The 115,343-nt window shown below is 38.3% G+C and carries 116 protein-coding genes, 1 other RNA gene and 2 other annotated features (2 of these 119 cut by a window edge); of the genes, 22 read left to right on the top strand and 95 right to left on the bottom strand.

Going from position 1 to position 115,343, the window contains the following annotated elements; genetic code table 11:
* Positions 1 to 215 carry the beginning of a 2-oxoglutarate dehydrogenase E1 component gene (locus AB1H92_RS06595; RefSeq protein WP_115361311.1) on the bottom strand. The gene continues 2,599 nt to the left of window position 1, outside the view, so 215 of the gene's 2,814 nt are visible here — the first part of the coding sequence; it begins with the start codon at positions 213 to 215; the stop codon falls past the left edge of the window.
* A gap of 182 nt (positions 216 to 397) precedes the next feature.
* On the bottom strand, positions 398 to 1,474 hold the full coding sequence (locus tag AB1H92_RS06590; RefSeq protein ID WP_115361313.1) for an undecaprenyldiphospho-muramoylpentapeptide beta-N-acetylglucosaminyltransferase: 1,077 nt from the start codon (positions 1,472 to 1,474) through the stop codon (positions 398 to 400).
* 180 nt (positions 1,475 to 1,654) lie between these two features.
* Here AB1H92_RS06590 and AB1H92_RS06585 point away from each other — a divergent pair, with 180 nt between their 5' ends.
* The gene (locus tag AB1H92_RS06585) at positions 1,655 to 3,004 is read left to right on the top strand and encodes an MATE family efflux transporter (RefSeq protein WP_115361315.1); all 1,350 of its coding nucleotides are present in this window, start codon (positions 1,655 to 1,657) and stop codon (positions 3,002 to 3,004) included.
* 245 nt (positions 3,005 to 3,249) lie between these two features.
* Here the strand turns inward: AB1H92_RS06585 and AB1H92_RS06580 are convergent, their stop codons facing one another.
* From AB1H92_RS06580 to AB1H92_RS06535, 10 genes are all read right to left on the bottom strand, one after another.
* Entirely contained in the window at positions 3,250 to 4,185 is a 936-nt protein-coding gene (locus AB1H92_RS06580; protein WP_115361317.1) for a CAP domain-containing protein, read from the bottom strand.
* Positions 4,186 to 4,397: 212 nt separating this feature from the next.
* The gene (locus AB1H92_RS06575) at positions 4,398 to 5,291 is read right to left on the bottom strand and encodes a GTP-binding protein (protein ID WP_115361319.1); all 894 of its coding nucleotides are present in this window, start codon (positions 5,289 to 5,291) and stop codon (positions 4,398 to 4,400) included.
* A gap of 74 nt (positions 5,292 to 5,365) precedes the next feature.
* A complete protein-coding gene (locus AB1H92_RS06570) occupies positions 5,366 to 6,862 on the bottom strand; it encodes a S41 family peptidase (protein ID WP_115361321.1) in 1,497 nt (498 codons plus the stop codon).
* 67 nt (positions 6,863 to 6,929) lie between these two features.
* Positions 6,930 to 7,634, bottom strand: coding sequence for a purine-nucleoside phosphorylase (gene deoD, locus AB1H92_RS06565; RefSeq protein ID WP_075527829.1), 705 nt, complete (start codon positions 7,632 to 7,634; stop codon positions 6,930 to 6,932).
* A 73-nt stretch (positions 7,635 to 7,707) separates the two neighbouring features.
* Positions 7,708 to 7,935 carry a YozE family protein gene (locus tag AB1H92_RS06560; protein WP_115361322.1) on the bottom strand — a complete coding sequence of 76 codons (228 nt, stop codon included), beginning with the start codon at positions 7,933 to 7,935 and terminating at the stop codon, positions 7,708 to 7,710.
* A gap of 12 nt (positions 7,936 to 7,947) precedes the next feature.
* Entirely contained in the window at positions 7,948 to 8,367 is a 420-nt protein-coding gene (gene msrB, locus AB1H92_RS06555) for a peptide-methionine (R)-S-oxide reductase MsrB (RefSeq protein WP_115361324.1), read from the bottom strand.
* Positions 8,364 to 8,894 carry a peptide-methionine (S)-S-oxide reductase MsrA gene (msrA, locus tag AB1H92_RS06550; RefSeq protein ID WP_115361326.1) on the bottom strand — a complete coding sequence of 177 codons (531 nt, stop codon included), beginning with the start codon at positions 8,892 to 8,894 and terminating at the stop codon, positions 8,364 to 8,366. The genes msrB and msrA overlap by 4 nt, the downstream gene beginning before the upstream one ends.
* A 12-nt stretch (positions 8,895 to 8,906) precedes the next feature.
* A complete protein-coding gene (locus tag AB1H92_RS06545; protein ID WP_115361328.1) occupies positions 8,907 to 9,482 on the bottom strand; it encodes a YpmS family protein in 576 nt (191 codons plus the stop codon).
* A 12-nt stretch (positions 9,483 to 9,494) separates the two neighbouring features.
* Positions 9,495 to 10,310 carry a GDSL-type esterase/lipase family protein gene (locus AB1H92_RS06540; protein WP_115361330.1) on the bottom strand — a complete coding sequence of 272 codons (816 nt, stop codon included), beginning with the start codon at positions 10,308 to 10,310 and terminating at the stop codon, positions 9,495 to 9,497.
* 131 nt (positions 10,311 to 10,441) lie between these two features.
* Positions 10,442 to 11,287 carry a DegV family protein gene (locus AB1H92_RS06535; protein WP_115364088.1) on the bottom strand — a complete coding sequence of 282 codons (846 nt, stop codon included), beginning with the start codon at positions 11,285 to 11,287 and terminating at the stop codon, positions 10,442 to 10,444.
* A gap of 72 nt (positions 11,288 to 11,359) precedes the next feature.
* On the opposite strand from AB1H92_RS06535, the gene AB1H92_RS06530 reads away from it, so the two are divergent.
* Entirely contained in the window at positions 11,360 to 11,995 is a 636-nt protein-coding gene (locus tag AB1H92_RS06530) for a hemolysin III family protein (protein ID WP_115361332.1), read from the top strand.
* A 29-nt stretch (positions 11,996 to 12,024) separates the two neighbouring features.
* Here AB1H92_RS06530 and AB1H92_RS06525 read toward each other — a convergent pair whose 3' ends face one another.
* From AB1H92_RS06525 to AB1H92_RS06485, 9 genes are all read right to left on the bottom strand, one after another.
* On the bottom strand, positions 12,025 to 12,507 hold the full coding sequence (locus tag AB1H92_RS06525) for a dihydrofolate reductase (RefSeq protein WP_115361334.1): 483 nt from the start codon (positions 12,505 to 12,507) through the stop codon (positions 12,025 to 12,027).
* 14 nt (positions 12,508 to 12,521) lie between these two features.
* The gene (locus AB1H92_RS06520) at positions 12,522 to 13,463 is read right to left on the bottom strand and encodes a thymidylate synthase (RefSeq protein WP_115361336.1); all 942 of its coding nucleotides are present in this window, start codon (positions 13,461 to 13,463) and stop codon (positions 12,522 to 12,524) included.
* Positions 13,464 to 13,654: 191 nt separating this feature from the next.
* Positions 13,655 to 14,239, bottom strand: a complete 585-nt coding sequence (locus tag AB1H92_RS06515) for a YpjP family protein (protein ID WP_115361338.1) — start codon at positions 14,237 to 14,239, stop codon at positions 13,655 to 13,657.
* Positions 14,240 to 14,629: 390 nt separating this feature from the next.
* Positions 14,630 to 15,337, bottom strand: a complete 708-nt coding sequence (locus AB1H92_RS06510; protein ID WP_243835740.1) for a class I SAM-dependent methyltransferase — start codon at positions 15,335 to 15,337, stop codon at positions 14,630 to 14,632.
* Positions 15,338 to 15,408: 71 nt separating this feature from the next.
* A complete protein-coding gene (locus tag AB1H92_RS06505; protein WP_115361342.1) occupies positions 15,409 to 15,846 on the bottom strand; it encodes a BrxA/BrxB family bacilliredoxin in 438 nt (145 codons plus the stop codon).
* A 142-nt stretch (positions 15,847 to 15,988) separates the two neighbouring features.
* Positions 15,989 to 16,414, bottom strand: coding sequence for a hypothetical protein (locus AB1H92_RS06500; protein WP_115361344.1), 426 nt, complete (start codon positions 16,412 to 16,414; stop codon positions 15,989 to 15,991).
* Between the two features lie 215 nt (positions 16,415 to 16,629).
* Positions 16,630 to 17,763 (bottom strand): conserved virulence factor C family protein, encoded by a 1,134-nt coding sequence (locus AB1H92_RS06495; RefSeq protein WP_115361346.1) that lies wholly within the window; start codon positions 17,761 to 17,763, stop codon positions 16,630 to 16,632.
* 19 nt (positions 17,764 to 17,782) lie between these two features.
* Complete coding sequence (locus AB1H92_RS06490) at positions 17,783 to 18,040, bottom strand: NifU N-terminal domain-containing protein (protein WP_166739489.1); 258 nt, start codon at positions 18,038 to 18,040, stop codon at positions 17,783 to 17,785.
* A 13-nt stretch (positions 18,041 to 18,053) separates the two neighbouring features.
* Entirely contained in the window at positions 18,054 to 19,940 is a 1,887-nt protein-coding gene (locus AB1H92_RS06485; protein WP_115361350.1) for an ABC-F family ATP-binding cassette domain-containing protein, read from the bottom strand.
* Between the two features lie 281 nt (positions 19,941 to 20,221).
* On the opposite strand from AB1H92_RS06485, the gene AB1H92_RS06480 reads away from it, so the two are divergent.
* The 3 genes from AB1H92_RS06480 to AB1H92_RS06470 are packed head-to-tail and all read left to right on the top strand — an operon-like array spanning position 20,222 to position 22,009.
* Positions 20,222 to 20,416, top strand: coding sequence for an ATP-binding cassette domain-containing protein (locus AB1H92_RS06480; RefSeq protein ID WP_311157227.1), 195 nt, complete (start codon positions 20,222 to 20,224; stop codon positions 20,414 to 20,416).
* A 13-nt stretch (positions 20,417 to 20,429) separates the two neighbouring features.
* Complete coding sequence (locus AB1H92_RS06475) at positions 20,430 to 21,155, top strand: ABC transporter ATP-binding protein (protein ID WP_311157228.1); 726 nt, start codon at positions 20,430 to 20,432, stop codon at positions 21,153 to 21,155.
* 5 nt (positions 21,156 to 21,160) lie between these two features.
* Positions 21,161 to 22,009 (top strand): ABC transporter permease, encoded by an 849-nt coding sequence (locus AB1H92_RS06470; RefSeq protein WP_243835738.1) that lies wholly within the window; start codon positions 21,161 to 21,163, stop codon positions 22,007 to 22,009.
* Positions 22,010 to 22,042: 33 nt separating this feature from the next.
* Here the strand turns inward: AB1H92_RS06470 and ahpF are convergent, their stop codons facing one another.
* Entirely contained in the window at positions 22,043 to 23,572 is a 1,530-nt protein-coding gene (ahpF, locus tag AB1H92_RS06465) for an alkyl hydroperoxide reductase subunit F (RefSeq protein ID WP_256594308.1), read from the bottom strand.
* Between the two features lie 213 nt (positions 23,573 to 23,785).
* Positions 23,786 to 24,355: an alkyl hydroperoxide reductase subunit C gene (ahpC, locus tag AB1H92_RS06460; RefSeq protein WP_115361354.1), complete on the bottom strand. Its 570-nt coding sequence runs from the start codon at positions 24,353 to 24,355 to the stop codon at positions 23,786 to 23,788.
* Between the two features lie 438 nt (positions 24,356 to 24,793).
* On the opposite strand from ahpC, the gene AB1H92_RS06455 reads away from it, so the two are divergent.
* The 6 genes from AB1H92_RS06455 (at position 24,794) to AB1H92_RS06430 (ending at position 29,347) form a co-directional block, all read left to right on the top strand.
* Positions 24,794 to 25,057 carry a PepSY domain-containing protein gene (locus AB1H92_RS06455; RefSeq protein WP_208407983.1) on the top strand — a complete coding sequence of 88 codons (264 nt, stop codon included), beginning with the start codon at positions 24,794 to 24,796 and terminating at the stop codon, positions 25,055 to 25,057.
* Positions 25,058 to 25,449: 392 nt separating this feature from the next.
* On the top strand, positions 25,450 to 26,943 hold the full coding sequence (locus AB1H92_RS06450; RefSeq protein ID WP_115361357.1) for a peptide MFS transporter: 1,494 nt from the start codon (positions 25,450 to 25,452) through the stop codon (positions 26,941 to 26,943).
* 157 nt (positions 26,944 to 27,100) lie between these two features.
* Positions 27,101 to 27,514: a hypothetical protein gene (locus AB1H92_RS06445; RefSeq protein ID WP_115361359.1), complete on the top strand. Its 414-nt coding sequence runs from the start codon at positions 27,101 to 27,103 to the stop codon at positions 27,512 to 27,514.
* Between the two features lie 54 nt (positions 27,515 to 27,568).
* A complete protein-coding gene (locus AB1H92_RS06440; RefSeq protein ID WP_115361361.1) occupies positions 27,569 to 28,321 on the top strand; it encodes an arylamine N-acetyltransferase in 753 nt (250 codons plus the stop codon).
* 44 nt (positions 28,322 to 28,365) lie between these two features.
* Positions 28,366 to 28,860 carry a DUF948 domain-containing protein gene (locus tag AB1H92_RS06435; RefSeq protein WP_115361363.1) on the top strand — a complete coding sequence of 165 codons (495 nt, stop codon included), beginning with the start codon at positions 28,366 to 28,368 and terminating at the stop codon, positions 28,858 to 28,860.
* Between the two features lie 40 nt (positions 28,861 to 28,900).
* The gene (locus AB1H92_RS06430) at positions 28,901 to 29,347 is read left to right on the top strand and encodes a DUF948 domain-containing protein (protein WP_115361365.1); all 447 of its coding nucleotides are present in this window, start codon (positions 28,901 to 28,903) and stop codon (positions 29,345 to 29,347) included.
* Between the two features lie 131 nt (positions 29,348 to 29,478).
* On the opposite strand, the gene AB1H92_RS06425 is transcribed toward AB1H92_RS06430, so the two are convergent.
* Together AB1H92_RS06425 and AB1H92_RS06420 are read right to left on the bottom strand one after the other, a co-directional pair.
* Positions 29,479 to 29,931 carry a DUF948 domain-containing protein gene (locus AB1H92_RS06425; RefSeq protein ID WP_115361367.1) on the bottom strand — a complete coding sequence of 151 codons (453 nt, stop codon included), beginning with the start codon at positions 29,929 to 29,931 and terminating at the stop codon, positions 29,479 to 29,481.
* Positions 29,932 to 29,944: 13 nt separating this feature from the next.
* Positions 29,945 to 30,385 carry a DUF948 domain-containing protein gene (locus AB1H92_RS06420; RefSeq protein WP_115361369.1) on the bottom strand — a complete coding sequence of 147 codons (441 nt, stop codon included), beginning with the start codon at positions 30,383 to 30,385 and terminating at the stop codon, positions 29,945 to 29,947.
* Positions 30,386 to 30,607: 222 nt separating this feature from the next.
* Here AB1H92_RS06420 and AB1H92_RS06415 point away from each other — a divergent pair, with 222 nt between their 5' ends.
* Positions 30,608 to 31,237: a glycerol-3-phosphate acyltransferase gene (locus tag AB1H92_RS06415; RefSeq protein WP_115361371.1), complete on the top strand. Its 630-nt coding sequence runs from the start codon at positions 30,608 to 30,610 to the stop codon at positions 31,235 to 31,237.
* 906 nt (positions 31,238 to 32,143) lie between these two features.
* Positions 32,144 to 33,628, top strand: coding sequence for a catalase (locus tag AB1H92_RS06410; RefSeq protein ID WP_115361373.1), 1,485 nt, complete (start codon positions 32,144 to 32,146; stop codon positions 33,626 to 33,628).
* A gap of 123 nt (positions 33,629 to 33,751) precedes the next feature.
* Here AB1H92_RS06410 and cyoE read toward each other — a convergent pair whose 3' ends face one another.
* From cyoE to AB1H92_RS06385, 5 genes are all read right to left on the bottom strand, one after another.
* Positions 33,752 to 34,693 carry a heme o synthase gene (cyoE, locus tag AB1H92_RS06405; RefSeq protein WP_115361375.1) on the bottom strand — a complete coding sequence of 314 codons (942 nt, stop codon included), beginning with the start codon at positions 34,691 to 34,693 and terminating at the stop codon, positions 33,752 to 33,754.
* Positions 34,694 to 34,940: 247 nt separating this feature from the next.
* Positions 34,941 to 35,276 (bottom strand): YolD-like family protein, encoded by a 336-nt coding sequence (locus tag AB1H92_RS06400; protein WP_115361377.1) that lies wholly within the window; start codon positions 35,274 to 35,276, stop codon positions 34,941 to 34,943.
* Between the two features lie 513 nt (positions 35,277 to 35,789).
* Positions 35,790 to 36,674 carry a glycine betaine ABC transporter substrate-binding protein gene (locus AB1H92_RS06395; RefSeq protein WP_341785911.1) on the bottom strand — a complete coding sequence of 295 codons (885 nt, stop codon included), beginning with the start codon at positions 36,672 to 36,674 and terminating at the stop codon, positions 35,790 to 35,792.
* Positions 36,675 to 36,689: 15 nt separating this feature from the next.
* Positions 36,690 to 37,517, bottom strand: a complete 828-nt coding sequence (locus AB1H92_RS06390; protein WP_115361381.1) for a proline/glycine betaine ABC transporter permease — start codon at positions 37,515 to 37,517, stop codon at positions 36,690 to 36,692.
* On the bottom strand, positions 37,514 to 38,722 hold the full coding sequence (locus AB1H92_RS06385; RefSeq protein ID WP_115361382.1) for a glycine betaine/L-proline ABC transporter ATP-binding protein: 1,209 nt from the start codon (positions 38,720 to 38,722) through the stop codon (positions 37,514 to 37,516). The genes AB1H92_RS06390 and AB1H92_RS06385 overlap by 4 nt, the downstream gene beginning before the upstream one ends.
* Positions 38,723 to 39,365: 643 nt before the next feature.
* Here AB1H92_RS06385 and AB1H92_RS06380 point away from each other — a divergent pair.
* Genes AB1H92_RS06380 through AB1H92_RS06370 form a run of 3 tightly spaced genes read left to right on the top strand, consistent with a single transcriptional unit; the run spans position 39,366 to position 41,605 of the window.
* The gene (locus AB1H92_RS06380; protein ID WP_115361384.1) at positions 39,366 to 40,103 is read left to right on the top strand and encodes a methionine ABC transporter ATP-binding protein; all 738 of its coding nucleotides are present in this window, start codon (positions 39,366 to 39,368) and stop codon (positions 40,101 to 40,103) included.
* Positions 40,103 to 40,765: a methionine ABC transporter permease gene (locus AB1H92_RS06375; RefSeq protein WP_172481045.1), complete on the top strand. Its 663-nt coding sequence runs from the start codon at positions 40,103 to 40,105 to the stop codon at positions 40,763 to 40,765. The genes AB1H92_RS06380 and AB1H92_RS06375 overlap by 1 nt, the downstream gene beginning before the upstream one ends.
* A 15-nt stretch (positions 40,766 to 40,780) precedes the next feature.
* Positions 40,781 to 41,605 carry a MetQ/NlpA family ABC transporter substrate-binding protein gene (locus AB1H92_RS06370; protein ID WP_115361388.1) on the top strand — a complete coding sequence of 275 codons (825 nt, stop codon included), beginning with the start codon at positions 40,781 to 40,783 and terminating at the stop codon, positions 41,603 to 41,605.
* Between the two features lie 52 nt (positions 41,606 to 41,657).
* Here the strand turns inward: AB1H92_RS06370 and AB1H92_RS06365 are convergent, their stop codons facing one another.
* Together AB1H92_RS06365 and AB1H92_RS06360 are read right to left on the bottom strand one after the other, a co-directional pair.
* The gene (locus AB1H92_RS06365) at positions 41,658 to 41,855 is read right to left on the bottom strand and encodes a hypothetical protein (protein WP_115361390.1); all 198 of its coding nucleotides are present in this window, start codon (positions 41,853 to 41,855) and stop codon (positions 41,658 to 41,660) included.
* Between the two features lie 54 nt (positions 41,856 to 41,909).
* Positions 41,910 to 42,377, bottom strand: a complete 468-nt coding sequence (locus tag AB1H92_RS06360; RefSeq protein ID WP_115361392.1) for a low molecular weight protein-tyrosine-phosphatase — start codon at positions 42,375 to 42,377, stop codon at positions 41,910 to 41,912.
* A 137-nt stretch (positions 42,378 to 42,514) separates the two neighbouring features.
* Here AB1H92_RS06360 and AB1H92_RS06355 point away from each other — a divergent pair, with 137 nt between their 5' ends.
* Positions 42,515 to 42,817 (top strand): YunC family protein, encoded by a 303-nt coding sequence (locus tag AB1H92_RS06355; protein ID WP_115361394.1) that lies wholly within the window; start codon positions 42,515 to 42,517, stop codon positions 42,815 to 42,817.
* A gap of 132 nt (positions 42,818 to 42,949) precedes the next feature.
* On the opposite strand, the gene ytaF is transcribed toward AB1H92_RS06355, so the two are convergent.
* The 13 genes from ytaF to aceA form a co-directional block, all read right to left on the bottom strand.
* Complete coding sequence (gene ytaF / locus AB1H92_RS06350) at positions 42,950 to 43,582, bottom strand: sporulation membrane protein YtaF (RefSeq protein WP_115364091.1); 633 nt, start codon at positions 43,580 to 43,582, stop codon at positions 42,950 to 42,952.
* A gap of 249 nt (positions 43,583 to 43,831) precedes the next feature.
* The gene (locus AB1H92_RS06345) at positions 43,832 to 44,593 is read right to left on the bottom strand and encodes a hypothetical protein (RefSeq protein ID WP_115361396.1); all 762 of its coding nucleotides are present in this window, start codon (positions 44,591 to 44,593) and stop codon (positions 43,832 to 43,834) included.
* Positions 44,594 to 44,597: 4 nt separating this feature from the next.
* The gene (locus AB1H92_RS06340; protein ID WP_115361398.1) at positions 44,598 to 48,455 is read right to left on the bottom strand and encodes an ATP-binding protein; all 3,858 of its coding nucleotides are present in this window, start codon (positions 48,453 to 48,455) and stop codon (positions 44,598 to 44,600) included.
* A 199-nt stretch (positions 48,456 to 48,654) separates the two neighbouring features.
* Positions 48,655 to 48,957 carry a hypothetical protein gene (locus tag AB1H92_RS06335; RefSeq protein ID WP_115361400.1) on the bottom strand — a complete coding sequence of 101 codons (303 nt, stop codon included), beginning with the start codon at positions 48,955 to 48,957 and terminating at the stop codon, positions 48,655 to 48,657.
* 386 nt (positions 48,958 to 49,343) lie between these two features.
* A complete protein-coding gene (locus AB1H92_RS06330) occupies positions 49,344 to 50,222 on the bottom strand; it encodes a patatin-like phospholipase family protein (RefSeq protein ID WP_115361402.1) in 879 nt (292 codons plus the stop codon).
* Positions 50,223 to 50,485: 263 nt separating this feature from the next.
* A complete protein-coding gene (locus AB1H92_RS06325; RefSeq protein ID WP_115361404.1) occupies positions 50,486 to 51,415 on the bottom strand; it encodes an MBL fold metallo-hydrolase in 930 nt (309 codons plus the stop codon).
* A 693-nt stretch (positions 51,416 to 52,108) separates the two neighbouring features.
* On the bottom strand, positions 52,109 to 52,330 hold the full coding sequence (locus AB1H92_RS06320) for a UPF0236 family transposase-like protein (RefSeq protein WP_115361408.1): 222 nt from the start codon (positions 52,328 to 52,330) through the stop codon (positions 52,109 to 52,111).
* A 428-nt stretch (positions 52,331 to 52,758) separates the two neighbouring features.
* A complete protein-coding gene (locus tag AB1H92_RS06315) occupies positions 52,759 to 54,381 on the bottom strand; it encodes a methyl-accepting chemotaxis protein (RefSeq protein WP_243835736.1) in 1,623 nt (540 codons plus the stop codon).
* Positions 54,382 to 54,489: 108 nt separating this feature from the next.
* Entirely contained in the window at positions 54,490 to 55,176 is a 687-nt protein-coding gene (locus tag AB1H92_RS06310) for an LrgB family protein (RefSeq protein WP_115361410.1), read from the bottom strand.
* A 1-nt stretch (position 55,177) separates the two neighbouring features.
* Positions 55,178 to 55,573, bottom strand: coding sequence for a CidA/LrgA family holin-like protein (locus AB1H92_RS06305; protein WP_115361412.1), 396 nt, complete (start codon positions 55,571 to 55,573; stop codon positions 55,178 to 55,180).
* A 200-nt stretch (positions 55,574 to 55,773) separates the two neighbouring features.
* Positions 55,774 to 57,957 (bottom strand): malate synthase G, encoded by a 2,184-nt coding sequence (locus AB1H92_RS06300; protein WP_115361414.1) that lies wholly within the window; start codon positions 57,955 to 57,957, stop codon positions 55,774 to 55,776.
* 74 nt (positions 57,958 to 58,031) lie between these two features.
* The gene (yhfH, locus tag AB1H92_RS06295) at positions 58,032 to 58,160 is read right to left on the bottom strand and encodes a protein YhfH (protein ID WP_115361416.1); all 129 of its coding nucleotides are present in this window, start codon (positions 58,158 to 58,160) and stop codon (positions 58,032 to 58,034) included.
* Between the two features lie 172 nt (positions 58,161 to 58,332).
* A complete protein-coding gene (gene aceA, locus AB1H92_RS06290) occupies positions 58,333 to 59,616 on the bottom strand; it encodes an isocitrate lyase (RefSeq protein WP_115361418.1) in 1,284 nt (427 codons plus the stop codon).
* A 187-nt stretch (positions 59,617 to 59,803) separates the two neighbouring features.
* Here aceA and AB1H92_RS06285 point away from each other — a divergent pair, with 187 nt between their 5' ends.
* The 3 genes from AB1H92_RS06285 to AB1H92_RS06275 all read left to right on the top strand — a co-directional run bounded on the left by AB1H92_RS06285 (position 59,804) and on the right by AB1H92_RS06275 (position 63,721).
* Positions 59,804 to 60,454, top strand: coding sequence for a LytTR family DNA-binding domain-containing protein (locus AB1H92_RS06285; protein WP_166739488.1), 651 nt, complete (start codon positions 59,804 to 59,806; stop codon positions 60,452 to 60,454).
* A gap of 281 nt (positions 60,455 to 60,735) precedes the next feature.
* On the top strand, positions 60,736 to 61,920 hold the full coding sequence (locus AB1H92_RS06280; RefSeq protein WP_115361422.1) for an NADP-dependent malic enzyme: 1,185 nt from the start codon (positions 60,736 to 60,738) through the stop codon (positions 61,918 to 61,920).
* Positions 61,921 to 62,119: 199 nt separating this feature from the next.
* Positions 62,120 to 63,721 (top strand): long-chain-fatty-acid--CoA ligase, encoded by a 1,602-nt coding sequence (locus AB1H92_RS06275; protein ID WP_115361424.1) that lies wholly within the window; start codon positions 62,120 to 62,122, stop codon positions 63,719 to 63,721.
* Between the two features lie 284 nt (positions 63,722 to 64,005).
* On the opposite strand, the gene AB1H92_RS06270 is transcribed toward AB1H92_RS06275, so the two are convergent.
* The 4 genes from AB1H92_RS06270 to hisS all read right to left on the bottom strand — a co-directional run bounded on the left by AB1H92_RS06270 (position 64,006) and on the right by hisS (position 68,201).
* Entirely contained in the window at positions 64,006 to 64,773 is a 768-nt protein-coding gene (locus tag AB1H92_RS06270; RefSeq protein ID WP_115364092.1) for a ThiF family adenylyltransferase, read from the bottom strand.
* 119 nt (positions 64,774 to 64,892) lie between these two features.
* A non-coding RNA gene (ssrS, locus tag AB1H92_RS06265) (6S RNA) lies at positions 64,893 to 65,079 on the bottom strand.
* A gap of 70 nt (positions 65,080 to 65,149) precedes the next feature.
* Entirely contained in the window at positions 65,150 to 66,916 is a 1,767-nt protein-coding gene (gene aspS, locus AB1H92_RS06260) for an aspartate--tRNA ligase (RefSeq protein ID WP_115361426.1), read from the bottom strand.
* Between the two features lie 7 nt (positions 66,917 to 66,923).
* Positions 66,924 to 68,201, bottom strand: coding sequence for a histidine--tRNA ligase (gene hisS / locus AB1H92_RS06255; RefSeq protein ID WP_115361428.1), 1,278 nt, complete (start codon positions 68,199 to 68,201; stop codon positions 66,924 to 66,926).
* Positions 68,202 to 68,291: 90 nt separating this feature from the next.
* Positions 68,292 to 68,524: a binding site (T-box leader), on the bottom strand.
* A 116-nt stretch (positions 68,525 to 68,640) separates the two neighbouring features.
* Between hisS and AB1H92_RS06250 the strand changes: the two genes are divergently transcribed.
* Entirely contained in the window at positions 68,641 to 70,182 is a 1,542-nt protein-coding gene (locus tag AB1H92_RS06250; RefSeq protein WP_115361430.1) for an N-acetylmuramoyl-L-alanine amidase, read from the top strand.
* Between the two features lie 81 nt (positions 70,183 to 70,263).
* Here AB1H92_RS06250 and dtd read toward each other — a convergent pair whose 3' ends face one another.
* From dtd to glcT, 9 genes are all read right to left on the bottom strand, one after another.
* The gene (gene dtd, locus AB1H92_RS06245) at positions 70,264 to 70,704 is read right to left on the bottom strand and encodes a D-aminoacyl-tRNA deacylase (protein ID WP_115361432.1); all 441 of its coding nucleotides are present in this window, start codon (positions 70,702 to 70,704) and stop codon (positions 70,264 to 70,266) included.
* Between the two features lie 17 nt (positions 70,705 to 70,721).
* Positions 70,722 to 72,920 carry a bifunctional (p)ppGpp synthetase/guanosine-3',5'-bis(diphosphate) 3'-pyrophosphohydrolase gene (locus tag AB1H92_RS06240; RefSeq protein ID WP_115361434.1) on the bottom strand — a complete coding sequence of 733 codons (2,199 nt, stop codon included), beginning with the start codon at positions 72,918 to 72,920 and terminating at the stop codon, positions 70,722 to 70,724.
* 424 nt (positions 72,921 to 73,344) lie between these two features.
* The gene (locus AB1H92_RS06235; protein ID WP_115361436.1) at positions 73,345 to 73,857 is read right to left on the bottom strand and encodes an adenine phosphoribosyltransferase; all 513 of its coding nucleotides are present in this window, start codon (positions 73,855 to 73,857) and stop codon (positions 73,345 to 73,347) included.
* Positions 73,857 to 76,196, bottom strand: a complete 2,340-nt coding sequence (gene recJ, locus AB1H92_RS06230; protein WP_115361437.1) for a single-stranded-DNA-specific exonuclease RecJ — start codon at positions 76,194 to 76,196, stop codon at positions 73,857 to 73,859. The genes AB1H92_RS06235 and recJ overlap by 1 nt, the downstream gene beginning before the upstream one ends.
* A 163-nt stretch (positions 76,197 to 76,359) precedes the next feature.
* Complete coding sequence (locus AB1H92_RS06225; protein WP_115361439.1) at positions 76,360 to 76,692, bottom strand: lipopolysaccharide assembly LapA domain-containing protein; 333 nt, start codon at positions 76,690 to 76,692, stop codon at positions 76,360 to 76,362.
* 91 nt (positions 76,693 to 76,783) lie between these two features.
* Positions 76,784 to 79,057: a protein translocase subunit SecDF gene (gene secDF, locus AB1H92_RS06220; RefSeq protein ID WP_115361441.1), complete on the bottom strand. Its 2,274-nt coding sequence runs from the start codon at positions 79,055 to 79,057 to the stop codon at positions 76,784 to 76,786.
* A 112-nt stretch (positions 79,058 to 79,169) separates the two neighbouring features.
* Positions 79,170 to 79,496, bottom strand: a complete 327-nt coding sequence (locus tag AB1H92_RS06215) for a post-transcriptional regulator (protein WP_243835734.1) — start codon at positions 79,494 to 79,496, stop codon at positions 79,170 to 79,172.
* A gap of 286 nt (positions 79,497 to 79,782) precedes the next feature.
* Positions 79,783 to 81,819: a glucose-specific PTS transporter subunit IIBC gene (gene ptsG, locus AB1H92_RS06210; protein ID WP_115361443.1), complete on the bottom strand. Its 2,037-nt coding sequence runs from the start codon at positions 81,817 to 81,819 to the stop codon at positions 79,783 to 79,785.
* Positions 81,820 to 82,064: 245 nt separating this feature from the next.
* Positions 82,065 to 82,910 (bottom strand): glucose PTS transporter transcription antiterminator GlcT, encoded by an 846-nt coding sequence (gene glcT, locus AB1H92_RS06205; RefSeq protein WP_115361445.1) that lies wholly within the window; start codon positions 82,908 to 82,910, stop codon positions 82,065 to 82,067.
* Positions 82,911 to 83,091: 181 nt separating this feature from the next.
* Between glcT and AB1H92_RS06200 the strand changes: the two genes are divergently transcribed.
* Complete coding sequence (locus tag AB1H92_RS06200) at positions 83,092 to 84,612, top strand: oligosaccharide flippase family protein (protein ID WP_115361447.1); 1,521 nt, start codon at positions 83,092 to 83,094, stop codon at positions 84,610 to 84,612.
* On the opposite strand, the gene AB1H92_RS06195 is transcribed toward AB1H92_RS06200, so the two are convergent.
* From AB1H92_RS06195 to AB1H92_RS06015, 37 genes are all read right to left on the bottom strand, one after another.
* Positions 84,603 to 85,244 carry a DUF421 domain-containing protein gene (locus AB1H92_RS06195; protein ID WP_115361449.1) on the bottom strand — a complete coding sequence of 214 codons (642 nt, stop codon included), beginning with the start codon at positions 85,242 to 85,244 and terminating at the stop codon, positions 84,603 to 84,605. The two genes, AB1H92_RS06200 and AB1H92_RS06195, sit on opposite strands and share 10 nt — an antisense overlap.
* Before the next feature lie 119 nt (positions 85,245 to 85,363).
* Complete coding sequence (yajC, locus tag AB1H92_RS06190; RefSeq protein ID WP_115361451.1) at positions 85,364 to 85,636, bottom strand: preprotein translocase subunit YajC; 273 nt, start codon at positions 85,634 to 85,636, stop codon at positions 85,364 to 85,366.
* A 40-nt stretch (positions 85,637 to 85,676) separates the two neighbouring features.
* Positions 85,677 to 86,816, bottom strand: a complete 1,140-nt coding sequence (gene tgt, locus AB1H92_RS06185; RefSeq protein WP_115361453.1) for a tRNA guanosine(34) transglycosylase Tgt — start codon at positions 86,814 to 86,816, stop codon at positions 85,677 to 85,679.
* Between the two features lie 100 nt (positions 86,817 to 86,916).
* Positions 86,917 to 87,945, bottom strand: coding sequence for a tRNA preQ1(34) S-adenosylmethionine ribosyltransferase-isomerase QueA (gene queA, locus AB1H92_RS06180; RefSeq protein WP_115361455.1), 1,029 nt, complete (start codon positions 87,943 to 87,945; stop codon positions 86,917 to 86,919).
* Between the two features lie 22 nt (positions 87,946 to 87,967).
* On the bottom strand, positions 87,968 to 88,978 hold the full coding sequence (gene ruvB / locus AB1H92_RS06175; RefSeq protein ID WP_115361457.1) for a Holliday junction branch migration DNA helicase RuvB: 1,011 nt from the start codon (positions 88,976 to 88,978) through the stop codon (positions 87,968 to 87,970).
* A 35-nt stretch (positions 88,979 to 89,013) separates the two neighbouring features.
* Positions 89,014 to 89,619 (bottom strand): Holliday junction branch migration protein RuvA, encoded by a 606-nt coding sequence (ruvA, locus tag AB1H92_RS06170; protein ID WP_115361459.1) that lies wholly within the window; start codon positions 89,617 to 89,619, stop codon positions 89,014 to 89,016.
* A gap of 265 nt (positions 89,620 to 89,884) precedes the next feature.
* Complete coding sequence (locus AB1H92_RS06165; RefSeq protein ID WP_115361461.1) at positions 89,885 to 90,106, bottom strand: hypothetical protein; 222 nt, start codon at positions 90,104 to 90,106, stop codon at positions 89,885 to 89,887.
* A 265-nt stretch (positions 90,107 to 90,371) separates the two neighbouring features.
* Positions 90,372 to 91,091, bottom strand: coding sequence for a YebC/PmpR family DNA-binding transcriptional regulator (locus tag AB1H92_RS06160; protein ID WP_115361463.1), 720 nt, complete (start codon positions 91,089 to 91,091; stop codon positions 90,372 to 90,374).
* 11 nt (positions 91,092 to 91,102) lie between these two features.
* Entirely contained in the window at positions 91,103 to 91,966 is an 864-nt protein-coding gene (locus AB1H92_RS06155; protein WP_166739487.1) for an aminoglycoside phosphotransferase family protein, read from the bottom strand.
* 10 nt (positions 91,967 to 91,976) lie between these two features.
* The gene (locus AB1H92_RS06150) at positions 91,977 to 93,098 is read right to left on the bottom strand and encodes a LysM domain-containing protein (RefSeq protein WP_134268489.1); all 1,122 of its coding nucleotides are present in this window, start codon (positions 93,096 to 93,098) and stop codon (positions 91,977 to 91,979) included.
* A 134-nt stretch (positions 93,099 to 93,232) separates the two neighbouring features.
* Positions 93,233 to 94,120: a prephenate dehydratase gene (gene pheA / locus AB1H92_RS06145; protein ID WP_115361469.1), complete on the bottom strand. Its 888-nt coding sequence runs from the start codon at positions 94,118 to 94,120 to the stop codon at positions 93,233 to 93,235.
* A 16-nt stretch (positions 94,121 to 94,136) separates the two neighbouring features.
* Positions 94,137 to 94,592, bottom strand: a complete 456-nt coding sequence (locus AB1H92_RS06140) for an ACT domain-containing protein (protein WP_115361471.1) — start codon at positions 94,590 to 94,592, stop codon at positions 94,137 to 94,139.
* A gap of 26 nt (positions 94,593 to 94,618) precedes the next feature.
* On the bottom strand, positions 94,619 to 95,905 hold the full coding sequence (obgE, locus tag AB1H92_RS06135) for a GTPase ObgE (RefSeq protein ID WP_115361473.1): 1,287 nt from the start codon (positions 95,903 to 95,905) through the stop codon (positions 94,619 to 94,621).
* Positions 95,906 to 95,917: 12 nt separating this feature from the next.
* Positions 95,918 to 96,436 carry a Spo0B domain-containing protein gene (locus AB1H92_RS06130; protein WP_115361475.1) on the bottom strand — a complete coding sequence of 173 codons (519 nt, stop codon included), beginning with the start codon at positions 96,434 to 96,436 and terminating at the stop codon, positions 95,918 to 95,920.
* A gap of 218 nt (positions 96,437 to 96,654) precedes the next feature.
* Complete coding sequence (gene rpmA / locus AB1H92_RS06125) at positions 96,655 to 96,945, bottom strand: 50S ribosomal protein L27 (RefSeq protein WP_115361477.1); 291 nt, start codon at positions 96,943 to 96,945, stop codon at positions 96,655 to 96,657.
* A 12-nt stretch (positions 96,946 to 96,957) separates the two neighbouring features.
* A complete protein-coding gene (locus tag AB1H92_RS06120) occupies positions 96,958 to 97,287 on the bottom strand; it encodes a ribosomal-processing cysteine protease Prp (protein WP_115361479.1) in 330 nt (109 codons plus the stop codon).
* A gap of 6 nt (positions 97,288 to 97,293) precedes the next feature.
* Positions 97,294 to 97,602 (bottom strand): 50S ribosomal protein L21, encoded by a 309-nt coding sequence (rplU, locus tag AB1H92_RS06115; RefSeq protein ID WP_075527745.1) that lies wholly within the window; start codon positions 97,600 to 97,602, stop codon positions 97,294 to 97,296.
* A 12-nt stretch (positions 97,603 to 97,614) separates the two neighbouring features.
* Positions 97,615 to 97,688, bottom strand: a sequence feature (ribosomal protein L21 leader region).
* 162 nt (positions 97,689 to 97,850) lie between these two features.
* Positions 97,851 to 98,450: a M50 family metallopeptidase gene (locus AB1H92_RS06110; RefSeq protein ID WP_115361480.1), complete on the bottom strand. Its 600-nt coding sequence runs from the start codon at positions 98,448 to 98,450 to the stop codon at positions 97,851 to 97,853.
* On the bottom strand, positions 98,447 to 98,989 hold the full coding sequence (locus tag AB1H92_RS06105) for a peptidoglycan DD-metalloendopeptidase family protein (protein WP_115361482.1): 543 nt from the start codon (positions 98,987 to 98,989) through the stop codon (positions 98,447 to 98,449). Before AB1H92_RS06105 ends, AB1H92_RS06110 begins: the two co-directional genes overlap by 4 nt.
* Before the next feature lie 179 nt (positions 98,990 to 99,168).
* Entirely contained in the window at positions 99,169 to 99,966 is a 798-nt protein-coding gene (gene minD, locus AB1H92_RS06100) for a septum site-determining protein MinD (protein ID WP_115361484.1), read from the bottom strand.
* 1 nt (position 99,967) lies between these two features.
* Entirely contained in the window at positions 99,968 to 100,639 is a 672-nt protein-coding gene (gene minC, locus AB1H92_RS06095; protein WP_115364094.1) for a septum site-determining protein MinC, read from the bottom strand.
* A 32-nt stretch (positions 100,640 to 100,671) separates the two neighbouring features.
* Positions 100,672 to 101,196 (bottom strand): rod shape-determining protein MreD, encoded by a 525-nt coding sequence (mreD, locus tag AB1H92_RS06090; RefSeq protein WP_115361486.1) that lies wholly within the window; start codon positions 101,194 to 101,196, stop codon positions 100,672 to 100,674.
* On the bottom strand, positions 101,193 to 102,098 hold the full coding sequence (gene mreC / locus AB1H92_RS06085) for a rod shape-determining protein MreC (RefSeq protein ID WP_115361488.1): 906 nt from the start codon (positions 102,096 to 102,098) through the stop codon (positions 101,193 to 101,195). Before mreC ends, mreD begins: the two co-directional genes overlap by 4 nt.
* 154 nt (positions 102,099 to 102,252) lie before the next feature.
* On the bottom strand, positions 102,253 to 103,269 hold the full coding sequence (locus AB1H92_RS06080; RefSeq protein WP_115361490.1) for a rod shape-determining protein: 1,017 nt from the start codon (positions 103,267 to 103,269) through the stop codon (positions 102,253 to 102,255).
* Between the two features lie 91 nt (positions 103,270 to 103,360).
* Positions 103,361 to 104,059, bottom strand: coding sequence for a DNA repair protein RadC (radC, locus tag AB1H92_RS06075; protein ID WP_115361492.1), 699 nt, complete (start codon positions 104,057 to 104,059; stop codon positions 103,361 to 103,363).
* Complete coding sequence (locus AB1H92_RS06070; RefSeq protein ID WP_115361494.1) at positions 104,056 to 104,664, bottom strand: nucleoside triphosphate pyrophosphatase; 609 nt, start codon at positions 104,662 to 104,664, stop codon at positions 104,056 to 104,058. The genes radC and AB1H92_RS06070 overlap by 4 nt, the downstream gene beginning before the upstream one ends.
* A gap of 95 nt (positions 104,665 to 104,759) precedes the next feature.
* Complete coding sequence (locus AB1H92_RS06065; protein ID WP_115361496.1) at positions 104,760 to 105,404, bottom strand: hypothetical protein; 645 nt, start codon at positions 105,402 to 105,404, stop codon at positions 104,760 to 104,762.
* A gap of 86 nt (positions 105,405 to 105,490) precedes the next feature.
* Positions 105,491 to 106,246, bottom strand: coding sequence for an A24 family peptidase (locus AB1H92_RS06060; protein WP_115361498.1), 756 nt, complete (start codon positions 106,244 to 106,246; stop codon positions 105,491 to 105,493).
* Positions 106,247 to 106,930: a hypothetical protein gene (locus AB1H92_RS06055; RefSeq protein WP_115361500.1), complete on the bottom strand. Its 684-nt coding sequence runs from the start codon at positions 106,928 to 106,930 to the stop codon at positions 106,247 to 106,249.
* Entirely contained in the window at positions 106,927 to 107,511 is a 585-nt protein-coding gene (locus tag AB1H92_RS06050) for a hypothetical protein (protein WP_115361502.1), read from the bottom strand. The genes AB1H92_RS06055 and AB1H92_RS06050 overlap by 4 nt, the downstream gene beginning before the upstream one ends.
* A complete protein-coding gene (gene pilM, locus AB1H92_RS06045; protein WP_166739486.1) occupies positions 107,501 to 108,490 on the bottom strand; it encodes a type IV pilus biogenesis protein PilM in 990 nt (329 codons plus the stop codon). Before pilM ends, AB1H92_RS06050 begins: the two co-directional genes overlap by 11 nt.
* A 171-nt stretch (positions 108,491 to 108,661) precedes the next feature.
* Entirely contained in the window at positions 108,662 to 109,135 is a 474-nt protein-coding gene (locus tag AB1H92_RS06040) for a prepilin-type N-terminal cleavage/methylation domain-containing protein (protein ID WP_115364095.1), read from the bottom strand.
* A gap of 226 nt (positions 109,136 to 109,361) precedes the next feature.
* On the bottom strand, positions 109,362 to 110,567 hold the full coding sequence (locus AB1H92_RS06035; RefSeq protein ID WP_115361507.1) for a type II secretion system F family protein: 1,206 nt from the start codon (positions 110,565 to 110,567) through the stop codon (positions 109,362 to 109,364).
* Entirely contained in the window at positions 110,567 to 111,607 is a 1,041-nt protein-coding gene (locus tag AB1H92_RS06030) for a type IV pilus twitching motility protein PilT (protein ID WP_166739592.1), read from the bottom strand. The genes AB1H92_RS06035 and AB1H92_RS06030 overlap by 1 nt, the downstream gene beginning before the upstream one ends.
* A 10-nt stretch (positions 111,608 to 111,617) precedes the next feature.
* Positions 111,618 to 113,282, bottom strand: coding sequence for a GspE/PulE family protein (locus AB1H92_RS06025; protein WP_115361511.1), 1,665 nt, complete (start codon positions 113,280 to 113,282; stop codon positions 111,618 to 111,620).
* A gap of 17 nt (positions 113,283 to 113,299) precedes the next feature.
* Positions 113,300 to 114,640: a VanW family protein gene (locus AB1H92_RS06020; RefSeq protein WP_134268488.1), complete on the bottom strand. Its 1,341-nt coding sequence runs from the start codon at positions 114,638 to 114,640 to the stop codon at positions 113,300 to 113,302.
* A gap of 221 nt (positions 114,641 to 114,861) precedes the next feature.
* Positions 114,862 to 115,343 carry the 3' end of a sensor domain-containing diguanylate cyclase gene (locus tag AB1H92_RS06015; RefSeq protein WP_166739485.1) on the bottom strand. It continues 1,270 nt past the right edge of the window, so only the last 482 of its 1,752 coding nucleotides appear in the window; its start codon lies off the right edge, out of view; the stop codon is at positions 114,862 to 114,864.

Below are 115,343 nucleotides of genomic sequence, written 5' to 3'. Positions count from 1 at the left end.
ACTTTACCAATATTCGTTGATTGAACTGAACCTTCGATTGCTACATGTTCACCGCTATCTTCAACAGGAGCACCGAAGCGGTTAAACATTTCCGCGAGTTCATCATCAACTAACTCAGGGGAAGACTTAAATAATTCATACATTTCCATTACGTACCCAAGGTTTGGCCCTGTAAACGCATCATAAGGGGATCGAGTACCTAAATTTTTCGACATGTACAATGACCTCCACATTTGCCAAAAGGCATTTTGTGTTTATATTTTTCATTCCTTGTTAATTTTACCATGCAAAGACTAGAACTTAAAGGGTTTAGCACGAACTAATAGACTTTTATATGAAAAAAGGTAATTTTCCGGTATTTTGCGAGTAATTTGACGTTTTTCTAGCGATTTCTTATTTACTTTTTATAAGTCATGATTAATTCGACCATTTCTTCTGGCGTTTTTGGCCCTTCATTATTTTTCATATGAGTCTTTAATTGCTGTTCATCTTTCTTTAATGCCAGCAATTCTGTTGAAAGAGGTCGAACAGCGATTTCTTCTTCTTCAAGGACATACGCCAAACCTAGTGATTTAAAGTACTTGGCATTTAGTATTTGGTCTCCCCTACTTTTGGCAGCCGAAAGAGGAACAAGCAACATCGGTTTCTCAAGCGCTAGTAGTTCGAAAATTGCATTCGAACCAGCTCGTGAAATTGCAAAATCAGATGCGGCTAATAAATGCGGCAACTCCGTCGTGACATATTCAAACTGCTTATAATGTCTGTGTGCATTTAATGAAGTATCTAAATGACCTTTGCCACATAAATGGATGACATCAAAAGTTTCCGTGATAACATCTAATTCATTTCTTAATGCATCATTTAATAGTTTTGATCCTTGACTACCTCCCATGACAATTAGAACTGACTTACTCCCACTAAAACCAACTCGTTTTAAGCCCAGTTCTTTTACGCCGGTAAATAGCTCTGGTCGAATGACTGCACCTGAACAGGTGGATTTATTTTGAGGTAGATACTTTAACGTTTGTTCGAATACCGTAAATACATGTGTTGCAAAAGGAACTGCTAGTTTATTTGCAAGCCCTGGCGTGACATCTGATTCGTGAATAACGACAGGAATTCTAGCTATCTGACCTGCTAATGCGACAGGAACAGACACGAATCCACCTTTTGAAAAGATAAGTTCAGGTTTTAATTTTCGGATGACAGAAAGTGCTTGCAATAAGCCAACACCTACTCGAAACGGGTCTGTAAAATTTTTCACGGAGAAATAACGTCGTAGCTTTCCACTTTGAATCGCATGGTATGTGACATCAGGAAAACGTTTCCCAATTAATTCTTTTTCAATTCCATCATGAGAACCTATATAATGTACTTCATAACCACGTTCTTGAAACACTGGAATAAGCGCTTCGTTGACCGACACATGCCCTGCCGTTCCGCCACCGGTTAATAAAATAATCGGTCTTTTCATGGTTGTTTCACCTCGTCTAATCTAATTTATTATACTTTGAGCATTCATTCCGCTACCTATACTATATAAAAGCGTAACTTATTTCACGTCAAGTTAAATATTTCTGTGCCATTCCCTAGTATACCAAAGAATTCATGTTACACTACTATTCGAGTCATTTAATGAAAGGTGAATTGATAGATGAAAACAACTTTAATTTCAAAAAACAAATCAAAAAATATGATGAGGGTGATTACGCCTATTCTAATTACCCAAATCGCAATGTATATGATTTCTTTCTTTGATATCCTTATGACTGGACGATACGATACATACCATCTTGCAGGCGTTACGATTGGATCGTCATTTTGGGTACCAGTTTATACGGGGCTTGCTGGCATTTTAATGGCCCTCACCCCAATTATTGCACAGCATATTGGAGCTAAAAATCAAAAAGAAGTTCGACCCTCTGTCCAACAAGGACTATACGTGTCTATAGCGCTTTCTGCAATAGTTTTTTTAATCATACAATTTGCTGTTGCCCCTATATTACAAGCGATGCCGCTTGAAGAACCCGTACGAATTGTCGCTTCGAAATATTTATTCGGAATGAGTTTAGGCCTTCTTCCTCTTTTTGGCTATGCGGTTTTACGATCGTTTTTCGATGGGTTAGGTGAAACGCGTGTTTCAATGGCAATTATCCTGTTATCCGCACCGATAAATGTTCTGTTGAACTATTTACTAATTTACGGTCGTTTCGGTTTTCCAGAATTAGGAGGCGCTGGAGCGGGATATGCTTCAGCAATTACCTATTGGCTCGTATTTTTTATTGCTTGCGCAACTGCTTCAAAGTTTGGCCCATTTCTTTCGTTTAATCTATTTAAACAGTGGGGTAAAATATCATTTAAAAAATGGAAAGAGATCTTAGTAATTGGCGTTCCGATAGGAATTTCAATTTTTGTTGAAATAAGCATATTCTCCGTCGTTACATTGCTCATGGCAAATTATTCAACAGCCATTATTTCAGCCCATCAGATTGCCTTAAACTTTACTTCATTGCTTTATATGATTCCGTTAAGCATTTCAATGGGGACGACGATTCTTGTTGGACAAGAAATTGGAGCAGGCCGATATCTCGATGCAAAAAAATACAGCTATTTAAGTATCGGTGTTGCAGTATTATTTAGCTTTATTTCAATTGCTATTTTACTCTTATTTCGCGAACAGATTGCCGGACTTTATACAACTGATTTAGATATTGTAAAACTATCGGTTCATTTCTTTATTTATGCAGCCTTTTTCCAACTCTCCGATGCAATACAAGCACCTGTCCAAGGTGCTTTAAGAGGTTACAAAGATGTCAATATTACTTTTATTATGGCGATTGTCTCTTACTGGGTCATTGGTTTACCAATAGGATTTGCGATGGCGAACTTCACAAACATTGGACCTTACGGCTATTGGATTGGGCTTATCACTGGCTTAACATTTGGTGCCATCACGTTATCTTTCAGACTTCGATATATTCAAAACAAACATATTGTTAGTTAACAGCAGCCTCTCACTTTTAGTTAAGTGAGAGGTTTTATATTCGAACGGCAAAACATCCAGATATACATGGCGAGTTCACCTCACACATCAACAACTCATTGGTTCCTAAAATATTGATTTAGCAAAAGTCTATATCGGCATTCACAACCAATTCCGCGAACATAATATTATTATGTAAATTATCGCCATCAAAAAAACAATTCCTCTCTCTTGTAAGAGAAAGGAATTGTTAATTGATTGTGCTATTATTTTTGTATAAATTGTTGTGTCCAGTAATTACCATTTGCATCATAGCCAATGCCGATATGTGTAAAGTTTGGCGTTAAAATGTTTTGTCTATGACCTGGAGATTCCATCCACGCTTTAACAACTTCTTGTGCAGAACGTTGACCCATTGCAATGTTTTCAGCTGCTGAACGATACGTAACACCGAATGATTTCATTTGATCAAATGGTGAACCGTAAGTTGGACTAGTATGTGAAAAATATCTATTCACTGACATGTCTTTAGATTTAGCACGTGCTGAGTCCATTAGTTTCTGATCAATTTGTAATGGTGCTAGACCAGCTTTCTGTCTTTCTGCATTTGTTAAGTTTAATACCTCTTGTTCAATGGCAGAAATAGAAGCATTTGGTTTAGCCTCTTCAACTGGCTTTGCAGGTTTCTCTGGTGTTGGTGCTGGTACTGTTGGTGTAGGCGCTGCTTCTGGTGTTGAAGGCTTCTCAGGAACTTGCTCTTTTTCTGGAGTTTGTTCAGGAGCTTGTTCAACTTCCGGTTTTTCTACAGCTTCAGGAGCTTGTTCAACTTCTGGCTTTTCTACAACCTCAGGAGTTTCTTCCACTTTAGGAGTCTCCTCAACTTCTGGCTCCTTAACCTCAGGTGCCTCAGCTTTTGGTGTTTCTTTTTCACTTACTTCTTCTGCAGGCTTAGTTGGCGTTGGTTTTGGTGATTTTGTATATTTATTAACAAAGTCTATCCAATTAAAATAGAATGAATGATTTGTAAATTGTTTATTCAATAGATTTTTAAAATCGTATTGTTTTCCATCCCATGCAACGCAGTTAATTTGCTCTACTTTTTGAACTTGTACCGCCTTATCAGAATATGAAGCTTCTACACTTGAATTGTTCGGTAATAATAGTGCCGAACCGAGTAAGATGATCGCAATCGATTTTTTCATCACTTTACTCCTCCCTTCGCAATCTATCATAACGTCTATGATTTTTTGATTGAGCGGATAGTTTTACCAACAAAACCAATTATGTTGGAAAACTGATAGGGAGGAAGATTATAAGTGAAAAAATTGGATATGACTGGAGACAAAACTTTTTTTTACAAGTAAGTACGGGTTGACAGAACTCGAATTTCTATCAATTAATGATAGTAGTAATCCTATTTTGGATAGTGAATATCATCAATATTCTCTCCGATAATTACCAAACGTGGTTCCATTTGGATATATTCTGGCATCCAATGAACCATTCCATATGCGTATTGAAATAAATAAGGATTCTTAGTCCCTTTTACAGGTACAAACCCTTTCATGCGATAAACAGTGTCCGGCAAACATTTCACCCAGTTTTCAAAAGCTTCCATCTCTACACTATCTGTAAATGTGATTAGTTTTGAAGAGAGTGGTAATCCAGCACCTGTAACAATCTCTTTCGTTACTTTATCTTTAGGTCTTTGAAGCATTTTCTCAATATGAGCAAATGACATTTTGCCATTAATTGTTTGTATAATCGGTACAGTTGTATTAAAGTGAGACAGTTCCATTGTCACATTCGCAAGTTCTTCATCTGTTAATAAATCTGCTTTATTCGCTAGTAAAATATGTGCATGTTTAATTTGCTCCATAAATAACGCACGAATTCGCGGCGACAACTGGTTGCGATTCAACCAAAGTTTGCTATCGACTACTGTTACAATCCCCTTAACTTGCAAGCGATCAGCAAATAATGGTGAATAGACAGCGTCTAACGCTTCTACTGGATGAGCAGCCCCAGTCGTTTCGATTAAAATAACATCAACATCTTCATTTTCAAGTAGAAGGCCTTGTAATTGGGCTTCGGTCTTCTCAGCGCCGCTGCAGCAAATACAACCGTCAAGTAATTCTTTTAAAGGCACTTCCCCTTCAACTGCTTTTGAATCTACAGGTAAATCTCCAAATTCATTCATAAATACAGCAGGTTTTTTATTTTCTTCCTTTAGTTGTTTAATTACATTTAATAGAAGTGAAGTTTTTCCACTTCCTAAAAAACCACTAAATAAATAAACGTCAATCATATTGCGTTCCTCCTTGTTTGCCTTTGAAAAAAGCGTCCCGCCCATAGTGGCAGAACGCTTGGCATATTTAAGATTTATTTCTTTATTTTTTCAAGCAATATCTCTTTGGCCTTCATTAATTGAGGATCATCATTTTCAATTTTCTCACGTAACTTATTCATTAAACCAAATGTTGTGTCACCGGTTAATACTCCCGTTATTTCGATATCCAAGTCCGCTTGTAACGCTTTAACTGCTTTTGTTGTTTCCGCATCATATAGCCCGTCAACTACACCTGGATTGTATCCTGTAGCTTCTAGCATTTTTTCAGCCGACTCAATTGTAGTGGATACCATGCCTTCTTCCATTTCAATAGAAGGATTTAAAAATGGTAACATCGCATAGTCCGGATAAGGGACTTCAAAATCCGGCTTAATGCCTTTTTGATGAATCCAATTACCGTCTGGCGTCAACCATTTTGCTGTCGTTAATTTTAAGTTAGAACCATCTGGTAAATCTTTTGGGGATTGGACCGTTCCTTTCCCAAAAGTCGTTATACCGACAAGTGGAATGTCGGAAGACTCACTCAATGCGCCTGCTAGTATTTCAGAGGCGGATGCACTTCCATCGTCAATAATGACGGACACAGGTACGTCCACTTTCCTGCCACTAGACGCACTGAAAACTTGAGCTTTGCCTTTTTTCCCTTGATATTGTAAGATGTTTTTTCCTTTTTCAACAAAAAGATTGGAAATATCAATTGCCCCATCTAACGTACCACCTGGATTTTGTCTTACATCAACAACGAGTCCTTTTAATCCTGCTTCTTCCATTTCATCAAGTGCAGTAAGTAACTCATCGTATGTCCCCATTGAAAAACTTGTAATATGCACGTGACCAATTCCATCCTCGTCTAAATCCCAATAAACCGTTTCAATTGGAATCACATCACGAATAATTTCTATTTCCATAGGATCATCGAGCCCATTACGAATAATCGTCAATGTCACAGGCGTTCCTTTTTGTCCACGAATTAATAGGACTGCTTCTGAAGAAGACATCCCTTGAATACTTTCCCCATCTACTGCTGTGATTTTGTCTCTCGGTAAGAGCCCGGCTTTTTCAGCTGGAGAATTTTTAATAGGAGAAACGACCGCAATATACCCGTCTTGTTCTTGAATCTCGGCACCAATTCCTTCGAAACTTGATGAAATACTTTCATTTAATTGACGCGCTTCATCTTCGTTCAAATAATCGGAATAAGGATCTCCAAGTGCATCAATCATTCCATTAATAGCACCATCAATGACTAATTGTTTATCAATATCTTCAAAATAATTATCTTTCATCTCATCATATGCTTCAAAAAACTTTTGAAACTCTTGACGAGCGGGAACTTGTTGCTGTGGCTTTACAACTTCAACTACTTTATCCTCACCAGTCGTTAAAATAAAAAATGTAATGACTGCTGTTACTAGTATAAGCCCAAACACAAGCATTACAAAAGAGAATGGTTTTAATTGGATGTAACGTTTGGCAGGTGGCTTGTTCGCATCGACAACGTCACGATTGGTGTTCTCTTTTTCCTCCATCTCATCCCCCACCTTTTTTCTTTTAATATAAGAGAAGAAGGCCGCCTAATAGCGGCCTCTTGTCCTTTTATTTTTGGATTGCAGCGTCAAGTGCTACTTCGATCATATCATTGAATGTCAATTGACGTTCTTCCGCAGAAGTTGCTTCACCAGTTAAAATATGGTCACTCACTGTTAAAATAGAGAGTGCTTGACGACCAAACTTAGCAGCAAGCGTGTAAAGTGCAGAAGTTTCCATTTCTACAGCGAGCACACCGTATTGTGCTAATTTTTCATGGTCGGAAAACTCATTGTAAAATAGATCTTCAGTGAAAACATTTCCAACTCTTAGGTTTAATCCTTTTTCAATACCTGTCTGATAAGCCTTTAGAAGTAAATCAAAATCTGCAATAGGTGCATACGTAATATCATCGAAAATGATATTATTCATTGTAGAATTTGTTGTACCGCCTTGTGCAATGATAACATCGCGTAGTTGAACGTCTTTTTGAATTGCTCCGCATGTCCCAACGCGGATCAACTTTTGAACGTCATACTCTTGCATTAACTCAGTAATATAAATTGAAATTGATGGAACACCCATTCCTGTACCTTGAACAGAAATACGCTCACCTTTGTAAGTTCCTGTGTAACCAAACATATTTCGAACCTCATTATATTTTGTAACATCTTCTAAAAATGTTTCTGCAATATATTTCGCTCGTAACGGATCTCCTGGTAATAAAATCGTATCTGCAATTTCACCTTTTTTTGCGTTAATATGTATACTCATTTTAGTATTCCTCACTTTCCATTATCTTGTATTATCATACATTTATCGAATCTTTTTTGCAATCTAGAACCAATCATCGGTTTAATACTCTTTCTTCATAAAGTTTATACAATTCGTCAAAAATGATAGGCTTCATTTGTTCATTTGCCATCTCTTCAACATAACGTGAAAGAAGGTCGTACTCCCTTTCATCTTTTGGGAAACTTAAATCATTAAACATTTCCTCCGCAAAGACTGCTCTTTCGTCCTCTTTCCCGCCGCCGCGAAACGATAAAACGAATTGATAAAATGATCTATTCATCGTCACCGCTCCTTAAAATAACTTTCGATATTTCCCATAACCTTCTTTTTCTAAGTCTTCAATAGGGATAAATCGTAAAGCTGCTGAATTTATACAATACCTTAATCCTGCTTCCCCGGGGCCATCTGGAAAAACATGTCCAAGGTGGGAATCTGCTGTTTTGCTTCTCACTTCAGTTCGACGCATGCCAAATGAATCATCGAAGTGCTCCGTTACTTCAGCATCTTCAATCGGTTTCGTAAAACTTGGCCATCCACAACCGGCATCGTATTTATCTTTAGAACTAAAGAGAGGTTTTCCAGAGACAATATCTACATAAATTCCTTCTTCAAAGTGTGCATCATATTCATTTTGAAATGGCGGTTCCGTTCCATCTTCTTGCGTAACATAATATTGTATCTCTGTCAGTCGATTTTTAAGATCTTTCTTCATGCTTCATCCCCCCAGTTTACTTTCTTAAACTGTTCACGTCCCGACCCAATCGCATATCGATGATAATGATCTGGATTTTTTAAATAGTAAGCTTGATGGGCTTCCTCTGCCGGATAAAAAACTTTGGCCGGTAAGATTTCTGTCGCAATTGGTTCATTAAATTTTCCACTCGCTTGCAACTCTTTTTTTGATTTTTCTGCAGCAAGCCGTTGTTCTTCAGAATGTGTATAAATTGCAGTTTTATACGAGTCACCTCTGTCAAAAAATTGACCGCCAGCGTCTGTAGGATCAATTTGACGCCAAAATATGGTCAGTAATTCCTCGTATGAAATGATATTGTCATCAAATGTAATTTGAACTGCTTCTCGATGACCTGTCGTATTCGTACAAACAAGTTCATATGACGGATTTTCGATATCACCGCCGGTATACCCCGAAATAACCGATTGAACCCCATCATATCGATCAAAAGGTTTTACCATGCACCAAAAACAGCCGCCTGCAAATGTTGCGATAGATTGTGTCAATTGAATGCCTCCCTATTCTCTTGGAATTACAATTTCCAAAATAATTTCATCTTTTTTCAAGTTGAATTCTTTTGCTTTCACTTGTAAATCCCCTGAAATTGGTAAACCGCTTAAGTCGATAAAAATCTCTTCTTCTTTTACCCGTACAATCATCCATGGTGGTAATTTCACAGAGTCTCTAAGCACCTTTAAAACCGTAGACGGCGGAAGGTTCAAATCGGCAATTTCTAATGATGATTGTTTTAGCATTAAATTCCCGTCCTCTTGCACAATTGGATCAAAATGCATCGTCACAGGCACTGTATAAGAAAAAACGGTAAGTTCTGAAGAAAGAATGATATCATCTTCAACAATCATTGTAACGGGAAGTGGCTCTTTATTCATCGCTTTACGGATATACGTATTCGCAATCCCTTCAAAATCTTCCTTCGTCGCTTTAACTGTTAACGTATTACTAGCGCCAGTTATTACCTGAGCTTTTGGAACTGGTCCGGATTCCGAAGATGTGCCGATTAATATAAACAAATAAACAATTGCGGCGATGACAATCCCCGCCAACATGAAAAAACCTATTTTCCAACGATTCACTCGACCAGCTCCCTACATATCAAAGTTTCCATCCGATAATTTAAACAGATTACACTTGTCAATACTTTCGATATAGCGATTTGCCATTTGTACATACCCTTTCGCATTCGGATGGAAAAAATCTGTATGATAAACCATGTTCTCATTTGAATAGAACAAATCAGAAACTGGTACAAAACAAGATTTATCGTCTAACACAGTTCGCACCTCAATCGCTTCGTTCCAATCCTCTAGAATCTCATCAAATTCTGTTGTCTCATCGGCTACAATTGAGAATGGATTGTAAAGTCCACCGACAATAATCAGGGCATTTCCATTAACTCCACGAATCATCCCAAATATTTCGTCTAACCTTTTTTCAAATCGGGTAAGTTCTTCATAAAATGCATTGATTTTCAATTTAAATAAATCGCGTTTCACAATTTTCATGACATCGTTTCCGCCGATTGTAAACAAGATGATATCGGCTTTTTTAAGTTTTTCTTGTACGTCACGATCTTCAAGTTGAGAGATAAGCTGATCGCTTCTTCTCCCTCTCTTGGCTAAGTTATTCGCTTCAACGTCTTTGACACCTTTCCACTCTTCCATTGCAGTTGTGACACGTCCAAAATAGCCGCCTACTTTTAATTCATCGCCAATCCCTTCCGTCAATGAATCACCAAGTCCAATCACGTAAATTGATTTCGGAATAAAGACCCCTGGAATCTCCCATTTTTCAAATGCTGCATACGGCCTTTCTTCGGCAGGGGGGATTTTTTTAAATTTTCCTGGATAACACCCCGACAACAATAACGAGAAGAAGACAAATATAACAAGCAACTTTCTCATTCTTCTTGTTCCTCATTTCTTAAATTAAGAATCGTTATACTCCTTAACTTTTAGCATATGCGACTAATCAGTTATGCTGTATATTTTAAGTGTAAAATCTTAAATTTAAATTAACAAAATAGACTTTTTAGTTATTCGACCTCTGTGTAAAACATAAAACCAATGGCACCTTCACCCGTATGTGTACTAATAATTGGGGTTGTGAACGTAAGCGCAACGTCTTTTATACCTGTTTCTTCAATCATTTTCTTTAACGGTTCGGCCATTGCAAGACCGTTGGCATGTGAAATTCCGACTTTACGTATTATTTTCCCAGTGGTTTGCTCAGTAAACGCTTTAAATAAATGTTTGACTACTTGTCGATGACTTCTTACTTGTGCCACTGGCGTATATACACCATCTTGTAAGGTGGCAATAGGTTTAATATTTAATAATGATCCAATCATTGCTCGACCTTTCCCAATTCTTCCGCCTTTTACTAAGTTATCGAGCTTATCCACAACAACGTAAAGGGCTGTTTGTTTACGAATTATTTGGAGTCGATTCACAATCTCATCAACCGAATGCCCTTCTTGTGCCATTTTAGCAGCCTCAATTACTTGAAACGATAAAGCATGGGAAATGTACATCGAATCGATAACGGTTACTGAAGCATCTGACATATTCGCTGCTGTCTCAGCTGACTTCACCGTACCACTCATGCCGCCTGTCATATGTATTGAAATAATTTCGCTTCCGTCTTTTCCAAGTTCATCATATAACTCTTTAAAGACACCTGCTGCCGGCTGTGAACTTTTTGGCAGTTCCTCGGCATTCGCCATTAAATTTAAAAACTCATCCGGTCTGACGTCAACACCATCAATAAACGTTTCATTGTCAATTTGAATGGTTAATGGCACGACATGGATACCATACTTTTCAATCTCTTGTTCATTCAAATCAGCTGTTGAGTCCGTCACAATATAAATAGATTTCAACAAAATGCACCTCTCAAAAAAGTGGTCTTCTTATAGATATATTTGTATAATGTTAGGCAGGAGGTTGTTCATATGAATACTGCGTTTGATTATAAGACAGAAAGAGAAGAACTATGGAATGCAATCACCCACGGGTTCGGATTTATTTTAACAATACCCGCATTCGTCCTGTTAGTACTGAAAGGGGTCGAGGCAGGAACTGCTCTCGAGCTTGTCAGTTATACAATATTTGGTGTGTCAATGCTTCTGCTCTTTCTTATGAGTACGCTCCTCCATAGTATGCCTGTGAAATTCAAAAAAATGTTTTCAATTCTCGATCATTCCGCAATATATATATTGATTGCCGGAACGTATACACCATTTTTACTAATTTCCATCCAAGGTGCCCTCGGTTGGTCATTATTTGGTGTCATTTGGGGATTTGCCATCCTCGGAATTGTATTCAAAGTGTTTTTTATTCATCGCTTTGAATTTGTTTCACTTGCTTTTTATATCATCATGGGGTGGCTTATTTTAATCGCCATAAAACCACTCATCCATAGTATTACAATTCCAGGATTTCTATTGTTGCTTAGTGGCGGTTTATTTTACACAATTGGTTCAATCTTTTATGCATGGAGAAGAATCCCTTATAACCATGCAATATGGCATTTCTTCGTAATCGCAGGATGCGCTTGTATGTACTTTAGCGTCTTGTTATATACTTAAAAAAAGAGAGGGCGCTATTGTCCCCTCTTTTATTTTTCTTTATCATAAATTAAATATGAAAAGGTTGTCCCATTTATTGAAGTCATCACTTCTGACTTGTCTGTTAGTCTCCAACCATCGGTATACTCCGGAAAAAATGTATCTCCTTTAAAATGTTCATGTACCTCTGTAATATATAATCTGTCCGCAATGTCCATCATAAGCTTAAATATTTCAGCACCGCCAATGATCATCACTTCATCCGCATATTCTTTCGCTTTTTGAATGGCTTCGTCTAAATCATGCGCAACGACAACGCCTTCAGCCGAATAAGACTTATTTCGCGTAACAACAATGCTTAGCCTACCTGGTAAAGGACGTCCAATCGACTCATACGTTTTTCTCCCCATTACCATCGCTTTTCCCATCGTTTTTTCTTTGAAATACTTCAGGTCTTCTGGGATATGCCATGGCAAATCATTATTTAGCCCTATCACTCGATCAGGGTCATGTGCAACCATTAATGAAATCATCATATTATCTCCTTTTAAACAGCAATCGGCGCTTTAATTCTAGGGTGCGGATCATAACCTTCGACAGAAATATCTTTCGTTTCTAAGTCAAAAATGGATTTCCCCTCAATATTCACTCGTAACGTTGGTAATGTTTTCGGTTCGCGCTGTAATTGTTCTTTTACTTGCTCTACATGGTTTGAATAAATATGTGCATCCCCTAGCGTATGGATAAATTCTCCAACTTCTAATTCGCACTCCAATGCGATTAAATGAATTAACAGCGCATATGAAGCGATGTTAAACGGTACCCCTAAGAAAATGTCAGCACTTCGCTGATATAGTTGGCAGGATAGCTTTCCATCTGCTACGTAAAATTGGAATAATGCATGACATGGCGGTAATGCCATATCATCAACTTCTGCTGGGTTCCATGCTGTTACAATATGACGGCGTGAATTCGGATTATTTTTAATACTATCAATCACATTTTTAATTTGGTCAATCGTGCCATTTTCTGTTGCCCATGAACGCCATTGTTTCCCGTAAACTGGGCCAAGATCTGCATATTTATTTGCAAATGCTTGATCTTCAACAACACGCTGTTTAAATGCATCCATTTCTTGTTTATACACTTTTGCAAACTCATCATCTTTTGTTGCGCGCAGACCAAAATCCGTCATATCTGGCCCTGTGTACTCTTCACTGTTTACCCATTGTTCGAACGCCCACTCATCCCAAATCGGGTTTCGTTCCTGAATCAATGTCCTAACATTTGTATCTCCTTTTAAAAACCATAATAATTCTGAGGTAATTAAACGAAATGCTGTCTTTTTCGTCGTTAATAACGGAAATCCTTTTTGTAAATCAAAACGCATTTGATAGCCAAATGTGCTAATCGTACCTGTTCCTGTACGATCTCCTTTTTGCGTCCCGTTATCTAATACATACTGACAAAGTTCTAAATACTGTTTCATGATAAATCCTCCTAACAATTAAATTTAGTATAACAACAATCTAGTGTCTTATGAAACAAAATCACTCAAATATTAGGATGTATTCATCAGTTAGAATAATCTATACTGAATAGATAAGGCAAAAACGCTTATCTTTATTTGCTCAAAAAATTTTTGCGAGTCAGAATGCGAATAAAAAAACCTCCCAAATGTTATGATAACCATTTAGGAGGCGTGTTTTTCGACCAATATATATCGCCTATCGTATAATGTTTTGTATAATTATCATCCGCTAAGTGATAATGGAAGTTAAAAAAGTATCCATCTTGCGGTCGCTTGTCTGTTCTAACATGAAAGAGAATCAAATTTTTCCCTTCGTCCTTGTCGTACACATTAAAAATCTTTTCTGAATAATTACCTGCAGGCTTTTCGCTAATCGCTAGTTGTTCTATCTGTGTTTCGATAGAATCATTTAACGTCATGCGAATGACTTCGTCAATTTTTGGAAAAATCACTTTATCAAACTCTTCACCAATAACTGGACCAATTTTTGAGCCGAATTTTTCATATGACAACTCATGAGCTTTTACAATAAACACATCTTCTATAGAAGGTGTCTCTTCTTCTCTCGTCGGTTCGGTAAACTCAAAGTATTCTTCGTCCGACTGTACAGATGGACCAACTTGCCTTGTATTTCCTTTATCTTGAAGGCCATTCCAAATGTCGTGGGTCGGCGTAATAATGCCTAACGTTAGAAATGCTACTGTTACAATTAATAACTTTTGAAGCCACCTCATTCAAGCACCCCCCACCTTTAATTATGTAAATTCTAGCAAACTTTGTCATATATAGTAACGAAACTTCTTCAAAAAGGTTTCTTCTTTCTATTATTCATTGTACAATAAAACTATAAAGATGTATTGCCTTTTTTGAAGGAGGTTTTACAGATGGATGTTTCACTACTAATGGGTATTGGTTTACTTGGTCTACTAGCTTACCTATGCTCACTAAGCTTCACGCATTAATTTAAGAAGAGCTGAAGGCGATTTATGCGACTGGGATAAGACTGGTAGATAGCGTGGCGATCTTCGCCGCAGAATGTACCCCGCTTATACCCCAATACTTAGCGCCTAAAGCAATACAAAAAGGCTATCTCGCTTTGTTTATCAAAGTAAGATAGCCTTTCTTCATACCTTCGACAGATAACCAAAATGAAACTTTGTGTTTGGTCTCACAATCTGTTGAAATTTAAACTGTTCAAAAACCGGAGAATTAAAATGTTCTTTTACAATGACACGTCGTTTGCAAACACGGTAAGCTTCTTCAATCCACTTTTCACTTAGTTGAGCTAATAAGCCTACTTGTCGTAATGGCGTGAAATTAGAAGATTCATCTATCGGCGCGCTAAACATTGGGTCGATATACACGACATCCCAGCTACAATCCTGTTCATTTTCTAAAAATGAGATAGCATTTATTTGTTTCACTACGACTCTCCGCATTGCATCGTGCATTTCTTCTAATGAAGTAGGAAATGTTTGTAGCCCTTTTTCCACGATAAACGCAATGTCCTTGTCTCCTTCTAGCCCTAAAACTCGACCGTTTTCTCCTACTGCAAAACTAGCAATAATGCTATCCGAAGCAAGTCCGAGCGTACAATCGAGGAACGAGTCTCCTTCCTTCAATTCCGAAACATCAATCAGCGGGTCAGTACCGCCTTTTAATAATCTTTTCATGCGGTATGCAGCTGAGTTGGGATGAAAGAAAAAAGGCTTCTTCATCTCTTGTCGATACAATTCAAATCGATTATGTCCCGCTACTAAAACTGCACTATTATAGTCTTTTTGCATTCGTACAATCGAGCGCTTATTTCGTTCTACAAACTTATAGTGCAATTTCGTCGAAGCATCCAACGCTAATTTACGGGATACATCATCTGGTCGCCCGCCTGTCGTAATAATTGTATTTACGCCGTTATGAATTGTTTCAACACTCCTACTAGATGCTCTTTAATCGTTTCCATCTGATTAATTTCAATTTCTTCTCTTGGGATAAAATACGCTAAGGCACCGTCTTTCCAAAGTGCAATTGATGGTGAACTTGGCGGTACTTCAGGGAAATATTCACGCATCTTTTCCGTTGCTTCTTTATCTTGACCCGCAAATACAGTAAATAGATGTGTGGGTTGATGTTCTATCTCCTGTAATGCTTCAATTACAGCCGGACGCGCTTGCCCCGCAGCACATCCACAAACTGAGTTAATGACGATTAAGGCTGAACCTTCTATGGAGTCCATCTTTCCTTGTACGTCTTCCGCTGTCGTTAATTCTGTAAAACCGGCAGAAACTAAATGTTCTCGCATCGGTTTGTAAACACCTTGCATAAATTCTTCATATGCGTTCATAAATAATTCTCCTTTCAAAATCAGCAATGCTTTACTAATATCATACATGTTTCAATTTGAATTTAAAGTGAACTATCTTAAAAATCGATATCTGATTCCAGATTCTATGAATAAACGAGCAGTTCCGTTGTGGGCTTCTTATTTACTTATACAATTCGTTATATATAATATATTTTAAAGCAGTTGCTTCATCAGCCGTTAATTTCCCTTCAAGCTCACGTATCAGTTGAACTTGCTCTGCTGGTGACATCCCATTTTCATATCGACTTTGGATAGATTGCAATTCGCGAATGCCCACTTTTTTAACAACTGTTTGAACAGCTTCTTCTTTTGTAGTAAAAGGTAATGTATTTGCGTCAACATTCGCACTACTTTCAAGCATTTGCTTTAATTCAGGTGTTTGATCAACGAATCGTCTCGCCTCGTCTAATTGGCCGCTATTTTCAAGTTCCTCTGTAACGACATCCGCAACTTTCGCAGATAAAAAATGCTTACCAATAAAGTAAACTCCTACGCCCAACACAGCCATAATGATGACCGTTTTAAATAAAAATTTAATAAACCTCAAATTGTGTAACTTCCTTTCAAAATAGATAATAAATCATCCTATGTTTTATACAGACGTTTTAAAGATGTTTTAGTTTCGCGTAGCTATCCATAACATTATTATGTAAACTATTTTAAAATCTAGAAGTTGACTTGTATATTGAATCTCATAAAAACAAACTGCGATTCACTCACATTTGTAAGCGAATCGCAGTTTCATCTCATAAAGCGCTAAAATTATTCTTTTGCACCCGTACGCAGTTCAGTCATCTGTCTCCAGATCGACCCTTGTGCTTCTTCTCCTTCAGCAATTCTTGCAATCGCCATGCGAACCTGAAGTTTCACTTCGAATTCTGTATCATTTTCCGCTTCTCTTAAAGCAGGCAATGCCTTTTCAGTACCTGTTTCAAATAAAAACATCGCTGCACGCCAACGTACAAGTTTGTTACGGTCTTGGAGTAGCTCAATTGCTGCATCCTCAAACTCTTCAAAACCAAGGTCACTCATGCAATCCCCTGCTGTTCGTCTTACTGCCCAGCTTTTATCTTTTAGTGCCTTTTCAATATACGGAACAACTGCTTTATCTTCAATCATACCAAGATAGACAGTTGCTAGTCTACGGATAGACATTTTTTCATCATCGAGCGCCACATCTAAGAGCGGAGCATCTGACATGTCAGGGTCTGGCATTTGATCAAGCAATTGGAAACGCTTCTCCCATTCATCTACTTGGAATTCGTCTAGAGATACTTTTCGGCCGCGCTCAATCTGTTCATCTATTCCTTCTTTCGATTGCTCAATAATTTCTTGCAATCGTACCTCTGGATAAGCAGCTTCAATTTCTTGGACTACAATTTCTCCAATCTCTTCTTTCTCGCCGTAGCGAATCCCGTAATCTGCCCACTTTCGAAGTAAAATGTAGTTTTCTACTTCGGAACTATGGACAACTTCCATTGCCTTTACAAAACGATCACTTAATCCAAAACGTGCTTCTGATGCACTATCAAACACTTTTACTTGCAACGGTATGTCTTTATACGTTTGTACATGGACGTAAACTTCCCCGTATTTGTCATCTACAGGTTCTTCTGTCGTTGCATGTTCTACTTTTTCATCGTCATTAATAATTTTTTGGATATCGGCTAAAATGGCTTCCCATGGAACATTTCCTGCGCGTTCTACCGCCATAAAGTTCATGACATGATAAATGCCGCGCACTCCATTTACTTGGAGCAAGTCAGACATCGGATGCGGTGCAGTTTCCGCATCACTTTTTTTATAATTGTAACTTGTACCAGCTGGTAATTCTGTATTCAAAACAATTTTCATCGAGTTTGGACTCGGCGTTGGTTCAATCGTAATGATTTTCAATTGAAAGTCCTCCTCATGATTATTTGTCGATGGCTTTTTCTATTTCTGGAATGATGACATCCCAGTCAACGTCTCCGTTTCTTTCTACGGCCATAAAGTTCATTACGTGATAAATACCTTCAACACCGTTAACTTTTAACATAGATGCAGCTGGTTCTATCGCATTGTCTGCATCACTTTTTTTATAATTGTAACTTGTCCCTGCCGGTAGTTCAGTATCAAAAACAATCCTCATGGAGTTTGGATTTGGTGTTCTTTCAATTGATGTAATTTTCATGTAAAAATTCCTCCTACATATTTTCCTGTAATTCTTGTAAATATGACCAACGTTCAAATAATCTTTCATACTCTGCTGTCTTCTCTTCTAATTGAATGGTCAGTTCTCTTAGTTTATCGTAATCAGCGCCTGCTGACTCCATTTCTGCTTCAATCTCTTCGATTTTCGTTTCAACTGTCTCAATTTCTAGTTCAATTGTGTCCCATTCTTTCTTTTCCATATATGACATTCTTTTCTTTGGGACTGTTTTCTTAACTCTCTCAGGGGCTACTTCTTGTGCTTTCTCTGGTATTTCTTCAGGTTGATTTAGCGTTTCTAAATAATCTGTATAAATTCCGTCTTGTATAATAACTTTACCTGTACCATCTAGAATCCAAAGTTTAGATGAAGTTCGGTCTAAAAAGAATCGGTCATGAGAAATAGTTAACACGACACCTGGAAATGTTTCAATAAAATCTTCCAAAATAGATAATGTTTCTATGTCTAGGTCATTCGTTGGCTCATCTAATAAAAGAACATTCGGTTGTTCCATTAACAACTTTAATAAATACAGTCGTTTTCTTTCACCACCGGATAACTTTTCAATGAGTGTGCCGTGAACACGCGACGGGAATAAAAATCTCTCAAGCATTTGAGAAGCCGAAATGCGTTGGCCATTCGCATCTTCAATATCATTTGATGTTTCACGAATATATTCTATCATTCTTTTGTGGTCATCCATTTTGGGAATATGCTGATGGAAATGAGCAATTTTTACTGTAGAACCTATTTCCAACTCTCCAGTATCTGAAGTAATTTCACCGGAAAACAAATTGAGTAATGTTGTTTTTCCCACTCCGTTAGGACCTACGATAGCTATACGGTCTCCAGATTGGAGTAAACAGGAAAAGTTATCAATGATTTTTTTATCGCCAAATGACTTAGAGAGATTTGTTGCTTCAATCACTTTTCTACCAAGTCGTGTGGTCTTCAAGTTCGCATCCATTTCATCATTGACATTGTCTTTTTTCACTTGTTCTTTCAGTTCTTCAAAGCGTCCAATTCTCGCTTTTTGTTTTGTCGATCTTGCCCGAGCCCCACGCTTTATCCATTTTAATTCGGCACGGAAACGATTTTGTAATTTACTCTCTGTCGCCGCTTGCATTTCTTCACGCAATGCCTTGGCTTCAATAAAATCGCCGTAATTACCGGCATGTGCATAAAGTTGTTGATCAGCCAATTCATAAATATGTGTTGAAACAGCATCTAAAAAATACCGGTCATGCGTGACGAAAATGACCGCTGCTTGTTCGTTCATTAAGTAATCTTGGAGCCAAGTGATAGATTCAACGTCTAAATGGTTTGTCGGTTCATCTAATAATAATAAATCAGATGGTTCAATCAGTACTTTTGCGAGTGCAACCCTTTTTTGTTGCCCGCCTGATAACTCACCCATTTTTTTATCGAATGTCGTAATCCCCAGACGTGTTAAAATGGTTCTCGCTTGTGAGTTTAAGTCCCATCCTCCGTTTGTGTCCATTTTATTTTGAACGATTTCAAATTGCTTTTGGTTTTCTTCGTTAGCGGGGTCTTCCGTAAGTGCTTGTACCGCATATTCATAAGCTAAGTTCATCTGAATTAAAGGTGCATCACTTTTAAACACCGTTTCTAACACAGTTAGTTCAGGGTCAACTTCAGGCTCTTGCGGTAAATAAACAATGCGGTAATCATTGGGATGTTCCATTGTGATTGAATCGGCATCATCCAGTCCAGCTAGTATCGACAGTAAGGTAGATTTACCTGTGCCATTGATACCAATTAGCCCTACTTTCTCTCCGCTTGTAATCGTAAAAGCAATTTCTTTAAATAAAGTTTTCGCCCCAATCGTATGGGACAAATTTTCAACGATCAATTGACTCATTGATTCACTTCCATTTCTAAAACATACATATTTCTATTATAACTGAAATAAGAGCGTATTTGAACGACTTCGCTCATTTCATGCAGATGACAGTTATTATACTCCTAATTCAATCTCTCTCTACTTAACAACAAATATAGATGTTAAATTAATCCAGTAGTTATTGCGTAAATGTATGTGAATGGTACAATTTAACTAAATCTATCATACAAAAGTGATGAAGGTGATTGATATTATAGAACATATTAAATCAACCCTTCATCATAAAATGAGGTGCATGGATGACAAAAATTATTGAAGTAAATGGCTTAACAAAATTCTTTGGGAACGTGCAAGCTGTTAAAAACATTAGCTTTCACGTTGAAGAAGGTACGCTTTTTTCGTTTTTAGGAACGAATGGAGCTGGAAAATCAACAACAATTTCTATTTTATTAACCTTGTTAAAACATGATAAAGGCGAGGTAAAGGCGAGGTAAAGGCGAGGTAAAGGTGAAAGGATTTACGGTCGGCAAAGAGGATGAACGGATACGCCGAGAAATTGGGGTTGTCTTTCAAGATAGCTTACTGGATCCATTGTTAACCGTCAATGAAAACTTGAAGGCTCGCGGTGCCTTATATGGCATGTCCAAAAAGGAATTGGAAGAAGCGATTCAAAGAGTAGCCACTTTAACTCGTCTACAATCATTTCTCGACAGACCATATGGTAAATTATCTGGGGGTGAACGACGACGTACTGATATTGCACGGGCCCTTCTCCACACGCCTTCTATTTTAATTTTGGATGAACCAACGACAGGGTTAGATGCAGAAAGCCGAAAAAGTTTATGGAATACTGTTTTACAACTTCAAAGAGAAACAAAAATGACTGTTTTTCTAACGACACATTATATTGAGGAAGCAGCCAACTCTGATTATGTTGTTGTGATGGATAAAGGAAAAATTATTGTAAAGGGCACACCCGAACAATTAAAAAATGACTACTCAACAGATTCACTTTTTATTACACCGATTGATCCAGTAAACTTTAAAGAAATTCTTAAACAAACTAGTATTCAATTCATAGAAGATAAGACTCTTTTTATCATTCCATTAAATGATACATTGTGTGCAATTCCTTTATTAATAAAATATAAAGAATACATTGCTTCATTTGAAGTGAAAAAGTCTAGCTTAGACGATGTCTTTCTAGAGATTACAAAGGAAAAAGGTGAATGATGATAATGGCGTTTACAAAGCGTAATATTTTATTATACTTCAGGGATAAGACGTCTGTTTTCTTTTCGATGCTTGCCGTTATCATTCTTATTGGCTTATACGTCTTCTTTTTAGGTGATGTGACATCGAAGGGGCTCCCTGATTTTCCTTCAAAGAAATCATTATTGCATTCATGGTTTCTCGCAGGTGTATTGGCGATTACATCGATGACCACGACATTAGGCGCATTCGGTATTTTAGTTGAAGATCGAGCAAATAAACGATATATGGATTTTTATGCTTCACCGATTTCAAGAGCTAAGCTAGTAGGCGGATACATTATTAGCGCTTTATTCATTGGTTTCGTCATGTGTTTATTGACATTGCTTGCAGCAAATTTATTCTTTATTTCTATTGGAGAATCACAGACCACATTGTCAGATATGCTTTTATTGACTGGCGTGATTGTATTATCTGTTCTTTCAAGTAGTGCCATGGTGCTTTTTGTTGTCTCTTTTTTTAAAACTTCAAATGCTTTTGCAGCGGCCAGTACAGTGCTTGGGACACTTCTCGGCTTTTTAGCGGGAATTTATATTCCGATAGGTACATTGCCAGATTATTTACAAACGATAGTAAAATTATTTCCTGTATCACATTCAGCATCCCTTTTCCGCCAAATTTTGATGGAGTCTCCAATGCTTGATGCTTTTGCACAAGCCCCCAGTGACATGAAAGAATCTTTCCAATTGGGTATGGGTGTTCATTATCGAGTGGACGGTGTACTAATCCAAAGCCTATGGAGCGTGTATTACTTAATTGGCACGACAATTTTGTTTTCTTGTCTTTCATTAATCCTCATGCGCAAAAAAGTGTAGCCTAGCATTGTGACTAGACTACACTTTTGTTCATTATTCAGTTTTACCGAGATAATCGTACGCACTTAAAGCTGCAGTTGCACCTGATCCCATTGAAATGATAATTTGTTTATAGGCGCTATCCGTACAGTCTCCAGCCCCAAATACGCCTGGTACGTTTGTTGCACCGCGTTTGTCGACGATAATTTCACCAAAGTTATTACGCTCGACTGCATTGCCCAACCAATTTGTGTTTGGCACAAGACCGATTTGAACGAAGACACCTGCTAATTCGATATGGTGTTCTTCATTTGTATCGCGGTCAATGTATGTAATGCCGTTTACGCTATCCGTCCCAGTAATTTCTTTCGTTTGTGCATTTTTTACAACAGTAACGTTTGGAAGTTTATAAAGTCGATCTTGTAAAACTGAATCGGCTTTTAGCTCCGAAGCAAACTCAAGTACCGTTACATGGTTGACAATTCCTGCAAGGTCAATAGCCGCCTCGATACCTGAGTTTCCGCCGCCAATGACAGCAATATCTTTTCCTTCAAAAAGCGGTCCGTCACAGTGTGGACAGTAGGCAACACCTTTATTTCTAAATTCTGCTTCTCCTGGGACGCCTACGTTACGCCAGCTAGCGCCTGTTGAAAGAATCACAGACTTACTCTTGAGTACTGCACCATTTTCGAGCTCAATTTCGAACAAATCTTTCTTCTCTAATCCGGTAGCTGTTTGTAAATTCATTACTTCAATCTCATAATCTTTAACGTGTTCTTCAAGGCTTGCTGCAAGCTTTGGACCTTCCGTACGATTTACACTAATAAAGTTCTCAATCGTTGCAGTATCTAAAATTTGGCCACCAAAACGATCTGCTACAATGCCTGTCCGAACGCCTTTACGCGCTGCATAGATTGCGGCACTTGCACCTGCAGGACCGCCCCCAACAACGAGAACGTCGAATGGTTCTTTATTTTCAAACTCGGACGCGTCGGGTCCACTGCCCAATTTGGCGAGAATTTCTTCGATTGACTGGCGTCCGCTTGAGAATGACTCACCATTTAAGAATACTGTTGGAACGGCCATCACATTTTTGCTTTCTACTTCTTCTTTAAACACTGCACCGTCAATCATCGTATGTGTTATGTTCGGGTTTAACACGCTCATTACGTTTAACGCTTGGACAACTTCCGGACAGTTTTGACAGCTTAAGCTAATGTATGATTCAAAATGATATTCACCTTCAAGATTTTTCACTTGTTCAATGACTTTTTCATCGACTCTTGGTGCACGACCACTTACTTGTAATAAAGCTAGAACTAATGATGTAAATTCATGGCCAAGTGGAATACCGGCAAATGTAACACCAGTTTCTTCACCTACACGGTTAACGCTAAAGCTTGGCGTTCTTTCTAATTCTGCTTTCTCTACTTTAATATGAGATGACATAGAAGCTAATTCTTCTACTAATGCGATCATTTCATTTGAAACCTTATCTGTACCAGCGCTAATCTTTAAGAGTACGTCGCCTTCCATCATTTCAAGATACTGGGCCAATTGCGCTTTAATATCTTTATCTAACAAGTTCATCAAACTCCTTAACATAATCTTCATTAAACATAAATTCGATTGTTTGCGAACCATCATTTTGCTTACGTCGCAAATTAACAATGCACCAAATTTTGAATTGAATTTAAGACTCATTAAATCCCACAATCGTCGCTATCTTACCCTTTCAAAATTTGGGACATTCATCGAAAGCTATAAAAAAAGTGGGGGTATCCCCCACTTTTCAATTTAGATTTTTCCTACTAGGTCTAGGCTAGGCTTAAGTGTTTCTGCGCCTTCTTCCCATTTAGCTGGGCAAACTTCACCTGGATTATTACGCACGTATTGTGCAGCTTTGATTTTACCTACAAGTGTGCTTGCGTCACGGCCGATTCCATCAGCGTTAATTTCTGCAGCTTGTACAACGCCATCTGGGTCAATAATGAATGTACCACGTTGTGCAAGGCCTGTCTCTTCGTCTAGTACGTCGAAGCTACGTGAGATTTTTTGTGATGGGTCGCCAATCATGATGTATTCGATTTTGCTAATTGCGTCTGAATGATCATGCCATGCTTTATGTGTAAAGTGAGTATCTGTTGAAACAGAGTATACTTCTACATCAAGCTCTTTTAAAGTTGCATATTGATTTTGAAGATCTTCAAGTTCAGTCGGGCACACAAACGTGAAGTCTGCTGGGTAGAAACAAACAACGCTCCACTTTCCTTTGAAGTTTTCTTCCGAAACATCGATAAACTCTCCGTTACCTGCGTTATAAGCTGAAGCTTTAAATTCTTCTACTGTTTTACCAATTTGTGACATAAACAATTCCTCCTAAATGATTTTTACTATAGTTAGTTTAGGCAAAAGGATAAACGCCTAAACAGACAATAATAATTCTTATGTAATCACTATTGCTTAACTATAATAATTCTAATTACAAATTCATTATCATATACAATTCGCTGTTTGTCAACAATAACACTTATGTATTTTATTCTCGCTTACAAATTTCGATTTGATAGCTCATTCTTAATACTAGTTAAGTAAGCAATACGTTATATTCTATTGTAATGGATAGAATTTGTATTCTCAATTAACATGCACTATTCCCAATCGAATAATGAACATCTATCAGCCATCTTCTAGTCATTTTAGTTTCGCTTCCTTATTAATAGGAGGATTTATCAAATATGCACAATCCTTTAGCTGTTGAATAAGATATGAATGGTACGCATCATGACAAAGGAGAAGATCATTTTGACAAATCATTGGTATGGTTATAATCCTCATTGGCAAGCACAAAGGCAACCAAATCAGTATAGTCGTTATAGCCGCATTTCAATTGACGATGCAATGGCCATAGCACTTGAACAAATTCCTGGTGAAGTTGTAAAAGTGGAATTGGATACAGATAATGGAGCGTTTGTCTATGAGGTTGATATCATCAGTAGACAAGGCATTAAATATGAATTTGAAATCGATGCGGAAACTGGAAGAATTATAAAAATGCATCAAGATTAAGGGAGTCAGCTTTCTTATCCTTTTTAGGTAAGAGGGCTGACATTTTTTACCAGCAAAAACATATGCCAGCAAAATCGAAAGACAAGCTCCCTTTTCTTTCTGTAAAAGAGCACTAAAATCTGCTTACGCTTTCTAGTACTTCTAGTCAACTCCCCTTTCTCAACTAACCTCTTTTTTCTCAACTACCATGTTAATGATTGCCCTATGATTTAATCTATTTCTTCTGACCAATCGTACAACGATATGTCTTTATTAATATATTACAAAAGTTATTACTAACTAAATAGGAACAAGAATCCTTATAGTACAACATCTTTAATATGCTGAAGTTATTTTTGACAATTGAAAAGGTTTGGTTGTATTATAAAACAATCATAAGGAGGGTATTAAAAGTGTCAAAATTAACAAAGCAAGAAATCGTGGACAGTGTTCCGCAAAAAGGTTTCTTCGGACATCCTAAAGGATTGTTCACATTATTCTTTACGGAATTCTGGGAACGTTTTTCCTATTACGGGATGCGTGCAATTCTTGTCTTTTATATGTACTACGAAGTTACAAAAGGCGGACTCGGTCTTAGTCAACCATTAGCGCTTTCTATTATGTCGATTTATGGATCACTCGTTTATATGTCTGGTATCATAGGTGGCTGGTTAGCAGACCGAATTTTCGGTACTTCTAAAGCTGTATTCTATGGCGGCATACTGATTATGCTGGGACATATCGCCCTTGCAATTCCTGGCAGTTTAACGCTATTCTTCGTTTCGATGGTGTTAATCGTTCTTGGTACTGGTTTATTAAAACCTAACGTTTCCAGCTTAGTCGGCGATATTTATGCTAAAAAAGATAACCGTCGTGATTCAGGATTCAGCATCTTTTACATGGGAATTAACATGGGCGGTTTCTTAGCACCACTTATCGTTGGAGAAGTTGGCATGAAGTATAATTTCCATCTAGGATTCGGAATCGCCGCAGTAGGTATGTTTTTAGGGCTAGTCTTATTTAACCTTACAAAGAAAAAGAATCTTGGTTTAGCAGGGCTACAACCTGCAAATCCTTTGAATCCAGAAGAAAAGAAAAAAGTTTACACTCGCCTTGGAATTGGAGCATTCGTTGTTATCGTTTTAATGAGTGTGTTAATTCCACTTGGATGGTTAACTTTTGAATCGTTTATTTTAATAGTAGGAATTCTAGGATTCCTAATTCCAACGTCTTATTTTATTGTTATGTATAAAAGTTCTAAAACGAATGACGAAGAACGTTCACGAATTATTGCTTACATACCGCTATTTTTAGCGTCTGTTATGTTTTGGGCGATTGCAGAACAAGGTTCAACAATTTTAGCACTTTACGCAGATACAAGAACGAATCTTAACTTTTTAGGAATACAAATCTCCCCTGCTTTTTTCCAATCTTTTAACCCATTATTTATTATCTTGTTAGCGCCTATCTTTGCATGGCTTTGGGTGAAACTTGGAAACCGTCAACCATCGATTCCGCGTAAATTCTCGCTCGGCTTATTGTTTGCAGGTTTATCATTTATTGTCATTTTAGTACCTGGTTATTTCAGCGGTACAGATGCACTAGTAAGTCCATTATGGCTAGTGCTAAGTATCTTCATCTTAGTACTAGGTGAATTATGTCTGTCACCTGTTGGCTTATCTGCAACAACAAAACTTGCACCGGCAGCATTTTCGGCGCAAACGATGAGTTTATGGTTTTTATCAAACGCTGCTGCCCAAGCATTGAACGCACAAATTGTTAAATTGTATTCTGCTGAGACAGAAATGCTTTATTTTGGAATTATTGGTGGGGCTGCGATAGGATTAAGCCTTATATTGTTCGCCGTATCACCCATTATTTCACGTTTTATGAAAGGCGTTCATTAATTTATATTTCAAAGAGTACATATTGCTTACCCAAAAATACGTAAGCAAATATGTACTCTTTTATCATTTATCAAAGATATTGTATAAAAAGAACGTTCAATTCCATAAAATTAGGGTACTACTTATAACAGTATTCATAAAAGAAAGGTGAATGCCCATGGTAAAAAATTTTATTTTTACAGCCTTGTTGTTAAATATGATTGCTACCTATTTATCTTTTAATGTAATGAAGAAAAGTCGTAGTAAACAATCCTTCTTTTTCACAACAATTGGATTCGTTCTTCTTATCATGATGGTAGGATTAACGATTGATCTATTTTTCAACCCTACCCCAATACTCTTACATGCCCCCTTTTTAATATGGATGCTATTCATACTCAGCATACTACTCGAGATTTATTCGGTATTCAAAAGAATTATACCTGGCCAGCTTCTCGCAGCTTCATTGCTTTTATTTTTAGTCATCCCTACAATACTTAGTATGGGAATTTTCTTTCTCATCCTGGCAATTATCGAATTAGTCATTGCTTTTATTCTTTTTCAAAAGACGCGTGATTTAGGGATATCATAAGTTGTTCATTTCATCTTCCGATTAATTAAGGTATGATTATGAGGGGGTGTAAAAATGAATACGGGGCAATATTTAAAAAGGATTAACGCACTTCTTGAAAAACCGTCTTTTAACAGTTTGGCTACTCTACAAAAACTGCATTTGCAGAACGTACCGTTCGAAAATTTAGATGTCATCCGAAACGTGCCCATCTACTTAAACTTCGAAACAATTTATAAGAAAATTGTTGAAGAGAATCGCGGTGGTTATTGCTATGAATTAAATGGTCTCTTTCATTCTTTATTAACAGATCTTGGGTATACAGCTCATTTAATTAGCGCGACAGTATTAAGACCAAATGGTGAATGGGCAAAAGCAGACACCCATGCTGCAATCCTAGTCTATTTAGATAAGCCTTATCTAGTCGATGTCGGATTCGGTGCTACAACACCTCGAAGACCCATTCCATTACACGGTATGACGAAAACGGATGTTGGAGAAACTTACAAGATCGTGCAACAGACTGAAACTACGTTTGATTTAATTCGTGAAGCTGACGGTGTTAACCGAACATTGTATCGATTTAGCAACGTAAAAAAAGAGTTGGTTGATTTTCATGAAGGCTGCGTATTTAACCAAGTTTCAAAAGACTCAACATTTACCCACACTGACATTGTTGCAATAGCTACTGAGACAGGCCGAATTACCCTTCAAGATCACACTTTGACCAAAGTCGTAAATGGTGTAACAGAGAAGACGGAGCTTTCTCCCGAAGAAAAAGAATTTACATTAAAAAACATTTTTTCACTTAGTTTGAAAAAAGTGTAAATGTGGTACAAAATAAAGAGAAGTAAAATGGAGGTGAGCGCTAGATGAACTTTTTACTCTATGCAAGTGCTGCAATTGCTGCGCTAGCGTTAGTCATTATTGCAATCTTTGTCATCATTACTTATAAAAGCGCTAAAAAAACAATGGATGATGTCAAACAAACAGTAAGTAGAGTGGAAACTAAAGTAACCTATGTTACTGAAAAAGCAAACGGATTACTCGAAAAAACGAATCATATTGCTGAAGATGCTGAGCAAAAACTACAAGCATTCGAACAACTTTCCAAAAGTGCTAAAGATTTAGAACAGACGACTCGTCACTTAGATGCGTCTTTCCAGGACATTGCACAAAAAGTTGCAAATCCTCCTGAAAAAGAGCGAAAAATTATGGAACAAGCAAGTGTTGTGACCGAGACCATTGCTCGTATCTATTACGGATTTAAAAAAGAAAATACAAAGAGACAATCATCAAATGGAAAGTCAGACAATAATCACAAAAAATTACCCGAACCGCAAAAGAAATTAGAGTATCACGAATAGATACTGATAATTAATCAAGTAAATTATTGGAGGTGTACATATGGATTGGCTCGGAATTGGTGTTCTTATTATAGGTATTGCACTGCTTATACTTGTACTTATACTCATTAAACCTCTTATGAAATTAGCGACAGTTTTAGAAAGCGCACGACAAACGACAGACCGTCTTCCTAAAATGTTAGACGACGGAGCCACTCAAGCACATGATACATTCAAACAAGTAAATACAACGTTAGAAAATGTGAATCAACAAATGAATACGATGCATCCATTTTTTCAAGTCATTGGAGATGCCAGTGAAGCTGCTAGACAGGTCTCCTTACAATGGTTGAATAAAACTGCCGCATTAAAAGAAAATACGACGGAAGAACAATCCGTTTCAAGTCGAAAAAAATATGAAGGACTTTACGGTGTCCTCTCTTTTGTTTTCTATCTCTCACAAAAAAGTGATGCCCTAAAAAACTTTAGCAAACAATTAAAACATTGAAGCTTCGAACCATTATTTATACAAAAAAGAAGGAGAGAGTTTTTATAAACTCCCCCCTTCTTTTTTTGTTTTATTGTAGACTGTTTTCATCTTCTCTTTCTATCTTTTCAACCGTCGTATGAGCGATTCTTTTATGACTGGTACTTTTTCCAACCATCATTTTGCTTCGATTCTTTACGCTTACGGAATAAATAGAAGCCAAGTGCTGTAGAACCGTAAAGGCCACCGAGTTTTGTCTTTTGTTCGGTTGGATCAGCCGTGTCTAATTTACTTTTTGTTGATTTCGATACATCAACCAACTTGGAAGATAAACGACGTGTCGACTCTCCTACATCTCCAACGACATGAAAAAGCGGCGTTAATGTACCTAACTTTTCATTGACATCTGATAATGTATTATTACTATTGCTTAATAATTTCCCTGTTTCATCAAACATATTGTCTAATTGTTTCGGGAGTTGTTCAACGGTCTTATCTACACCGCCTAAAATAGAAGCGATATTATTTAAAATTCGCGCGAAGAAAATGGCTAGTATTAAAATAGCAATTCCGATTAACAATACACCAATCCCTGTTAAGTCCATAGTATCCCTCTTTTCATTTCTGTTGCTTTGTCTGAAGCCCAACCTTTTTTCCACGATGCCAAGCTTTAAATAATACGGATGCGTATTCTCCCCATTGGATGGATCGTATAAAAGGTTTCGTTCCGAGCAGTTCTCTGTCTTGTCCATAACTTTTTGTTCTGTTTTTAAACTCTTCACTCATGAGTGAAGTAGCTTTGCCCACCTCTTGTACTGAAGTGAAAATGCCTGTTGTAGCTTGTAACTTTTCTCCCACGTCAGTAGCTGTTCGTTCAATGCCTAAAATAAGTTGTTCGGCTTCCAAAACTGTATGATCTAATTGGCGTTCCACTTCATCGATTGTTTGTCCAATTGACTTTATAAGACCTGCAACACGAAGAAGTAATCTGGCAATATAAATACAAACAAGTGCAAAACCGATTGTCACGATAAACGTCGCAATTGAAATAAACGGCATTTAATCATCCCTCCTCCTCTCTATCATATACCACATTCTTAAACTTTAATAAACATTTCCATTACAAATTATGTATTTTTGTCTTTTGGCGACTCACCATTATAAAACATATCACATAAACTTTCAGTAAGTATTAAATAGCCCTAAAAATTTTATCTTTCGGCTACAATTTTCTGCTAAAATAACAATAAGCTTGAATTACAGTTGAAACGAGGAAAATTCATGTTTCTTTTGCTTTTTGTAATTCTTATATTAAGTTATTTAATCGGTTGTTTGCACGGCTCTATCGTTGCCCAGAAGCTTTCTGGTGTAAATTTAAAGGATACAGGTGTAAAAAATGCAGGTGCTTCGAATGCCACGATTGTCTTAGGAAAAAAATACGGGGCACTCGTCGCGGCCATTGATATCGGAAAAGGTGCATTAACGATTATCTTGCTGCGTTACACATTAAACTGGAACACAATTTCTCCAGAGATTCTCGTCACTTTTATATTTAGTGCAGGAGCAGCGGTTATTTTAGGGCATGTATTTCCATTCTACATGAAATTCAATGGAGGCAAAGGGACTGCTACCATTATTGGTGTACTGCTCGCACTTCATTGGGGGCTAGGCTTGATTGCACTCGCCATATTTATTATCGCTACGCTGGTGACTGACTTTATTGTTTTCGGCGTCTTCACCCTCTACCTTTCGCTCATTGTAATTGCAATTTGGAAGTTTTCAAGCTTATGGACGGTGCTTATTTCTGTCATTCTACTTATCATTGCGTTATACAAACATATGGAAAATTTCAAGCGAATGAAAGTTGGTGAAGAAAAACGAGTTTCTGCTGTTTTTCGTAAATCCAAATAAGACCGAGTACATTCACTCGGTCTTTTTATGATAGGACACGCTCATAGGCTGAAAAAGTTTGAGTGCTTCCCATTCAAATTTAATGCTCTCAACTCCATGAAAATGATTTGGTATCCGAATAGCCCCCCCAACATCTAATCTTAATCCCGCTGTCGCAGTAAGGAGGCATAAAAGTTCTGTTTAAATAATAGTCATAATCATAAACACCCGAATTGATTGTCGCAAACGAATCGTGATGATTTTTATGCACACCCTACTGCAACGGCTCACTTTTAGGGAGGTTATCTATCGATTATTAGCCTGACCAGATTTAGAAATGTAAGGGAGATTAAATTAGAATTGGTGGTACGAAATGTTCAACCGTATTAATTGTTACCAAGCATGATGAGATTGTTTCATGGAAAGAAAAGGACTTTTCATGTACAGGCGTTCCCAACTTTGTATTTCAAATTCAACCGTCACTCGACTAAATGAACCTTATCCTTTACAATTATATTGATCAGAATATTCCTACATTATATCTACCATCATTAAATGTTTGTTTTCTCAATTATAGTATTCATATTTTCAATTACTTTCCGACCTCTGATAGTGTTTATGACTAACTATTTTATCGAATCCCCTCACATCATTGATTCTTCACAATTGCATGCAATAATTAATTCAATTCAATAAATTCTATATTTTACACAGCTGCACAACATGTACTTTCATAATGCGGATTCTAGTTATATTATTTTCTTTTAGTATTACACTTAGTAGAATTTTGTACTTGCTAGTTTCATAACTTTTTATTCATTTTAATTAACAATTTATTTTTGTAGTAAAGCATTTCACTAGAATCGTACCCCCATTATTTGTTATTATTATCATGTAATTAACATTATTATTTAGGAGTGATTATTAATGACGAACAAAAACAACAAAAGAAGATTTACTACAGCGGCAGGCGCACCTGTTGTCGACAACCACAATTCAATGACCGCTGGTCCAAGAGGGCCGATGCTTCTCCAAGATGTATGGTTCTTAGAAAAAATGGCTCACTTTGACCGTGAAGTCATTCCAGAGCGTCGTATGCACGCAAAAGGGTCAGGTGCTTACGGAACATTTACAGTCACAAATGACATTACTCAATATACACGCGCGAAAATCTTCTCGGAAGTTGGGAAGAAAACTGAGATGTTTGCTCGCTTTTCAACAGTTGCTGGTGAACGTGGAGCAGCAGATGCAGAGAGAGATATTCGTGGCTTTGCATTAAGATTTTATACAGAGGAAGGTAACTGGGACGTTGTTGGAAATAATACACCGGTATTCTTCTTCAGAGATCCACTTCACTTCCCTGACTTAAATCACGCAGTAAAACGATGCCCGCGTACGAATATGCGAAGCGCAAACAATAACTGGGATTTCTGGACTTCACTTCCTGAAGCACTTCATCAAATAACAATCGTCATGAGCGAACGTGGGATTCCAAAATCCTATAGAACAATGCACGGTTTTGGAAGTCATACATTCAGCATGATTAATGCAGACAATGAGCGCGTTTGGGTGAAATTCCACTTCCGTACTCAACAAGGAATTGAAAATTTAACAAATAAAGAAGCTGCTGAAATAGTAGGTGTAGACCGCGAGAGCCATCAGCGCGACCTTTATGAATCGATTGAAGAAGGTAATTTCCCGAAATGGAAATTATATATTCAAGTGATGACAGAGGAAGAAGCTTTAAAAATGCCTTATAACCCATTTGACTTAACAAAAGTTTGGTATAAAAAAGATTTCCCACTCATTGAAGTTGGTGAATTCGAACTGAACAGAAATCCTGATAACTACTTTGCAGAAGTTGAACAAGCAGCATTCACACCTGCAAACGTTGTTCCTGGTATTAGCTTCTCTCCAGATAGAATGCTACAAGGCCGTCTATTTTCATATGGAGATGCACAACGTTACCGTTTAGGTGTAAACCACCATCAGATTCCAGTTAACCAACCACGTTGCCCTGTTCATAGTTTCCACCGTGACGGTGCAATGAGAGTTGATGGAAACTTAGGAAGCACACTTCATTACGAGCCAAACACTTATGGTGAGTGGGATGCACAGCCTGACTACAAAGAACCCCCACTAGATATTTACGGTGCGGCTGATCGTTGGGACTTTGCCGAAGATGATGACAACTATTTTGAACAACCAGGTAAATTGTTCAATTTAATGAATGACGAACAAAAAGAAGCATTATTCTTAAATACTGCAGCTGATATAGCACCTGCTGATAAACATATTAAACTTCGTCATATTGCCCACTGCTATAAAGCAGACCCTGCATACGGTCAAGGCGTTGCAGAAGCCCTCCAAATTCCTTGGAGCGAAGTAGAAGCAGCAGGTGGATTAGAATAATTCAAACAAAAAGCAGCATTTCAGCTGCTTTTTGTTCCCCTTTTTTCTTATCTATTATTCCCCTTCTCTTTGATTCAATTAAAAAAACGTCTCTTCCAATTGAAAGAAACGTTTCCTAGTAATTTATGCAAAAATAGGTAATGTCACAATGATCATTAAAATAAATAAAATCGCCAAGTAGTTCACTGAATAGAGAAATAATGCTCTCGCCCACTTTGTATCACTATTTGTAAAAAATCCACCGATGCTTAGTAAAATCCAAACGACATTTAAAATCGTCGCAATCACTACAAAAATAGTCCCAAGAGAGGTTAAAAAGAATGGCAATGGTAATAAACAAGTTACGTAAATAATAATTTGGCGCTTCGTAAAATCAAAACCGCGTACTACCGGTAGCATCGCAACACCAGCTGCTTTATATTCATCATGCCTTCTCATGGCAATTGCGAATGTATGCGGCATTTGCCAAATAAATAAAAGTAAAGCTAGAACGATAGGTACATAATGATAACTCGGTGCTAACGCAGCCCACCCAATAAGCGGCGTGACGGCTCCAGAAATACTACCCATCACTGTATTTAACGTATACTTCCTTTTCATCCACATCGTATACATGACGACATATGTAAACCAACCAATAAACGCATAAATAACCGCTTCCATTGTAGTAAAATATAATACAACGAACCCAATAATTGAAAACACGATGCCCATTGTTAATACTGTTTTCAATGAAAAGTTGCCGGTGACAGTTGGTCGTTTTTTTGTCCGTTCCATTTCACGATCCAAGTCTACTTCATACCAGTTGTTTAAAACTAGCGCACCCGCCATTACAAACGTACTTCCTATCATTGTTAATAAAAACAAACTCCTTTGGTCTGAAAAAGATGAGTTTGTAAAATAAATGGCTAGCCAAAACCCTGTAATAACAGGCAGTACATTTGCGATTAATACAATCCCTTTTAATAATGATTTCAAGTCCATAAATAGGCTAGATAGATTCCTCTCACTAGAAAAAGAAGTATGTTCAACTTTCTCTTGAGAAACTATCGCATTTTTAGTCATATATCATTCTCCTCAAAAAATGCCTACTCTTTCAATAAACTATTATGGCATACTTAACTTTATTTTACTAGTTCTTTACGAGTAAGACAAAGAAATGCGACAAATAACATAAAGACGTAACAATTCGACTGTTTTATTGGAAGAAAACAGTCGAATTTTGTTGACATTTTCAAGAGATTTTATTGAAATCGTGACTGTTTAACGTATGCATTATTTTCAGATATAGATTGCAACTATAGGTCATCTGCTAGGTAATGGATTGGACTTTGATAATGTCATCTACTTTTAATCGTTCGATACTAAATGGATCTTGCAAAATAATTTGCCTTGATTCAATATTAAGTTCAATAATTTTCCCTTGATAAGAAGTGACAACGCCTTCCTTCCAAGTTTGAATGTGTACAATACTTTTGGATGCTTCCGCCAGTTGAATTTCGTCTTGGAGCAATTCAAGTTCCCACTCTTCATACGCTGGTCTTTCAACGTAATGATCTTCGGCTAACCAACCTCTTAACAATTCAACATGCTCAGGCAACATCATCGCCGTCCACTTTTTTGTACCACGATCACGAATCTTATCCACTAAATCACCAGGCTTTCGTAGCGGAAAATTGGAGCAAGTGCCAGCACATTATCAATTTTAAAAGTTCGTCTGCATTTTCGTAAATGACAATACGCTTGAAAAGTATCTTTGTTTACATGAAGAACCTGAACCTTCCTTTTACTAACGACACCATCTCTTGCCTGATAAATCATTTCGATTATTGACGCATTTTGCATTGACTGTACCAATTTAAACCGCACACTCGTTCCCTCCTATATTTTCATTATAAGGAATGTACGTTCTCTTTTCAAGCGTTTATTGATAAAAATTTTCGACATTCTATCTTTTAACATAATAAAAAACTGCGGAATTTTGCTCCACAGTCTTTCTCGCATTCGTCTATTATAATCGTCTTCTCCTCCATTACATACGCGATGCATATGCAATAGGTTTGAAAGTGATCCGGCAAAAGATAATCCATTGTTTAGAAACATAACTCCCTTATTTATACGCAAGAAAAAACTCGGCGATGGATGCCGAGTTTTAATCTTTTTATTTTCCAATCATTTCATTTACTTTATCTTGGTTATTATCAATCCACTCACGTGCAACTTCTTCTGGATCTCCGCCATCTTCTATTGCAACAATCATTTCTTCCACATCATCAATAGAAATACTCCAGTTGCTCAAGAATTCATAGGCTTCCGGTGCCTCCTCTTTCAATCCAGCGTTCGTCATAACATGGATTTCAGGGTTACTGAAGTAGCCTTTTGAATCATCGATTACTTTAATATCAAGTTTGTTGAACATTGTATGTGGACGCCAGCCGTAAAACACAACAGGTTTTTCCTGTTCAATTAAACGAATTGCTTGTGCAAGCATACCACCTTCAGATGAATTTACTTGTTCCATATCTAAGCCATATCCTTCAATTAGCTCATCAATGATTTTTGCGGCATTACCACCTGGCTCAACACCAAAAATCTTATTTTCAAATAAATCCTCTTTACCGACTAAATCCTCAATCTTATTAATGTCTTCCATATATGTTGGGACAATTAATCCCGAACGAGCGTCAGAATAACTAATCGCTGTATCTTCAACTTTTCCTTCATACTTATCCAAATGGATCTGGTGCGTTGGGAACCATGAATCCATATAAACGTTTAAGTCTCCACGTGATAAGCCAATATAAATACTACTTACATCAGCATTCGTTTCCTCAACTTTGTAGCCCATATCTTCTAAAACTAACTTAGCAATTTTTGTAGGTGGAACTGTGCTCGTCCATGGAGTTACACCAAACTTAATTGTTTGATCTTTCTTGTCAGTTGATGCACCTTCATTTCCTTCATCTATTGTATCGCCTGAACAAGCAGCCAGTACTACCAAAACAAGTACAGCCATCATTCCCATTAAAAATCTTTTCACAGTCATCTCTCCTATAATATTTTATTTTTGACCCAATTTCTGGGTTATTCTATCTAGTAAAATAGCGAGGACAACAATTGCTAATCCACCTGTCAATCCTAGGCCAACGTTGACCGTTGAAATCCCTGTTAGGACTGTCGTTCCAAGTCCTGGCGCACCAATCATAGAAGCAACAACCGCCATCGATAACGCTAGCATAATCGATTGGTTAACACCTGCCATGATTGTTGGCATCGCTAATGGAACTTGAACTTTAAACAATAACTGTTTTGAAGTCGTCCCGAAAGCTTTCGAAGCTTCAATGACATCATTCGGAACTTGTCTAATCCCTAATGCTGTCATACGAACTGCAGGAGGTGCTGCGAAAATAAATGTCGCAATTACTGCGGGTACATTTCCTAATCCGAATAGTAAAATCGCAGGAATTAAGTAAACAAAACTAGGTAATGTTTGCATGAAATCTAAAATTGGACGAACGATACTGTCCATCGTTCGATTTAATGCAGTAAGAATCCCGACTGGAACCCCTATAATTATCGAAATGAATGTTGATACAATAACGATTGAAAATGTTTGCATTGCTTCAACCCAAAGATCGACTGATCCTATGAATATCGTACCAATTAATGTAAATAAAGCCATTCCCTTACCTGCAAATTTCCAAGATAAAAACAGCAGGATTAATACGATAATTTCTGCCGGAACCACTGTTAATAAATACGTGACACCGTCAACAAGCGCACTCAGTAGCGAGCTGATTTTATCAAAAAAGCCACTCATGTTTGGCAGGAGCCAATCATTAACAAAGCGGTTTGTCCATTCTTCTAACGGAAAGTGAAAATAATTCATTCTACTGTCACCTCATCCTCATTTTTCTCTTTTCCAAGGACGAGTCCTGAAAGTATCGCTGTACGAGAGATACTCCCTAACAGCTTTCCGCTTTCAACGACCGCTATCGGATATTTAGTTTCGACTGCAACGTCAATCAGTTCACTCAATGGAGTATTTGAAGGGACAATACGTACCGAGTCTTTAACAATTAAATGATCAATGGGCATGTCCTCTTTACTTGCTTTTAAAGCAGTATCAATTGTAATTAAACCTTGATAATTACGCTCATCATCAGCAACAAAAATGCTTGCTCTGCCTAATTTCTCCATCTTATGTAAAACTGTCTCTATATTGTCATTCGGATTTGCAATTTTATGAGGGAATTCCATGATGTGGGATGCTTTCAAAACTTTGGAGCGGTCTACATCTTGTACGAACTTGGAAACATATTCATCTGCTGGATTTTCTAAAATCTCTTCTGATGTTCCAATTTGAACGATTTCTCCCTCTTTCATAATCGCAATTCGGTCACCAAGCCTTAATGCCTCATCTAAATCATGTGTAATAAAAAGAATCGTTTTTCCTAGTCTACTTTGGAGATTAATTAATTCGTCTTGCATTTCCTTACGAATAATTGGGTCAAGTGCACTGAACGCTTCGTCCATTAACAATATATCTGGATCATTCGTAAGCGCTCTCGCAATGCCAACTCTTTGTTGCATTCCACCGCTTAACTCTCTCGGAAAACTATTTTCATAGCCTTTCAAACCGACATCTTCGATTACTTTCAGCGCTCTAGCTTCTCGTTCAGCTTTATCAACATTTTGAATTTCCAATCCATATGCTACGTTGCTTAAGACAGAACGATGTGGCAACAAGCCAAAGTTTTGAAACACCATTCCAAGTTTTGTTCTTCTCGTTTCAATAAGTGATTTTTCATCCATATTCGTTAAGTTTTCGCCATCAATAATGACTTCACCACTTGTCGGTTCAATTAAACGATTCACAAGTCGAATTAATGTTGATTTTCCACTTCCGGATAGTCCCATAATCACGAAAACTTCGCCGGATTTCACTGTAAAGGAAGCTTTGTTAACGCCTACTGTCATCCCTGTCTTCTCTAAAATATCATCTTTAGAGTCGCCATTATTCAGCAACGTTAACGCTTTTTCAGGTTGAGCACCAAATATTTTTGTCAAGTTTTTAATTTCAATCTTTTCCATAAATCTTCTCCTTTTCAAATAATATCAAAAAATTGTGTAGGACATTATATACACAATTTATTTTAATCGATATATAGATTTTACTTCGTGACAGACAGCTTAAGAGTAACCCTTCTCCGTTTGCAATCGATTACAATCCCCATAAATTAAGAAAGGACTAATCTATTATACCTTGTAATCACTTTGTTATCAAATTTATCCGAAATTACGTGATATTATCGTGAGATTTTAGTAGGTAATCTCAAATAAATTTCTTACCAAAGATATCACTTGCTAAGGACCTAATCGACAGTTGCTAAAGAGAAACGCTACATTGGACATTGGGCTATTTAGAGTCGGAACTTTTTACAAGCAATTAGTTTACTCGCGATCACATTACCCGCGGTAACATGGGGTAAGTAACGGGATTTCCTAACATACTATTTCACCACTATTGAAATATAAATAATATTAAGATTATATTACCCCCTATAATTCGTCAAGCTCTTTTATTAAAATGTAAGGGATAATTCATTACTAAGGCTTATAATTCAATCTTCTTTCACAAAGAAATTTTCATTACTTTTCCATTATTTAAGCATGACTGTTTTCCCTCAATACTTTTCGTGGTATAGTATTGGGTGGTAGAAAGGAGATTTTAAAGATGATTGAGCTTATAGATGTTGAGAAATCATTCGGGGACATTAAAGCTGTCCGTCCTTTATCGTTAACAATTCTTAAAGGAGAAATTCATGGCATTGTTGGAACAAGTGGTGCTGGGAAATCTACATTAATTCGAATGATGAATCTTTTAGAGAGACCCGATAAAGGGACAGTACGTGTAGGTGACCAAAACTTAACTTCACTCACGGTTCATGAATTACGTAAAGCGAGACAGCGTATCGGGATGATTTTCCAACAATTTCAATTAGTCCTCAATCGTACTGTTGCTGAAAATGTAGAAATGCCACTTGAACTAGTTGGCGTCAAAAAAACCGAAAGAAAGAAACGCGTAAAGGAATGTCTGCAATTTGTAGGCATTGCTGATAAACACGATGCTTATCCCGCTGAATTAAGCGGAGGTCAAAAACAAAGAGTTGCCATTGCGCGTGCATTAGCGAATCACCCTGCTGTTCTCTTATGTGACGAACCAACTTCATCACTCGATCCGGAAACGACGCTAGAAGTACTTCAAGTACTACACCATATTAATCAAACATTAGGTGTCACGATTGTTATCGTTACGCATGGAATGGATGTCATAAAAAGCATTTGTGAACGAGTCTCCATTATGAAAAATGGACAACTCATTGACAGTTTTGCGATTCAACCCGAAGGCATTATACAAAAAGAGGACCAATACATAGAAGATTTAAGAAAATTAGCGGTGGTGAAGAAATAATGGAGAAAATCATCGCTTACCAACCAGAAATTTGGCTTGCGATTTGGCAAACGTTTATTATGGTCGGCATTTCAATTCTTGCCGCCATACTCATCGGTTTGCCGCTCGGAACGTACTTGTATTTAAGTAGGAAAGGAAATTTATATGAGAATAAATTGCTATTTTCAATTTTAGATACCTTTGTCAATATTGTACGTTCATTTCCATTTTTACTGCTTGTCGTCTTTTTAATCCCTTTTACACGATTAGTTGTTGGAACAGCAATTGGTACGACTGCTGCGACGGTTCCACTGTCCATTATTGCTATTGCTTATTATGCAAGACTGGTTGAACAATCTCTACTAGACGTACCTAAAGGGATCATCGAAGCCGCAATTTCAATGGGTGCTACGAAAACGCAAATTATCTTCAAATTTCTATACCGAGAAGCACGTTCAGGCCTCATTTTCGGTCTAACGACTGCTACAATAAGTTTTGTCTCTTATTCTACAGTAATGGGGATAGTAGGTGGAGGAGGCGTTGGAGATTTCGCCATTCGATACGGTTACCAACGATTTGAGACGGAATTAATGACTTTTACCATTATCATGATGGTTATTCTTGTTCAAATCATTCAAGTTACAGGCACGACAGTCTCTAAAAAACTAGATAAACGTTCTTAAAAAGGAGCTATTAAAATGAAAAGATTACTCACAATATTATTTGCCACAATGTTGTTTCTTGCAGCATGTAACTCAGCAAAAGAGACAAACGAAACTACGGACGGGGCTGCATCAGATGACGTTGTCAAGATTAAAGTTGCTTCCCTGATTCCGCCAATGACGGATATGTTAGAAGCGGTTAAACCTGCACTAAAAGAAGACGGTGTCGATATGGAAATTGTGATTTTAGGAGATAACGTACAGCCAAACCAAGCACTAAAAGATAAAGAAGTCGATGCAAACTTTTTCCAGCATCCACCATATATGGAGCAGTTTAATGAAGCCCATAATGCAAACCTTGTCGTTGTACAACCTGTTTATCATGCCATGCTAGGCGCTTATTCGAATAAATACAATCATGTTGATGAATTACCTGAAGGCGCCGAAGTTGCAGTGCCAAACGATTCTTCTAACTTGGCGCGTGCTTTATTATTGCTTGAAAAAGGCGGTCTTATCACGCTAAAAGAGGATGTTGGATTAACAGCAACGCAAAAAGACATTGTAGATAATCCAAAAAACCTTAAAATTACAGAAGTTGACCTACTTATGCTTGCCCGTACAATTGACGATGTTGACTTAGTCACTATGCTTCCTGCTTACGCAGAGCCACTTGGATTAACACCTAAAAATGATTCATTAATTGATGAAGGTGAATCAGACTTCCCAATCGTAGTCGTCGCACGTGAAGACAATGCGAATGACGAAGCAATCCAAAAACTTGCGAAACATATGGCAGGACCTGAAATTGCTAAATTTATCGAGGAAAACTTTTCAGACACTTATATGACTGCATCTGAATGATGATAAAAGGAGCTATAACCATATTGGTTTTAGCTCCTTTATTTATTACAGCTTAAGAACAACAGGTAACTACCTTAAACATGTCGGACTCCTTAATCCAAACCTGTCCGTCCCGTACTTCATACTTTAATTTTGCATCATTTAAACGTTGAATTTGATTTTCCGTTACATCTGTCCAATAAATAAATTCCGATTGTGACTGACACCCCATTAATATCATCAATAAAAGAATCATAACTGCTTTCTTCATCCGCTAAACGCCGTCCTTGACTATTGTCATTTATTTCGGTTACTGAATCCAACCTCAGGCCAGTTGATGCTCTTCTTTTATCTTTTCCAATAAAGCTTGACAACCTTCTTTCACTAGCTCGTAAGTTTCATCAAAATCTCCTGTGTAATATGGATCAGGCACATCTTTATGATGGTCTGTTAAATCGAGGAAGCGGAAGATTTTGGGATGCTCTGGCTCATCCAACATCGACCGGATATTTCTAATATTACTCTCATCCATTCCCACAATATAATCGAATTTCTCTAAGTCCTCTACAGCAAGTTGACGCCCTACCATTCCTTCTGCAGGAATATTTAATTCTTCAAGTTTCGCTAATGTCCCTTCATGGGGACGTTTCCCAATATGCCAATTACTTGTGCCAGCAGAATCTACGGTGATTTTATCTTCTAAGTTTTCTTCTTTAATTTGCTGTCGAAAAACCGCTTCTGCCATGGGTGAACGACAAATATTTCCAAGACAGACAAATAAAACTTGAATCATGAACTATCTCCCTTTCTTTTATTGAAGTGTATAGTTAGTGTATCATATTAAGCTATCTCTCCAACCTCTGGCAGCAAATGACACGCTTTCGCTTCTTTCTACATAATGTGTAAGTAGAAGATAAGAGGAGTGATAAAATGATTAGTTTACAACCTATTACGATTGCAGACCACACATTTCTAAGCATCTCTGTGGAATTACCAAAAACGAACCTGCTTATGATTACGAATGAAATCGGCTATATTATGTGTGGCGCACTTGACGTCGCTTTATTAAATGAAAAATTAAAAGATCGGAAAGTAATTGCTGGTCGGGCTGTCGGTGTGAAAACGATTGAAGAGTTGCTAGAAGCACCACTAGAATCTGTCACGTATGAAGCCGAGAACCTTGGCATTACAAAAGGAACCATTGGTCGGGATGCATTGCTTGCTATGATTTAAGTAGAATGTATTACAATTTACTCTATAAGCATTTGTTCAGAAAAAATAAATAAGCGAACCATTCTTATTTGAAGGAATGGTTCGCTTATGTTTTGTTTTACCTCTATTATTATCCTGGTTGAATCCTCTTGTTTAATTGTAAATATTTGAAAAAGCAACAACTGCAATAACCAACAAAATAACACCACTTAATAACGTACCGAATTGTCCAAGCGTAAATGCACCAATACGTATGTCAGCTACTTTGCTACCTATTTTCACACCAATCCAAACACTAAAAAAACTTCCGATAGCAGCTGTGATCGATATGGCTAAAGGAGACAACCCGATAAGCCCTGCACCAATCCCATTCGTCAATGCGTTGGCAGATAACGCAACCCCAAGAACAATCGATTCTATCCAGCCAATACTTTTGCCCCCACTATCCCCAACAACTTCAGGGTTTTTTAAAATCCCTTTAAGCCCTGTTTCTTGTTCATTCACTTCGGGCTGTTCATGATGCTTAGGCTTCGCTAAAAGAATGATACGAATCCCAATGATAAATAACAAAACAGCACCCAAAATGACTGGTAGCATACCTGGGATAATTGTGAAAATCCAAATGCCAAGGTAAATGCCCCCCATGCTAAACAAAAAACAAATTGTAGCAATTAACAGATTTTGTTTTGCACTAATTTGTACTTTCTGAATCCCATATGACATACCGACACCTAAATTATCAATACTAGACGAAATTGCAAAAGCTAAAATCGCTATCCAAATCACCACAGCATAACACCTCTTATTTTTTTATTATATTGCGAGAAGTGGTAATCGGTGATTGGTATCTAAAACAATATGATGAACTTTTTTTAATTTATAGTGCCTATTGCTAATCGAATGAAAGTAGTATGATAGATCAACTTGGTAACGAATAAAAAATCGCCATTCTTTTGCGAATAGCGATTTTTTCATTAAATATATTATCCCAATAGATGATTTACAGGTTGCTAGAAAATGATTTCGGATGTCTGATCAAATCTTCCCTTTATATTTTTCACGCCATTCTTGTCGGTCGTGTGCATTAATTTGCCCTTCGAGTGTTTCATCCCACTCGGCCAATAATGTATTCCAGATACGTGCGTAAAAAATGTCTTTCTCCTGATTGTAAAGTTGAAATTCTAGACAAGGTAAAAAATCAATCGCGAGCGGTGCAACCGAATTAATTTCAGCAATCACTGTTTGGACATGTGGCGTTTCTTCTACAGGAAGAAATCCTTGTAGTGACTTATGAATGATACTTATTTCAAGAATATCAACATCCCAATCCGAATAATGATCATATAAACGATACTCATCGAATTGTTCATGATTAGGATCTTCAAGCTCCCCCTGCAAAACCATTCCATGACACGGACTATATAAAAGTTTTTCTGTACAATTTTCCGGTTGCTCGACGAAGGTCTCTGTTTTTAACTGTTCAACTCCTTTATTTGTCAACGTAAAAATTTGTTCACGCTTTTCAATCAGACCCGCCCGTAGCATTTTATTTACGATGTTTTGAATGAAAAGCGGCTCTACTAAAAGAACATCACTTAACTGATTGATATCTTTAAAATCAGACTCCCGAAAAGCGATCAGCAACATTTTCATTAAAACATCCATTTTCGTCTGGCGCACTGTCTCAAAATCAACTTTCAATGGGTGAATCGGCAAATTCCAGTATTGAGAATGTAGAATTTTCACTTGAAGGTCTTGCTGGAGCTCTCTCGTTAAGCGATTTTTCAATTCGTTCATCTAATCAGTTCACCTCTGTCTGTAATTGCTTATACCCTTCTTGTTCCTGTACATGATTGAGTAACCGCTCAAACATCTTTCGCGTATGCAAATTCTTCGGACGTTTTGTAAACATATCTGCACTTCCGACAATCATCAGTAATTCCCTGGCACGTGATAAGGCAACATTTAAGCGTCGGTAATCTTTCGCGAAACCGATATCTCCACCTGGATGATCATGATTTCGAACGAAACTTAAAATAATGACATCCATTTCCATCCCTTGAAATTTGTCAACGGAACCGGTTCTGCAATGTAGATGAGGTAAATTTAATTCATGATGAATTAAAAGATCAATTCTTTTCACTTGTTCACCATAAAAACTAATTACACCGACATTTTTCTTCGCACCCGATTTTATTCTACCCGCTTGAATTGCTTCATTAGTTGCTTCATTTAAATCGGTTAATAACGTACGAATCATGGATAGTTCCGCTTCATTAAAGCGACTTGTCCCACCTTTTACACGGTCTTCAAAAAACGGTTTTTCATTCGGAACATCAAACCATAAGAGATGTTTGTTACGATTATAATGACGCGATTCTAGTAAATGATCCCTATCCACATCTGAGTTTTCTAGGCCGCATTGTAAGGCATAGTCGCCTTCTTTGTAAAATGGCGTGATTGTGTCCATTATTTTTTCGTGCATTCGATATTGAATGCCAAGCATCGTTTTATTTTGCTTTGGCAATGTTCTAAACAACCGCTCAAATAATGATTCTTTTAATAATTGTTCAAGCTCTTTCTTTTCCTTAGCATCCGTACTTTCCTCAAGAAATTCTTCAAGCGTTTCTTGCCCCATTAGTGGCGGTAATTGGTGATGGTCGCCTACTAAAATAATTTTCTTCCCTTTCAGCATCGGTAATAGTAATTCAGGAGGTGTAGCTTTCGACACTTCGTCAATAATGACTACGTCAAAAGTTGGATAATCTTCCATAAAATCTCGTCTTGCCGAGGCAACACAAGTTGTTCCAATGACGTTCGCATGTTGAATATAAAGTTTTTTAATTTCGTCTAAGTCATAGTCCGTTGCATTTTCTAACATCGAAAGCCATTGTTGTTGCAAAGCTTCTTTCATGGGCAGCTGTTCTTGTTCGACTTTTATTGCTTCGATTTTCTCTTTACAGTCTTCCAGATTTTTCAAAATCAATTCTTGTTCTTTTTCTGGCTCGGATTGCAAAACATCTTGTAGTGCAGTTCGACTGCTCTCATTTTGAATCAACTTTTCCTTGATTTGCTCGATTCCTTGTTGCTTTTCCTCTTGCATATCCGTATTTTTAACAATAGCTTCGGTCAGTTCAATAACCGTCTTTTGGTTGTTTTCAAATTCTGATTGATACGCATGATAGGCTTGTCGCTTTTGTTTGTATGCCGATGAGCGCTCTTTTAGCTGTTCGAGTGACTCAATTAATTCTGCAATAGAATGCTTCGTGATCAAATTTTGTTTTGGTAAAGCTTCATACTGTTCTTTTAACTCAGCTTGCTTCGCTAGCAATTCAGTTGATTTTTCAGCAATCATTTCCAAACGTTTCATTACTTCATTCGTTGAACGATTAACCGCTTCGATTGTTTCTTTTTTTATCATTTTAAAAAGTTGTTTCGATTGTTCAATCATTGTTTTTTGTTGTTCAATATACGCATACTGCATGCGAGCGTGTTGTTTTTGTTGTTTTAAAAATGTATAGGCAGAAGCTAATTTCTCTAAAGCATCATATTTTTCAGCGGAGTAGTTTCTCGTTACTAGAAGCTGTTTCATTTGCGGTGCAACTAAGAAACGTCCCATTCGATCTAAAAATGCATGAACTTCTTCTGGTGAACGATTTTGTCCTTGAAATGTTCTTTGACCGGCTTGCGTTAAAAAGCCTTGTTCCCGCAAGATATTTTCTAGCATAGGAATGGCTTTATCCAAACGTTGTTCAAGTGAATTCCAGACATCATATGTATTTCTTGATAAACTTTCTTTTATTTTCAAAATCAGATGCTGTAATTCTGTTATTTTTGTATGCGTCACAGATGGCACATCGATTCGAAACTTTAACAAGCATTTTTGAAAGTCATCCAATTTTAAGATAAACATTGACTCTTCTAGAAATTGTTCAAATTGCTGTAACCGTTCATCATTTGAAGATTTCTCTTCTTGTAATAAAACCAATTCTTGCTCTAGCTGAAATTGTTGCTCATGCATTGTCCTATAGTCAATTTTTTGTTGAACTTCAATGATTTCATTTTCAACAATTTCCATTATCGCTTTTTCTTCTGCATGCATTTCATGCAACTGAATTTGTTCTTCTAGTCGTTCAACCTTTTCTTGTAACTGCTGGCGATTTTTTTCTAGATGTTGCTGTTCTTCCACCAACTTTTCTAGTTCTTCGTTCAAACTAATTTCTACTTTGTTTAATTGTTCCAACGTTGATAAGAGCGCTTCATGTTCAACTTGCACTTGTTCTTTTTCGATAATTTTCGCTTCAATAAATTTATTCGCGTCTTTGTAGGTCGCCAACTGTTGTTCATAATTTAAACAATCCTGTTTCAGTTGTTCCGATTTCTCTTTGTGCTGCTGCAATTCTCGTTTTAATGCTTGCATCGTTTGTTCTTTCCAATGCAGTGCAACGTTTTCCTCAATAAACTTCTTGCCTTCTTCTTCAATGCTTTCCGTACGGCCGTAACGTAAAATTCGAATATCTTGGTCATCTAACAGTCTTCCAAGCGCATTATCTACAGCTAAATTTGCCTGTGAAGCAACGAGTGTCCGCAGTCCTGCTTTCGCATTTTGGTAACAAATTTCGGAAATAACTGTCGTTTTCCCCGTTCCAGGTGGGCCTTGGATGACATATAAATCATTTGCTGTCATCGCACCCGTCACAGCTTCACGCTGAAACTTATTTAGTCGATTATGAAACACTAGATCTTTCTTTTCTTTTGAAATCCTAACAACAGGTCGTTCTTCAAAAAGAACTTTTTCTAAATTGGCATTCGCAGCTAATCCGTCTTGTAAATCTTTAAATCCTTTTCGGAGACGGCGCACTTGACTTAATTCGGCAAAATTACTGAATTTGACTTCTCGAAATGAATGAATATTCAAATCCTGTCGCCTTGCCCTATTTTTATAGGTAGGCGTTAATTCAATCTCAACCATTTTTTTCGAAGGCTTCACTTGTATAACATTGCCAACATCTCCGGAAAGCCCAGTTATATTCGCACTAAATCCATTCAACGCCCGCAAAGCTTTTCCTTGAAGTCCAGGGCAAGTAATTTGTATTTTGCTAAAATCTTCACTAAATCGCGGGGCAGTAAATGTCGTATTTACATCTTCTACGTCCGCATTCAACTCTTGAATTCGTAAATACCCTTCCCAACTCGCGATTCTTTTCTTCACATACTCCGAACGTTCATCTGCTATCGGCAATTCGCGCAGTGCCGTATAAAGTTCTATGGGGATTTGAGCAGCCATTCGACGATTCAAAACAAACTTTAAATTTGCTTTGAATCGTCTATTAGTTGCAACAGGCTCCCTTTTACCACGAACATGGAAACCCGTCGCTAAAAAGCCTTCATTTTTAATGACGCAATCCATCACCGCAACTCGATTGTTTAAATGATTCGCTATATTTTCATTTTGATTTGGATCAAAGAAAATAGAAAAGGATATATTCCCCTGACGATTTTCCGGTCTCTTTTCGATAAATACATGAAAACTTTGTTGTGATGCAAATAAATCTTGTTCACTATTAAACCATTTCAACATTCCATTACGCGCATTCGCCGTAATATCGAGGGCACATTGCATCGTATCACGGATATTCGTATTCGTTTTTACTTGCATATATGCCTTCCTTTCATTCGCTTTAATTGCTTATATAAATAGTAAAAAGAGCAGCAGATTGCTGCCCTTAAGCTCATATTTTTTTAGACTTACACAGTATACCATACCTAAAGATTTGTGGGAACATGCGGAAGGTGTATTACTCGAAACCCATTAACACAGTTCATAACTTTTCCAATTACGATAGATTAACACTATCCTATCTCCCAAATTTTCGCTTTGCGCGTTCGCTTACATAATTCAAATGTGTAACCTGTAAACTGACAATCATACTTGGGACTTGTTTTTGAATGAATGGCTTAATTTTCCCCGTATAATCTTCTAATGTCTGACATTCATAACTTCTTGGTAAAAATGCTGTGTAACGATATCTTATTTTTAATGAAGCGTCGTCAATCACATCTTCCATAAATTCGAGTGTGAGCGTATCGCTTTTAAAATTGTCCAACCGCTTAGACTTTGCGTTTGTAAGCATTGTGACAAATCCAGTTGTATATATCATCCTGCTTCACCCTTAACGAGACCTAAATTTCAATTTCTGTCCCCATTCTACCACGATTATTCAACGAAAAAAACAACGGAATATTGGAGTACCACCATTAAAGTTAGCTTATCCCATGTAAATTTCTTATTACAAATTAAAATAGAGGAGTGAATGAGCCATTCATCTCCTCGTCAACACCTTTCCAATCGAAAACCTTTAGTTTATCATTAAATACGTGACCAACATACCAAGAAGGACACCAATAAAAATTGTAGCCCCGTAAATGCATAGTACACGCCTCAAATTCTCATCCTTTCAATTTAAATTAGACTACAGCATGACCGAATAGAGAGAGAGCAAAGCATGATCTTGCATTGAATCAAGATTATGCTCACGTTGCATAGTTACCAAAATTCTAAAAACTTTAACGTTCGTTCTCTTCCTATTTTCATTAGTTCTGCTTTCGTTTCATCTTCTAAATTAAATTGGGTTGCACTAAAACCTTCAACGGGTATGAAAACGACATCTTTTTCATGTTCTCGGGAAATATACCGTTCATCATGGGCATTCTTCATCGTAGAAAACAATGCTTCAAATAAATGTAATGCATTCGATATTTCATGTCCGCCCACTTCTTCTTTACTCCTACTTAATTTTAGTCCAATAACAGGACGCTCTCTTTTTCCAGCATCGCCATCAAATAGCCACATTGGAAAATTACTCAGCACGCCTCCATCAACAATAATCGTGTCATCTGTAGCTACTTTCATCTTTACCGGTTCAAAGAAAAAAGGAATGCCACAACTCATTCGCAAAGCACGTGCAACTGGAAAACTTTCTGGTTTTACACCATAACTTTCTAAATCATCCGGAAGCACCAACATTTTACCATTTGTTAAGTCGGATGCGATAAGCCTTAATGTCCCGGCAGGTAAATCTGCAAATGAATAGATACCTTTGTTGGCCAGTTTTTCAAAGAACCATTTTTCTAACGCCTTTCCTTGATAGAGTCCAAGTCGCCAATAAAGCCGTATCCATTTCATAAAAGGTATAGGAAGTATTGTATTCCGTGGATCGAGTAAGGTTATTGGATCGAGTTCATCTAATAATTTTTCAATTTCTTTTGCTGTATATCCTGCAGCAATAAAACTTGCCAGAATAGCACCGGCACTTGTTCCTGCAACTCGTTTAAAACGATAGCCTTTCTCTTCCAGAACGCTGTATGCGCCAACTAATGCAAATCCTTTTAACCCTCCACCGGAAAATACGCCGTCGATTAACATGAAAGTTCTCTTCCTTTCATCTACCATTGGTCTAATATAAGTGAAGACGTAGTAAAATAGAACTTTTAACTGGAATAACAAAATTTACAGCACTTCAACGCTAATTTTCCTTTTGAGGCGATTTTATAACACTAATTGTTTAGGTTTGCGCTAATAAATATTTCACAAATTAATAAAACAACCGTTTATCCAAAATACATTTGGATAAACGGTTGTCCTAAACGCTTCCTTCATCACTATTCACCTAAATGACGCCCGCAAATTCACCTAGGTTGTTTTGCTACGTATTCCATTAATCCCATTGAGCTAACATCCATATCGAGCTTAATAATGCCATATACATCATGGGTATCTGAAATATTTTGATGTCGCAAATGATTTTGCACTTTCGCAAATAAACGAGCACTTAGTGCGTGGTAATCTTTTCCTTCCGAATAAACAGCACCCGCTTCTTTCACAAAGATAGGTAACCATGCTTCCACTTGGTTTAATGCTTCCTCAACGTCTTTCGTATATCCATAATGTCCAAAATATAAGTAATCCAGATTCATCACTCGCATTCGGTCAATTGCGTGTTGCATTGCATGTGCGTTAAATTGGTTCGGTGATGTAGATGGAAGGAAAAGTTGAACGCCATCGTCTATAAGTTGTTCATAGCGGATACCGACGGTGTCTCCTGTAAACATGCCATTACTGACTGGATCATAAATGGCAAGATGGTGATTGGAGTGTCCCGGCGTATCCCAAAATTGTAATGTACATGCCTCGCCAATCGTTAATGTATCCCCTTCCCCTTTTATGAGTAGACGTTCTTCAGGGATTGGCAAAATCGGATCAAATAGTTCGTCAAATTTATCTCCATATACTGCTTTTGCGCCTGCAATCAGTCTTTCTGGCTGCGCAAGATGGCGTGCCCCTCTCGAATGTACAACAACAGTTGCATTTGGGCTTTCCTCCAACAATAACCCTGCACCGCCTGCATGATCTAAATGGATATGGGTCACAATGATATACTTAATATCTGCTAGAGTATGCCCAAGCCGCTTTAATCCTACACGAATATGTTGAACGGATGGACTTGGACCTGTTTCAACAATCGTTAAATCACGCTCATTAATCACATAGATTCCCGTTCGATGTTCAATACCTAAATCAAAACCATCAATTAGTTCTACTCGCTGCTGCTCAACCATTCTTCATGCCCCCTTAACACCGTTGATTGAATATTCATTCATAGTATAGCACGAAATCAACTATTCAGATAGATTCCACGCGCTTAGATTGAGTCAAGTTTTTGTGGGTACTATTTTAAATCAGAGGTTTTCTCTTCTTGGATAGTTAAGTATTCCGATTTTAAAAACGCCAAATAAACCATGTTGATTTCCGTTCCGAGCGGACGCGTTCCGTAGGGCGTGCGGTGAGCCTCCTCGTCGCGAAAACCGCGCTCCTGTGGGGTCTCACCTGTCACGCTAATCCCACTGGAGTCGCCGCTCTGCACTACAATCAACAGAGATTCCTTATACATAAGTTTTTATAAACATAAATAACTTACATAACTTTCTTTAGTAATAACTTTGTTATCTCAAAATCCCTGTAATCCCTTTATAGCTCAAGAAACAGGCTTTCTAGTTGCTTTTTGCAAGTAAGAAAGTTTCAAGTTTATTTTTCATCATTCCTACGTAAAGTTTTTATATCTAACCCATCTTTTAAGGCAACCATAAGCTGAATAGATGCTTGGATGCCTTGTTCATTCTAGCTTCTGCCATTATTTAATCTTTTCGCAATCACGCGCATAGTTGCTTCTGATGCCACCATTGGACGCATGGCACTTGTATCTATACTTGTTCAATAAGCCATTTTCGGTAATCGCCAAGTACTTCTAGGTACTAGGGATATTGCCGTATTAAATCAGCATCTTCCAATTTACCAACAGCACTATTAAGCTCCGTCATTAAACCTTCTATGTTGTATTTGGCAAGCTTGATACGAATGGAGTGCCATCTAGGGTGTTCTTTAAAAACAGATTTTAAATCTTTCGCGACGTGAAAGCGATCTAAGATTTTGTTAAAAGATCTTGGTGTGGGTAACTTCGTGTTATTTTTAATCATGTGGGTTCTATCCTGGAGTGTGTGTGTGCAAACTTCACTATACAAGAAGAGAGCCTTTTTTCATGCATAAAATTCAATTTATTCCATGTGCACACCAATTAATCGGAGTGGAAATCGGCGACTCCTGCGGGAGCAGCGCGAGCTGAAAGCCCCGCAGGAGCGAAGCGACGAGGAGATTGAAGCCGTGCCCGCGGAAAGCGTCCGATTGGAACGGAGATTAATTATGTTATGGATTTTCATTCGCCCACAAACCCCCGCGCTTATCACACTAGAATTCCTTAATAAAAAAACATGCCCCCTATAAAATACGGAGGCATGTTCATTTTTCTCTCTATGATGATTCTTGTATTTATAGTTTAAAACGACTGACAACTTGTTCTAATTGTAATGCCAGATCATTTGTATCCATAGAACGATTTGTCACTTCATCAATCGATGCTGTCGTTTCTTTCCGTTGCAGCCGATATATTCATCGACATATCTTCTATTGTGTGAATTTCACGTGTCAACTCGCTAATCAACTGAACAACTTGTTCCGAACTTTCTGCTTCTATCGTTGTTGATGCAGATAGTGAACTAATTTCCTCTACGGTTTTAGAAACTGCTTGAGCGACTTGACTGAGCGATTCAGCAGTTAAACGAACCGTATTCGTACCAGATTCAATAAGTGCTGTACTTTCTTCTGTTGAAGAGACAACTTGCTGTATATGGGCAGTAATATCAGCAACTAATTTCTCAACTTCGAGTACTTCACTATTGGATTGTTCCGCTAACTTTCTAACTTCTTCAGCAACAACAGCAAACCCTTGGCCATGCTCTCCCGCACGCGCTGCCTCAATGGAAGCATTCAATGCCAACAAGTTTGTTTGTGCGGCAATTCCCGCGATTGTACTTGTAATATCTTGAATTTTTGTTGTGGACTCTATGAGATTTTGTATCGTGTTTCCAGAGTCAACTGATTCCGTCCGTATTTTCTCCATGTCTTCGTTAATTTCATTTGCTCTTTGTTGGCCATTTTCTGCAACTTGCATCGTTGCTTTAGAGTTTTCTACAGAACGATCCGCAGTAACTTTAGATGCTTGAATATTATCCGCCAATGTTCCCAAAATGGATGAGGCATGCTCAGCATTTGCGGTTCCATTTGAGATTGAAATCGTGACGTCGCTCATATTCGCAGCAACTTGCTGAATCGCATCATGCATTTCATTTAATGACATGGCCGTTTCTGATGAGTTTTTGGTCAATTGAACCGCGGTTGTCTTCATCGTTCCAATTATATTACGCAAATTAGCCGTCATCATATTTAACGTACGCGCTAAATCGCCAACTTCATCTCTACTATTCACAACAGTATCTTCAATTGCTAGATTCCCATCTGCAATTTCTCTTGCATGGTTTATGAGCGAAGAAATTTGACTTGTTTTCCGTCTAATTAAGTAGATTGTAATACTTGCTGCAATCACCATAGGAATTAAGCTGATTAAAACGCCATTTCGAACAACGTCCCAGGTTCTTTCAGCAACTATCGCATTATCAAAATCGATGACACTAATGGCAATCACATCACCAGATGAATCATGATTTTCAAAAATCGGTGCATATCCTGATAAACGTTCAATACCTGCAAACTCATAAGGCTGCGAATAAGTTGGATGCTTCGTTTCTAACAATGTAGAAATCGCTTCATCATCTATTGGAATCGCATCTCCTACTTTTAATCCTTTTGCCGCTAAATGATCATCCATAGCAAGCAGATTACCGTCTAAGTCAATGATGTATTGCGTTTCAAAGATATCTTTATGTGCAGTCGTCCAGTTTAATTGCTTTCCAACTGTTTCCATCGTATTTGTATCGCCATTTTTAATTTTGACAATATCACCTGGTTCAATTAATCCTGTCGTGATGTTCGCACAACCATATGCTTCTACCCCAGCCGCGTCATATAATTTATCATAAGCTGTTTTATAGGTAGCGAAAGATGAAATCGCCAACATCGCAATCATGATACCAACAATTATTGCGCCTAACTGAAATGTTAATGTGTTTTTCAAACCCCTGCCTCCTCGTACGTGAAAAAAGTTCCATAAACTATGTATCTATTTCAACACACTCCAAATGAGTCAAGGTGCCTAGTAGAAATGTGACAATTTTCTTACACGCTACACGAACAAAACGAGAAGCGGACCAATCAACGAGCCAATGATTGCACTAAGCGTCATCGCAACTGATGCCATAGATAGTGACAGTTCTCCGTATTCAGTTGATTTCGCAACGCCTAAGGCATGCGATGCACTGCCCAACGCAAGCCCCTTTCCTAATCGACTTTCAATTCCTGTGTATTTCATCACGTAAGGGCCGACAATAATTCCACTAAATCCAGCAATCATGACAAAAATAGCCGTTAAAGATGGAATGCCTCCCATTGTGTCACTTATCTGAATTGCAACAGGTGTTGTGATTGACTTAGGAATAATGGTATAGACAATTTCTTCTTCAACTTTAAATAATTTTGCAAAAAAGATAATGCTCCCCATCGCGGTAATTAAGCCCGATGAGATGCCTAGTAGTATTACTTTTTTATATTGCATCATAATCTTTCTTTGATTGTATAAAGGATAGGCAAGTGCGACCACACATGGACCTAAGAATTGTTCAATCCACTTCCCGCCCTTCATATAATCCGCATAAGGAATATTAAATAGTAATAGTCCTATACAAATCAAGGTCGTTGTCGTTAACATTGGATGGAAAACAGCATTTGGATAACGACCGTATAAACGCCTCATCATCAAAAATAAACCTACCGTCGTAATAATCACAATGATTGGCGTTAATAAGTTTTGCATATTAGGATTCCTCCTTTACTTGCTTCTTTTCGTACCATTCACTCATTCGTCCCGCGACAATCATCGTTAAGAAGGTACTAATCATGACGATTAGTATTAGGAAAATCCCTTTTACCGAAAGAAATTCTGGATGTTGGACGATCCCAACGGTCGCTGGAATGAAGAAAAGTGGTAAAATTATTAATAATAACCCTGCACCTTCCTGAATAAACGATTCTGGAATGATACGTAAATGTAATCCGACCAATAATAGTAATAGCCCAATAATACTTCCAGGTATCGATAAGCTTAACAAATTAGAGATAAACTCCCCTAATACACTTAATAGATATAAGCCCGCTATTTGGATAATGATAAGAAATATTTTTTTAAGCGGGATATCTAGTATTTTTTTCATTCACAATCACCCTTTCACACAGTTGAAACAATAGATTATCAATTTAAAGCGATATGTAAGTCCATTTCATCATTCGTTATACTAAAATTAAATACGACCACCTTAATACTTTATCAATAGAAAAAGGCTAGGTCTAGAATCTTTTTCAAGATTAGCCTAGCCTAGCACATAAAGGTCGGATATAGTAAATTTTCGAATCGTTACTTATTTACTACTGAATGAAATCTCTCTTTCGCCTCAAGTCGACGCTTGTGTAAAATCGGTTCTGTATAGCCATTCGGCTGATTCAATCCTTCGAACACCAATTCGCAAGCTGCTTGGAAAGCGATTGATTCGCCAAAGTTTGGGGCCATCGGGCGGTACGAGGTATCCTCTTTATTTTGTTCATCTACTACTACCGCCATTCGCTTCATCGTTTCATGCACTTGGTCTTCTGTACAAATGCCGTGATGCAACCAATTCGCAATATGCTGACTGGAAATTCGTAATGTTGCACGGTCTTCCATAAGGCCTACATCATTAATATCTGGCACTTTTGAGCAGCCGACCCCTTGGTCAATCCAACGCACAACATACCCTAAAATTCCTTGAGCGTTATTATCGAGTTCCTCTTGAATTTCTTTCGGGCGCCAATTTGGTTTATTTTCTAAAGGAACTTCTAAGATGGCTTCTTGTATGTCATCAGAATGCGTAATTTTTTTCTGGATTTCTTGGACATTCACTTGATGGTAATGTAGGGCATGTAAAGTGGCTGCTGTTGGGGAAGGAACCCAAGCTGTGTTCGCTCCGGCTTGTGGGTGATTTATTTTCTCTTCTAGCATTTGTGCCATTTTATCTGGCATTGCCCACATGCCTTTTCCAATTTGCGCATGACCATGTAAACCACATTGTATCCCAACGCCTACATTGGACTGTTCATAAGCTTTTAACCAAGTTGTCTTTTTCATGTCATTTTTACGAGTCATAACGCCTGCTTCCATAGACGTATGAATCTCATCACCTGTACGATCTAGAAAGCCTGTATTAATAAATGCAATTCTATCTTTCACTTCACGGATACAAGCTTTTAAATTCAAAGAAGTGCGGCGTTCTTCGTCCATGAGCCCAATTTTTATCGTGCATCGTTCCAAACCGAGCATATCTTCTATACGGTTAAATAGTTTATTCGCGAACGCGGCTTCTTTTGAGCCATGCATTTTTGGTTTTACAATATAGATAGAATTATATAGGGAATTTTTAAATGTATTGTCCTCGTCAAAATTATGGAGGGCTAACAGTGATGTGATAACACCATCCAATAAGCCTTCATAAACTTCTTCGTTGTTTTTATCTAACACAGCAGGATTAGTCATTAGATGGCCGACGTTGCGGATGAAAATTAGGGACCTGCCACGTAATTCCAACTTTTCTTCTGATGGCGTTTTATATAAACGGTCTGGGTTTAAAGATCTTGTCATCATTTGACCGTCTTTTTCAAAAGATGAAGTTAAATTCCCTTTCATCAGACCTAATAAATTTCGATAAACCTCTACTTTATCTTCCGCATCTACAGCTGCGACTGAATCTTCACAGTCCATAATTGTTGAAAGTGCGGCCTCTAAATAAACGTCTTTCACACCTGCTGGATCCGTCTTTCCAATAGGGTGATTGCGATCGATTTGAATTTCAACATGAAGCCCGTTATTGACGAATAAAAGAGCAGTTGGTTTTGTAGAAAGGCCTTGAAACCCTTTAAACTGTGACGGGTTTTCTAAAGAAGTTGTTTGACCGTCTTCTGTTTTCGCATAGACAGCACCTTGTTCAATAAAATAGCTTTGGATTTGATGATGTTCTGTATCCTTAAAAGGAATTGTGTGATTTAAAAAATTCTTCGCATAAGAAATAACTGCATTTCCACGAACCGGATTGTATTGTTTTCCAACTTCTTGCCCATTATCACTTGGAATAACATCCGTGCCATAAAGCGCATCATATAAGCTCCCCCATCTTGCATTCGCAGCATTCAGGGCATATCGAGCGTTGTTAACCGGTACGACAAGTTGTGGCCCTGCTTGATTGGCAATTTCATCATCAACATTTCTAGTTGAAACTTTAAAATCTTCAACTTTAGACTCTAAATAACCAATTTCTTCAAGAAAATTTTTATACTGTTTTAACACAATCGTGCCTGTATTTTTTTTATGCCAATCATTTATTTGCTTTTGGAATGTTTCACGCTCAAGCAATAGCTGTTTATTTTCTGGCGTTAATTCATGAATAACCTCACTAAAACGTCCCCAGAAATCCACTTGTTCAATACCAGAATTTAGTAATGCCTCGTTGTTAATAAAATCATAAAGAATTTCTGAAACTTTTAGGTCATTTACTTGCACATAGTTTTCCATTGAATACTCCCCCATTTTATTCGTATGAAAACGTCTCTATATCATTATGCTCGATATAGAGACGTATGTTTTCTTCACTCTTCATGTCTACCGATACAGCGTTCGCATTCGTAAACAACAGATTCAATTTTTTCAATATATCTTTCTCCGCATTCTGGACATTCTTTTTCCTGTGCCATTCTAACCATCTCAGTTTTTTTCATATTAATCTCCTCCGTTTTTATTATTTCCCCACACAAGGGAATAAGTTTTTTATTTTTCAATCAATAGTTGGCGCGTAGGGAAGTCTTCCGCTCCGACTTCCCTCTAGTAAAGCGCCTACGATCAAAGTTATATACTCATAATTTAGAAAGGATTACACCTTTACAAAGAAACTTAAACAAATTGCGCTTCTTCAGTTGATCCTGTCATTGCAGTTGTTGAGGATGTTCCTCCTGAAATAACTTGTGTTACATCATCGAAATAACCTGTTCCAACTTCACGTTGGTGTCTCGTTGCTGTATATCCTTTTGATTCGCTCGCAAATTCAGCTTGCTGTAGCTTAGAGTAAGCTGCCATGCCGTTATCCTTATACTCATGTGCCAATTCAAACATACTGTGGTTTAATGAGTGGAAGCCTGCTAATGTTACGAACTGGAACTTGTAGCCAAGTTTTCCAAGTTCACGTTGATAATTTGCAATCTCTTCATCAGACAAAGCGGCTTTCCAGTTAAATGATGGTGAACAGTTGTAAGCAAGCAATTTATCAGGATATTCAGCATGGATTGCGTCCGCGAATTGTTTTGCTTCTTCAAGATTCGGCGTTGATGTTTCACACCAAATTAAATCGGCATAAGGTGCATAAGCGAGTCCTCTTGAAATCGCTTGGTCAATCCCTGCACGCGTGCGGAAGAAACCTTCTGGTGTTCTCTCCCCTGTAATAAACTCCTGATCTACTGGGTCAATATCGCTCGTAACCATATCTGCAGCATCCGCATCCGTACGTGCGATAATCACAGTTGGAACACCAAGAACATCTGCTGCTAGGCGTGCGGCTGTTAGATTACGAATCGCGTTTTGTGTTGGAAGTAATACTTTCCCCCCTAAGTGACCACATTTCTTTTCTGAAGCCAGTTGGTCTTCCAAGTGGACACCAGCCGCACCCGCTTCAATCATGCCCTTCATTAATTCGAAAACGTTTAAAGGACCACCAAAGCCCGCTTCCATATCGGCGACGATTGGTGCAAACCAATCAAACCCATCTTCTCTGCCCTCTGCGTGGTCGATCTGGTCTGCTCGTTGAAGTGCTTGGTTGATTCGCTCTACAACTTTTGGAACACTGTTTGCTGGATATAAACTTTGGTCCGGGTACATTTGACCAGCTAAGTTCGCATCTGCTGCTACTTGCCAACCGCTTAAGTAAATTGCTTGTAAACCTGCTTTTACTTGTTGAACAGCTTGGTTTCCAGTTAGTGCACCAAGTGCATTGACGAAGTCTTCCTCATGAATTGATTTAAATAAACGAGCTGCACCTTTTTGCGCTAGCGTATATTCAATCTGAAGAGAACCTCTTAATTTTACAACATCCTCACCGCTGTAATTACGTTTGATTCCTTTCCATCTTGGGTCAGTCGCCCACATTTCTTCTAACTGTTTTGCTTGCTCTTTCCTTTTTGTCATCCAACTCATCCTCCCAAAAATCAAAAAATATTTTGATTAAACTGTTTTACAACAGATTTAATTCTTGTATACTAATCTATAACAGAATCTTCTTTTTGTCATACTATTTAGATAGAACAGACTATTCCGCGACAAAACAGCTTATAGTAGGATGAATAAGATTGAACAATTAAGGGGGAAAAGTGGAATGGGAATTGATGCGGCTGTACAATATGTAAGTATTTTAAAAGAATGGTTACCAAGAGAAGCCTCGGTTGCAGTTATAGCCAATGGACGCTATTTGTATTATGTTCCTGGTATGCATGACATCCGAGCTGTAGTTGGTCAATCAGTTGACGCTAACAGCATTGTGCATGATGTATTAAAAAAGAAAAGTAAAGTTGAAAAGTACATGCAAGGTGATGAAAACAGCTCTTCCTATTACGGGATTGGTTATCCAGTGATAGTAGATGATATAGAAGGAGTCCTCCTTGTGAGTTTCCCTCCTAATCATCATTCACTTTATAAAGAACCAATGACTTTTTTAACTGGCAGGAATGAAGACTGTTGGCACCCAATTGCAGTTGACAAAATATCACATATTGAAAGTTTACAAAAGAAAACTTGGTTTTATAAAAATGACATAGCCTATCAATCTATGTATACATTAAAAGATTTAATTGAAAAATTGCCGGATTTCTTTCTACGCATTCATCGTTCTTACATCGTAAATATTCAACATATTTTAGAAATTTCTCGTGATTTTTCATCAAACATGTTGATTACCCTAAAAAACGGTACCGTATTACCTGTCAGTCAATCTTATTCAACACATATTCGCAAAAAGCTCGGATTTTAATTTTTTTAATAAATATAAATACTACTCCAATAATGGGCTTATTTTATTCCTTCTATAGAGGTAATCTTTAAGTAGCTGTTTGTCTTTTAATTTAAAAAACTCGGAATCTCTTAGGGTTGATTTTATTCTTCAAATGTGTTAAAAATTATAAATCTAAACACTCATTTAACGTACCATCTGTTTAACTATTTACCGGAACGCCTACACTATTTACAACAGTAAAAAAATGAGTTGAATTCCAATTTGGGATATAGAAAATCAATCGAAAAGAGGACTTAATTATGGAAAATGTCACTGCTCTTGAATTACATCGAAAGCATCAAGGGAAAATGGAGATTCAATCAAAAGTACCCCTTGAAAATCAAGTCGATCTAAGTTTAGCGTATTCGCCTGGCGTCGCTGATCCATGTGTCGAAATTCATAATGAACCAAAAAATGTGTATGACTATACGATGAAAGGCAATCTTGTTGGCATCGTAACGGACGGGACAGCTGTCTTAGGTCTCGGTGACATTGGTCCCGAAGCTGCTTTACCTGTTATGGAGGGGAAAGCATTACTCCTTAAAAAATTTGCAAATATTGATGCGTTTCCAATTTGCTTAGATACGACCGATACAGAAGAAATTATTCGTACTGTCAAAGTTCTAAGTCCTACATTCGGCGGTATTAATTTGGAAGATATTTCAGCACCTCGTTGTTTCGAAATTGAAGAGCGTTTAAGAGAAGAATGTTCAATTCCAGTGTTTCATGATGATCAACACGGAACGGCTATCGTTGTTTCGGCAGGACTAATGAACTCATTAAAGTTGGTCAATAAAGAAATTGAAAATATCAAAGTTGTTGTCAATGGAGCAGGAGCTGCTGGGATTGCAATTACTAAATTGCTCCTTTCACTTGGCGTAACGAATATCATTATGTGCGATTCAAGAGGTATTATTTATAAAGAACGCCCACATGGTATGAATGAGCAAAAAGAATTTATTGCTGAAATTACAAATCGCTCAAATGAAACAGGCGATTTAAAAAATGCTTTAAAAGATGCAGATGTGTTCATCGGAGTTTCTGTTGCCAATGTTTTAACAAAAGAATTAATTGATCAGATGAATGATGAACCGATTGTTTTTGCACTTGCTAATCCAATGCCTGAAATCCTTCCAGACATTGCGAAAGAGTTCGGCGTTAGAGTCATCGCAACGGGACGTTCTGATTTTGCGAACCAAGTAAATAATGTATTAGCTTTCCCAGGTATTTTTAGAGGTGCATTAAATGTGCGAGCAACCGATATTAATGACGAGATGAAACTAGCCGCAACGAAAGCGATTGCAGCTTTAATAGAGCCTGCTGAGCTACATGAAGACTATGTTATTCCTAATCCTTTTGATTCAAGAGTTGTAGAAGCTGTTTCAAAAGCTGTGAGCGAGGCAGCCATTCAAACAGGTGTTGCTCAAATATCCTTGCAAAAATAAATAAACGCGATAACGAGTGAATTCGACATCAACTTACTGCGAAATTCACTCGTTTTTCCATAATCAATTATGCCTTGGTATCATCTAGTTAACATTTTATTTAAATTATGGGATTATATAGAAAGTCTGACAATTCTACAAAGTTCTATGATATAATCGGTTCTAATAGAAAGAATATTATAACTTTGGGGTGATGTAGATGTATGTTCCAATGAATCTATTACATTTTTTAGATCGTGCAGTGACAGTCTATGGGGAGAAATGTGCAGTCATTGATTATGAAGAAGGTCGAACTTTTACGTACAAAGAACTAGCAACACGGGTGAATCAACTTTCTCATGGCCTTCGTTCTCTTGGCGTTCAAAAAGGAGATAAAGTGGCCTATCTCGCGCCAAATACCGTTGAAATGTTAGAGGGTTTTTATGGAATCTTTCAACTCGGTGCGACGATGGTTCCACTAAATATTCGATTGAAACCAGAAGACTATGTATTTATTTTAAATCACAGCGAATCAAAAGTACTTTTTGTTGATCAAGATATGCTAACTTTAATCGAACCTATTAAACATCAATTAGAAACCGTAGAAACAATTATCGTTCATTATGGTGACGACACTTCTAACGAAATTAGTTATGATAAATGGCTTAATTCGTTTCCTGAAAATCAGTTTGAACGTGCCCCTATTGATGAATTCGATGTTTGTAGCTTATTGTATACGAGCGGTACAACAGGTAATCCAAAAGGAGTTATGTTGACTCATCGTAGCAATTACTTACACGCTTTATCAGCGATGCATCACCTTCGCGTGCATGATGACGATATTTATTTACATGTATTACCGATGTTTCACGTAAATGGTTGGGGATCACCTTTTTATTACACTGCAAATGGTGCGACACATATTTGTTTACGCAGAGCAACTCCAGCTAAAATTTTCGATGCGATTTATAAGCACAAGGCGACAGCCGTCCATATGGCGCCCACTGTTTTAAACTCACTTCTACAGCTTCATGATGAAAAGAAACCGGAGACTGGTGAAAATGTTCGAGTTGTAATTGCTGGCTCTGCACCACCTCCAGCGTTTATCCGACGTGTTGAAGATGAACTTGGTTGGACGTTTATCCAAGTATACGGGATGACAGAAACATCACCACTAACATTAACTTCAGCTTCACGTTCAACGGAAGAACATTTAACAGAAGAGAAAAAAGTTCGATTAAAAGCAAAAGCCGGTTATCCAATGATTGGAAGCGATGTCCGTGTCGTTGATGAAAGCGGCAATGAGGTTCCACATGATGGTCATTCACTTGGTGAAATTGTTGTCTATGGTCATGGTGTTATGAAAGGTTATTGGAAAAACAAGGAAGAGACTGAAGAAGCCATTCAAAATGGTTGGCTACATACTGGGGATATGGGTACCATAGATGAATTTGGTCACATTGACATTACGGACCGCAAAAAAGATATTATTATTTCAGGTGGAGAAAATATATCCTCCATTGAAGTTGAAGGCGTTCTTTACGAACATCCTTCTATTCTAGAGGCCGCTGTTATTGCAGTCCCTCACGAAAAATGGGGAGAAACGCCTCATGCCTATATTGTTCTAAGAGACGGACATACTTTAACTGAGGAAGAAGTCATTACTTTTTCACGTTCTAAACTTGCCCATTTTAAAGCAGTCACTAGCATCACTTTTATTGATGAATTGCCAAAAACAGCTTCTGGTAAAATACAAAAAGTTCAACTAAGAAATGAGTATTGGGAAGCCAATCCAACAACAACTGGGCGATTCGTGAACTAATATACGCAGATATGCAATTAATTTCACTGAAAACTAAAAGAGTTCAACGGTTTGCGACTTGTTGAACTCCTTTATAACTTCTAATTCTTCATCCTTCTACTGAATAGAACCCACCAAGGAATCTTTAGTAATGCACTTTTGAGCCTTTCCACACCAAATGTAGCGTTTTCTCATTCTTTAGAGACACTGCCCTCTAATTCGATGAATGAAAACATTATTTTATATTTTCCATAAAAAATAAAACCCCTTATCATCAATAAAATTGAGAAAAAGGGTTCATTTTTTTAGTTTTTATCTTTAACACGCTGAATGGGTATGTCCGCCACAATATCATTGATTACCCAACTCGCACAAATTAGCCCAGCAACGGATGGTACGAATGCATTTGACGCGGGAGGCATTTCTGCTTTACGAATCGGCGCATCAGGATTACCGACTGTATCAGCAATCTCTTCTCGAATGACGACAGGACTTTCATCAGTAAACACGACAGGCAGTCCTTTTTTAATTCCTTCTTTACGTAGTCGTAAGCGAATCACTTTCGCTAAAGGATCTGTATGTGTTTTTGAAATGTCTGCAATTTGTAACCGAGTCGGGTCCATCTTATTGGCTGCCCCCATGCAAGAAATTATCTTTACGTCTCGGGCAATGCATTCTTTCGCTAGATGAATTTTATAACTAATCGTATCTGAAGCATCGATGACATAGTCAGGTTGATAAGCAAAAAATTCATCGGCTGTTTCCTCTGTATACCACATATGAAGCGCAATAACTTCGCAATCTTTATTAATATCCGCGATACGTTCTTTCATTACTTCGGCTTTAGAACGACCTACCGTTGATAAATAAGCAACGAGCTGTCGATTAATATTAGTAATATCGACATCATCTTTGTCTACAAGAATAATACGCCCAATCCCGCTTCTTGCACATGCTTCTGCTGCGAAAGAACCAACGCCTCCCACACCTAAAATAGCGACTGTTTTATCGCGCATTCTTGCTACGCCTTCTGTACCGATGGCGAGTTCATTTCTTGAAAATTGATGCAACAAAAGTAATTCCGCCTTTCCATTAGAACAATGATCCGTTTCATAACCAAAGTGAAATATTTTCTCCACTAAAAAACCTCTCCGTATATATTACACAGAGAGGATTAAGTTTCATCATAAGCACGAATCCCAAATGTGCCGTCTTTGTAATATCGTTTTGAACCTGCGTTCGGCAGGTGGGTGTTCTCTTTAGAATTTCTGACGTCCTTTTTTTAAAAAAGGCATGTCATACATCCTAAAATACAAACTCCCTACGATAGAAGTGTTGGGTCAAAACAGACTTTCAAATAACGAACACTTCAGGATTCGTATTACATATAGATTACCATACTTCAAAATGAAGTTCAAACGTTTTCTTTAAATTAACTCACAATTCCATTTATTCTTTACTAGATTTTGCTGTTTTAATGCCAAGTTCAGCCAATTGAGCATTGTCCACTTCATCAGGCGCATTTGTTAGCAAATCACTTGCGCTTGCTGTTTTAGGGAATGCAATTGTATCTCGTAAATTGGTTGCCCCCGCAAGAATCATCACAATACGGTCTAGTCCGAATGCAATGCCTCCGTGAGGCGGTGTTCCGTATTCAAATGCATCAAGTAAAAATCCAAATTGCTCTCGTGCAGATTCTTCTGTGAATCCAAGTGCTTCAAACATTTTCTCTTGAACTTCACGTTGATAAATACGAAGTGAACCTCCACCAAGTTCATAACCATTTAAAACGAGGTCATAGGCTTGCGCTTTTACTTCATCACGGTTCGATTCTAATTGCTCTACATTGGCAGGCATTGTAAATGGATGGTGAGCGGCATAATATCGCCCATCTTCTTCATCGTACTCAAATAACGGCCATTCCGTCACCCATAGGAAATCAAATTTCGACTCATCAATTAGATTGCGTTCTTTTCCGAGTTTTACTCGTAGCGCACCTAAAGCGTCCGCAACAACTTTCTTTTTATCCGCAACAAAGAGTAACAGGTCACCCGCTTCCGCTTCAGCAACTTCCGTTAATGCTTTTTCCATATCGCCTTCAAAGAACTTTGCAATAGGTCCAGTAAGTCCTTCTTCTGTTACTTTTAACCAAGCAAGTCCTTTAGCACCGTAGAGCCCTGCATATTCTCCTAATGCATCAATGTCTTTACGAGAATAATCAGCCGCACCATTTTTCACATTGATTAACTTTACTTGTCCCCCAGATGCAACAGCGCCACTAAATACTTTAAATGGTGCGTCTTTAACGACCTCTGAAACGTCCGTTAATTCCATTGCAAAACGTGTATCCGGTTTATCTGAACCGAAACGGGCCATCGCTTCGTCGTATGGCATTCTTCTAAATGGAATCTCAATATCAATACCTTTAACATCTTTCATCACTTTTTGCATAAGACGCTCATTTAGCTCGATAATTTCATCGATAGACATAAAACTCATTTCCATATCGATTTGCGTAAATTCTGGTTGTCGATCCGCACGTAAATCCTCATCGCGGAAACAACGCGCGATTTGATAGTAACGGTCAAAACCAGAAACCATTAGCATTTGTTTAAATAATTGTGGTGATTGCGGTAGCGCATAAAATTCGCCTGCATGAACACGGCTCGGGACGAGATAGTCGCGTGCGCCTTCTGGTGTTGATTTCGTTAAAATAGGTGTTTCCACTTCTAAAAAGCCTTCATCATCTAAGAAGTTGCGCACTGTACGCATAATATCCGAGCGCATTTTGAACGTGCGCGCCAGTTTTGGTCTTCTTAAATCTAAATAACGGTATTTCAAACGAATTTCTTCACTAACGTCTGTTTCATCTTCAATCGTAAATGTCGGTGTTTTTGCTTTATTAATGATTGTTACTTCTTCTACTTGCACTTCAATTGAACCTGTTTTCATATTTGGGTTCTTTTGATTTTCTTCGCGAGCAATAACTTTTCCAGTAACACTTAAGACGAACTCGTTACGAATTTTTTCGGCAGTTGCCAATGCTTCTTTAGAAAGGTCGGGATTAAAAACTGTCTGAACGAGTCCTGTACGGTCCCGAAGGTCAATAAAAATTAAACCGCCCAGGTCTCTTCTAATTTGCACCCAACCTTTTAAGGTTACTTTTGAACCGATATCTCTTTCTGTCACTTCTCCGCAATAATGTGTACGTTGCATGTTTTCATCAGCCTTCCTTATCCGCTTGTAATATTTTTTGTACGACTTCAGCCGTAGAAATTTTTTCCTGCTGTCTCGTTGCCATATTCCTTAACATCACAACATCTTCGTCTACTTCCTCATCACCAATTACGATGACATGATTCGCTTCTAGACGGTCAGCTGACTTCATTTGCGCTTTCATTCTACGATCCGTGTAATCCATGTCGGCACGTAATCCATTTGTCCGCAGTGCACTTAACACCTTCGCGCCAGCACGTTTTGCACGCTCTCCCAATGTCACCACATACACATCCAGTGTAGGCGCTACTTCAAATGAAACACCTTCTGCTTCCATCGCGAGAAGAAGACGTTCGATACTCATTGCAAAACCAATACCTGGTGCAGTAGGTCCACCAATTTCTTCAACTAAACCATTGTATCTACCGCCACCACAAAGTGTTGTAATCGCTCCAAATCCTTCTGAAGTACTCATAATTTCGAATGCAGTATGGTTGTAATAATCCAAGCCGCGAACAAGATTTGCATCTACTTCAAACTCAATACCTGCATCTTCTAAATAACCTTTCACCGCTTCAAAATAAGCAACCGATTCTTCATTTAAATAATTTGAAAGAGAAGGTGCCGAAGCAATGAGTGGATTGTTACTATCTACTTTACAATCTAATATTCGAAGTGGATTCTTATCTAATCTCGTTTTACAATCTGAACAGAACTCATCAATATGCGGTGTGAAGTGTTCAATTAAAGCCGTCTTATGAGCACTTCGGCAAGCTGTATCTCCTAATGAGTTAATGACCAACTTTAATTTTGAAAGACCAGCACGTTTATACACATCCATTGCTAATCCAATTACTTCTGCATCAATTGCGGGGTCGTTACTGCCAATTGCTTCGACACCAAATTGAACAAATTGACGGTATCGTCCAGCTTGTTGACGCTCGTAACGGAACATTGGCCCCGAATAGTACAACTTCACTGGTTGGTCAGGATAACCAAACATTTTATTTTCAATAAACGATCGTACTACTGAAGCAGTGCCTTCAGGTCGTAGCGTGAGCGAACGATCGCCACGGTCTGTAAATGTATACATTTCTTTTTGAACGATGTCAGTTGTGTCCCCAACTGTTCTTTGAAACAACTCTGTTTGTTCAAAGATTGGCGTTCGAATTTCTTTATACCGATAAACATCACATACTTCACGTATGATTTGTTCTACTTGTTGCCACTTCCATGTTTCAGCTGGCAAAATGTCTTGTGTACCTCTAGGGACTTTAAAATTCATCAATATTCTCCTCTCATTAAAAACCATCATAGTAGGTGGATTTGCTTACATATTATTAAGCACAAAAAAGACTCCCACCCCTTGCATATTGCAAGGGACGAGAGCCTAATAGCTTCCGCGGTTCCACCCTAATTGGCGTATTATACGCCCACTCGTATTCGGATAACGGCCGATTCCGTCTTTACCTACTCATCATTTCATGCTTTCGATAAAGAGCCTCGGTGGTGTTGTTCATCATAATTGTTTGTAGGTTGGATTTCAGCCACGTCCATCCCTCTCTGAACAAACAGATTTATCATTACTCTCCACGTCTTCAGCAAATTTTATAGTTAGTTACACTTCATCTTAATAATTATATTGTGTCATGTCAACCTTTTCGCAAATAATGTAGTTTTATGGTTTGGATTGTCTTATAATGAATTTTAAAGGAGTTGATTAAATGAAAATAAAAAGAATCGCGCTATTGGCCCTTGCATTTATTTTTACCCTTACTTTTATTACAAGTGAAATGAAGACGAACGCACAGCCAAATGGAACAGCCGTGGCAGTGAACTCGCTCAATGTACGCACAGGCCCTGGTCTTTCCTACGATGTAATCGATTCCTTAAAACGCGGCGAACAAGTTGAAATCATCTCAACTTCAGATGATTGGCTGAAAGTAAACTATAAAGGACGAACGGGCTGGATTGCTTCCTGGCTAACCACTACAAACAATCAGCGTCCTAATGAACTAACAGAAATTGTCTCTCAAACAGACGCATTAAACTTTCGAGCAAGTCCATCTGTGAATGCACCTATTTTAACACGAATGAACGCGGGAGATAAAGCAACACTAATCAGCCGTGAAGGCGAATGGGTGTATGCACAATTTCACGGTACGAAAGGTTGGGTACATCAACAGTTTATTTCTGAAGTAACAGTCAAACAGGAAAAGTCAGTAGAGCAACCGCAAACCTATGATAACTTTGAGTCGTTTACTGTTTTAGTTGATGCGTTAAACGTTAGAAAGAAAGCAGGCTTGTCGTCCAAGAAAATTAGTACAATACATAAAGGTGAAACGTATCCTGTTCAACAGATCGAAGGGAATTGGGTACAATTAAAAATTGATGACAAAAAAGTTGGATGGGTTTATTCTTTTCACGGAGAACTTACACACAAAAAAGCTTCACAATCAAAGTCCTATGAAAAAAACCGAAAAGTGACTGTTCTTACAAACGGAACAAATATTAGGGAATCTGCAACAACCTCTTCATCCATTGTCAGCCGAGCAAATGCTGGTGAACAGTTTTCCATTAAAGAAGAACATGGAGATTGGTATGAAGTTACTTTGCCGAATGGACAATCTGCGTTCATCGCGAAATGGGTCGTCTCCATTGAGGAAGATAAACTAACACCTACATCTACAATCAATAAACCTAAACGAGAGCCTGGTACACTTACAGGGCTGACGATTATAGTAGATCCAGGACATGGCGGAAATGATAGAGGTACAACCGGCGCTAGAGGTACATTAGAAAAGACACTTACGCTGAAGACGGCTGAAATGCTCGTTGCCAAACTTCAAGCGGCCGGAGCCACTGTCCATCTAACAAGAAATTCCGATCATTACGTGTCGTTGCAAAAGAGAGTTATGATTAGTCAACAGAATAATGCAGATGCTTTTATTAGCATCCATTATGACGCAAACCCTGACACATCTATTTCAGGTTTTACAACGTATTATCAATATCGTAACCAAGCGGCGCTAGCAAAATCCATTAGTAACGGTCTTCAATCTAGCATTGCACTTAGAAACCGTGGTGCTCAACCGGGAAATTATTATGTACTGCGCGAGAACAAACAAAACGCTGTGCTCGTTGAACTTGGTTTTTTATCAAATCCATCAGAAGAGCGAACAATAGACAGCAACCGCTATCGCGACCAAGCAACATACGGAATATATAAAGGGATTTTGAATTATTTCGATATGAACGGTCGATGAAGTGCGTATCCTTTATGAAGAAACAATAATGTATTTAAAAATCCTTAAGCGATATTTGGCCGCTTAAGGATTTTTAATTTATTATTTTGACTCAACAATAATTGTCACAGGTCCATCATTCACGAGTTCAACATCCATCATTGCTCCGAATACACCTGTTTCAACATTCAGTCCTTGTTCTTTTAACTTTTCATTAAATAGGATCCATAAAGGTTCAGCTTGTTCAGGACGGGCTGCGTCGATAAAGCTTGGACGTCGCCCTTTTGCAGTATCCCCATACAAAGTAAATTGTGACACGGATAGAATGTCCCCACCAACTTCTAAGATAGAATTATTCATTTTTCCTTCTTCATCTTCCCATAATCGAAGGTTGGAAATTTTCTTGGCAACATAAGACACATCTTCTTCGCTATCGGAATGTGTAATCCCTACGAGTAATACATACCCTTTGTCAATCGCTCCAGTCACTTCCCCGTCAACTTTGACATTGGCAGGACCTGTTCGTTGTAATACGACTCTCATTTATCCTTCATCCTTCTTTAATTAATTACGCGCTCTACAGAATAAATATCGCGCACTTGTTTAATGCGATCCACAATTCTATGCAAATGAGCGATGTTTTTAATTTTTATTGACATATTAATTTTTGCGATATTTTCCTTATCCGCTTTGCCACTTACCGCGACCATCGTTGTTTTCGTTTCCGCAACAACCATCATGACTTCATTTAATAAACCATGACGATCAAAAGCAGAAATTTCTATATCCACTTGAAACTCTTTACGGTCATCCGTTCGTCCCACTGCCCATTCGACATCAATGAGTCGATTATCCTCTTCTCTCGTATGTTGGACGTTTGGACAATCAGCACGGTGGACGGAAACGCCTCGTCCTTTCGTAATAAAACCAACGATATCATCTCCAGGAACTGGGTTGCAGCATTTAGACAATCGGATTAATAAATTATCGATATCTTTTACAATAACGCCAGACTCCGTTACCCGAGTAGGCTGATTCGTTTGCATATCTGTTACGATTTTATTAATTTTGTCTTGTTCTACACGTTCTCTTTTGAGTTTTTCAGCTAGACGATTCACAACTTGCTCTGCCGTAATTCCATTAAACCCAACGGCTGCACACATATCTTCCTCTGATGCGAAATTAAACTTGTCACAGACTCTGGAAATGTTACTCGTCGTGTATATATCTTTGACCGCAAAATCTTGGTCACGGATTTCTTTCTCAATCATTTCGCGACCTTTTTCAATATTCTCCTGGCGCAATTGTTTTTTGAAAAATTGTCGAATTTTATTTTTCGCTTGAGAGGAATGAGCAATTTTCAGCCAATCTCTGCTTGGACCAAAAGAGTTATTGGATGTTAATATTTCAATAATATCACCGGTATGTAATTCAGTATCCAGCGGTACCATTTTCCCATTCACTTTTGCACCAATCGTTCGGTTACCTACTTCAGAATGTACGCGATAAGCAAAGTCAATTGGTACTGATCCAGCCGGTAACTCGATAACATCACTTTGTGGCGTAAAGACGTAAATCATATCTGAGAATAAATCGAACTTCAATGATTCCATGAATTCTTCGGCATCGGATGATTCATTTTGGAACTCTAAAATTTCTCTAAACCACGTCAGTTTTGAATCAATATCTTTTGGATTATTACTCGCACTTTTCCCTTCTTTATAAGCCCAATGTGCCGCAACCCCGTATTCGGCGATTTTATGCATTTCTTCAGTACGGATTTGCACTTCTAAAGGGTCTCCACCAGGACCTACAACGGTCGTATGGAGTGATTGGTATAAATTTTGTTTCGCCATTGCGATATAATCTTTAAATCTGCCAGGCATCGGTTTCCATAACGTATGAATAATTCCCAGAACGGCATAACAATCTTTAATACTTTTCACAATGATTCGAACCGCTAATAAATCATAGATTTCTTCAAATTCCTTTTCTTGTAAAACCATTTTTCGATAGATAGAATATAAATGCTTTGGACGGCCCGATAAATCTGCCTCGATATTCATTTTATTAATTTCCGTTTTCATTTGGTCCATTAAATCTTCTAAGTAATCTTCCCGCTCTACTCTTTTTTGTTTCATCATGTTGACGATACGGTAATATTGCTGTGGTTTTAAATAGCGTAGCGCGATATCTTCTAATTCCCACTTTATTGTTGAAATTCCTAGTCGGTGCGCTAGAGGAGCAAATATTTCTAACGTTTCCGCTGAAACACGGCGTTGTTTTTCAACTGAAACATGTCTTAACGTTCGCATATTATGTAAACGGTCAGCAAGCTTGATTAAAATAACTCGAATATCTTGAGCCATCGCCACGAACATCTTCCGGTGGTTTTCAGCTTGTTTTTCTTCTTTCGACCTATATTTAAGTCTTTCTAACTTTGTCACGCCATCGACAAGCATCGCAACCTCTTCGCCGAATTCTTCAATAATATCGTCCCTACCAACTTCAGTATCTTCTACCACATCATGAAGAAATCCTGCTGCAACCGTAGCTGGATCCATTTGTAACTCCGCAAGAATGCCTGCAACTTGAACCGGGTGAAGGATATATGCTTCGCCTGAGCTTCTATATTGTCCCTCGTGCGCAGATTTCGCTGCTTCATATGCTTTTTTTACGAAATCTACATGTTCATCATTCATATACGAAGAGACGAGTGTGAAAATATCTTCAGCAGTCATATCCTTATCCTTCGCCATATGTAAAGCTCCTTTCAAATCGGGACTTTAGTGTCTTTAGTAAATAAGACTCACTTAAAAGAAAAGTATTTCCTAAGTAAACAAAAATCCCATTGCCATTATAAGTTTATTCTATGATAAAGTACGATCGATAACTGTGCTGTTTTTAATCTTAACAAAGACATCTTCACAAAACAAATTAATATTTTGAAAAATGCCCCTTCTCTCTATCATAAGCTTTTCAAGAAGAAGATGCAAAAACCAAGGTTTTGAAAAGACAAGATATGTTATGTTTCTTTTTGCCTGGCAGTCCTATTTCCACTACTTTATTCTTCATCAGACCACATGGACAAAATAATAAAACAAAAAAGACCGCTTTCCCTCCCAAAATAAAGCTTTAGGAGGGGAATGCATGGTCAGTTTCTTTCAAGTTTTTTTATTCAAATTAGTACGTAATGAGCGCGCGCATATCGTAGCCTTTTAGCTTGTCTCGTCCATTTAAATAAGATAGCTCGATGATAAATGCACAACCAACAACAATACCGCCAAGTTTTTCAACGAGCGCGATAGTAGCACCAATCGTACCGCCTGTCGCCAATAAATCATCTACGATTAGAACCCTTTGACCTGGCTTAATCGCATCTTTATGAATCGTCAGCGTATCTTGACCATATTCTAGGTCGTAATCAACACTAACCGTTTCACGTGGGAGTTTTCCCGGTTTACGGACAGGTGCAAACCCAATCTCTAACGCATATGCTACTGGACATCCGATAATAAAACCTCTCGCTTCAGGTCCAACAATAATATCGGTATCTAATTCTTTCGCGTACTTTACAATTTCATCCGTTGCATGTTTATAGGCTTTTCCATTATCCATAATCGTTGTAATATCTTTAAAGGTAATGCCTTCCTTTGGATAATCCGGCACAACCGTTACATAGTCTTTTAAATTCATTATTGTTCCTCCCTATCGATCGTTCCACAACGTATGTCGTCAAACCATCGCTTCAATTCATTATATGGTGCATACAGTAATTTCTTCTCTAGTTCCATTTTACGCTTACGTGCTTTGTACGTAGGCGCTTCAGTTAAATCTCTTTTTTCATTCGTTTCCATCATCGTAATGACACCATCTTCAATCTTAACAAATCCTAAATCAGAAAACACCTCTGACATGAAAAAAACGATATCATTTTTCCAACCTTTATGTTGTGCTAGCTTTTCACCGTTTGTTTTCAAATCGAAACTGCCTCGACTTTTAAGGAAGCTATAGTACCAACCAAACTGTTCACGTCCAGGAATTGCGTCAAAATAAGTCGATTCAGGTACGTAGAAATGAGCGTAAATTCGGCTAGGCTCACTTTCTTTCACTACTTCTTTTAATTGTGTTGAATCATTCGGCAAATCAAGTAAGATAAGCGACTCTTTTGTTGGTAGATGATGTTCGCCGTATAATTGAATTGTATGTCCATTCATTGCAGAGCGTAATTGTTTTATCGTTCTTTCTTGGAATGCAAAAAATGTTGATTTCGTTGTAGGCACAGTATGTATCCAACGAGAGACTTCTCGAATCCCGCGCAAATCAAATAACTGCCACTCATTTGAATGAATGTCCTCTACTAATAATTGTGGCTTTTTATTGCCATTCCATTCATTTATTTGAAGATCCCCAACGATTGAAAATTGAATGCCTGGACTTATATGATCCGCAAGCTCCCCTAACCCAAAACCAATTGCATCAAGTTTTTCTGTACCATCCGTCAACTCTACCTTTAAGTGATTGCGTGCAGCGCCAATTTTTCGTATCGAAGCAGCAGAGATGTTTTCAATTAAATAAGTCGGCTTTTCAAAATCCATCCCGAATGGTCGTAGTAAATCAAGTGATTGTAAAGTATTGACATCGATTTCATCTAATGAGAGTGGCAAATCGATCGCCAATTTTGGGATGAACTGTTCTTGCGTCATAGTAGCTTCAGCTTGTTCAATTAAACGTTCGCGTAATAGAGCGACATGATCCATTTCCAGCGACAAACCTGCTGCTACTGGATGTCCACCAAAATGCGTTAATAGATCAGCATTTTTCGAAAGTTCCTCATACATATTAAATCCTTCAATACTTCTAGCAGAGCCTTTTGCCATGCCAGTATTATCATCTAATGAAAGAACAATAGCAGGACGATAATATTTATCCGTCAGTCTAGAAGCAACTATCCCTACAACACCTGGATTCCATCCTTCTTTTGCAAGAACAAATACAGCTGGAATTTCGTTGCCATACATTTTTTGAACCATTGCTTCCGCTTCTTTAGTAATCGTAGAAACAATCCCTTGACGTTCTTTGTTATAATCATCAAGTTCTTCTGCAAGACCTGTTGCGATAAAGCCATCTTCTGTTTTCAATAATTCCACTGCAGATGCAGCGTCTCCGAGTCGTCCTGGTGCGTTCAAACGCGGTCCTATCATAAACCCTATAGATTCTTCTGTTAATTGGTCTTGTGCGGTTCCTGCAACTTTGGCCAATGCTTGTATGCCAGGTCGCCGTGATTTTCGCATCAATTCAATTCCTTTTTTAACGAAATAACGATTTTCTCCGCGCAGAGATACTAAATCAGCAACTGTTCCAATTGCAACGATTTCCAATAAATCTTTTGGCACCTCTCCTAACAATGCGCAAGCTAGTTTAAATGCCACCCCTACCCCTGCCAAATCCGGGATAGGATATTGCCCTTCAGGATGTCGTGGATGAAGGGTCGCGTCCGCTGCTGGCCAAACTTTTCCAGCTTCATGATGGTCCGTTATAATAACTTCCATTCCAAGTGTCTTCGCAAAAGCAATTTCATCAATTCCGGACACACCGTTATCTACCGTAATAATCATCGATGCGCCTGCTTCATAAATTTCTTGAAATAAATCTTTATGTGGACCATATCCGTGTTCAAATCGATTCGGAATGACGAAAAAGACATCGGCACCAAGACGCTCTAAAGCGGTCATTAAAACGGTAATACTAGTGACACCATCACAATCATAGTCGCCATAAATAGCAATTTTTTTATTCTGGTGTATCGCATTTTTAATCAGATTCACTGCATGGTCCATTTGATGGAATAAAAAAGGGTCATGTAAAGCAGTTTCATCCGTGTTTAAAAAGTCTTTTGCCTCATTTATATTCGTGATTCCTCTTGAAATTAATATTTTAGCATGGACAGTAGAAATATTTAGTTCTTCTGTAAAATGATCTACTAATTTTTCATCAGGTCTCTCAATCAACCATTTCTTCATTGATTCTATCAAGCTGTTCACATCCTCCTTTCTATTGTAACGGATGCTTGCGTTATCTTAAAGAAAACGAGAAACATTTTCTAAACGAAAAGTAAAAGAGTATCGAGACGTCCTATTCCAAACAAAAAAGCATTGCTTTAGATAAATGAAAAGCAATGCTTTTTTGTACAGCAATTTAAAGCTGTTCTTTTACTCGTTCTTTTTTCCGAGGGATTTGTTTTTGTAACTCAGCGATTTCATTTTGCTGAGCTGCAATTAATAACTCTTTTGCATTCACATCTTTTAATAACTCTTTAACTTGATGCTTACCCGCAACTGAACGAAATAAGGCGACTATGCCACTGACTGCCGCCCCAAGTAATGCAGAACCTAAAATAACGAGAACAAGCGGCCATTCTGCAGTTCCAAATACATAATTCACAGGAACAGCCTCAACATTGATCACGGAAAATACTGCAATTATAACAGCAAATAAAAGGCCAACTATCCAAGTCCATTGAAATTTCATTTCTCTTTTCCTCCCTTAAAAAACACAAGATATACAAGTTGTATACCCTGTGTTTCCATGTAGTGAAACGTATTTTAAAATTGTTAATCCATTAAACAACCGGTTCATCAGAGCCCCATTGTTTTTTCTCTTTATCAATTTTAATTGAACCTTTTTCTTGCATCTCACGCTTCTTCAAGTTGTACCAAATTTGCGCAGAAATGAAAATAGATGAATAAGTTCCGGCAATTAAACCAATTAACAAGGCAATCGAGAAGTTTTGAATCGACTCTGCCCCTAATAACATGAGTGCAACGACGACAAAGATAACTGTTAAAACAGTGTTTACGGAACGTGTTAACGTTTGTCTAAGTGATTTATTCACAATGTCTGCCAATTCTTTCGCATCTTTGATTTCTTTACGGCGATTCATATTTTCACGAATTCGGTCAAATGTAACAATCGTATCGTTGATGGAGTAACCGATAATCGTTAATACCGCCGCTACAAATGTAATATCTACTTCAAGTCGTAAAATACTAAAAACTGCCACCATGAAAAAGGCATCATGCAGTAAGCCAATGATCGAAGCAAGTCCCATTCGCCATTCAAAACGAAACGCAACGTATATGATAATGCCAATCGCTGCAAAAGCAAGTGCATAAATGGCATTTTTCACAAGTTCTTTCCCTACAGTTGGTGATACAGTACTAACATTCGGTTCAGCACCGTAATGTTCAGCAAGATTTGACTTTAATGTATTGATTTCATCTTGCGAAAATTCATCTGCGTAACGAATGACACCAATATTTTTATCCTCTCCTGAAATGACGATATCAGAAGTTGGGTAACCGATTGAGTCTACATACTCTTCTATTTTATCCGCTGATAAAGCCTGGTCGGAAAGCACTTCTACTCGTGTACCACTCGAAAAATCAATGCCTAAATTCAATTTGAATATCCCTAACACGATAGCACCCGAAATCAGCAAAATGGCTGATAACGCAAAAAACCTCTTTCGACTCTCTACGAAATCAAATCGGTCAAACTTAGTAGTTAAATCAAGTGTATCTACTTCCTCGTATGCAGGATGGATTCGCTTCTTCGAAATTCCGAATAAACCCGGTTTCCCATCTAGTATTTCGCTTTTTACAAGTAAGCCGAGTAATAGTCTTGAGCCCCAAACCGCTGTAATAAAGCTCACCAAAATACTAATCATTAACATCATTGCAAACCCTTTTACAGAACTTGTACCGAAAATAAACAGTACGACTGCGGCAAGAAGCGTTGTAATATTTGCATCTAGTATAGCGGTGAATGAAGATTTAGCACCCGCATCAAAAGATGACTTTATACTTTTCCCAACACGTAACTCTTCCCGGATACGTTCATACGTTAAGATATTGGCATCGACCGCCATTCCTACGCCGAGCATTAATGCCGCGATACCTGGCAACGTCAATACACCATTGATTTTCGTAAAGACGAGTAAAATTAAATAAATATAAACAGATAACGTAATAACCGCTATTAAACCAGGTAGTCGGTAATAAACTAGCATAAAAATAAAGACTAAAGCAATCCCGATAATCCCGGCAAGAATCGTTTTATTCAATGCTTGTTCTCCAAATTGTGCGCCGACAGAAGTCGAGTAAATTTCTTCTAGTTGAACGGGTAGCGCACCGGCGTTTAAAATGCCCGCAAGCTCTTTCGTTTCCTCAACAGTAAAGCTACCGGATATTTCGACATTTGAAGAATGGATAGGCTTTGTTACTCGCGGCGCAGAAACAAATGCCGGATCTGGCTTCATGATTTCTTCTTTATAAGAATCGACACCCTCTTCAAAGTCCAACCAAATGACAAGAACATTTTCAGGAGGAAGCTTTTTAGATATTTCAGCAGTCACTTCACCAAATTTATTCGGATCTTTCATTTCTAACGTAACAACTGGAGCACCACTTTCACCAAAATCTCCTTTTGCTTTTCCTTCTTTCAAGTCACTGCCATCGAGAATTAAGTTATCATCTGCATCTCGAAACGTTAAGTTTGCCTGGGTCGAAAGGAGTGCCCTTGCACTTTCTTGGTCTTCAACACCAGCAAGCTGCACACGAATCCGGTTATTCGATTCTACTTGAATATTCGGTTCACTTACACCGAGTACGTCGATTCTTTTGGATAACGCTCCTGCGGTGTCAACGACCATACTTTCAGTGATTTCTTGGCCATCGTCTTTCAGCGGTTTAACTTGATAAAGGACTTCAAAACCACCTTGCAAGTCGAGCCCAAGTTTCACATCTTTTAATATTGGATTGATTGTCGTACCGATCGTTCCTGCAAATAAGACGAGCAAGAGCAAAAACGAAACGATACGCCCTCTAATTTTCATAAATAAATTTCCTCCTCTTTGTGTAGCTTGACCAATCATAAAGAAAGACAGCTACGCATAACAATCCCATTATATAACACGACAAAAACTGTATCAAATGGGGTGGTTTTGGTTATGATTCAGCATCGTTTTCATTTCGCGGACCTAGGAGCATTTGTAATTCATCTGAATTCAAATCAGAAAACCAGTCGGCATCTCGCTGGGCTTCAATTTGAGTAAACGTCATAAATGCAGCCGGCGATATTTGTAAAATATCATTCGCAATTTTATGTACAGGCATTTCTTCTACGTTTTTCCCACGCCAAACTTTTCGTAGGCAATACACCCAAATATCTTCTTTTGTCACGGTTGTATAGCCATACAACATAAACTCATTTCTTTTACTTTCAAGAGCAGGAAGCAAATTTGTAAATGTTTCTCCGAAATTAGTCCCCATCATTTCCAACCCTTTCCTAAACGGTCAACTGTCCAACCTTTTCCGCATATACAGTAGTATATCAAATAACGACGGAACATGGCATAAATGATAATAAAAATAAAACATTTATTGTGTGAACCTTTTTATCCGGGATTTTCTAAATCCAATGATGAGTAAGTTATTCAAACATGAATGAACTTTTCTTGGGTTTGTGCACCATTCAGATAAACTAAATCATAAAGAAAAGCTGTTCATCAGCCAAACCTTGACTGTGAACAGCTTTTCAATCGAGCCCAATAACAATCTATTATTTTTCGATACGGACAATATGTTCTTCTTTTAATTCAACCGATCCCATCTTATTGATAACCACTGATTCGCCCTCAAAAAGATTTGTGAATATAATTGGTGTCATGATGGATGTTGCCTGTTTTTCAATATAATCAATATCCACCTTTAATAACGGTTGACCTATTTTCACTTTTTCTCCTTGTTCAACAAGCGCTTCGAAACCTTTTCCTTCTAGATTAACTGTGTCAATTCCAACGTGGATAAGGATTTCTCTTCCTGCATCAGATTGAATGCCAATTGCATGTTTGGTTGGGAAGAATGTAACAATCGTTCCATTTACAGGTGAGACGACAGTTCCTTCAGTCGGCTTAATCGCAAAACCGTCCCCCATCATTTTTTGTGAAAATACTTGATCCGGAACTTCTGACAGTGGCGTTACTTCACCTTTTATTGGAGAAACAAAAACCTCTTCCTCTTCGTTTTTTGGAGTAGTTGCAACAGTACTTGGCTGCTCCTCTACCACTGTGCGTGGGCGTTTCCCACTCATCACATCTTGCATTTGTCCTTTTATAATTTCAGAGCGTGGTCCAAAAATTGCTTGAATGTTATTCCCAACTTCTAGGACACCTGCCGCTCCTAATCTTTCTAACTCTTTTTTCTTTACTCTCGATACATCATTTACTGAAACACGTAATCTCGTAATACAAGCATCTAAGTTAGCAATATTTTGCTGGCCGCCCATCGCTTCCAAGATATTGACTGCGAGGTCACCATTTCCGCTAGAACTTGCATCACCGTCTATTTCTTCTTCCTCATCAGCTTCACGACCAGGAGTCATTAAATTAAATTTATTAATCATAAAACGGAATAAGAAGTAGTAAATAACCGCAAAGACTAATCCTAATATGATTGTAATCCACCAGGCTTCTTTACCTGGTAAAATACCGAATAAGAAGAAGTCTATTGCACCACCAGAAAACGTGTACCCAATATGGACATCAAAATAGGTCATTAATACAAATGATAGTCCGTCCAATACTGCGTGAATGAAGAAAAGGATTGGTGATAAAAATAAGAAACTGAATTCAAGCGGTTCTGTAATTCCTGTTAAGAAAGATGTTAGTGCACCTGAAATAAATAATCCAGCGACTAACTTCTTTTTCTCAGGACGTGCAGCATGATACATTGCAAGCGCTGCCGCCGGTAAACCGAACATCATAATTGGGAATTCTCCAGCCATGAAATGTCCCGCTGTTAATTCCACATTATCTCTTAACTGTGCAAAGAAAATTGTCATATCTCCGCGAACGATTGCTCCAGCACTCGTCGTATAGGAACCAAATTCATACCAAAATGGCGCGTGGTAAATATGGTGCAACCCGAATGGGATTAGTAATCGTTTAATAAACCCAAAGAAGAACACCGCAATATATGTTCCCTCACTCATTAGCCATAATGATGCATTGTTCATCCCTGTTTGGACAGGCGGCCAAATGACGAGCAGGATAAGTCCTGCAACAAATGAAGCCCCTGCGGTAACAATTGGAACAAAGCGCTTTCCTGCGAAGAAACCTAGGAAAGAAGGCATTTCAATATCATGAAATTTATTGAAACATGCCGCGGCAATTAACCCGACAATAATTCCGCCAAATACCCCCGTTTGCAAAGTTGGAATTCCAAGTACCATCCCATAACTTGGATCTTCCGCTACCATGTCCATCGTCGTTCCTAACCATGAACTCATGACTTGATTTAATATTAAATAACCAACTAAAGCTGCTAATGCTGCAGCACCGTCTCTTGCTAGCCCAATCGCAACACCTATCGCGAAGATCAGCGCCAAGTTTGCAAAGACAATGCCTCCCGCATCCTCCATCACCATCGCGGTCAGTTGAATCCAATCAGCTGACAAAAACGGCATTTTACCGAGCATTGTTTCTTGCTGCATTGCATTCCCAATTCCGAGCAATAAACCCGCAGCAGGCAACAGAGCAACTGGTAACATCAAAGCTTGCCCAACTTTTTGTAAGACGCCAAAAGCTCTTTTAAACATTGTCATTCCTCCAATTTACATTTTAGGTCATCGAATTAAAAATCAATATAAAAAGGCATGAGTATAAGGTGTATGTTGAAATAAGCTTAAGGTTCTCCCTAAACTTTCAACATTTCACCTTCTACTCATGCCTGATCGAATACAGTAACACGTATGAAGATAATTATTGCATATATTTAGTCCGATGACTTTGTACTATTATACTAGCATAAAATTCGAATGAATGCAAACGCATACATCTTCTTTCACACCTGTTCATGAATCGCCCGAATTCGTTGTAAATGTAAGGTTAGAAAAACTGCTTCAGCGTTATATACCTCTTTCTGAAGTTTCTGTTGCATCACTTTAATTAACTTCCAAGCTAAGTTGTAATAGACCGGATATTCTAGCTCAAGTAATTCTTTAATTCTTTTCGGCTCTACTACTTTCTCGCCACGTACGACCCGCTCAATCGTAAAACGTATATGACGTATTAAACGCATATAATCTAGACTTTCTTTATCGATCGTTATTTTAAATTGTTCTTCAATGATTTGAACAAGCTGAACCATTAAGTCTGAGTATGCAGTGAGTTCTCCAACTTCCTTATCACCCATTGCGCTATGAATATGTAATGCAATAAATCCTACCTCATCTTCAGGTAAGTCAATCTCTAGCTTCTTATTGACCAGTTTCGTAACATCCAGCGCGATTCCATATTCTTGAGGATATAATGTTTTTGTTTCAATCAGGAATGGGTTACGAATTGTCATGCCATTTTTCAATCGATGTATCGCAAAAACAAGATGATCAGTTAACGCTACATGAATATGTTCATTTAAAGATGAATCCGATTTTTCTCGAATCATTTCAACGACCGTGATTAGGGTTTTTAATGTTTCATCATCAATTGTATGTAGTAATTGTTTATACTGCTCTTGTTCCACCGGGTCTTTAAGTACAAACATTTTCTCTACTTGTTCTTCGGCAATCTTATCATTCTTTTTTTTCCCAAATCCAATTCCACAGCCAATTAATACGACTTCTTCCTCCTCAGATTTTGCAATAATTACATTATTATTCAAAGCTTTTTCAATTATATATGTCGTCATTCATTCATCCCCAATAGTTTTCTCTAATCTATTGTATTCTAGCATTTGAAAAAGAGAAAGTAATAACATTCATGATTGGGCATACAATTAAGCATGAGAAAATACGGTCGCACTACATATGTAGCGCCATCAGAAAATCATTTCTCCTTAAGACGTTCGATTTGAGAAGGAGTTGTTTTACTTGAAATCATTTATTCGTGGGACAGCTGTTCTGATGTTCGCAGTTTTTTTATCAAAATTACTTGGTTTTGTTTTTAGAATTCAATTCATGCGAATCGCTGGTGAAGAAGCAGTCGGAATCTACATGACCGCTTATCCCGCATTCATCTTTTTTTTATCACTCGTACAGCTCGGTGTGCCGATTGCGATAGCGAAAGTTATTGCGGAACTGGATGTGAAAGGAGAAAAAGAAAAAATCCAGTCCGTCATGAAAACTTCTTATTTACTTACATTTTTTGCGGCACTTGCATTCATTCCAACTTCAATTTTATTCGTACCTTACTTAGCAACGAATCTTCTTGGAAACCCTGCATCAGCAAGCGCATTATATGCTGGGATTGCGATTGTGCCCATTTCGGCAATCGGCGGTTTAATTCGAGGATATTTTCAAGGGATTGCGCGGATGGAAGAAACAGCTTGGTCACAAATTATAGAACAATCATTAAGAATCGCACTAATTACATGGTTATTGCCGCTCGTCTTTTCAGGAGAAAGCAATGCCATGAATGCAGCTTATGCAATGGGCATTACATTAATTGCGGAATTAGCATCTGTCCTCTATTTGTTTTTCAAATATTCGCAGCAAAAGCGTAAACGAAAAACAATCAAATCAGCTAAAAAATTATATCCATTTGAACCGATTCTATCGATCTCACTTCCAGCTTCAGGAAGTAGACTATTTGGTACATTCACTTGGTTTTTAGAACCGATTATTTTCTTGCGTGCACTTACTTTGTCTGGTATTACAGCGATTGCTGCGACTTCATTATATGGCGTTATTTCGGGTGTGCTCATTCCACTCTTATTATTTCCATCTTTTATTCCATATGCACTTTCTGTCGTACTTGTTCCGGCCGTCAGTGGTGCTGCAGCTTCTAGTAATAAAAAGAAATTACGAAATCGAATTCATTTGGCGTTACGTTTATCCGCCATCACCGGTACATTTGCCGCGGCTGTTTTTTTCATACACGGAGCAGCACTCGCGGAAAAACTGTTCCAAGTGACAGAAGGTGCCCATTATATGACGATACTCGCGCCTGTTTTCTTTTTCTACTATATTCAAAGCCCATTATATTCAATTTTACAAGCGACCGGTGATGCAAAGGCGGGTATGATGAACTCCGTTTATGGCGGGATTGCCAAACTTGGGGTCATGTTTGTATTAGCCTCTCAGCCAGGATTACAAGAAACTGGTGCTGTACTAGCAATTGGTTTCGGCGTACTTGTCACTTCATTTCTTCATATTGCAACTTTACGGAAAAATAAAGCTGCTGCAACAGGATTTAGCATGTTTGCACTTCCGTACATTTCATTTATACTAACAGCCATTATACGACCTATCTTTATTCCGGTTGGCAATGTTGGCTTAATCATGGAATGTGTCATCACAACTTTATTTTTATTTATGATTTTGATTTTGACAAGACAATTGCGTTACGGAGACTTCATGCATTTCAAAAGGCTCCTCAAATTTCAGCGATGAGCCTCTTTCAGTTGATATTTAAGCTGTTTATTCTCGTATGAACAATAAAAAATCTGCTCTACATCATGAATCCCTTGCCGTTTCAATTCATCAAGCAACCACTCTTCTGTTTTCCCGATTAACTTAAGGTGTCGCGGCTGAACGATGCCATCACTAATGAGGGCAAGGGCTGGTTGTGTATCATCTTTTGTAAACACCGAAAGATTTCCAGATGGTTCCAGAAACGCATAGGTCACGTCACGGACAGAGCCAACTTTTTGTTCCCTTAACTGTTGAAATAAATCATCCAAATTATAGCGCTGTTTACGCAATTCTTCTTCCATAATTACACCATCTCGAATCAGTGTTGAAGGATCACCATCCACAAGATCTCTAAACTTTTTACTTTTTAATGAAATGTAAGATGAGATGAGTTGGATCCCAAGTAAGACGATGATGGGTATAATTGCTTCAAAGATATTTTTCTCTGGGGAATCAAGCCCTAATGCAGCTACTTCAGCCATAATTAAGAAAACAACAACGTCGATGATGCCTAATTCACCAACTTCTCGCTTTCCCATAATACGTAGTACGAATAATATTAAAATGTAAAATAATATCGTTCTATAAATGATGATCAGTAAATCATTCATGAGTATCCTCCTTCTTAAAAAGGATACCCAATAATGTGCAACTTATTTCGATTTCAGTAGAGAAAAAGCGGTAGTAAAAAAACAGAGTTTCCTCTGTTTTTCTACTACCGCATCTTACATTATACAGTTGCTGATTGCTCTGTAACACGTCCAACAGCTTGTCTATCAAAACGAAGCGTTGTCCCGTCGGCAACTTTCAAATACACAGTTGTTTCGTCAACTGCCTCAATTGTGCCGTGAAGTCCGCCAATTGTAATGACAGTATCTCCGCGTTGTAAAGAACTTTGCATTTCTTTTGTCTGTTTTTGTCTCTTTTGAGCTGGTCTAATTAGCAAGAACCACATAATTGCGAACATAGCAACAAATGGCCAAAGTTGAAGTAAACCTTCCATTCAATCATCCCCCTTTCAAACATAATTCATTATACAAGATTCAAAAGTTTTTTGCATTCGGTTTGTTAAATCCATATTGTTCAAAAAACTCATCTCTAAAATCACCGAGACGATCTTGGCGAATCGCTTCACGTACTTGCTCCATCATATTTAATAGAAAATGCAAGTTATGGTAAGACGTTAAACGTAGTCCAAAAGTTTCGTCAGCGCGAATTAAATGATGGATATACGCACGACTATAGTTTTGGCAAGTATAACAAGTGCAGTTTTCATCGATAGGACCGTAATCACGTTTATACGTTGCGTTACGGACAACGAGGCGACCTTTACTTGTCATTAATGTTCCATTTCGCGCAATTCTCGTAGGCAATACACAGTCAAACATGTCTACTCCGCGAATTGCACCATCAATGAGCGAACGTGGGGAACCAACTCCCATTAGATAACGGGGCTTGTCTTCTGGAAGTAATGGCGTTGTAAATTCTAGTACTTCATTCATCACTTCTTTTGATTCACCAACGGATAACCCACCAATCGCATATCCTGGGAAGTCCATTGATATTAAATCTTTCGCACTCTGTTTACGCAACGCTTCAAACTCTCCGCCTTGTACAATACCAAATAATGCTTGGTCATGTGGACGTCCGTGCGCATTTAAGCAACGTTCTGCCCATCTAGACGTCCGCTCAACACTTGCTTTCATATAATCATATGTTGCAGGGTACGGTGGACATTCATCAAATGCCATCATAATATCTGCGCCAAGTGCATTTTGAATTTCTGTTGCTTTTTCAGGACTCAAAAATAATTTACTACCATTCAAATGATGTCTAAAGTGGACACCTTCTTCTTCAATTGTCCTAAATTTACTTAAAGAAAAGACTTGGAAACCGCCCGAATCTGTTAATATCGGTCTGTCCCAATTCATAAATTTATGAAGCCCACCTGCTTCTTTGACGATATCATGTCCTGGACGAAGCCATAAATGATACGTATTACTTAAAATAATCCCAGCATCCATCGCTTTTAATTCCTCGGGCGACATCGTTTTTACTGTCGCCTGTGTGCCGACTGGCATAAATGCCGGTGTTTCAAAAGATCCGTGCGGCGTATGAACAATTCCAAGACGCGCACCGGTCTGTTTACAAGTTTTAATATGTTCGTACCTAATTGCTGTCATTCTTCAGAATCCTTTCTCTTTGGGCTTCAAACATTTAGTAAGTCTTGATTTGATTTTTACAACCCTTTAACAAGCATCATACACGACACAAGGGAATATTTCACTTGATGAACATCGCATCTCCAAAGCTAAAAAATCGGTATTCATTTTCAACTGCAGATGTATACGCGTCCATAATATATTCCTGAGAGGCAAATGCTGAAACGAGCATGAGTAATGTTGATTTCGGTAAATGAAAATTCGTAAGAAGTCCGTCAAGAATTCGAAATTCATACCCAGGATAAATAAAAATCGAGGTCCAGCCGCTTGCTTCTATGATTTTCCCATCATTTTCTGAAGCGATTGTTTCAAGTGTACGTGCAGATGTTGTACCAACTGCAATTACTTTCCGTCCACTTGCTTTCGCTTGATTAATTGTATTTGCAGTTACCTCTGTGACAGAATAATATTCTGCATGCATCGTATGATCTTCTATCGTATCAACACTGACCGGCCTAAATGTACCTAAACCAACATGTAAGGTTATAAAAGCAATTTTTACGCCTTTTTCTTTAAGTTGCTGTAAAACCTCTTCGGTAAAATGTAATCCAGCAGTAGGTGCGGCTGCAGACCCTCTTTCTTTCGCAAAGACCGTTTGATATCGTTCTTCGTCATCTAGCTTTTCAGTAATATAGGGTGGAAGGGGCATTTCGCCTAATTGATCAAGAATTTCAAAAAAAATGCCATTATACGTAAACTTAAATTCTCTTCCACCTTGAGGTAACACTGCTGTACATTCGGCATTTAATAAACCATTACCAAATGAGACGACATTTCCCTCTTTAATTCGTTTAGCCGGTTTAACAAGCGTTTCCCACTTATCTTCCCCGTTTTCCTTTAATAATAATATTTCAATTGCCGCACCGGTTTCTTCTTTTACACCAATTAAACGTGCAGGTAAAACACGTGTATTATTTAATACAAGTACATCGCCTGCTTCTAATTCGTTCACAAAATCAGGAAACTGTCGGTGCTTCGTTTCACCAGTTTCTTTATCGAGAACGAGTAATCGACTTGCCGTTCGGTCTTGAAGCGGTGTTTGCGCGATTAAATGCTCCGGTAAGTGAAAATCAAAATCTTCTACATTCATTCTTAAATAGCCACCTTATTGTTCAATGATGAGCATCTCCCGGTAATGGATAACCAAAATGCTCATATGCATAATTCGTTACAACTCTACCACGTGGAGTCCGTTGAAGAAAACCAATTTGCAATAAGTAAGGTTCATATACATCTTCAATCGTCACCGATTCTTCACCAATACTTGCTGCAATCGTATCAATTCCAACAGGCCCTCCTCTAAATTGTTCAATCATACCCGTAATTAACTTATGATCGATATGATCCAGTCCATGTGAGTCTACTTGCAACATTTCCAATGCTTCTTGCGCAGTTTGAAAAGAGATTTTTCCGTCTCCACGCACTTGCGCATAATCCCTTACCCTTCGGAGAAGTCGATTCGCAATACGTGGTGTGCCACGAGACCGCTTCGCGAGCTCAGTTGCCGCAGTTGGTTCTATAGAGACGTCAAACACATCTGCACTTCGAAGAATAATTTCTGTTAATGGTTCTACTTCATAATATTCCAACCGTAACGGTACGCCAAACCGGTCACGTAATGGCGCCGATAAAGAACCTGCGCGTGTTGTTGCACCAATCAGTGTAAAAGGAGGCAAATCTAGACGCACTGAGCGTGCTGAAGGCCCTTTTCCAACTACAATATCGAGACAAAAATCTTCCATCGCTGGATAAAGAACTTCCTCAATTGCCCGGTTCAGTCTGTGTATCTCATCAATAAATAACACATCCCCCGGCTCTAACGAGGAAACAACTGCTGCTAAATCTCCAGGTCGCTCAATTGCAGGTCCACTCGTTGTACGGAGATTGACGTTCATTTCATTTGCAATGACACTAGCCAACGTCGTTTTCCCAAGACCTGGAGGCCCGTAAAGTAAAACATGGTCTAAACTCTCGCTTCGTCTTCTAGCTGCCTCGATAAAAATACTTAGGTTATCTTTTACTTGAATCTGTCCGATATATTGATTTAAAAATTCTGGTCGAAGCGATTGTTCAAAACCTAAATCAAAGTCGGTCGTTTCCCCTGAAATCACACGTTCCTCCATCACACACCATCCTTTCCTTCAAACAACAATATGTTTTATTTTTGTTTTAATAACAATTGTAATGCAAGTTTCATATAGCCTTCTGTATCTAACTCTTCTTTTTCTAATGTTTTCTTCACTTTATTTAGCTCACGTTGTGAATAGCCAAGTACTTCAAGCGCTAAAATCGCTTCGTCAAGCGCGTCGTTTTCCACCATCGTCAATAGCGAATGGCCTTCTTCTTCTAAATCAATTTCACTAAATAAATCATGTAACTTCCCTTTTAAATCAAGAATCATTTGACGGGCTGTCTTTTTACCAACACCCGGGAACTGAACGAGAAAACCTTCATCTTCACGTTCTATGGCGCTGATAACCTGTGAAGGAATTCCACTTGCTAAAATAGCTAATGCGCCTTTCGGACCAATCCCAGAAACCGTAATTAGTTTTTTAAAAAGTTCACGTTGCTCTAGCGTTTTAAAACCTAAGAGTAATTGTACATCTTGTCGAACATGTAAATAAGTGAACACTTGTTGTATGTCGTCAGTTATATGAAAAGCATATGGATTCGGTGTCATAATGGACCATCCAAGCCCATTTTGTTCTAGCGTTATGTATTCTGGCGTGACACGTGTCACATGCCCTTTTATATAATCGTACAAAAAACTTCCCCCTTACTTAACTATCCTTCAGTATACCATACGAACGAACTTTCTACAGAGAAAGTTTCCATTGGATTATACGTCGACATTTTCTCAGAAAATTAATCATAATAAAAACACCTATCAGTAAAAGGTGTTCGAATATGTTTATTTAATTGTCATCAAAATAGGCTAAATTTCTATCAACAATATAATAACCTGCCCAACTGTTCAATTTGAGAGCGGGCAGATTTTTAATTAATCATTTAACTTCCCATTTACTAGTTTACAAATTCGATTTTACATTCATTTTTTTATTTACACTAAAAGCGGAGGGTTTACTTAAATCTACTTGACTTATTATTCGGGCTTGGTATGAATCAGCTGGTAGCGTTTCTGAAGGATCAGAGAGAGGTAGTTCGTACGAGTTTTCTTCATCCATTAGCGACCTTTGAATAAAAGGATTAAAATCTGCTTGGTTCGGATATTTTCCTTGTCGTTTCTGCATTTTTTTACACTCCTTTTAAATTATTTAACTTGCCACACCTGTCACTGTGTGTATGGTTTAATTATACAATTACTCCGAAAATCGTGCAACTTTTACTATTGTATAATTTGCACGATTTTTATAAAAAAGTAATAGTAGAATGTTGAAAATGATAGATATCTATTCAATACGCTGGATTATTAGCGCATATCAACCAAAAAAGACACTAATTTATAGATAAACCTACAAACTAGTGTCTTCCTAAATATATTGAACTAAACTGCTATTACTCAGCCGCATTATGATAAACGTTTTGCACGTCATCATCGTCTTCCAGCATGTCGAGCATTTTTTCAAACTGTTCTTCGCTCTCTTCCGGAATTACGGTATGCATTGAAGGAACCATTTCAATGTCGGCTGAAACAAACTCAATTCCTGATTCTTCCAACTCATTTTTAACTTGTAAGAAATCAGCTGCTTCTGTGATAATTTCAAAACCTTCTTCACTGGATTCAATATCTTCTGCACCAGCTTCAAGTGCTGCGAGCATAATCATATCTTCATCCGTGTCTTCTGTTCTTTCAATCAACAGACGCCCTTTTCGATCAAACATATATGAAACCGATCCGCTTGAACCTAAGTTTCCACCATTTCTCGTAAATGCAACGCGAATATTAGGTGCTGTTCGGTTTCTGTTATCCGTTAAGCAATAAACGAGAACTGCTACGCCATTCGGGCCGTAACCTTCGTAAATGACTTCCTCATAGTTTTCATCATTGCCTGCGCCCGAAGCTTTATCTAGTGCACGTTTCACTACATCGTTAGGCACGTTTGCACTTTTTGCTTTTTCAATCGCTAAACGTAAAGCAGGGTTCATGTCTGGATCTACGCCCTGTTTCGCTGCCATATATATTTCTCGAGATATTTTTTGAAATATTTTACCGCGCTTTGCATCTTGCGCGCCTTTACGGTTTTTAATATTATTCCATTTGGAATGCCCTGCCATCATGCAACCTCCTAGTTTTTTATCCGTTCTACATTATACCATAATTTTGGCCAATGCGAGAGTGCGGACTCTGTAAAAGGGAGCATGTTTTTCAATTGCCTTTCTTGTGAGTCTTTCGATAAAGAGAAGAAATGGAGCCATTCTCTCAATATTTCATTTGGATAAAGCAGCAAGTTTAAAGATGATTTATCTAACTTCTGTAAGGAAGGTTGTTCATTTAATAAAAAGGTTAAATCATAATCAATTTGCGGTAATACTCGATGCATCCATAGAGCAATCTCAGTTCCTGCCGGTCCAATACAAGCGAGATCAAAATCTATAAAACGAATGATTCCTTTTTTATCTCGCAAGATATTATGGTGAACGACATCTCCATGGAGCAATGTAATTTTTTTCTCTTGATTATACGACTTACGGACAACGCGAAGTGCACTTTCTGCATAAAAAATAATGTCATCTACCGCTGCTTTTCCAATATACATTTCACAAGCTTCACGTATTGACTCAAATCGAAATAAACGATCTTCCCATTTCGCAATTAAAGGATATTCATGCAAATAATCCGCTGTCTTCCAATCGAATTGCGATTGTGTTTCATGTAAATCGATAAGTGCTTCGAGCGATTCTGTTCGATCGGCTCGTTTTTTAAAATTAACAGCCCTGGCTTTCCTAAGCCATGGTTGTGTAAAGAGTAACGGATGTTCACTGGGTATGACTGAAATAATATGTGGAAATGAAAGTGAACGTAATTTTTCATGGATGGCATTCACTTTATATAATGTTGATGAAGAATCATAATGTTTCACTGAGTAATAACGGCCATTTCTTTCAAGTTTCCAAACATTATTATTGATTTGTTCCGCTTTCCCTTTCACGATCATACGCTTAATACATTCCATGCCAATGATATGGAGCTGGGTAAGGCATTGGCGGCATCGGATGCATTGGATGCGGTCCTATCGGTTGATTGCAAGCATTACAAAAAGGATGTTGTTGCACTGGTAAAGGCATTGGTGCTAATTGACTACATCCGCATGGAGATGACTGTCCCGTATGAGCCGGGTACATAGTTTGAGGATATGACCAATCTGAATACGGAGCTGGCGCTGCTGGCATTGGCCCTCTATCTGTTGGTGATATTGGTCGTGACTCCGGCATTGGCGTTGACTTAGGCTTTGCTTCTTTTTTCACTTCAGGTTTTGCTTTAGGTAACTGAAGAGTTGGCGATTCAATCGACGGCATTAACTCTGGTCCGGACAGCGATGGAAAATGTAATTCCGGTGGCGCCGGTGGTGAGTAGAATCCAGGTGTGCTATCTTTTTTACTCGTTGGAGACTCCATCTTCTTATCCATCTCAGGAACACTCGGGCGTGCTGATGGGCGATAATGATTAAAATGTGTTGACTCTGGTACTGGTAATTGTGTCATTGGCGGTTGGTGCGGCATCTGATGCATTTGCCCCATGTGAACATATGGATAGCAATCTGCATCGTAAATCGGAAGCCATCCGCATGGGATTCCAATTACAGTATATGGATAAGGTTGCATTGGAAACGGTGGCATGGGTGCTTGTGCTGGCGGCGGTGTCGGTGCAGGTGTTGGCTTATGTTGCGTTTGCTCCACTTTCGGCATGGTAGCTTTCGGCGGTGCTTCTATCGATTCCTCTACCGGCTTCGAAGTCACTTTCGGTACTTTCGGTGTGGCCGGTATCGGCATAGGTTCTTTCGGCGCTTGAAGTGCTTCTGTTAAGGAAATAGGCTGTGCCACTGGCGCCTTTTCTACTTTTTTAACACTTTCGACCTTCTTCACCTTAGTTTCACTTGCACCTGTCTTAGCACTTTCACCTATCGCCTGTACTTTACTCGGAAGAAAAATTTTCATTCCCGGAACTATATAATCTGGATTGGCCAGATGTGCGTTCACCCGTTTTAATTCCTCAAATGAAATTCCGTGTTGCCTCGCAATTTTCCAGAGTGTTTCGCCTCTTTGAACAATATGGACATCCACTAAAAAACTTCCCCCTTCCATCAATCCATCGTATGACTAGACGTCCGCCTGTGTTACGCTTTTTTTCAAACGGATATCCTTTGTCACCATTTATATGCGAGGGAATTATCATTATGCGAAAAACCGACACATCCTCAATTTGGACGTGTCGGTCGTTGTTCGTATGAATAATATGTGCCGAATGAACGGACGGAACAATCTAGTGCTTTTAATTCTTCCAGCGCGCCTTTCATCAATGGCGCCTCTTCGTCTTCCAAAACATCGATGATAAAGAAATAATTTCCTAAACCAGTTTTTAATGGACGAGATTCAATTTTCGTTAAGTTTAATTTTCTCCAAGAAAAGACGGATAACACTTGGTGAAGGACACCTGGTCGATCATCTTTCGGTAACTTAACCATCAAAGTTGTTTTCGGTATTTCCGTATGCCCATGCTTTTCTAATTTCCCTTTTTTCTGAGATAGTACAACGAATCGGGTGTGATTAAAATGAAAATCATGAATATTTTCTTCTGCCATATGTAAATTATATTTCTCACAAGCTAGTTGATTCCCGATAGCCGCAATCTTTTTATCTGGGTTTTCAGAAACATATTTTGCTGCCGCGGCAGTTGAAGTTGATTGAATTAATGGGACCCCTCGATATTGATATAGTAAATATTTATGACATTGGGCAAGCGCATGAGGATGCGAATGAATAGACTCGATTGAATCTAAAGCATTTGCTTGCGCTTGATTGACCATTAAATGTTGTTGAATTGGGATCGATAACTCCGCATTAATAAACAAATCATGTTCATTAAACATATAGTCAATCGTTAGTGGCACGGATCCTTCCAATGCATTCTCTAACGGAACAACTGCATAAGTAGCCCGCCCAGAACTTACAGCTTCCACACAGTCAGGTATAGTAGGTTTTGCAGATAAACCCACTTGGCCAAATAATTCTTTCGCAGCAACGTGCGTAAAGGATGCTTCTGGCCCTAGATACGATATTATCGGTGCATAATCATGTTCACTCAATCCTATTTCCTCCCTTTTACAAAGCTCCCGAGCTAATGACGGAAGCTGATTCCACAAAATCAGGTGATTTCAATCGTTGTAAAAAACTGTCCATTTTCATGCCCATCGTCGTGACATCTAATGATAAGGTAACGTTTGCCCGCCCTTGAACAGGGATTGTTTGGTGTATTGTCAACACATTACACTTCGCTTCTGACACAATGCTTAAAAGTGTTGCAAGAGAACCTTTACGATCTTCCAATTGGATAAAGATCGTTAAGATTCTCTCTCGTGCAACAGATTCAAACGGAAATACAGTATCACGATATTTATAGAAAGCACTTCGGGATAACCCAATGTTTTTCGTAGCCTCTTGAATGGTAGATGCTTCACCTGATGCCAATAGTTTCTTTACTTCAATAGTTTTAAGCATGGATTCCGTCAAGACATCTTCTCTTACTAGATAAAAACGACCCTCTCCTAATCGTTTCATAACATCACTCCAACATTCAACTCGTATTATTCTACAAACTCAAATTCAAAATTTAGAATCCGCACAATGTCACCATTTTGTGCGCCACGTTCACGAAGTGCATCGTCTACACCCATCCCACGCATTTGTCTAGCAAATCTGCGTACTGATTGGTCAAAGTTAAAGTCTGTCATTTTGAATAACCGCTCAATCGTATAACCGGAAAGGACATAAGCTCCGTCATCGTCTCGTGAAATTTCAAAGTCCGACTCTTCCATTTCATGTTTATACAACACCGTGTTTTCACTTTCATCTTCTACATCAGCCAATGAGAATTCAGGTGTCACTTCAATTAAATCAGCTGTTGCAAACAATAAATCATCCAATCCTTGGCGTGTAATTGCAGAAATCGGGAAAATAAGTGCATCTTCATCGAACTTCTCTTTGAATGCTCGTAAATTTTCTTCCGCATCCGGCATATCCATTTTATTTGCGACAATAATTTGCGGACGTTCCGTTAATCGTAAATTATATTGTTTCAATTCTTCATGAATCGTTTCATAATCTTCATATGGATCGCGCCCTTCCATGCCGGACATATCAATTATATGGATAATGACACGTGTTCGTTCAATGTGACGTAGAAATTGATGACCAAGACCTACCCCTTCATGCGCCCCTTCGATTAAACCGGGTAAATCTGCTAGCACAAAACTTCTTCCATCATTTGTTTCAACCATTCCTAAATTTGGAACGAGTGTTGTAAAATGGTAATTACCGATTTTCGGTTTTGCTGCAGATATGACTGAAAGAAGAGTGGACTTCCCAACACTTGGAAACCCAACGAGTCCGACGTCTGCCAACACCTTTAATTCAAGGACAATATCTCGCTCAACACCCGGTTCTCCTTTTTCAGACAGTTCAGGTGCAGGGTTTTGAGACGTAGCAAATCGACTATTCCCACGTCCGCCACGTCCACCACGTGCGATAACAGCTCTTTGTCCGTGTTCCACTAGGTCTGCAATAACCGGGCCATCTTCCCCTTCTGTGACAACAGTTCCAGGCGGCACTTTGACAACCATATCTTCGGCATTTTTACCGTGTTTATTTTTACTCATGCCGTGTTCTCCGCGAGGTGCTTTAAAATGGCGCTGATAACGAAAATCCATTAACGTTCTGAGACCTTCGTCTACTTCAAATACAACGTCAGCACCTTTTCCACCATCTCCGCCAGCAGGCCCACCGTATGGTACATACTTTTCTCTCCGGAATGCGACCATACCATCGCCACCGTCACCGCCTTTTACATAAATTTTTACGTGATCAACAAACATAATAAGTTCCTCCTATCGTCCACGAACTGTGAACGTCCATAAATTCTCTTTAAATTGCTCTTCAATCGTAAAATTCTTGTCTTCGCTACACTTAGCTTCTAGTTTTGGTAATTTGCCCGTCACAGACAGTTTAATTACCCATTCTTCTTTAACAGATAAAATATCAAAATGAGCTTCATACTCTGAAAAAGGATCTAACACATTTTCAACTTGTTTAATCAATTTTTGTAAAGATGAAACGAGGTCGTCATCACTCACATTTGTAATGGGAGCTTTTACATGACATGTTAACAATTTATCAAAAGAAGTATGTATCCACTCGAAAGTTGCTAACCATATTTCTGTTTTTGGTAAACTTAACGAGGATAACAATGCGTGCTGCTTCATTTTATTTGTCGTCGCTAAAATTGTTTTCTTTGCCCGCTCAGTATTCCCTAAATCGATATTCATTAGTATGATTTGGAGGTCGTTTAAAAAGTCATGACGTGTGAACTTCAACGCCTGCGCTATCGTTAGCTGCTCTTCCTTCATAATCCCTCACTCCATCTCTCTAGTTGTAAATATAGTATAGCATTACTTTTCCTTTTTACGTAAAATAAAATGATTCAATGTATGTCTTCATTTCGTAATTAACCGTTTACCATGCGCCTGAGCTTTTTACTAACATGTTTAAACAACATTCATTTGTCCAGAATAACAAAATAAAAAGACTGCATGAATATATATCATGCAGTCTTTATTATAAAGATTTATGCTTCTTGCGCTTCAGCATAAACGCTTACTTTCGTTTTTGAGCGTCCTAAACGTTCGAAACGTACGATACCATCCATTTTTGCGAATAGTGTATCGTCACTTCCGCGACCAACGTTTTCACCTGGGTGAATTTTTGTTCCGCGTTGACGGTAAAGAATCGAACCACCTGTTACGAATTGTCCATCAGCGCGTTTTGCGCCTAGACGTTTCGCTTCAGAATCACGACCGTTCTTTGTAGAACCCGCTCCTTTTTTCGATGCGAAAAACTGGAGATCTAAACGTAGCATGTGTGCCACCTCCTACTTTTTGAAGATGATTTTTATATGTTGCCCATAGTCTTGTTCAATCGTCTGCAAAGAAACAATCATCGCTTTTATAATTAATTGAATGTCATCATTCTCGATTTCATCTTCAGAAAAAACAACTCGTAAGTAACCGCCATCTGTACCTTGGTCAATTATAGGTGTATTCCCTGTTAATGCAATCACAGCATTTAGAGCACCAAATGACACGGCAGACGCGCCGGCACACACTAAGTCTTTTCCATGTTCAGCGAAATGAGCATGTCCAGACATTTCAAATGATTTAATGCGGTCTGATTGCCCTTTTTCAATCTTCACTTTAATCATAGTCGATTATGCGTTAATGCCTTCGATTACAACTTTAGTGTATGGCTGACGATGACCTTTTTTCTTGGCATCATTATTTTTTGGCTTATAAGTGAAAATCGTAATTTTTTTACCACGGCCCTGTTCTACAACTTTCGCTGTAACAGAAGCACCTTCTACGTAAGGAGCACCAACTTTTACGTCGTCGCCGCCTACGAAAAGAACTTTGTCGAATGTAACAACGTCGTTAGCTTCACCAGCTACTTTTTCAACGTAGATTTCTTGACCTTGTTCAACTTTAATTTGTTTTCCACCAGTTTCAATAATTGCGTACATACTTGCACCTCCTCTATTACTAAGACTCGCCTTAAAAGGTGTTCCTATCGGACGCTTATACCTTTTCAGAGCGGTTGTAGCACGGGTGCGCTACAAACAATAACATTAAAATATTATCACGGATAAATTGTTTCGTCAACAGTTATTTCAAAAAAACTGTGAAACCTGCTGGTTGCTCACTTGAATAAGTAAATGTCCTGGACTGCTTCAATGTAAATAGTAGTTTGATTCATTTAAAAACTAGCGACTTACTTCTTTAAATTAAATAAAGCCTTTTCATATTTTCGGTAACGAAACGCGGCAATATTTTGGACTAATAGAAAAAAAGCGAGCACAATATAAGGGATTGTCTCTGGCAATGAAAAGCTGAGCATAATAATCACAATACCGTAAAAAACCATTGAATGAACAATCATCGCTAGTCTTGCCTCGTATTCTTTTCCTTTTTTCTCAATGAATGCACTTAGTGCCTGTCCGCCATCCAGAGGCAAAAAAGGTAATAAGTTCACAGCCAATAAAATAAGTTGAATACGAATTAGGAGATCCGTTGCTGAAAATGGGATAAGTATGGCAAGCAAGAGTAAAAGCAAAGTCGCTACAGGACCCCCAAGCGCGACATAAAAACGCTTGCGACGCCGTGCAGCATGCCGACCTGGAATGGTAAGTTCACCACCGTAAGGCATAATTGTGCATGACCGAACGCGCAGTCCAACCATTTTTGCAGCGACTATATGCCCCGCCTCATGAATTAAAAGAGAAATGAAAACTAACGTATAAATAGATACATTCCCCGATACGAGTAGAAATAAAAAGACTGGGATTAAAATAGGATGTAGACGTAGTTTCATTCCACCGAACCCGATAAATAAGCTGGTAAGAGCGACGCATCTAAATTAGCCCCATCTCGTTTAACCATGAAGAAAAGTGCTTCTTCCTCCATTAATGCGAGTGTATCTCCTCTTTTAACTGACGTATAAGGAAGCTTGCTAAATGAACCTACGAATCCATATGTGACCTCATCCCCGTCGTCATATAGAACAGTTATCGTTTTGCCTGTTTGACGCTTAATACCTGTAAAAATGACGAGTCCATCCCGCTGCGCTTCTATCGCAATTGGCTGTGGATAAGATATGATTACGCCCTCTTTAAACGGTTGCATCGATTCATACGTACCTAATAATGAGTTTTCATAGTTTACCGCTAGCAACTCATCTTCCGGATTGTCCAACATAGAAGCAACCCATTTTTTCATTACCAAAAAGTCTTGACCTGTCGTTACATATTGGGAAACGGGTTTGTGAATGATACCCAGTTCTTCTAGTTTAGTCACCCCTACAATTCCTAGTACGAGAATAAAAGCAAGTAGCCATTTCGTTTTCCATTTCACTGAGATTCACCACCTGTTTTTTGTAGTATATGATGGTGAACATAGAAATAGTATCTCGTTCTAGTTGAAGAAAACTAGAACGACAAAAACCTCTACGTTTCTAAACGTAGAGGTTTTTTATGGCCTGGTTTCGAATGTAAATGTTTTATTCGACGACTAATTGTATTTTACTTACTTAATTATCTAACAAAGATGGACTTTAATTTACTAAAAAATCCATTTCTATTCTGTTCGATTGACATCAATGGTACAGACTCTCCAAGTATGCGTCTTGCGATATTTCGGTAACCTAGTGCAGCGGAATTTGAAGGATCCATCACAATTGGTTCGCCCTTATTCGATGAACTAATGACACGTTCATCATCCATGACGATCCCTAGTAAATCAATCGATAAATGTGTTGTGATATCATTGACATCTAATGCATCATTTTCATTGATTAAGTTACGTTTAATTCGATTAATAATCAGTTTCGGCGGCTCAATGTCTTCTTGTTCCAGTAAACCGATAATTCGGTCCGCATCACGAACAGCTGAAATTTCTGGCGTTGTGACAACGATTGCTCGGTCTGCACCCGCTACAGCGTTTTTATACCCTTGCTCAATACCAGCAGGACAATCAATTAAAATATAATCATAGTCTCGCTTTAACTCTTCGACCAAAACCTTCATTTGGTCTGCGGTAATCGCATTTTTATCTGTCGTTTGTGCAGCTGGCAGTAAAAATAAACCTTCTTCAAATCGCTTATCTTTTACCAACGCTTGGTGAATCTTACATCGCCCTTCAATGACATCAACTAAATCATAAATAATTCGATTTTCGAGACCGAGGATGACATCAAGATTACGGAGGCCGATATCTGTATCAACGAGACAAACCTTCTTTCCTTGGAGCGCGAGTGCTGTTCCAAGGTTAGCTGTTGTCGTCGTCTTACCGACACCACCTTTACCCGATGTTATTACAATTGCTTCTCCCACATTAGATGCCCCCTTTAAATGATGATAAATGTGGTCTTATAATGCGTAGTTCTTGCAAGCGATCAATCGTGATGAAGCCATTTGTATGAATATACGCACATTCCATTTCCGGTTGTTCGGATAGAATTGTTAATTCGTCTGTCATTAACTCCATTTTATCCGCAATCATTAAATGTGTAGCCTCAAGCCATGATGCAGCAATGACCGACTCTGTATTTCCATTGGCACCCGCATGGGCAATTCCTTTAAGCCTACCAAGAACATAGATGCTTCCGCCTGCTACGACACGCGCATTGGGGTTTACGTCTCCGATAACGACTAAGTCTCCTTCAGCTTTGACAACTTGTCCTGAACGAACGATGCCAATAAATGTTTCTGATTGTTTTTCAAGTATTCGTGCATTGCATTCTTCAACTGTTAAAACGTCACTTTGAATTTTTGATATCCGTAAATTAGGTGAACTATGAATAATGTTCATAATTTCCTTTAATTCGCTTTCATTGCAATATCGGTACCCGATATCGACCTGGACTTCCGATAAACCTTCTAATCCACTTTCAGCTACTTTGCTACGGAGTTCCGCTAGCAAATCTGAATAGGCACATTTGTCGTCAAGTCGAAGAACAAGGCCGTCTTTCGTCCCTTTAATCGCTACATATTGCTGTTTCGTCATTGCTGTCACCCCGCATCTTCCTTTACCTTAAATTACATAACATCAGATGATTTATGCAATATTTTCTCTTCAATGATTCTTTTAAAAAACCAACTAAACATTATCACAAATAAAGAATTTGCTAGCATAGTTGGAATGAGCCTTCCTTTAAAAAACTCCTCAAATCCAATAGATGTAACGGAAATTAAACTTGCAAATCCATATGAAAATATTTCTAAAAGTGCAATTAGTAATAAAGTTAATCCAATAACTGTCACAATATGTCTATGGATATAGCGAATAATACCGGACGCTATCAAACAAATTAGCGGATATAAAAAAGCGTATATCCCAATAATATCAATGTAAAAGATATCATACAAGAGGCCAAAGATAATTCCGTATATAATCGCATGCTTACGACTGCCGTAAATCGAAATAAATATGAGGCAAACAATCACAAATCGTGGAACAAGCGTTAGCAAAGCATCTGCATACGTAATCGGAGAAAACAAACTAAATACTGGTTCCATGAAAAAAAGAACTGTAACCATCAAAGGGATGATGGATCGAATCATGATCCATCCTCCCCCTCAGCACCGACAGTTCCATTACCATCCGTTCCTTCAACTGTCACAGAAGTTCGCTTCGTAATAATGACATGGTCTAACATTGAGAACTGTGCAGCAGGTCGGATATAAACCATTTTTGTTAGACCGTAATCATCAGTAGATACTTCGGTGACTTCGCCGATTGGAAGACCTTTAGGAAAAATGCCGCCTAATCCAGAAGATATCACTTTTTCTCCAATTTCAATCTCATAATCAGTATCTATACGCCGCATGATCAATTCGCCTCGTTCACGATCAAATCCTTCAATGAGTCCGAAAGCAGATTGACCATCATTTTCTTTACTTCGTATAACGGCCGAGACGCGGAAATTTCGATTCTCTGTCGAAAGCAATTCTACTGTTGAATGCAAATCCGTAACGACAATAACTTTTCCAATTAAGCCTCTTGATGTAATTACAGCCATATTTTGTTTAACACCATGTTTTGAACCTTTATCTAAAATAATTTTCTCTTCCCACTGATCAGGGTTTCTTGAAATCACTGTTGCATGAATCGGATCATAAGCATTCAAATCTTCTTTTTTACCGATAATTTCGCGCAACTCATTGTTTTCAATTCGAACTTCCGTAAGTTCTGCTTGCACGGAAGCGTATTCATTCAGACGCTCTTTTAAAATTTTATTTTCTTCATATGTATTCAAAATTCCGTCGACATTTCCAATAACCCCTGTAATAAAATGTGTTGGCTTTGAGAAAATCGATTGTCCAAAACCGACAACATCTTTCACAATTCTCTCTGGCAGGGAAGCGTTATGCCGGTCTCTTAAGGTGAATGAAATTAATGCAACGAGGACAATCACGCCTACAAGCAATAAAATCAGTCGTTTATTTGAAAAAAATCGCGGCATTGCCATTATCCTCCCTTAACTATCCGGTTTCAACGGTTTGATAGCCCCCACCCAAAATAGGCAGAGGCACAAACCTTTTTCTTCACTTAATTACCTCGAGCGCGTGCTGATATAAAAATCTTCAAAATCATATCTTAGACGCCCTTTGCTTTTGTTATTTTGCTTGCATTTTTTTGATGATATCAAAATTATCTAAAGCTTTCCCTGTTCCAATCGCTACGGAATCTAGCGGTTCTTCTGCGATGAAGACTGGCATATTGGTTTCTTCAGAAATGACTTTGTCGAGGCTACGTAATAATGCGCCGCCCCCTGTTAACACGATACCGCGTTCCATCACGTCTGAAGAAAGTTCTGGCGGTGTAGTTTCTAATGTTTTCTTCACACCTTCAATAATATGGCTAATAGATTCACGTAAAGCACCTGCAATTTCGTCTGAGGAAATTTCAATCGTTTTCGGTAAACCTGTCAATAAATCTCGTCCACGGATTTCCATTTTCTCTGTTTCTTCCTCAACTTTTGCAGAGCCAATTTCTAATTTAATCGCTTCTGCTGTTCGTTCACCAATAGTTAAGTTATACGTTTTACGGATATACCCTGAAATTGCGTTATCCATTGTATCTCCGCCGACACGAATTGACTCACTTGTAACAATTCCGCCAAGTGAAATAACCGCGACTTCTGTTGTACCGCCACCAATATCAACGACCATACTTCCTGTCGGCTCCCATACTGGTAGCCCTGCACCGATTGCAGCTGCAAATGGCTCCTCAATCGTATACGCATCTTTAGCGCCACCTTGACGGGATGCATCGATTACGGCTCTTTGTTCAACCGATGTAATGCCATAAGGCACACAAACCATCACATTTGGCTTTTTCCAGGAGCCACCTGACGCTTTCATTGCTTCTTTCATATAATGCTCTATCATTGCAGTCGTAATTTCAAAATCAGCAATTACGCCATCTTTCATTGGGCGTGTCGCAATAATTGAACCTGGTGTACGGCCTATCATATTTTTCGCAGCACTTCCTACTGCGACAATTTCACCTGTATGCGTATTTTTTGCAACAACGGAAGGCTCTCTTAATACTATGCCTTTCCCCTTAATAAACACTAATGTATTTGCTGTACCTAGATCAATTCCAACATCTTTAGCACCGAATCCAAACAAAATAAGTTCTTCCTTTCTTCTCAACCGTTTATTACGGTATTCACTAAATAATATACCACATTATAGCGGATTGGCGAAGAAAGTGATAGTGTCACATGTACCCTTTTTCTTTAAGGCTTATGAACTGATGGTCCCCTATGACCAGATGATCTAGTACATCTATCCCCATCATATCACCTGCTGCCACCAATCTCTTCGTCACTTCAATATCTTCAGGCGATGGCGCGGGATTGCCGGAAGGATGATTATGCGCACAAATAATGGAAGCCGCGGAACGTTTTACCGCTTCACGAAATAGCTCCCTTGGATGAACAATCGAAGCGTTTAATGAGCCAATAAAAATCGTTTCCTTATGTAGTACTTCATTTTTAACATTTAAAAATAAAGCAACAAAGTGCTCCTGTTGCAAAGACGCCATATCCGTCATTAAATAGTTTGCAGCATCCTCTGGTGAACGAATGACATATCGCTCTCGAGAGTCCTTCCGATTCACTCTTTTTCCAAGCTCTACAGCTGCTAGGAGTTGAACTGCCTTCGCTTGTCCAACCCCTTTCACTTTCATACATTCTTCAAGTGTTGCATATTGGAAGTCTTGTATTTTATCAAAAGAGGTTAGGATGCGATTTGCTAACGTTAGGACTGACTCTTGTTTTGTACCTGTCCTTAATAATATCGCAATTAGTTCTTGATTGGATAAACTGCTCGCACCTTGCCTAATCAATCGCTCTCGGGGCCTGTCCGCAAGATGAACATCTCGAATCATCATTTGTGGCTTTTCATCCAGTTTCATTCGTCCTTCACACTCCTTTTTAGTGTGATAGCACCAATGTCTTGTAACACTCTTGAAAGTTGTGCGACAGGAAGTCCCATTACTGAGTAATAATCTCCGCTTAATGCTTGCACAAATAATAAACCGCCTGATTGAATCCCGTAAGCACCCGCTTTATCAAAACAATCACCTGTTTCAATATAAGCATCTATCATAGCATCATCTAGCTCATAAAACGTAACTTTCGTCTCCGAAAAAAAGGAATGAGCTTCTCCAGCATACATAATCGCAACAGCTGTAATGACTAAGTGGGTTTGTCCAGAAAGCGTTTGTAAGAACTGCTTTGCCTGTTCTTTATCTTTCGGTTTAGGAAAAACCTTTCCATTAAAACTAACAATCGTATCCGCACCAATGACCGCTTTTTCCACATGATGTTTGGCAATCGCTTTTGCTTTTTCAATCGCTAATTCTGTCACGTACCTGTTGACACTAGATGGGGTAGATTCGACATTCTCTACAACATTACTTTTCATCGTTTGAAAAGGAATCCCCAATTTCTGCAGCAATTCTTTCCGCCTCGGTGATTCTGAAGCTAAAATGATCGGTTGATTCGCTAAAAACTTCATCAATATCCCTCCCTACTTTTTATTGTAACCACTCAGGAAGGTTTTGAAAATTGTACCAAATAACGAATAACGGCAATTTGGCTTGAAAAATCAATTCAAAACGAAATTTTCACACAGTCATTTGTATTCGCATATTTGGACAGTAAGTGTAGTCGAATCACCTTCAAATCGTTGGTAAATGCAGTAATCGTATCGATATGACGAGCTAATTCCTTTGCTTTTTCGTCATCATTTTTCGAAGCCAATTGTTTTATTTTCGCGATATCGTCTGCCTCTAGTACTTCCCAGAGATTTGTTGTATGAACCATATCACAAGAAGTCGGATTAATAGAAAACTCTTTCTTATACGTGCCTTCCTCAAGAATCCCTTCAATTTCTACTTCTGATAAGCCAACAGCAGACCAAACAAAATATTGTCCGTCTGATTGAATAATTGCTGCCGTAGATAAAGACGGATCCTCGGCGATAAAAGTTGCAGCGGACACCGAAGTTGTAAAAGCACCATGTTGCTTCGCATAAAGTGCAAGTGATCCTGTCGTTTTATTAGCTGAAGTATCATTCTCCTTATCTTCGGCAGGTCCAGATGCAGGAATTTCGTTTTCGATTTTATCGACTGTCCGATTCCCTTCCGCGCCGACAAAAATAATCCCGACAACCGCAATGGCTGCAATGCCAATAATGACACCGTGAAGCATCGCCATGAATACTGTAATATTCGAGTATCTTTTTCCAAATTTCATCTCTACCACCCCGTTTTCTTAACAGTAGCAGAATCGAACTGAAAAAAAACAAGACACTTGTCGGCCGTCTCTATAAACTTCTCGACTTATACAAACAGCTTCCCATACCAATCGACAATAAATGAACCCCAAAAATAAACAATCACGGCTGCTGCCGAGATAGAAGGCCCAAATGGAATTGGCGTTTTTCGCCCTTGTTTCGTTCTCTTTAAGAAAATAAAGCCGACAATTGTACCGATTAAAGAAGCGATAAATAAAGTAAGCAATGTCTGCACTGGTCCGATGACTAGACCAATAACGAGAAATAACTTTATATCGCCGCCTCCCATCCCTCCCTTTGAAATAACAGCAATGACCAGCAATACACCAAATCCAATGACAGCCCCTACGATACTACTCCACCAAGGCGTTAATGGCGAAATGAAACGTAACAAGAATAGGACAATACCAAAAGGAAAAAGAATTTTATTCGGAATGAGCATGTACGCAAGATCAGTTACGGTAATGATGATCAGTAGTGAAATAAAGACAATCGCGACAATCAACTCTAAACTTAACCCGAGCATACCGTATGCTAACGCAAAAAGTATTCCGGTCATCAATTCCATAAACGGATAAATAGGACTAATTTTTGCGGAGCAGGTTCTACATCGTCCCTTTAAAAATAAATATGAAAAAACTGGCACTAAATCCAGAACGCCTAGCCTTCTTTCACATGCTGTACAATGCGAAGGCGGAAAAGAAATCGACGCTTTTTTGGGAACACGCAACCCAACAACATTAAAAAATGAGCCGAAGATTAAGCCGTAAATAAAAAACAGAACACCAATTAATAATTCCATTTAATTAGCCTCGACTTCCGAGTAAAATGTTGTAATCTGAAGCATTATATTAATGGTTTCATCCGGTTCTTTGACAGCCAGATCTGCCTCCCCGTCTAGCGTAAATCGAATATCGTCTACACGAATAACCCGTTCAAGTGCCTCAATTTCCTGAATAAAATGAAGTAAATGCGCTTTATCTTTCACATCGACATCCATCTGAAGCGTAAGCAGTTTTAATTGCTTAGGCAAAGCTGCAATATCAATATTAGTTACAGGTATTTCCCCCTTTTCGTCATCCATTTTATCTTTTTCATTTTCCTCTTCTGAATCTACATCTTCAACAAGTCCAGATTGTGAAACGAGCGCATCGTAATCATGAAATATGATTTCATTTATTTTCGCTTCGCTCACAAGTTCAATCTCTTGTAGAGACATTAAAAGCGAACTAATCTCTCTTTTTTCTGGTAGTTTCTTTCTTAATTCAAATTCATGTTCTGTTGCTGCCTTTACATCAGAAGTACTCAATAATTTTTGGTTAAGTTGTTCAATTTCTATTTCAATCGTGTCAATCGATTGAAGCACACGTTTTTTCTCTTCCATTTTCGGATATAGGGTGTAAAAATAAATTGCCCCAACAATGACAAAGGCTAACACAAGAAGTAAGATGAGCAATGTTCGATTTTCTTTGAATGAAATATTCATTTGCCATCACCGCCCATTTTCAAATATTTTAATTCCAACGGCAGGTCAAATGAATTCGAATAGCGATCCACGACATGAAACGTATCCTTTTCATCCCCCCCCAGAACTGGGTCGAACGTTGTGATTTGGTTCACCAAAACATCATCAAAATATTTACTTCTCGTCAAATAATCTACATACGAAACAACTTCTGGTATCGTTTCAAAATCGACCTTTAACTGAACCGCACGCTCCAAAAATGAATATTCACGTAAATACGCATGGGGATCAAGCCCTTTATTCACTTCCACGATAATCGGTGATACCGCATAGGCAATATGCTCTATAAATTGAACAGAAGTTTCCAAGTCTACTTCTTTGGGATTATTTAGCGCTTCGATTTCTGATAATAAACTTTCTCTTTCTAGCGCCAATGTTTGCTGTTCTTGTTCTAATGTTATTAATTGATTGGATAATATCCTAGATTGAACGATAACAAAAATTAGAAAGGCGCAAAAAATAATAGCTATCGTGATAAATAGCCATTTCTCATTGGAACTTTTCCTTTCAGTTTTCGGCAATAAATTAATATCAGGAACCATGACCAGCTTCCTCTCTCAGCGACAAACCAAGTAACGTTGCATGTTCTGCTTTAAAATTCGGATAATGTTGTTTCACGATTTCATTATCGATCAGTCGAATAGGTAATTCTAGCGTCGAACCAATTTTCTCCATAATAAAATCCATTTCTGGATTATCCCCCATCATAACGAGTTCATTTACTGCTTTTTCGCCTTTATGTAATGAATAACGATAAAAATTCAAAATCCGTTCAAGTTCCAATGTTTGATTGGTTAGATGCATTTGATAATCGCTAATTTCGCCTTCATAAAAATACGGGACCGTTGTATTTTCAGGAAGGTAGCGCCAATTTTTCTGTTCCGTTTCAATTGGCTGATAGCGTAGAAAATCAACATTCCCATCCGAATAAATACAAATCGAAACCGCGTTCACAGACCAATCCGCAATTAAGTATGTTTTATGGGCATCTAACATTTGAATATTCTTTAAAAAACGAATGTTACATAACGCACGTATATCCAATACAGCAGGTTCCAATTGCACGTCTTCATACAGACGCATCAACTGCATCACCTCTTCAGAAGGCGCAGCAAACAACGTCGCCACCCCATCATCCGGATCAGCATCATACATATCGATAAGCGGTTGCTCAAATGGCAGATGAATCGTTTCACCAAGTTCCATTTCTACATATTCTTTAATTTCCTGCATATTTAGTTCTTCGGGATGCTCAATCGTTCGCATCAACACAGCATGCCCCGGAACAAAAAAACGCAACTCATGCTTCGAAATATTCCACTCTTTCACAAGCGTTTTCAGTAAGTCATACAAAGCCATTTCATCTTGCACAACCTCTTCTTCAACAAGCCCTGATGGAAGGGCTTGTTCAAATAATAACGTCGTGTCTAACTCACCCTCAGTAAAACTAAGCGCACGTATGTAAAAATCATTTAATTCTATAGAAACAGTACGTTTTTTCTTTTTGAATCGGTTAAACATATGGGAACTCCTTTCAGGAACATTTTTCATAACCCATTCTAGTAAATGAAGCGTCATTTACTAGAATGAGGAATGAAAACTACAGCAGCAGGGGCTGCTGTAGTTATTTGAAGTCATAATCATTAAAAATGTAATAATGGCTTATACTAATAATATCAAAAGCTATCTATTTTAACGTGTAATTTCAAATATAGTAGTACTCTTAGAGTTGTTTGGTAAATCTAGGAGGTCCTTTTTTACAGCTTTCTGACCACCTATCAACTCAAACTTCACTCCACCTTTTTGGGCTTTTAATTTTGTTACTGCTTTAGCTGTCGGGTCATACTCAAAATCTGTTAAGCTTATTTCCTCTTCTAAATATGACTCACCAGCTCCTTCTTCGTCTCCTGTAAGAAGTGATAACGTAACCATCGAGCTCGTATTATTCTCAAGTACTTCCGGATTATCAATTATATAAAGCTCAGCTGCCGCTATAGCGTTAAGGCTATCTGACTTCAATGCACCAACCTGAGAATTTTTAATAATGTTCCCAATCGCCGGAATCGCTATCGCTGCAATAATCGCTAAAATCACAATTACCGCAAGTAATTCAACAAGCGTTAATCCTTTTTCATTCTCAAGTCGTTTTCTAATATTTTTCATCATTTTAATTCCCCCAATTTTTCTATATTTACTTGTTTGTTCACTATTATTTTGCATCCTTTTTTTCACCTCCTTAACGGATTAGTCTATGATGATTGGAGCGGAAGGCGGCGACTCCTGTGGAATTAGCGTGACAGGTGAGACCCCGCAGTGGAGCGACAGCGACCGAGGAGGCTCACCTCACGCCCCACGGAAAGCGTCCGCCTATAGCGGAAATCATTTTCAGGTATTACATCTGCTCAAACAAACTAAACATCGGGACCATGATTGATAGAACGATTGTCCCAACGGCGATGGCGAGAATAATAATCATAAGCGGCTCAATTAAAGCCTTCAAAGAATCTACAGTTCTATCAACGTCATCTTCGTAAAAGTCCGCTACTTTTTCCAGCATATAATCTAACGAACCCGTTTGCTCTCCGATCGCAGTCATTTGCGTGACAAGCGGAGGAAATAGCCAACTTTTTTCTAGCGGAGCCGACAGTGTACTCCCTTTTTCCAAGCTGTCATGTGCTTCTTTAATCACTTTTCCGATAATCGGATTATTTACGACACGTTCAACGATTTTTAACGCTTGTAAAATCGGCACGGAACTGCTGAATAATGACGATAATGTGCGTGTCATTTGTGCAATGGCTGATTTTTGAAGGAGTGGCCCAAAAATCGGCAGTTTTAATAATATGTAGTGCACTTGATAATGAAATTGTGTATTCCGCTTATACATTAAGTTGAAAATTACCGGAACCCCAATTCCAAAAAGTAGAAAAATCCACCAGAATCCTTGTAAAAAATCACTGATTCCAAGAACAAAAATGGTGATAAACGGTAATTCCGCACCGAAATCCTCGAACATTTCCGAAAACCTTGGAACAACGACAACGAGTAAACTAATTGAAACAACAATAATCGCAATTAGTAAAACGAGCGGATAAATTAACGTGGACTGAATGCTTTTTTTAAGCTTAAATTGCTTCTCGTAATAGTTTGCCAGTCTATCTAATGTAGAATCGAGATTTCCCGTCGCTTCTGCAACCCGCATCATATTAACAAATAACGACGGGAAAATAGCTTCATTTTTTTGGGCAGCACTTGAAAAAGAGGTACCTGCTCGAACTTCTTCTTCAATTGTGAATAGCGCATTTTTCAACGGTTTACTCGATGTTTGCCCAGCCAATATATGTGTCGCTTCAACGATTGATATGCCTGCCCGAATGAGCGTTGCGAATTGACGACAATAAATAACGAAATCTTCGTTTTTTACTTTTGGATCAATTGAGATTTCTTTATGTAAAATGCTCGTCGATTCTACAATTTCACGTGGATGAATACCATCATTTCGTAATTTGGCAATTGCTTCTTTTTCAGAGTTAGCTGTAATCGTTCCTTTTTTCATTTCCCCGGAAGTTGTTCTTCCGCTATATTTATAAACCGGCATTACATTTCACCTACTGTTAAATACGGTTCAGCGTCTTCGTAACGAATTAAATCCTTAGCAATCAATTGATGTATAGACGTTTCAAGTGTATGCATGCCAAGACTTCTGTGCGTCTGCATGATATTTTGAATCATATGCACTTTTTCAGAACGAATTAGGTTTGCTATCGCCGGTGTTTGTACTAATATTTCAGTTGCCGCTACACGGCCGCTTCCATCTTTTCGACTGAATAACCGTTGTGATATGACTCCTTGTAATACGTTTGCGATTTGGATTCGAATTTGATTTTGCTGGTGTGGCGGAAAGACGTCAATCATTCGGTCAATTGTCGTCATTGCACTGCTCGTATGAAGCGTCGCCAACACTAAATGTCCTGTCTCTGCTGCCGTAATTGCCGTCGAAATTGTTTCTAAGTCACGCATTTCTCCTACTAAAATGACATCTGGGTCTTGACGTAACGCAGCTCGTAAGCCATTGGCAAAGCTTTTTGTATCCGTTCCAACTTCTCGCTGATTAACAATTGATTTTTCATGCGTATGTATATACTCAATTGGGTCTTCTAATGTAATAATATGTTTTGCATATTTACGATTTATGTAATCAATCATCGCTGCCAATGTTGTCGATTTACCTGAACCGGTTGGCCCAGTTACTAAAATAAGCCCCTGTGACTTTTCGACCAACGGATACAAAATGTTCGGCATTTTTAAAGCTTCAATCGTCGGGATTGAAGTCGGTACAAGACGAGCCGCAATGGATACTTCACCGCTTTGATGAAAGGCATTCACACGAAACCTACATACATTTTGTAAGGAATAATTAAAATCCACTTCTCCTAATTCCTTAAATTCAGCCAGTCTATTTTTCGGAATAATTGCTTTCACCATTGTTTCCAGTTGCTCAGACGAATAAATAACATCATCTAGACTTTGTAAGGTCCCATTGATTCGGAAAACTGCCGGGATCCCAATAGACAGATGTAAATCAGATGCATGATAGTTAAACGCTTTTTTAAATAATTGATCAAGATCAGCCATAATGATTCACACCCTATTCAGAAGATGCGACACGAAGTACTTCTTCAATTGTCGTCAGTCCTTCCACTACTTTTAACAAACCATCTTCCACTAAAGTTTGGAACCCTTGTTTTCGTGCTTCTTCTCGAATTTCAATCGTTCCACTTTTCTTCAAAATATGTGCTTTAATCGTATCGTTAATGACGAGCACTTCATGAATCGCGATTCGACCGCGATATCCTGTATGATTACATGCGGGACAGCCTCTTCCACGTGCAATTTCAGAAATCGACTCATTATACTGCGCGAAAACTTGTTTTTCATAGTCAGTCGGCACGCGCTTCTCACTACAATCTCTGCATACTCGGCGTACGAGACGCTGTGCAATCGCGCCAACAAGTGATGGCGAGAGCAAGAACGGCTCAGCCCCCATATCCGTCAATCTTGATATGGATTCAATCGCACTGTTTGTATGTAATGTACTTAATACGAGGTGTCCTGTTAACGAGGAACGAATCGCAATTTCAGCCGTTTCAGAATCACGAATTTCCCCGATCATAATCACATCCGGATCTTGTCGTAAAATTGACCGAAGTCCCGTTGCAAAAGTCATCCCAATTTCTTCTCTCACTTGAATTTGGTTCACCCCAGCAAGTTGATACTCTACTGGATCTTCTACTGTAATAATATTGATTGCCTCTTCGTTTAAATGATTGAGCGCTGCGTATAATGTAGAAGATTTACCCGACCCAGTCGGCCCTGTAATTAACACAATACCATTCGGTTTTTGTAACATATTTCGGAACTTTCCCAGGTTATCGTTTGTAAATCCAAGCATATCAATATCATTTAATACGGTACTTAAATCGAGCACACGCATAACAATTTTCTCACCGAAAATAGTTGGTAAAGTCGATAATCGTATGTCAATCGGCTTAAAATTAACAACCGAACTAATGCGGCCGTCTTGCGGAATTCGATTTTCCGTTATATTTAAATTCCCCATAATTTTTACGCGCGCCGTAATAATATCTTGCATGTTTTTCGGCAATGAACGTTCATCTCTCATGACACCGTCGATACGATAACGGACTTTTAACTCCGTTTCTTGCGGATCAAAGTGAATATCACTTGCCCGTTCCGCCACTGCATTCGCAATAATTTGGTTCACTAACCGTACGATTGGTGAATCTTCATCTGTAATTTGATTTTCATCATCTAAATTCGTAGGCAGTAAGTCTTCAAGTGCTTCTTCCATTGATTCTTGTAAATCATAATACTTCGTAATCGTCCGGAATATATCATCTTTTGCGGCAATACTTGTTTCAATTTGGCAGCCCGTTGCCATCCGTAACTCTTCAATCGCAAAATAATCCATCGGGTCCGCCATTGCGATTAACAACTTGTTTCGGTCTCGTCGAATCGGCATTAAATTCGCACGCTTTGCCAATTCTTTTGGTACTAACTGAATCAGCTCAGGTTCTATAGAGTATTGATTCAAATTGACATGTGGAATGCCAAGCTGAAATTCCAATACTTCAATTAATTGTTGTTCAGTAATCAGCTGTTGTTCAATTAAATAGTCACCTAATTTTTCATCACGACTTTTATTTTTCAATGCTTTTTCTAATTGTTCGGGTTGAATAACATTGGATTCAATGAGTAAATCACCGAGCCGTTTTCGATTTTGAATGACCATTCTTATCCCCACCTTTGTTAATCATCCTGATCTGTGATGACATTGCCCCCTTTGTCGTACATCACTTCTTTCGGAGGGCTTTCTTCTATCTCATTTTGTTCGCTATCTCTTTCTGTCGAACGATTTTCTTCAGATGTTTGTTCATGATTCGTTTCGCTATTTGATTCCTTCTTCTCTTCTGTATTCGTTGCTTCTTGCTCACTAACTTCATTCGTTTCTATTTGAACTGGTTCATCAGACGAAACTATAACAATTTTATGTTTCGGCGGATAAAAGTCGCGGCTTATGTGTTCTTCTAATTCAGTTCCAGTTTGATCAACGATTTTTTTAGTAACCGTCACTTGGTAACCGCTCTCTCCTTCTTGCAGCAGCTTCTCTGTGCCACGGCGTACCGATGAGGACAATCGATAAATCGTTCGCGGTTTTACTTCTTTTTTATGAACTACGTATGTAATCGTCCTATCACTTTCCAATGTGTATAGTTCAATCAACAGTTTTTCATTATCAATCTTCGACGCAAAAATCATCGGTGTTTGACTGTCATTTCTAAAGACAAAATCTCTATGTAATCGTTCACTTACATCTACTTCGATGCCAGGTTCTAAAAAATTGGGCAATGTATGTTGGGAATGCCGTTCTAAAATTGAAACTTCTGCTTGCAATACAACACTGTATAAAACGGATGCAAAGAAATTAACCGCTTCCTGGTCCGTTAACGAATGTCCGTCAAAGAATTGTAAAAACGAAAATGTTTCACCTGGTTTGACTAGTGAAGCGTCTAATGCTTCTGCTAAAGGAGAAAGTATTGGTCCATGATCACGACGAATCTCCTGAATCTCAAAAGAAGTTCTTGGTAGCGAGTCTTTGGAGATTGAGATTTCCTTAGCGTGCACTTCCGTCTTCTTTAGGAAACTCGAATGTACGACAATCGCTTGCATCGTTTCATCCACTATAAATAACGGAGCACTTTTCAAAATTTCCTCGACTTCGTCTGACAATGTCACATCAAGCGGAATGTCCGTTGCGATTTCTTTGGACCATGGTTTATACCACGGCGTCTTCACGGCTTGAATATATGCGTCAACAGCATTTGTTATAGCAAATTCAATGTGTTTGGGATCAATCTCAATGATTGCTGTTTCCCCTTTAACAATTAGCGGTTGCATTTTCCATTCGTTTATTGCTGCTGCAACTTCCCCTTGAATTGATGACGCTTTGTCTGCAGAAATGGGAATTCCAGCGATTGTTGTCGAAGTGTTTTTATTTTCTGCTGAAGCTTTCGTATTAATCAATAGTGGGAATAAAAATAAAATCAGTACAAAACCAATTATTCCAGATAAAATAAATTTCAACCGCACTTTCCTCACCCTTTACACCCACGCAATATAGGTATTTATGACCACATTTAAACATCTTTTCACATTTACATTACCAATAAAAAATATCATCATACTATTATCTTAATTTTACATGAGCAAAATAGGACAATCAACATATTTTTGATTGAATTCGCAATTCAACCGCTCGCACTTCATACTTTCGACACTTTACGTTTTTCAGTACGCAAAAAACACAAACATTACACGATTGGTAATGTTTGTGTTTTTGTGCGTTCATAATTTCTCTGATTTTCAAGTACGCCAACTTTATTACGTCCTGCTTGTTTAGCGTAAATATATAAGGCACGATCTGCTTTCCTCATAATTTCTCTTGCAGAAAGTGCATCATTTGGAATCGATGCAACGCCGAGACTGATCGTAATATTAATTTTAATTACTTCTGTATTTGAGGATAAATCTGGCCGTATTTCAAATGCAGTTTGTGCAACTTCCTTTCGCATCTTTTCTGCGATTTTTAGTGCCTCACGTTTTGAACAATTCGGGAGAATGAATACAAATTCCTCCCCGCCATACCTCGCAATAATATCTTGTTCTGATTGATAGGTTCTTAATAGATTAGCCAATTTTAGTAAAATCTGATTACCACTTTCATGTCCATACTGATCATTAATCTTTTTAAAGTAATCAATATCTAAAATGATCAATGATAATTCTTCCATTT

Source organism: Sporosarcina pasteurii, assembly GCF_041295575.1.
In the GTDB taxonomy this organism is placed as follows: Bacteria; Bacillota; Bacilli; order Bacillales_A; family Planococcaceae; genus Sporosarcina; species Sporosarcina pasteurii.
Note: the sequence above shows the minus strand (reverse complement) of the source record. Positions and strands in the feature narration are given on the sequence as shown.

Coding starts and splice junctions, on each gene's coding strand:
- AB1H92_RS06590 (WP_115361313.1), bottom strand. CDS start 1,474: ATGAAAAGACCGATTATTTTATTAACCGGTGGCGGAACGGCAGGGCAT.
- AB1H92_RS06585 (WP_115361315.1), top strand. CDS start 1,655: ATGAAAACAACTTTAATTTCAAAAAACAAATCAAAAAATATGATGAGG.
- AB1H92_RS06580 (WP_115361317.1), bottom strand. CDS start 4,185: ATGAAAAAATCGATTGCGATCATCTTACTCGGTTCGGCACTATTATTA.
- AB1H92_RS06575 (WP_115361319.1), bottom strand. CDS start 5,291: ATGATTGACGTTTATTTATTTAGTGGTTTTTTAGGAAGTGGAAAAACT.
- AB1H92_RS06570 (WP_115361321.1), bottom strand. CDS start 6,862: ATGGAGGAAAAAGAGAACACCAATCGTGACGTTGTCGATGCGAACAAG.
- deoD (WP_075527829.1), bottom strand. CDS start 7,634: ATGAGTATACATATTAACGCAAAAAAAGGTGAAATTGCAGATACGATT.
- AB1H92_RS06560 (WP_115361322.1), bottom strand. CDS start 7,935: ATGAATAGATCATTTTATCAATTCGTTTTATCGTTTCGCGGCGGCGGG.
- msrB (WP_115361324.1), bottom strand. CDS start 8,367: ATGAAGAAAGATCTTAAAAATCGACTGACAGAGATACAATATTATGTT.
- AB1H92_RS06540 (WP_115361330.1), bottom strand. CDS start 10,310: ATGAGAAAGTTGCTTGTTATATTTGTCTTCTTCTCGTTATTGTTGTCG.
- AB1H92_RS06530 (WP_115361332.1), top strand. CDS start 11,360: ATGAATACTGCGTTTGATTATAAGACAGAAAGAGAAGAACTATGGAAT.
- AB1H92_RS06525 (WP_115361334.1), bottom strand. CDS start 12,507: ATGATTTCATTAATGGTTGCACATGACCCTGATCGAGTGATAGGGCTA.
- AB1H92_RS06520 (WP_115361336.1), bottom strand. CDS start 13,463: ATGAAACAGTATTTAGAACTTTGTCAGTATGTATTAGATAACGGGACG.
- AB1H92_RS06515 (WP_115361338.1), bottom strand. CDS start 14,239: ATGAGGTGGCTTCAAAAGTTATTAATTGTAACAGTAGCATTTCTAACG.
- AB1H92_RS06505 (WP_115361342.1), bottom strand. CDS start 15,846: ATGAACGCATATGAAGAATTTATGCAAGGTGTTTACAAACCGATGCGA.
- AB1H92_RS06490 (WP_166739489.1), bottom strand. CDS start 18,040: ATGAAAATTACATCAATTGAAAGAACACCAAATCCAAACTCCATGAGG.
- AB1H92_RS06485 (WP_115361350.1), bottom strand. CDS start 19,940: ATGAGTCAATTGATCGTTGAAAATTTGTCCCATACGATTGGGGCGAAA.
- AB1H92_RS06480 (WP_311157227.1), top strand. CDS start 20,222: ATGACAAAAATTATTGAAGTAAATGGCTTAACAAAATTCTTTGGGAAC.
- AB1H92_RS06470 (WP_243835738.1), top strand. CDS start 21,161: ATGGCGTTTACAAAGCGTAATATTTTATTATACTTCAGGGATAAGACG.
- ahpC (WP_115361354.1), bottom strand. CDS start 24,355: ATGTCACAAATTGGTAAAACAGTAGAAGAATTTAAAGCTTCAGCTTAT.
- AB1H92_RS06445 (WP_115361359.1), top strand. CDS start 27,101: ATGGTAAAAAATTTTATTTTTACAGCCTTGTTGTTAAATATGATTGCT.
- AB1H92_RS06440 (WP_115361361.1), top strand. CDS start 27,569: ATGAATACGGGGCAATATTTAAAAAGGATTAACGCACTTCTTGAAAAA.
- AB1H92_RS06435 (WP_115361363.1), top strand. CDS start 28,366: ATGAACTTTTTACTCTATGCAAGTGCTGCAATTGCTGCGCTAGCGTTA.
- AB1H92_RS06430 (WP_115361365.1), top strand. CDS start 28,901: ATGGATTGGCTCGGAATTGGTGTTCTTATTATAGGTATTGCACTGCTT.
- AB1H92_RS06425 (WP_115361367.1), bottom strand. CDS start 29,931: ATGGACTTAACAGGGATTGGTGTATTGTTAATCGGAATTGCTATTTTA.
- AB1H92_RS06420 (WP_115361369.1), bottom strand. CDS start 30,385: ATGCCGTTTATTTCAATTGCGACGTTTATCGTGACAATCGGTTTTGCA.
- AB1H92_RS06415 (WP_115361371.1), top strand. CDS start 30,608: ATGTTTCTTTTGCTTTTTGTAATTCTTATATTAAGTTATTTAATCGGT.
- AB1H92_RS06410 (WP_115361373.1), top strand. CDS start 32,144: ATGACGAACAAAAACAACAAAAGAAGATTTACTACAGCGGCAGGCGCA.
- cyoE (WP_115361375.1), bottom strand. CDS start 34,693: ATGACTAAAAATGCGATAGTTTCTCAAGAGAAAGTTGAACATACTTCT.
- AB1H92_RS06395 (WP_341785911.1), bottom strand. CDS start 36,674: ATGACTGTGAAAAGATTTTTAATGGGAATGATGGCTGTACTTGTTTTG.
- AB1H92_RS06390 (WP_115361381.1), bottom strand. CDS start 37,517: ATGAATTATTTTCACTTTCCGTTAGAAGAATGGACAAACCGCTTTGTT.
- AB1H92_RS06385 (WP_115361382.1), bottom strand. CDS start 38,722: ATGGAAAAGATTGAAATTAAAAACTTGACAAAAATATTTGGTGCTCAA.
- AB1H92_RS06380 (WP_115361384.1), top strand. CDS start 39,366: ATGATTGAGCTTATAGATGTTGAGAAATCATTCGGGGACATTAAAGCT.
- AB1H92_RS06375 (WP_172481045.1), top strand. CDS start 40,103: ATGGAGAAAATCATCGCTTACCAACCAGAAATTTGGCTTGCGATTTGG.
- AB1H92_RS06370 (WP_115361388.1), top strand. CDS start 40,781: ATGAAAAGATTACTCACAATATTATTTGCCACAATGTTGTTTCTTGCA.
- AB1H92_RS06365 (WP_115361390.1), bottom strand. CDS start 41,855: ATGAAGAAAGCAGTTATGATTCTTTTATTGATGATATTAATGGGGTGT.
- AB1H92_RS06360 (WP_115361392.1), bottom strand. CDS start 42,377: ATGATTCAAGTTTTATTTGTCTGTCTTGGAAATATTTGTCGTTCACCC.
- AB1H92_RS06355 (WP_115361394.1), top strand. CDS start 42,515: ATGATTAGTTTACAACCTATTACGATTGCAGACCACACATTTCTAAGC.
- AB1H92_RS06345 (WP_115361396.1), bottom strand. CDS start 44,593: ATGAACGAATTGAAAAATCGCTTAACGAGAGAGCTCCAGCAAGACCTT.
- AB1H92_RS06340 (WP_115361398.1), bottom strand. CDS start 48,455: ATGCAAGTAAAAACGAATACGAATATCCGTGATACGATGCAATGTGCC.
- AB1H92_RS06335 (WP_115361400.1), bottom strand. CDS start 48,957: ATGATATATACAACTGGATTTGTCACAATGCTTACAAACGCAAAGTCT.
- AB1H92_RS06330 (WP_115361402.1), bottom strand. CDS start 50,222: ATGTTAATCGACGGCGTATTTTCCGGTGGAGGGTTAAAAGGATTTGCA.
- AB1H92_RS06325 (WP_115361404.1), bottom strand. CDS start 51,415: ATGGTTGAGCAGCAGCGAGTAGAACTAATTGATGGTTTTGATTTAGGT.
- AB1H92_RS06320 (WP_115361408.1), bottom strand. CDS start 52,330: ATGATTAAAAATAACACGAAGTTACCCACACCAAGATCTTTTAACAAA.
- AB1H92_RS06310 (WP_115361410.1), bottom strand. CDS start 55,176: ATGCAAAACTTATTAACGCCAATCATTGTGATTATTACGACGGTAGGT.
- AB1H92_RS06305 (WP_115361412.1), bottom strand. CDS start 55,573: ATGAAAAAAATACTAGATATCCCGCTTAAAAAAATATTTCTTATCATT.
- AB1H92_RS06300 (WP_115361414.1), bottom strand. CDS start 57,957: ATGGAAAACTATGTGCAAGTAAATGACCTAAAAGTTTCAGAAATTCTT.
- yhfH (WP_115361416.1), bottom strand. CDS start 58,160: ATGAAAAAAACTGAGATGGTTAGAATGGCACAGGAAAAAGAATGTCCA.
- aceA (WP_115361418.1), bottom strand. CDS start 59,616: ATGACAAAAAGGAAAGAGCAAGCAAAACAGTTAGAAGAAATGTGGGCG.
- AB1H92_RS06285 (WP_166739488.1), top strand. CDS start 59,804: ATGGGAATTGATGCGGCTGTACAATATGTAAGTATTTTAAAAGAATGG.
- AB1H92_RS06280 (WP_115361422.1), top strand. CDS start 60,736: ATGGAAAATGTCACTGCTCTTGAATTACATCGAAAGCATCAAGGGAAA.
- AB1H92_RS06275 (WP_115361424.1), top strand. CDS start 62,120: ATGTATGTTCCAATGAATCTATTACATTTTTTAGATCGTGCAGTGACA.
- aspS (WP_115361426.1), bottom strand. CDS start 66,916: ATGCAACGTACACATTATTGCGGAGAAGTGACAGAAAGAGATATCGGT.
- hisS (WP_115361428.1), bottom strand. CDS start 68,201: ATGAATTTTAAAGTCCCTAGAGGTACACAAGACATTTTGCCAGCTGAA.
- AB1H92_RS06250 (WP_115361430.1), top strand. CDS start 68,641: ATGAAAATAAAAAGAATCGCGCTATTGGCCCTTGCATTTATTTTTACC.
- dtd (WP_115361432.1), bottom strand. CDS start 70,704: ATGAGAGTCGTATTACAACGAACAGGTCCTGCCAATGTCAAAGTTGAC.
- AB1H92_RS06240 (WP_115361434.1), bottom strand. CDS start 72,920: ATGGCGAAGGATAAGGATATGACTGCTGAAGATATTTTCACACTCGTC.
- AB1H92_RS06235 (WP_115361436.1), bottom strand. CDS start 73,857: ATGAATTTAAAAGACTATGTAACGGTTGTGCCGGATTATCCAAAGGAA.
- AB1H92_RS06225 (WP_115361439.1), bottom strand. CDS start 76,692: ATGAAATTTCAATGGACTTGGATAGTTGGCCTTTTATTTGCTGTTATA.
- secDF (WP_115361441.1), bottom strand. CDS start 79,057: ATGAAAATTAGAGGGCGTATCGTTTCGTTTTTGCTCTTGCTCGTCTTA.
- AB1H92_RS06215 (WP_243835734.1), bottom strand. CDS start 79,496: ATGATGGGGACTAATTTCGGAGAAACATTTACAAATTTGCTTCCTGCT.
- ptsG (WP_115361443.1), bottom strand. CDS start 81,819: ATGTTTAAAAGAGCTTTTGGCGTCTTACAAAAAGTTGGGCAAGCTTTG.
- glcT (WP_115361445.1), bottom strand. CDS start 82,910: ATGACGACATATATAATTGAAAAAGCTTTGAATAATAATGTAATTATT.
- AB1H92_RS06195 (WP_115361449.1), bottom strand. CDS start 85,244: ATGAATGATTTACTGATCATCATTTATAGAACGATATTATTTTACATT.
- yajC (WP_115361451.1), bottom strand. CDS start 85,636: ATGGAAGGTTTACTTCAACTTTGGCCATTTGTTGCTATGTTCGCAATT.
- tgt (WP_115361453.1), bottom strand. CDS start 86,816: ATGACAGCAATTAGGTACGAACATATTAAAACTTGTAAACAGACCGGT.
- queA (WP_115361455.1), bottom strand. CDS start 87,945: ATGAATGTAGAAGATTTTGATTTTCACTTACCGGAGCATTTAATCGCG.
- ruvB (WP_115361457.1), bottom strand. CDS start 88,978: ATGGAGGAACGTGTGATTTCAGGGGAAACGACCGACTTTGATTTAGGT.
- AB1H92_RS06165 (WP_115361461.1), bottom strand. CDS start 90,106: ATGCAGAAACGACAAGGAAAATATCCGAACCAAGCAGATTTTAATCCT.
- AB1H92_RS06160 (WP_115361463.1), bottom strand. CDS start 91,091: ATGGCAGGGCATTCCAAATGGAATAATATTAAAAACCGTAAAGGCGCG.
- AB1H92_RS06140 (WP_115361471.1), bottom strand. CDS start 94,592: ATGAAACGATTAGGAGAGGGTCGTTTTTATCTAGTAAGAGAAGATGTC.
- obgE (WP_115361473.1), bottom strand. CDS start 95,905: ATGTTTGTTGATCACGTAAAAATTTATGTAAAAGGCGGTGACGGTGGC.
- AB1H92_RS06130 (WP_115361475.1), bottom strand. CDS start 96,436: ATGAAGGAAGAGCAGCTAACGATAGCGCAGGCGTTGAAGTTCACACGT.
- rpmA (WP_115361477.1), bottom strand. CDS start 96,945: ATGCTACGTTTAGATCTCCAGTTTTTCGCATCGAAAAAAGGAGCGGGT.
- AB1H92_RS06120 (WP_115361479.1), bottom strand. CDS start 97,287: ATGATTAAAGTGAAGATTGAAAAAGGGCAATCAGACCGCATTAAATCA.
- rplU (WP_075527745.1), bottom strand. CDS start 97,602: ATGTACGCAATTATTGAAACTGGTGGAAAACAAATTAAAGTTGAACAA.
- AB1H92_RS06110 (WP_115361480.1), bottom strand. CDS start 98,450: ATGAAACTACGTCTACATCCTATTTTAATCCCAGTCTTTTTATTTCTA.
- minC (WP_115364094.1), bottom strand. CDS start 100,639: ATGACGAAACAGCAATATGTAGCGATTAAAGGGACGAAAGACGGCCTT.
- mreD (WP_115361486.1), bottom strand. CDS start 101,196: ATGATTCGATCCATCATCCCTTTGATGGTTACAGTTCTTTTTTTCATG.
- mreC (WP_115361488.1), bottom strand. CDS start 102,098: ATGCCGCGATTTTTTTCAAATAAACGACTGATTTTATTGCTTGTAGGC.
- radC (WP_115361492.1), bottom strand. CDS start 104,059: ATGAAACTGGATGAAAAGCCACAAATGATGATTCGAGATGTTCATCTT.
- AB1H92_RS06070 (WP_115361494.1), bottom strand. CDS start 104,664: ATGAAGTTTTTAGCGAATCAACCGATCATTTTAGCTTCAGAATCACCG.
- AB1H92_RS06065 (WP_115361496.1), bottom strand. CDS start 105,404: ATGAAATTTGGAAAAAGATACTCGAATATTACAGTATTCATGGCGATG.
- AB1H92_RS06060 (WP_115361498.1), bottom strand. CDS start 106,246: ATGGAATTATTAATTGGTGTTCTGTTTTTTATTTACGGCTTAATCTTC.
- AB1H92_RS06055 (WP_115361500.1), bottom strand. CDS start 106,930: ATGAATATTTCATTCAAAGAAAATCGAACATTGCTCATCTTACTTCTT.
- AB1H92_RS06050 (WP_115361502.1), bottom strand. CDS start 107,511: ATGGTTCCTGATATTAATTTATTGCCGAAAACTGAAAGGAAAAGTTCC.
- pilM (WP_166739486.1), bottom strand. CDS start 108,490: ATGTTTAACCGATTCAAAAAGAAAAAACGTACTGTTTCTATAGAATTA.
- AB1H92_RS06040 (WP_115364095.1), bottom strand. CDS start 109,135: ATGATGAAAAATATTAGAAAACGACTTGAGAATGAAAAAGGATTAACG.
- AB1H92_RS06035 (WP_115361507.1), bottom strand. CDS start 110,567: ATGCCGGTTTATAAATATAGCGGAAGAACAACTTCCGGGGAAATGAAA.
- AB1H92_RS06025 (WP_115361511.1), bottom strand. CDS start 113,282: ATGGTCATTCAAAATCGAAAACGGCTCGGTGATTTACTCATTGAATCC.